Origin of the sequence: Bradyrhizobium sp. AUGA SZCCT0283 (assembly GCF_018130385.1) — a bacterium.
Lineage (GTDB): Bacteria > Pseudomonadota > Alphaproteobacteria > Rhizobiales > Xanthobacteraceae > Bradyrhizobium.
Map to the genome: position 1 here is coordinate 1 of NZ_JAFCLU010000006.1, position 115,343 is coordinate 115,343.

At 63.0% G+C, this 115,343-nt stretch carries 101 protein-coding genes, 2 pseudogenes and 1 riboswitch (1 of these 104 running past the window's edge); of the genes and pseudogenes, 52 read left to right on the plus strand and 51 right to left on the minus strand.

Annotated features, from left to right (window positions below):
• The 3 genes from JQ624_RS10460 to JQ624_RS10470 form a co-directional block, all read left to right on the plus strand.
• A partial coding sequence (locus tag JQ624_RS10460; RefSeq protein WP_212418803.1) for a hypothetical protein occupies positions 1-182 on the plus strand: 182 nt, incomplete at its 5' end.
• A gap of 552 nt (positions 183-734) precedes the next feature.
• Entirely contained in the window at positions 735-4,055 is a 3,321-nt protein-coding gene (locus tag JQ624_RS10465; RefSeq protein ID WP_212418804.1) for an adenylate/guanylate cyclase domain-containing protein, read from the plus strand.
• A gap of 116 nt (positions 4,056-4,171) precedes the next feature.
• Positions 4,172-4,447, plus strand: a complete 276-nt coding sequence (locus JQ624_RS10470; protein WP_212418805.1) for a hypothetical protein — start codon at positions 4,172-4,174, stop codon at positions 4,445-4,447.
• A 98-nt stretch (positions 4,448-4,545) separates the two neighbouring features.
• Here the strand turns inward: JQ624_RS10470 and JQ624_RS10475 are convergent, their stop codons facing one another.
• Entirely contained in the window at positions 4,546-5,163 is a 618-nt protein-coding gene (locus JQ624_RS10475) for a TIGR02594 family protein (RefSeq protein ID WP_409334312.1), read from the minus strand.
• A gap of 524 nt (positions 5,164-5,687) precedes the next feature.
• On the opposite strand from JQ624_RS10475, the gene JQ624_RS10480 reads away from it, so the two are divergent.
• Positions 5,688-6,548, plus strand: a complete 861-nt coding sequence (locus JQ624_RS10480; protein WP_212418807.1) for an alpha/beta fold hydrolase — start codon at positions 5,688-5,690, stop codon at positions 6,546-6,548.
• A 114-nt stretch (positions 6,549-6,662) separates the two neighbouring features.
• Here the strand turns inward: JQ624_RS10480 and metW are convergent, their stop codons facing one another.
• Positions 6,663-7,328: a methionine biosynthesis protein MetW gene (metW, locus tag JQ624_RS10485; protein ID WP_212418808.1), complete on the minus strand. Its 666-nt coding sequence runs from the start codon at positions 7,326-7,328 to the stop codon at positions 6,663-6,665.
• A 63-nt stretch (positions 7,329-7,391) separates the two neighbouring features.
• Entirely contained in the window at positions 7,392-8,642 is a 1,251-nt protein-coding gene (locus tag JQ624_RS10490) for a homoserine O-acetyltransferase (RefSeq protein WP_212418809.1), read from the minus strand.
• An 85-nt stretch (positions 8,643-8,727) separates the two neighbouring features.
• A riboswitch (SAM riboswitch) is annotated at positions 8,728-8,807 on the minus strand.
• Between the two features lie 176 nt (positions 8,808-8,983).
• Here JQ624_RS10490 and JQ624_RS10495 point away from each other — a divergent pair.
• The 4 genes from JQ624_RS10495 to JQ624_RS10510 all read left to right on the plus strand — a co-directional run bounded on the left by JQ624_RS10495 (position 8,984) and on the right by JQ624_RS10510 (position 12,842).
• Complete coding sequence (locus JQ624_RS10495) at positions 8,984-9,832, plus strand: chorismate mutase (RefSeq protein WP_212418810.1); 849 nt, start codon at positions 8,984-8,986, stop codon at positions 9,830-9,832.
• Between the two features lie 28 nt (positions 9,833-9,860).
• Entirely contained in the window at positions 9,861-10,958 is a 1,098-nt protein-coding gene (hisC, locus tag JQ624_RS10500; RefSeq protein WP_212418811.1) for a histidinol-phosphate transaminase, read from the plus strand.
• On the plus strand, positions 10,955-11,896 hold the full coding sequence (locus JQ624_RS10505) for a prephenate/arogenate dehydrogenase family protein (protein WP_212418812.1): 942 nt from the start codon (positions 10,955-10,957) through the stop codon (positions 11,894-11,896). The genes hisC and JQ624_RS10505 overlap by 4 nt, the downstream gene beginning before the upstream one ends.
• Before the next feature lie 196 nt (positions 11,897-12,092).
• Positions 12,093-12,842 (plus strand): hypothetical protein, encoded by a 750-nt coding sequence (locus JQ624_RS10510; protein WP_249129679.1) that lies wholly within the window; start codon positions 12,093-12,095, stop codon positions 12,840-12,842.
• Between the two features lie 138 nt (positions 12,843-12,980).
• Here JQ624_RS10510 and JQ624_RS10515 read toward each other — a convergent pair whose 3' ends face one another.
• The 8 genes and pseudogenes from JQ624_RS10515 to JQ624_RS10550 all read right to left on the minus strand — a co-directional run bounded on the left by JQ624_RS10515 (position 12,981) and on the right by JQ624_RS10550 (position 19,475).
• The gene (locus JQ624_RS10515) at positions 12,981-13,208 is read right to left on the minus strand and encodes a hypothetical protein (RefSeq protein ID WP_212418813.1); all 228 of its coding nucleotides are present in this window, start codon (positions 13,206-13,208) and stop codon (positions 12,981-12,983) included.
• Positions 13,209-13,635: 427 nt separating this feature from the next.
• Positions 13,636-14,547 (minus strand): heme o synthase, encoded by a 912-nt coding sequence (locus tag JQ624_RS10520; protein WP_212418814.1) that lies wholly within the window; start codon positions 14,545-14,547, stop codon positions 13,636-13,638.
• A gap of 78 nt (positions 14,548-14,625) precedes the next feature.
• A pseudogene (locus JQ624_RS10525) lies at positions 14,626-14,905 on the minus strand (GYD domain-containing protein).
• A gap of 32 nt (positions 14,906-14,937) precedes the next feature.
• Complete coding sequence (locus tag JQ624_RS10530; RefSeq protein WP_212418815.1) at positions 14,938-15,336, minus strand: cytochrome C oxidase subunit IV family protein; 399 nt, start codon at positions 15,334-15,336, stop codon at positions 14,938-14,940.
• A gap of 9 nt (positions 15,337-15,345) precedes the next feature.
• Positions 15,346-16,068, minus strand: a complete 723-nt coding sequence (locus JQ624_RS10535; protein ID WP_212418816.1) for a heme-copper oxidase subunit III family protein — start codon at positions 16,066-16,068, stop codon at positions 15,346-15,348.
• 10 nt (positions 16,069-16,078) lie between these two features.
• Positions 16,079-16,783, minus strand: a complete 705-nt coding sequence (locus tag JQ624_RS10540) for a cytochrome c oxidase subunit 3 (RefSeq protein WP_212418817.1) — start codon at positions 16,781-16,783, stop codon at positions 16,079-16,081.
• Entirely contained in the window at positions 16,780-18,558 is a 1,779-nt protein-coding gene (locus JQ624_RS10545; RefSeq protein ID WP_212418818.1) for a cbb3-type cytochrome c oxidase subunit I, read from the minus strand. The genes JQ624_RS10540 and JQ624_RS10545 overlap by 4 nt, the downstream gene beginning before the upstream one ends.
• An 83-nt stretch (positions 18,559-18,641) precedes the next feature.
• Positions 18,642-19,475, minus strand: coding sequence for a cytochrome c oxidase subunit II (locus tag JQ624_RS10550; protein ID WP_212418819.1), 834 nt, complete (start codon positions 19,473-19,475; stop codon positions 18,642-18,644).
• 537 nt (positions 19,476-20,012) lie between these two features.
• Here JQ624_RS10550 and JQ624_RS10555 point away from each other — a divergent pair.
• Entirely contained in the window at positions 20,013-20,921 is a 909-nt protein-coding gene (locus JQ624_RS10555; RefSeq protein WP_212418820.1) for a DUF2189 domain-containing protein, read from the plus strand.
• A gap of 496 nt (positions 20,922-21,417) precedes the next feature.
• Here JQ624_RS10555 and JQ624_RS10560 read toward each other — a convergent pair whose 3' ends face one another.
• Positions 21,418-22,605 carry a DUF2125 domain-containing protein gene (locus tag JQ624_RS10560; RefSeq protein WP_212418821.1) on the minus strand — a complete coding sequence of 396 codons (1,188 nt, stop codon included), beginning with the start codon at positions 22,603-22,605 and terminating at the stop codon, positions 21,418-21,420.
• A gap of 110 nt (positions 22,606-22,715) precedes the next feature.
• On the opposite strand from JQ624_RS10560, the gene JQ624_RS10565 reads away from it, so the two are divergent.
• From JQ624_RS10565 to JQ624_RS10580, 4 genes are all read left to right on the plus strand, one after another.
• The gene (locus tag JQ624_RS10565; protein ID WP_212418822.1) at positions 22,716-23,321 is read left to right on the plus strand and encodes a gamma-glutamylcyclotransferase; all 606 of its coding nucleotides are present in this window, start codon (positions 22,716-22,718) and stop codon (positions 23,319-23,321) included.
• Between the two features lie 69 nt (positions 23,322-23,390).
• Positions 23,391-23,705 carry a hypothetical protein gene (locus JQ624_RS10570; protein ID WP_212418823.1) on the plus strand — a complete coding sequence of 105 codons (315 nt, stop codon included), beginning with the start codon at positions 23,391-23,393 and terminating at the stop codon, positions 23,703-23,705.
• 153 nt (positions 23,706-23,858) lie between these two features.
• Positions 23,859-25,292 carry a class I SAM-dependent methyltransferase gene (locus JQ624_RS10575; protein WP_212418824.1) on the plus strand — a complete coding sequence of 478 codons (1,434 nt, stop codon included), beginning with the start codon at positions 23,859-23,861 and terminating at the stop codon, positions 25,290-25,292.
• On the plus strand, positions 25,289-28,261 hold the full coding sequence (locus JQ624_RS10580) for a sulfatase-like hydrolase/transferase (protein WP_212418825.1): 2,973 nt from the start codon (positions 25,289-25,291) through the stop codon (positions 28,259-28,261). The genes JQ624_RS10575 and JQ624_RS10580 overlap by 4 nt, the downstream gene beginning before the upstream one ends.
• 36 nt (positions 28,262-28,297) lie before the next feature.
• On the opposite strand, the gene JQ624_RS10585 is transcribed toward JQ624_RS10580, so the two are convergent.
• The 3 genes from JQ624_RS10585 to ftsE all read right to left on the minus strand — a co-directional run bounded on the left by JQ624_RS10585 (position 28,298) and on the right by ftsE (position 30,857).
• Positions 28,298-29,014, minus strand: a complete 717-nt coding sequence (locus tag JQ624_RS10585) for a YdcF family protein (protein ID WP_212418826.1) — start codon at positions 29,012-29,014, stop codon at positions 28,298-28,300.
• A gap of 219 nt (positions 29,015-29,233) precedes the next feature.
• Entirely contained in the window at positions 29,234-30,205 is a 972-nt protein-coding gene (locus JQ624_RS10590) for an ABC transporter permease (RefSeq protein WP_212418827.1), read from the minus strand.
• Positions 30,198-30,857 carry a cell division ATP-binding protein FtsE gene (ftsE, locus tag JQ624_RS10595; RefSeq protein ID WP_212418828.1) on the minus strand — a complete coding sequence of 220 codons (660 nt, stop codon included), beginning with the start codon at positions 30,855-30,857 and terminating at the stop codon, positions 30,198-30,200. Before ftsE ends, JQ624_RS10590 begins: the two co-directional genes overlap by 8 nt.
• Before the next feature lie 252 nt (positions 30,858-31,109).
• Here ftsE and JQ624_RS10600 point away from each other — a divergent pair, with 252 nt between their 5' ends.
• Complete coding sequence (locus JQ624_RS10600; RefSeq protein WP_212418829.1) at positions 31,110-31,994, plus strand: MJ0042-type zinc finger domain-containing protein; 885 nt, start codon at positions 31,110-31,112, stop codon at positions 31,992-31,994.
• A gap of 40 nt (positions 31,995-32,034) precedes the next feature.
• Entirely contained in the window at positions 32,035-32,412 is a 378-nt protein-coding gene (locus JQ624_RS10605; RefSeq protein WP_212418830.1) for a response regulator, read from the plus strand.
• Between the two features lie 126 nt (positions 32,413-32,538).
• Here the strand turns inward: JQ624_RS10605 and JQ624_RS10610 are convergent, their stop codons facing one another.
• Entirely contained in the window at positions 32,539-35,124 is a 2,586-nt protein-coding gene (locus JQ624_RS10610; protein ID WP_212418831.1) for a TIGR02302 family protein, read from the minus strand.
• Between the two features lie 164 nt (positions 35,125-35,288).
• Between JQ624_RS10610 and JQ624_RS10615 the strand changes: the two genes are divergently transcribed.
• The 8 genes from JQ624_RS10615 to JQ624_RS10650 all read left to right on the plus strand — a co-directional run bounded on the left by JQ624_RS10615 (position 35,289) and on the right by JQ624_RS10650 (position 44,138).
• Complete coding sequence (locus tag JQ624_RS10615; protein ID WP_212418832.1) at positions 35,289-35,669, plus strand: carboxymuconolactone decarboxylase family protein; 381 nt, start codon at positions 35,289-35,291, stop codon at positions 35,667-35,669.
• A 143-nt stretch (positions 35,670-35,812) separates the two neighbouring features.
• A complete protein-coding gene (locus JQ624_RS10620; protein ID WP_212418833.1) occupies positions 35,813-36,721 on the plus strand; it encodes an NAD(P)-dependent oxidoreductase in 909 nt (302 codons plus the stop codon).
• 104 nt (positions 36,722-36,825) lie between these two features.
• Positions 36,826-38,334, plus strand: coding sequence for a L,D-transpeptidase family protein (locus tag JQ624_RS10625; RefSeq protein ID WP_283816909.1), 1,509 nt, complete (start codon positions 36,826-36,828; stop codon positions 38,332-38,334).
• Positions 38,335-38,900: 566 nt separating this feature from the next.
• Complete coding sequence (locus tag JQ624_RS10630) at positions 38,901-40,526, plus strand: glycosyltransferase family 39 protein (RefSeq protein WP_212418835.1); 1,626 nt, start codon at positions 38,901-38,903, stop codon at positions 40,524-40,526.
• A 417-nt stretch (positions 40,527-40,943) separates the two neighbouring features.
• Positions 40,944-41,114 (plus strand): hypothetical protein, encoded by a 171-nt coding sequence (locus JQ624_RS10635; protein ID WP_212418836.1) that lies wholly within the window; start codon positions 40,944-40,946, stop codon positions 41,112-41,114.
• Positions 41,114-42,436, plus strand: a complete 1,323-nt coding sequence (locus JQ624_RS10640; protein WP_212418837.1) for an O-antigen ligase — start codon at positions 41,114-41,116, stop codon at positions 42,434-42,436. The genes JQ624_RS10635 and JQ624_RS10640 overlap by 1 nt, the downstream gene beginning before the upstream one ends.
• Positions 42,437-42,516: 80 nt before the next feature.
• The gene (locus tag JQ624_RS10645) at positions 42,517-43,524 is read left to right on the plus strand and encodes a glycosyltransferase (RefSeq protein ID WP_312014415.1); all 1,008 of its coding nucleotides are present in this window, start codon (positions 42,517-42,519) and stop codon (positions 43,522-43,524) included.
• A complete protein-coding gene (locus JQ624_RS10650; RefSeq protein WP_212418839.1) occupies positions 43,518-44,138 on the plus strand; it encodes an isoprenylcysteine carboxylmethyltransferase family protein in 621 nt (206 codons plus the stop codon). The genes JQ624_RS10645 and JQ624_RS10650 overlap by 7 nt, the downstream gene beginning before the upstream one ends.
• Before the next feature lie 352 nt (positions 44,139-44,490).
• Here the strand turns inward: JQ624_RS10650 and lysA are convergent, their stop codons facing one another.
• From lysA to argH, 3 genes are all read right to left on the minus strand, one after another.
• A complete protein-coding gene (lysA, locus tag JQ624_RS10655) occupies positions 44,491-45,756 on the minus strand; it encodes a diaminopimelate decarboxylase (RefSeq protein ID WP_212418840.1) in 1,266 nt (421 codons plus the stop codon).
• Positions 45,757-45,769: 13 nt separating this feature from the next.
• Positions 45,770-46,039: an LPS translocon maturation chaperone LptM gene (gene lptM, locus JQ624_RS10660; RefSeq protein ID WP_212418841.1), complete on the minus strand. Its 270-nt coding sequence runs from the start codon at positions 46,037-46,039 to the stop codon at positions 45,770-45,772.
• A 112-nt stretch (positions 46,040-46,151) separates the two neighbouring features.
• Positions 46,152-47,549, minus strand: coding sequence for an argininosuccinate lyase (gene argH, locus JQ624_RS10665; RefSeq protein WP_212418842.1), 1,398 nt, complete (start codon positions 47,547-47,549; stop codon positions 46,152-46,154).
• A gap of 112 nt (positions 47,550-47,661) precedes the next feature.
• On the opposite strand from argH, the gene tlpA reads away from it, so the two are divergent.
• Positions 47,662-48,351 (plus strand): thiol:disulfide interchange protein TlpA, encoded by a 690-nt coding sequence (gene tlpA / locus JQ624_RS10670; RefSeq protein ID WP_409334313.1) that lies wholly within the window; start codon positions 47,662-47,664, stop codon positions 48,349-48,351.
• A gap of 181 nt (positions 48,352-48,532) precedes the next feature.
• Here tlpA and JQ624_RS10675 read toward each other — a convergent pair whose 3' ends face one another.
• The 6 genes from JQ624_RS10675 to JQ624_RS10700 form a co-directional block, all read right to left on the minus strand.
• Positions 48,533-48,721, minus strand: coding sequence for a putative motility protein (locus JQ624_RS10675; protein ID WP_028348190.1), 189 nt, complete (start codon positions 48,719-48,721; stop codon positions 48,533-48,535).
• 202 nt (positions 48,722-48,923) lie between these two features.
• Positions 48,924-49,805, minus strand: coding sequence for a 3-hydroxybutyryl-CoA dehydrogenase (locus JQ624_RS10680; protein ID WP_212419028.1), 882 nt, complete (start codon positions 49,803-49,805; stop codon positions 48,924-48,926).
• A gap of 184 nt (positions 49,806-49,989) precedes the next feature.
• Positions 49,990-50,934 carry an electron transfer flavoprotein subunit alpha/FixB family protein gene (locus tag JQ624_RS10685; RefSeq protein ID WP_212418844.1) on the minus strand — a complete coding sequence of 315 codons (945 nt, stop codon included), beginning with the start codon at positions 50,932-50,934 and terminating at the stop codon, positions 49,990-49,992.
• Positions 50,934-51,683, minus strand: coding sequence for an electron transfer flavoprotein subunit beta/FixA family protein (locus JQ624_RS10690; protein ID WP_212418845.1), 750 nt, complete (start codon positions 51,681-51,683; stop codon positions 50,934-50,936). The genes JQ624_RS10685 and JQ624_RS10690 overlap by 1 nt, the downstream gene beginning before the upstream one ends.
• A gap of 122 nt (positions 51,684-51,805) precedes the next feature.
• Positions 51,806-52,378: a cob(I)yrinic acid a,c-diamide adenosyltransferase gene (locus tag JQ624_RS10695; protein ID WP_212418846.1), complete on the minus strand. Its 573-nt coding sequence runs from the start codon at positions 52,376-52,378 to the stop codon at positions 51,806-51,808.
• Between the two features lie 22 nt (positions 52,379-52,400).
• Entirely contained in the window at positions 52,401-52,595 is a 195-nt protein-coding gene (locus tag JQ624_RS10700; RefSeq protein WP_212418847.1) for a twin transmembrane helix small protein, read from the minus strand.
• 190 nt (positions 52,596-52,785) lie between these two features.
• Here JQ624_RS10700 and JQ624_RS10705 point away from each other — a divergent pair, with 190 nt between their 5' ends.
• Positions 52,786-53,646: a YihY/virulence factor BrkB family protein gene (locus JQ624_RS10705; RefSeq protein WP_249129716.1), complete on the plus strand. Its 861-nt coding sequence runs from the start codon at positions 52,786-52,788 to the stop codon at positions 53,644-53,646.
• Here JQ624_RS10705 and JQ624_RS10710 read toward each other — a convergent pair.
• Positions 53,570-54,826: an ATP-binding protein gene (locus JQ624_RS10710; protein WP_212418849.1), complete on the minus strand. Its 1,257-nt coding sequence runs from the start codon at positions 54,824-54,826 to the stop codon at positions 53,570-53,572. The genes JQ624_RS10705 and JQ624_RS10710 overlap by 77 nt on opposite strands.
• 64 nt (positions 54,827-54,890) lie before the next feature.
• Positions 54,891-55,793 carry a tRNA glutamyl-Q(34) synthetase GluQRS gene (gluQRS, locus tag JQ624_RS10715; RefSeq protein WP_212418850.1) on the minus strand — a complete coding sequence of 301 codons (903 nt, stop codon included), beginning with the start codon at positions 55,791-55,793 and terminating at the stop codon, positions 54,891-54,893.
• Between the two features lie 37 nt (positions 55,794-55,830).
• Between gluQRS and JQ624_RS10720 the strand changes: the two genes are divergently transcribed.
• Positions 55,831-56,523: a DNA-3-methyladenine glycosylase gene (locus JQ624_RS10720; protein WP_212418851.1), complete on the plus strand. Its 693-nt coding sequence runs from the start codon at positions 55,831-55,833 to the stop codon at positions 56,521-56,523.
• On the opposite strand, the gene JQ624_RS10725 is transcribed toward JQ624_RS10720, so the two are convergent.
• Positions 56,480-57,367 carry a LysR family transcriptional regulator gene (locus JQ624_RS10725; protein ID WP_212418852.1) on the minus strand — a complete coding sequence of 296 codons (888 nt, stop codon included), beginning with the start codon at positions 57,365-57,367 and terminating at the stop codon, positions 56,480-56,482. The genes JQ624_RS10720 and JQ624_RS10725 overlap by 44 nt on opposite strands.
• Before the next feature lie 205 nt (positions 57,368-57,572).
• On the opposite strand from JQ624_RS10725, the gene JQ624_RS10730 reads away from it, so the two are divergent.
• The 5 genes from JQ624_RS10730 (at position 57,573) to JQ624_RS10750 (ending at position 64,482) form a co-directional block, all read left to right on the plus strand.
• A complete protein-coding gene (locus tag JQ624_RS10730) occupies positions 57,573-58,547 on the plus strand; it encodes a nitronate monooxygenase family protein (RefSeq protein WP_212418853.1) in 975 nt (324 codons plus the stop codon).
• Positions 58,548-58,598: 51 nt separating this feature from the next.
• Positions 58,599-59,786 carry an ABC transporter substrate-binding protein gene (locus JQ624_RS10735; RefSeq protein ID WP_212418855.1) on the plus strand — a complete coding sequence of 396 codons (1,188 nt, stop codon included), beginning with the start codon at positions 58,599-58,601 and terminating at the stop codon, positions 59,784-59,786.
• A 17-nt stretch (positions 59,787-59,803) separates the two neighbouring features.
• Positions 59,804-61,333: an acyl-CoA synthetase gene (locus JQ624_RS10740; protein ID WP_212418856.1), complete on the plus strand. Its 1,530-nt coding sequence runs from the start codon at positions 59,804-59,806 to the stop codon at positions 61,331-61,333.
• Between the two features lie 202 nt (positions 61,334-61,535).
• On the plus strand, positions 61,536-62,627 hold the full coding sequence (locus JQ624_RS10745; RefSeq protein WP_212418857.1) for a DUF2855 family protein: 1,092 nt from the start codon (positions 61,536-61,538) through the stop codon (positions 62,625-62,627).
• Between the two features lie 97 nt (positions 62,628-62,724).
• On the plus strand, positions 62,725-64,482 hold the full coding sequence (locus tag JQ624_RS10750; protein ID WP_212418858.1) for an NAD(P)/FAD-dependent oxidoreductase: 1,758 nt from the start codon (positions 62,725-62,727) through the stop codon (positions 64,480-64,482).
• Between the two features lie 64 nt (positions 64,483-64,546).
• On the opposite strand, the gene JQ624_RS10755 is transcribed toward JQ624_RS10750, so the two are convergent.
• The gene (locus tag JQ624_RS10755; protein WP_212418859.1) at positions 64,547-65,071 is read right to left on the minus strand and encodes a DUF3280 domain-containing protein; all 525 of its coding nucleotides are present in this window, start codon (positions 65,069-65,071) and stop codon (positions 64,547-64,549) included.
• A 214-nt stretch (positions 65,072-65,285) separates the two neighbouring features.
• On the opposite strand from JQ624_RS10755, the gene JQ624_RS10760 reads away from it, so the two are divergent.
• A complete protein-coding gene (locus JQ624_RS10760) occupies positions 65,286-66,254 on the plus strand; it encodes a peptidyl-alpha-hydroxyglycine alpha-amidating lyase family protein (protein ID WP_212418860.1) in 969 nt (322 codons plus the stop codon).
• Positions 66,255-66,305: 51 nt separating this feature from the next.
• Here JQ624_RS10760 and JQ624_RS10765 read toward each other — a convergent pair whose 3' ends face one another.
• Complete coding sequence (locus JQ624_RS10765) at positions 66,306-68,066, minus strand: chloride channel protein (RefSeq protein WP_212418861.1); 1,761 nt, start codon at positions 68,064-68,066, stop codon at positions 66,306-66,308.
• Between the two features lie 193 nt (positions 68,067-68,259).
• On the opposite strand from JQ624_RS10765, the gene JQ624_RS10770 reads away from it, so the two are divergent.
• The 7 genes from JQ624_RS10770 to JQ624_RS10800 all read left to right on the plus strand — a co-directional run bounded on the left by JQ624_RS10770 (position 68,260) and on the right by JQ624_RS10800 (position 75,684).
• A complete protein-coding gene (locus tag JQ624_RS10770) occupies positions 68,260-68,817 on the plus strand; it encodes an HNH endonuclease (protein WP_212418862.1) in 558 nt (185 codons plus the stop codon).
• Between the two features lie 165 nt (positions 68,818-68,982).
• A complete protein-coding gene (locus tag JQ624_RS10775; RefSeq protein ID WP_249129686.1) occupies positions 68,983-70,182 on the plus strand; it encodes an APC family permease in 1,200 nt (399 codons plus the stop codon).
• Between the two features lie 203 nt (positions 70,183-70,385).
• Positions 70,386-71,903 (plus strand): AMP-binding protein, encoded by a 1,518-nt coding sequence (locus JQ624_RS10780; RefSeq protein ID WP_212418864.1) that lies wholly within the window; start codon positions 70,386-70,388, stop codon positions 71,901-71,903.
• A gap of 118 nt (positions 71,904-72,021) precedes the next feature.
• On the plus strand, positions 72,022-73,086 hold the full coding sequence (locus tag JQ624_RS10785) for a DUF2252 family protein (protein WP_212418865.1): 1,065 nt from the start codon (positions 72,022-72,024) through the stop codon (positions 73,084-73,086).
• A 164-nt stretch (positions 73,087-73,250) separates the two neighbouring features.
• Complete coding sequence (locus tag JQ624_RS10790) at positions 73,251-74,222, plus strand: S1C family serine protease (RefSeq protein WP_212418866.1); 972 nt, start codon at positions 73,251-73,253, stop codon at positions 74,220-74,222.
• A 63-nt stretch (positions 74,223-74,285) separates the two neighbouring features.
• On the plus strand, positions 74,286-75,359 hold the full coding sequence (locus JQ624_RS10795) for a phospholipase (protein WP_212418867.1): 1,074 nt from the start codon (positions 74,286-74,288) through the stop codon (positions 75,357-75,359).
• A 118-nt stretch (positions 75,360-75,477) separates the two neighbouring features.
• A complete protein-coding gene (locus JQ624_RS10800) occupies positions 75,478-75,684 on the plus strand; it encodes a hypothetical protein (protein WP_212418868.1) in 207 nt (68 codons plus the stop codon).
• Positions 75,685-75,744: 60 nt separating this feature from the next.
• Here the strand turns inward: JQ624_RS10800 and JQ624_RS10805 are convergent, their stop codons facing one another.
• The 4 genes from JQ624_RS10805 to JQ624_RS10820 form a co-directional block, all read right to left on the minus strand.
• A complete protein-coding gene (locus JQ624_RS10805; protein WP_212418869.1) occupies positions 75,745-76,416 on the minus strand; it encodes a DsbA family protein in 672 nt (223 codons plus the stop codon).
• Positions 76,417-76,446: 30 nt separating this feature from the next.
• Entirely contained in the window at positions 76,447-77,232 is a 786-nt protein-coding gene (locus JQ624_RS10810; protein ID WP_212419029.1) for a sulfite exporter TauE/SafE family protein, read from the minus strand.
• Positions 77,233-77,322: 90 nt separating this feature from the next.
• Entirely contained in the window at positions 77,323-77,799 is a 477-nt protein-coding gene (locus JQ624_RS10815; protein ID WP_212418870.1) for a PaaI family thioesterase, read from the minus strand.
• Between the two features lie 5 nt (positions 77,800-77,804).
• Positions 77,805-78,230: a thioesterase family protein gene (locus tag JQ624_RS10820; RefSeq protein ID WP_212418871.1), complete on the minus strand. Its 426-nt coding sequence runs from the start codon at positions 78,228-78,230 to the stop codon at positions 77,805-77,807.
• Between the two features lie 97 nt (positions 78,231-78,327).
• Here JQ624_RS10820 and JQ624_RS10825 point away from each other — a divergent pair, with 97 nt between their 5' ends.
• Entirely contained in the window at positions 78,328-78,894 is a 567-nt protein-coding gene (locus JQ624_RS10825; protein ID WP_212418872.1) for a TetR/AcrR family transcriptional regulator, read from the plus strand.
• 41 nt (positions 78,895-78,935) lie between these two features.
• Here the strand turns inward: JQ624_RS10825 and JQ624_RS10830 are convergent, their stop codons facing one another.
• The gene (locus tag JQ624_RS10830) at positions 78,936-79,430 is read right to left on the minus strand and encodes a hypothetical protein (protein WP_212418873.1); all 495 of its coding nucleotides are present in this window, start codon (positions 79,428-79,430) and stop codon (positions 78,936-78,938) included.
• A 177-nt stretch (positions 79,431-79,607) separates the two neighbouring features.
• On the opposite strand from JQ624_RS10830, the gene JQ624_RS10835 reads away from it, so the two are divergent.
• From JQ624_RS10835 to JQ624_RS10845, 3 genes are all read left to right on the plus strand, one after another.
• Positions 79,608-79,874 (plus strand): PsiF family protein, encoded by a 267-nt coding sequence (locus JQ624_RS10835; RefSeq protein ID WP_212418874.1) that lies wholly within the window; start codon positions 79,608-79,610, stop codon positions 79,872-79,874.
• A gap of 143 nt (positions 79,875-80,017) precedes the next feature.
• Positions 80,018-81,103: an AbrB family transcriptional regulator gene (locus JQ624_RS10840; protein ID WP_409334314.1), complete on the plus strand. Its 1,086-nt coding sequence runs from the start codon at positions 80,018-80,020 to the stop codon at positions 81,101-81,103.
• An 806-nt stretch (positions 81,104-81,909) separates the two neighbouring features.
• Positions 81,910-82,803: a LysR family transcriptional regulator gene (locus tag JQ624_RS10845; RefSeq protein WP_212418875.1), complete on the plus strand. Its 894-nt coding sequence runs from the start codon at positions 81,910-81,912 to the stop codon at positions 82,801-82,803.
• Positions 82,804-82,825: 22 nt separating this feature from the next.
• Here the strand turns inward: JQ624_RS10845 and JQ624_RS10850 are convergent, their stop codons facing one another.
• Complete coding sequence (locus tag JQ624_RS10850) at positions 82,826-84,250, minus strand: FAD-binding protein (protein ID WP_212418876.1); 1,425 nt, start codon at positions 84,248-84,250, stop codon at positions 82,826-82,828.
• 285 nt (positions 84,251-84,535) lie between these two features.
• Between JQ624_RS10850 and JQ624_RS10855 the strand changes: the two genes are divergently transcribed.
• Entirely contained in the window at positions 84,536-85,687 is a 1,152-nt protein-coding gene (locus JQ624_RS10855) for a DJ-1/PfpI family protein (RefSeq protein WP_212418877.1), read from the plus strand.
• A gap of 108 nt (positions 85,688-85,795) precedes the next feature.
• On the opposite strand, the gene JQ624_RS10860 is transcribed toward JQ624_RS10855, so the two are convergent.
• The 5 genes from JQ624_RS10860 to JQ624_RS10880 form a co-directional block, all read right to left on the minus strand.
• Positions 85,796-86,878, minus strand: a complete 1,083-nt coding sequence (locus JQ624_RS10860) for a zinc-binding dehydrogenase (protein ID WP_212418878.1) — start codon at positions 86,876-86,878, stop codon at positions 85,796-85,798.
• Between the two features lie 39 nt (positions 86,879-86,917).
• Positions 86,918-89,791: an autotransporter domain-containing protein gene (locus JQ624_RS10865; protein WP_212418879.1), complete on the minus strand. Its 2,874-nt coding sequence runs from the start codon at positions 89,789-89,791 to the stop codon at positions 86,918-86,920.
• A gap of 255 nt (positions 89,792-90,046) precedes the next feature.
• Positions 90,047-91,036, minus strand: a complete 990-nt coding sequence (locus JQ624_RS10870; RefSeq protein WP_312014408.1) for a DMT family transporter — start codon at positions 91,034-91,036, stop codon at positions 90,047-90,049.
• A 140-nt stretch (positions 91,037-91,176) separates the two neighbouring features.
• Complete coding sequence (locus tag JQ624_RS10875) at positions 91,177-92,019, minus strand: aldo/keto reductase (protein ID WP_249129688.1); 843 nt, start codon at positions 92,017-92,019, stop codon at positions 91,177-91,179.
• A 7-nt stretch (positions 92,020-92,026) separates the two neighbouring features.
• The gene (locus JQ624_RS10880) at positions 92,027-92,656 is read right to left on the minus strand and encodes a LysR family transcriptional regulator (protein ID WP_212419032.1); all 630 of its coding nucleotides are present in this window, start codon (positions 92,654-92,656) and stop codon (positions 92,027-92,029) included.
• Between the two features lie 126 nt (positions 92,657-92,782).
• On the opposite strand from JQ624_RS10880, the gene JQ624_RS10885 reads away from it, so the two are divergent.
• The 3 genes from JQ624_RS10885 to JQ624_RS10895 all read left to right on the plus strand — a co-directional run bounded on the left by JQ624_RS10885 (position 92,783) and on the right by JQ624_RS10895 (position 94,747).
• Positions 92,783-93,652 carry a VOC family protein gene (locus JQ624_RS10885; protein WP_212418881.1) on the plus strand — a complete coding sequence of 290 codons (870 nt, stop codon included), beginning with the start codon at positions 92,783-92,785 and terminating at the stop codon, positions 93,650-93,652.
• A gap of 92 nt (positions 93,653-93,744) precedes the next feature.
• Positions 93,745-94,038, plus strand: coding sequence for a RidA family protein (locus tag JQ624_RS10890; protein WP_249129720.1), 294 nt, complete (start codon positions 93,745-93,747; stop codon positions 94,036-94,038).
• Positions 94,039-94,072: 34 nt separating this feature from the next.
• Entirely contained in the window at positions 94,073-94,747 is a 675-nt protein-coding gene (locus JQ624_RS10895) for an L-2-amino-thiazoline-4-carboxylic acid hydrolase (protein ID WP_212418882.1), read from the plus strand.
• Between the two features lie 218 nt (positions 94,748-94,965).
• Here the strand turns inward: JQ624_RS10895 and JQ624_RS10900 are convergent, their stop codons facing one another.
• Together JQ624_RS10900 and JQ624_RS10905 are read right to left on the minus strand one after the other, a co-directional pair.
• A complete protein-coding gene (locus JQ624_RS10900; RefSeq protein WP_212418883.1) occupies positions 94,966-95,901 on the minus strand; it encodes an alpha/beta fold hydrolase in 936 nt (311 codons plus the stop codon).
• A gap of 430 nt (positions 95,902-96,331) precedes the next feature.
• Entirely contained in the window at positions 96,332-97,108 is a 777-nt protein-coding gene (locus tag JQ624_RS10905) for a DUF2189 domain-containing protein (protein ID WP_212418884.1), read from the minus strand.
• Positions 97,109-97,506: 398 nt separating this feature from the next.
• Between JQ624_RS10905 and JQ624_RS10910 the strand changes: the two are divergent.
• Positions 97,507-98,486 (plus strand): annotated as a pseudogene (locus JQ624_RS10910) (Bug family tripartite tricarboxylate transporter substrate binding protein).
• Between the two features lie 200 nt (positions 98,487-98,686).
• Here the strand turns inward: JQ624_RS10910 and JQ624_RS10915 are convergent.
• Complete coding sequence (locus tag JQ624_RS10915; RefSeq protein WP_212418885.1) at positions 98,687-100,465, minus strand: adenylate/guanylate cyclase domain-containing protein; 1,779 nt, start codon at positions 100,463-100,465, stop codon at positions 98,687-98,689.
• Positions 100,466-101,308: 843 nt separating this feature from the next.
• Between JQ624_RS10915 and JQ624_RS10920 the strand changes: the two genes are divergently transcribed.
• The 4 genes from JQ624_RS10920 to JQ624_RS10935 all read left to right on the plus strand — a co-directional run bounded on the left by JQ624_RS10920 (position 101,309) and on the right by JQ624_RS10935 (position 106,954).
• Positions 101,309-101,683 carry a response regulator gene (locus tag JQ624_RS10920; RefSeq protein WP_029585317.1) on the plus strand — a complete coding sequence of 125 codons (375 nt, stop codon included), beginning with the start codon at positions 101,309-101,311 and terminating at the stop codon, positions 101,681-101,683.
• Between the two features lie 42 nt (positions 101,684-101,725).
• The gene (locus tag JQ624_RS10925; protein ID WP_212418886.1) at positions 101,726-102,865 is read left to right on the plus strand and encodes an FIST signal transduction protein; all 1,140 of its coding nucleotides are present in this window, start codon (positions 101,726-101,728) and stop codon (positions 102,863-102,865) included.
• 94 nt (positions 102,866-102,959) lie between these two features.
• Complete coding sequence (locus tag JQ624_RS10930) at positions 102,960-105,374, plus strand: response regulator (protein ID WP_212418887.1); 2,415 nt, start codon at positions 102,960-102,962, stop codon at positions 105,372-105,374.
• Positions 105,371-106,954, plus strand: a complete 1,584-nt coding sequence (locus JQ624_RS10935) for an adenylate/guanylate cyclase domain-containing protein (protein ID WP_212418888.1) — start codon at positions 105,371-105,373, stop codon at positions 106,952-106,954. Before JQ624_RS10930 ends, JQ624_RS10935 begins: the two co-directional genes overlap by 4 nt.
• Positions 106,955-107,482: 528 nt before the next feature.
• Here JQ624_RS10935 and JQ624_RS10940 read toward each other — a convergent pair.
• From JQ624_RS10940 to ntrB, 7 genes are all read right to left on the minus strand, one after another.
• Complete coding sequence (locus JQ624_RS10940; RefSeq protein WP_212418889.1) at positions 107,483-108,016, minus strand: hypothetical protein; 534 nt, start codon at positions 108,014-108,016, stop codon at positions 107,483-107,485.
• A 635-nt stretch (positions 108,017-108,651) separates the two neighbouring features.
• Positions 108,652-108,996, minus strand: a complete 345-nt coding sequence (locus JQ624_RS10945; protein WP_212418890.1) for an NIPSNAP family protein — start codon at positions 108,994-108,996, stop codon at positions 108,652-108,654.
• 457 nt (positions 108,997-109,453) lie between these two features.
• Entirely contained in the window at positions 109,454-112,159 is a 2,706-nt protein-coding gene (locus tag JQ624_RS10950; RefSeq protein ID WP_212418891.1) for a nitrate reductase, read from the minus strand.
• Between the two features lie 13 nt (positions 112,160-112,172).
• The gene (locus tag JQ624_RS10955) at positions 112,173-113,390 is read right to left on the minus strand and encodes an NAD(P)/FAD-dependent oxidoreductase (protein ID WP_212418892.1); all 1,218 of its coding nucleotides are present in this window, start codon (positions 113,388-113,390) and stop codon (positions 112,173-112,175) included.
• Between the two features lie 9 nt (positions 113,391-113,399).
• A complete protein-coding gene (locus JQ624_RS10960; RefSeq protein WP_212418893.1) occupies positions 113,400-113,825 on the minus strand; it encodes a globin family protein in 426 nt (141 codons plus the stop codon).
• Between the two features lie 92 nt (positions 113,826-113,917).
• Positions 113,918-114,712: an ABC transporter ATP-binding protein gene (locus JQ624_RS10965; RefSeq protein ID WP_212418894.1), complete on the minus strand. Its 795-nt coding sequence runs from the start codon at positions 114,710-114,712 to the stop codon at positions 113,918-113,920.
• A 12-nt stretch (positions 114,713-114,724) separates the two neighbouring features.
• Positions 114,725-115,343, minus strand: partial view of a nitrate ABC transporter permease gene (gene ntrB, locus JQ624_RS10970; protein WP_212418895.1) — the 3' portion only. 299 nt of this gene lie beyond the right edge of the window; 619 of the gene's 918 nt are visible here — the last part of the coding sequence; the start codon falls outside the window, past its right edge; its stop codon occupies positions 114,725-114,727.

Consider the following 115,343-nt stretch of genomic DNA (forward strand, 5'->3'; position numbering starts at 1 on the left):
TTTCGCGCCTGACGCTGCCTGCGTCCACCGCATCCCGTCCCGCGTTCGTGACGACGCGCGATCCGCCCCTCTTGCCGGGTCGGGACAGCACGGAAAGAGCCACTGATTTGGGTCGGATGAAAAGCGGAATATTTTTGCGCGAGGGGCTGGACAGGTTTTTGGTGATTTGCCCGTCAGGTTGATTTGTCGCAGGTCGCTGCCTGAGATTGTGCTTGCGCGAGGAGCAAATCAGCTCGCAGAGAACGCAATCGTAGATCGTGGCGTGGGCAGAGCGAAGCGTGCCCACCCTTTGGAGGCACGATCGCTGATAGATGGTGGGCAGGGTTTCTTACGACATAGTCCCGGGTGTCGCTGCGCTCACCCGGGCTACGCTTGCTGACGAACTTCTGGCCATGCAGAAATTTCCGCAAGATCAACTGAAGCGGTACGAACAGGCTCTGCGCACGGCAACGCCCATGCTCAACGAACGGAAGCAATGATCCGTCCAGGAGTTATCACCAAGTCCGGACCGCACCCAGAGCATAAGTCAGGACTTGGTCCGAGCGGGCCTGAGCGGGCAGCCCACGATATCATTTTCGTGGTCAGGACGGGCGGTCCGTCTCAGCAACCGACTGCCAGCTTTTGCCCCACAACGGAACATCGAGACGTATAACCTGGAGTTGTGACCAAGTTCACATGGAACACTCGACTTCTGGCGCAGTGTAATGGCGTTTTGGATATCCGTTGAGGTCCGGATGCACTGCACGAATTGCGCAGCCGAAGTCCCGGAGCAAAGAAAATTTTGTGCGCAATGCGGAGCGGCGGTGGTGCGGCGCTGTGCGGCCTGCGGCGCGGCAAACCCTGCCCTCAACAAGTTTTGCGGCGACTGCGGAAGCAAATTGCGGGTGGATTCTCCCGCGGCGGTACCGACGGCACGGGACTCGCGTCCGATCGAGCGCCGGCAGCTTACGGTACTGTTTTGTGACCTGGTCGGATCAACTGCGCTCTCCGCGAGGCTCGATCCCGAAGACTTCAGCGCAATCATCGCCGGCTATCGGCGCTGCATTACTGAAACCGTTGCCTGCTTCGACGGCTTTGTCGCGCGACATCATGGCGACGGTGCGGTGATATATTTTGGCTATCCTCACGCGCACGAAGACGACGCGGAGCGCGCCGTTCAAGCCAGCCTCGCATTGGTGCAGGCGGTCGCCGCCCTGCCCACGAAAGAAAAGTTGAGCGCGCGTGTCGGTGTTGCAACGGGCGTCGCGCTTGTCGGCGACATGTCGGACAGCGCGATTTCCGAGGAGCACGGCATCCTCGGCGACCCCCCGAATCTTGCCGCCCGGCTGCAATCGCTCGCACAACCTGGCGGCGTCATTATCTCGGATCGCACAAAGACGATCGCGGGACCGCAATTCGAGTATCTCGATCTCGGTAAAGTCGAGATCAACGGATTCGCAAAACCAGTCGCCGCCTGGCAAGTCGCAGGCAAGACGGCAGTGACCAGCCGATCGCACGCTCTCCAAAGCAGCGATTTGCTGCCGCTGATCGGTCGTGATGAAGAAATGGAGCTGCTCCTGCGCCGATGGGAGCGGGCCAGGAGCGGCGAAGGTCAGGTAGTACTGCTTTCCGGTGAAGCGGGAATCGGCAAATCACGGCTCACCGTCGCGCTGTTGGAACAGCTTGCGCGCGAGCCGCACATACGCCTGCGTTGCTTCTGCTCGCCGCAGCATACCGACAGCATGCTCTATCCGGTGATCGGCGAGATGTTGCGCGCCGCTCGCTTTGCTCACGACGACAGCCAGCAAGTGAAAATGGACAAGCTCGACGCGCTGCTGGCGCAAAGCTCGACGCCGCCCCAGGATGCGGCGCTATTTGCCGAAATGCTGTCGCTGCCCAACGATGGACGCTACCCTCCGGTTGAAGTTGAGCCGCAGCTCCGTCGTCAGAAAACGCTGAAAGCTCTTGGTTCGCAAATCGAGGCGCTGGCGCGGATCAATCCTGTGCTGGTGATTTTCGAAGATGCGCATTGGGCCGATCCAACCAGCCTCGAATTGTTCGCCCGGGCGGTGGACCTGGCCGTGAGCCACCGGCTCTTGATACTGGTTACTTTCAGGCCGGAATTCAGCCCGCCCGTGATTGGACGGCCGCACGTGACTGAGCTGACCCTCCATCGGCTGGCGCCGTGCGACATCGATTTCCTGATCGAGCGCGTCGTCGGCAACCGATCGTTGCCGGCGGGCATCCGCCACGACATCATCGAGCGCACCGACGGCATTCCGCTGTTCGCCGAGGAGATGACCAAGGCGGTGCTGGACGCGGAGGGTGAGAGCGATGCGCAGCGGGCCGTTGCAGGGGGACCAACGCCTGTCGTGGCGGTTCCGGCAAGCCTGCAAGCTTCGCTGATGTCGCGGCTCGATCGGCTCGGGCCGGCGAAGAACGTGGCGCAGGTTGGCGCAGCGATCGGCCGGGCATTTCCCCACATGTTGCTGGCCGCGCTCGTGCGAAAACCAAAGGAAGCGCTGGACTCCGACCTCGACCGGCTCATTGCGGCGGGTTTGTTGTTTCGACACGGCACCCCGCCTTATGCGAGCTACCTGTTCAAGCATGCGCTGGTGCAGGACGTAGCCTACAGTACGCTGCTGCGGGAGCAGAGGCGCACGCTGCATGCGCGCATCGCCGAAATCCTCGAAAGCCAGTTCGCAGAAATCGCCGAGAGCCAGCCCGAGCTGCTGGCGCGTCACTACACAAAGGCCGACCTGATCGAGAAGTCGGCGCGCCTGTGGGGCAAGGCGGGACAGCGCTCACAGGAGCGTTCGGCGCTGGTCGAAGCCGCCGAACAACTCGGCCAGGCTCTGGCACAAATCGCAACCTTGCCCTCTACGCCCGACCTGCGGCGCGAGCAGATCATCCTGCAAGTCGCGCTCTTGAACACGCTCATGCATGTCAAAGGATATGGCGCGCCCGAAACGAAGGCTGCCGTAGCTCAGGTGAGAGCGTTGATCGAACAAGCGGAACGGCTCGGAGAACCTCCCGATGACCCTTCGTTGCTGCTCTCGGCTCTCTTTGGTCAGTGGATCGTCAATTTCATAAACTTCAATGGCGACGTTGCGCGAGAGCTCGCGGCGCGGTTTCTGGCGCTTGGCGAGAAGGAGGGATCAGCGGTACCGCTCATGATTGGACACCGCACCATGGCGAGTACGCTCGCGTTTATGGGGGACCTCGTTGAGGCCAAGGCGCACTACAATGAAGCCCTCGCCCTTTACCGCCCGGCCGAGCACCGGCGATTGATGACCCGATTTGGCCAGGACCTCCGGGTAACGTGCCTGGCCTTTCGTTCAATGGCCTCGTGGCTGCTCGGTTATCCTGACGCCGCGCTCAACGATGCAGATTGCGCGCTAATGGAAGCGCGCCAGATTGAGCATGCTGCGACCTTGATGTTTACGCTGAACTTCCCGATTCTCATTAATACCTACTGCGGGAATTACCAGGCGGCCAACGAGCGTCTCAAAGAGCTTGTCGTCCTGGCCGAGGAGAAAGGGGCCCCGTTCCGAAAAGCGGAAGGCGTGTTGCGGCGGGGCTATATTCTGACCCTCACCGGAGCCGCGGACGCCGTCGAGATCGTCACGGCGGGTATTGATTTATGGCGGTCGGCCGGATCGACGATATTTACACCGGAGCACGAGTTCATGCTGGCAATCGCCCATGCAGATTCGGACCAATTCGATGATGCCTGGCGCTGCATCGACAAAGCAATGACGGCGATGCACGCAACCGGGGAAAGGTGGTGCGAGGCCGAGGCTCATCGCGTTGCCGGTGAAATCGCGCTCAGGTCGCCGCAGCAGGACGCGGCGAAAGCGCAAGCGTATTTCGAGCATTCCCTGACCGTTGCGCGAGCACAGCAGGCAAGGTCGTGGGAATTGCGCGCGGCCATGAGCCTGGCGCGGCTCTTGAGCGATCAGGGAAAACGGCAAACGGCACGTGACCTTCTCGCCCCCATCTACGATTGGTTCACCGAAGGTTTTGATACCAGCGACCTTCGAAAGGCCAGGGCATTGCTCGGCGAGCTTCATTGATAAGGCCATCCGGCGACGAAGTTCCGGTCCTGGCACCCCAAGCCGACAACGCCCGTGTTTTTGCTGTATAGTATGGCATTCAGACGAGCGGGATGCCTGCCTTGAGGGTTGAGGTCATGCGCAAAACATCTGGATCATTACTCCTGGCTATCGCTGCTGTTCTTTTCAGCTCGCAGGTGCGGGCGCAGCAGGTTGTGGCCGAAACGCCGCAGACGATGCTGTCGGCGCAGATTCGCACGCAGGGGTTCACCTGTGACAAGGCGCTCGGCGCCACCAGAGACAAGAAGCGCTCGCGGCCGGACCGCGCCGTCTGGGTCCTCAAATGCAGCAACGCCACATACAGGGTTACACGCGCCCCCGACATGGCGGCGAAGGTCGAACCGCTCCCGTGAGCGAATGACCTTGGCCCAAAGCAGGCGTCGTCGGATATCCGCTGCGCACGGCATCCTCTCCCCGTCAGGAACGGGGAGAGAACGCAACGGGATCCGCCTCAGCTCGTCGGCATGACGTAGGCGTAGATCCGGCCGCGCGAGACCGGGGCTTCGCGGACGCGGTTGCCGTTGTTGCCGGAGATCATGATCGGATTTCCGGATGCATCGATGCCGGTGATGATGCCGACATGGCCGCCGCGGCGGCCGCGCGACATCACCGCAATGGCGCCGACCTGCGGACCGGAAATGCGCTGGCCGTAATTCGCGAACGAATTCGCCATGTCGGAGCCGGTGCCGCGATAGCCGGAGTGCTGCAGAACCATGTTCATGAACCGCGCGCACCACAGGCTGCCGCGTCCAGTCGGGTTGCCGCCGAGATAGCGGCGCGCTTCGGCGACGACGTTCGATGAGGTGAAGCTGGAAGCCATTGCGCCGCCGGCCGGCGTCACGGTTGCATTCGGCCCGACGCTCGAATTCGTTGCGACGCTTGCATCCGTTGCGACGCTCGCATTGGCGTTGGCAAGACCGCGCGCCTGCATTTGCGCAACGCCCCGCTCCCAGCGCGATGCCTGCGCGGCGTGGCGGAGCCTGGCACGATGGGCACGACCGGCGCGCGCCTCCGCGGCGACGTTGGACGAGCCGAAGCCGCCGGGCGCAACCATCTGGGGGCTGCTCACCATGAAGCTCGGGTTGGCATCGGCTAAGCCGCGGGCCTGCATTTGCGGCGCGCTACGATCCCGGCGCGACATCCTGGTAGCATGGCGATGGTGGCGATAGGCGTAATGATGGTTCACATGATGGCCGGCGTGATAGGCCCGGGCGTGTCGCCCCGCGCCATGGTGAGGCCGTGCCGAAGCTGGAGAGACAAATACGACGATAGAAGCCGAACACAGTGCCAGTGTGATGAAACGAAGCGACCGGCGAAACGCAAACAACTGACGCATACTTGATCCTCTGTAGCACCCCCACTTCCCCTTTGCGTTCGTCTACGAACGAACGCGGGCGGCGTTTTGCGTCCGGCTGTGGCGAGAGGAAGATTTCATGTGGCGGCGCGGAAACGATTTCGGGGTGATTCCGCGATCATTCGATGGCGAAAATGAAACTAAACTGCCGCATTGCAGCCGCGGGAATTAACTGCAATTTTGCCGGCTGGCCGCGCAAGGAAGTTGCGTGAAAACAAGAAAATCGAGAGGAATCCGAAATGCCCTATGCCGTCGCCAAAGATAGCGTTCGTCTTCACTATGAAGAGGCGGGAAGCGGGACGCCGATCATCTTCCTGCACGAGTTCGCGGCCGACCACACCAACTGGGAGCCGCAGATGCGCTACTTCTCGCGCGGCCACCGCTGCATCGCCTATTCGGCGCGCGGCTATGCGCCATCCGACGTGCCGCCTGACGCCGCTGTCTACACCTACAAGCATTTCTATACCGACGCGCTCGCCGTGCTCGACCACCTCGGCATCGCGAAGGCCCATTTCGTCGGCCTGTCGATGGGCTCCTACTCCTCCTTGCAGATCGGCCTCCATGCGCCGGAGCGGGCGCTGTCGATGACGCTGGCCGCGGTGGGCTCCGGCTCGAGCCTTGAGCATCTCGACGCCTTCCGCGCGCAGTGCCGCGCCAATGCCGAGCAGTATGAGGCGATCGGTTCGGTGGAAGTCGCCAAGGTGACGCGCGAGGCGCCGAGCCGGATTCCGTTTTTGCTGAAGGACCCGCGCGGCCACGCCGATTTCTACGCCGCGCTGGCGCGGCATGACGCCAAAGGTTCGGCCAACACGATGCGCAGCTTTCAGGGCGGGCGTCCCTCGATCTACACCATGACGGATGCGATCCGGCGCGTGCCGACGCCGGCGCTGATCCTGTGCGGCGACGAGGACGACAATTGCATCGGGCCGAGCCTGTTCCTGAAGCAGCATCTGCCGGCGGCCGGGCTCTCGTTCTTTCCGAAGTCGGGCCACGTGCTGAATCTGGAGGAGCCGGCGCTGTTCAACGAGATGGTGGAGCGGTTCATCGCGCTGGTTGAGGCCGGGCGGTGGCCGGTGCGGGATGCAAGGTCGCTGGTGTGAATCGTCATTCCGGGGCGCGCGCAGCGCGAGCCCGGAATCCATTCATCCACGTAACCTGCCGCCCGATGGATTCCGGGCTCGATGCTTCGCATCGCCCCGGAATGACGGCGAAAGTTACTTTCCCGCCCCACCCCTACTCAGCAAAAACACGCCCTGCTCGCCGAACATGTTCCAGACCCACCAGGGCAGGTTCAGCGGCACCGGGCGGCCGTAGAGATCGAGCGCCACCGCGCGCTCCATCTTGACGTTGATCGCGTCGCACAGTTCGACGAAATCCTTGATGGTGCAGAAGTGGATGTTGGCCGTGTCGTACCAGGTCGCCGGCAAATTCTCCGTACGCGGCATGTGGCCGCCGACAAGGAGCTGCAGCCGCATCTTCCAGAAGCCGAAGTTCGGGAACGAGACAACGGCGCGCCGGCCGATCCGCAGCAGATTTTCCAGCACGACCTTCGGCTGCCGGGTCGCCTGCAGCGTCTGCGACAGGATCACGTAGTCGAAGGCGTCATCCGGATAATTGACGAGGTCGGTGTCGGCGTCGCCCTGCACCACCGCGAGCCCCCTCGCGACGCAGCGGTTGACGCCCTCGCGCGACAGCTCGATGCCGCGGCCGTCGATGCCGCGGCTCTCCAGAAGCTGCAGCAATTCGCCATCGCCGCAGCCGACGTCGAGCACCTTCGAACCTTGCGGAATCATTTCGGCGACCAGCAGATGATCGGTGCGATACTTGCCGGTGCGATCGGGCGTGATGCCGAGCGGCAAGGCCTGTTCCTGAAGCGCCATCTCACCCACCTCCAGAGCATTTTCCGTTCCGATACAATCGGAACGGAAAATGCTCTACCTTTCTTATTTTGACGCGTTTTCTTCACGCGAACCGGTGTCCACTTCGCTTGAAAACGCTTTGTTATTGCCGAGGCCGCGCGCCTTGCCCGCGGATTCCAGGAAGGCACGCGCGATGTCGAAGAACTCGGGAACGTCGAGCAGGAAGGCGTCGTGGCCGCGATCGGTCTCGATTTCGGCAAACGACACCCGCGCGCTCGACGCGTTCAGCGCATGCACCAGCGCCCGCGATTCCGAGGTCGGGAACAGCCAGTCCGAGGTGAACGACACCACGCAGAAGCGGGTCTTGATGCCGCGAAACGCCTGCGCCAGCACGCCGTTGTGGTCGGCCGCGATATCGAAATAGTCCATCGCCCGCGTCAGATAGAGATAGCTGTTGGCGTCGAAGCGCTCGACAAAGGACGAGCCTTGATAACGCAGATAGCTTTCGACCTGAAAATCCGCATCGAACGAGAAGGTCGGCAGATCGCGGTCCTGCATCCGCCGTCCGAACTTGCGATGCAGCGCGGCGTCGGAGAGATAGGTGATGTGCCCGGCCATCCGCGCCACGGCCAGCCCGCGGTGCGGATGGGTTGAGCGTTCGAAATAGCGCCCGTGATGCCAGTCCGGATCGGCCATCACCGCCTGGCGGCCAAGTTCGTGAAACGCAATGTTTTGCGCCGAATGGCGTGTCGAGCAGGCGACCGGCAGCGCCGAAAACACGCGCTCCGGATAGGCTGCGGTCCATTGCAGCACCTGCATGCCGCCCATCGATCCGCCGATCACGCAGAACAATGTTTCGATCTCCAGCCGGTCGAGCAGCATGGCCTGCGCGCGGACCATGTCGGGGATGGTGATGAGCGGAAAATCCAGCCCCCAGGCCTTGCCGGTGGCCGGATTGGTCGAGGCCGGACCGGTCGATCCCATGCAGCCGCCGATCACATTCGAACAGATGATGAAATATCTGTCGGTATCGAGCGGACGGCCGGGACCGACCATGATTTCCCACCAGCCGGCCTTGCCGGTCAGCGGATGCACGTTGGCGACGTGCTGGTCGAGGGTCAGCGCGTGGCAGATCAGAATGGCGTTGGAGCGATCGGCGTTCAGTTCGCCATAGGTCTGATAGGCGATCTGGAACGGCGCGAGATCGATGCCGCAATCGAGCTTCAGCGGCTGATCCATGCCGAACTTCGCCACCGTCGAGGTCGGATGATCGGCCTCGTGGGCGCGATCCTCGCTGTGAATCGACGGGCTGGATATCGACTGCAAATGTGTCATCGCGGGCGACCTTCCCCCTCGCGGAGGTCCTTGAGACAGAATCAGGCCATAAAAAACCCGGCCTGAACGAAAGGTTCGGCCGGGATCAACTCTGTCCCCGGCCTGTTTAGCGAGTTGTTTAACGTGGCTGCAAGCCGGCCGGCTCAAATGACCACGGAATAGAGCAAAGCTAGTCCCGCCTAGGCATTTCGTCAAGGCAGGGCGGGGCCGGACGGCATGGTTAACCTGATCATGCAGGGCTCCCCCGCGACGTTTCTCTTTGCTTTCAGCGCCCGTCTTTCCTAATCAATGCGACTGTCTGCCGGCCGCATCGGGCTGTTCCGGCACCAAGGTTTTTCAGGATGTCCAAGGCACCCCCGGCCCCGCCTTCACTGCAGGAACTGCGCAAGGAGATCGATGCGATCGACGAGCAGGTCCATCGCCTCCTGATGGCGCGCGGCGACATCATCGACCGGCTGATCCAGGTGAAGCAGACCCAGGAAGTCGGCTCCGCGTTCCGGCCCGCCCGCGAGGCCAGCATGATGCGGGGGCTGGTGCAGCGCCATCGCGGCATCCTGCCGCTCGACACCATCGAGAGCATCTGGCGCGTCATCATCTCGACCTTCACCTATGTCCAGGCGCCGTTCTCGGTGCATGCGGATGTCTCGGTCGGCGAACCCGCGATGCGGGATTCGGCGCGCTTTCACTTTGGCTTCGTCGTGCCCTATGTCGCGCATTTCAGCGCGCAGGCTGCGGTGGAAGCGGCGGCGAAATCGAAGGGCGATCTGGCGCTGGTCTCGGCGATCTCGAGCCGCACGCCGTGGTGGATCGCGCTGGAAGCGAGCGGCGCGCCGAAGATCACCGCCCGGCTGCCGTTCCTCGAACGCGCCGATCATCCGGCCGCCCTCCCCGTGTTCGTGATCTCGCGGGTCGCCGACGACGCCATGGTGACGGAAGTCCAGATGTGGAGCGTGCGTGTCTCCGGCTGGAACGCCGATATTGCGCGCGCCGTGGCGCCGCTCGCCGAAATCGTCGCCGTGCCCGATACCGCCTTCGACGGCGCGGCGCTGCTGGTGTCGGATGCCGGCACCGGCTTCGAGAAGATCAAAACCGCGCTGATTAAGGCCGGCGCCTCGGTGCGCTCGTCGGCCCTCGTCGGCAGCCACGCAACGCGCTATACGGTGCCCCCGAACGGGGCAGCCAAGTCTTAAAGCCGCCCTGAATATCCGGAGCCAGAAGATGAACTGCCCCGTGCCGAACCCCGGCATTCTCGATATTGCGCCCTACACGCCCGGCAAGACGCCGGTGCCGGAGCCGGGCCGCAAGGTGTTCAAGCTGTCGGCCAACGAGACCCCGTTCGGGCCGTCGCCGAAGGCGAGGGAAGTCTACCAGCAGGCGGCGGCGCATCTGGAGGACTATCCGGAAGGCACCTCGCGGGTGCTGCGCGAGGCGATCGGCCGCGCCTATGGGCTCGATCCCAACCGCATCATCTGCGGCGCCGGCTCGGACGAAATCCTCAATCTGCTGGCGCACACCTATCTCAGCCATGGGGATGAAGCGATCTCCACCGCCCACGGTTTTCTGGTGTACCCGATCGCCACGATGGCGAACGGCGCCAAAAATGTCGTCGCGCCCGAGACCAACTTCACCGCCGACGTCGACGCCATCCTCGCGCGCGTCACGCCGAAGACCAAGCTCGTCTGGTTGGCCAACCCGAACAACCCAACCGGCACCTATGTGCCGTTCGACGAGGTCAAGCGGCTGCGCTCAGGTCTGCCGTCGCATGTGCTGCTGGTGCTGGATGCGGCCTATTCCGACTACGTGTCGCGCAACGATTACGAACTCGGCCTCGAACTGGTGGCGACCACCGAAAACACCGTGATGACGCATACCTTCTCCAAGATTCACGGGCTGGCGGCCTTGCGGATCGGCTGGATGTTCGGCCCCGCCAATATCGTCGACGCCGTCAACCGGATCCGCGGGCCCTTCAACGTCTCGACGCCGGCGATGCTGGCGGCGGTGGCCGCGATCGAGGACACCGCGCATGTCCAGATGTCGAAGGCGTTCACCGAGCAGTGGCGCAACTGGATCACGGAAGAGGTGACAAAACTCGGGCTGAGGGTGACGCCGAGCGTGGCGAATTTTGTGCTGATCCACTTCCCGCAAGAGAAGGGCAAGACTTCGACTGAGGCGGATGCGTTCCTCACCAAACGCGGTCTGGTGCTGCGGGCGCTGAACAATTACGGCCTCCCCCATTCGCTGCGCATGACCATCGGCACCGAGGAGGCCAATCGCCTCGTCGTCGATGCCTTGCGCGACTTCATGGCAGCTAAATGAACGCGGTGCCGATTTTCCGACGCGTCGCGCTGATCGGCTTCGGCCTGATCGGCGGCTCGATCGCGCGCGCCGCGCGGGCCCAGGGGCTCGCCAGCGAAATCGTCACCACCGCGCGCTCGGAGAAAACCCGCGCACGGGTGGCTGAACTCGGCATCGTCGACCGCGTGCTGGAGACCAACGCGGAAGCCGTTCAGGACGCCGACCTCGTGATCCTCTGCATCCCGGTCGGCGCCTGCGGGCCGGTCGCGCAGGAAATCGCGCCTTTCCTCAAGGCTGGCGCGATCGTCTCCGACGTGGGCTCGGTCAAGGGCGCGATCGTCCGCGAGATGGCGCCGCATCTGCCGGCGAGCGTTCACTTCGTTCCGGCCCATCCGGTCGCAGGCACGGAGCATTCCGGCCCCGATTCCGGCTTCGCCGAACTCTTCATCAACCGCTGGTGCATCCTCACGCCACCCGACGGCGCCGATCCCATGGCGGTCGAAACATTGCGTGCGTTCTGGGCCGGCATGGGCGCCAAGGTCGAGATCATGACGCCCGATCATCATGATCTGGTGCTGGCGATCACCAGCCACCTGCCGCATCTGATCGCCTACACCATCGTCGGCACCGCTGACGAGCTGGCCCAGGTGACATCGTCGGAAGTCATAAAATTCTCCGCCGGCGGCTTTCGCGATTTCACCCGCATCGCAGCGTCCGATCCCACGATGTGGCGCGACGTGTTCCTGAACAACAAGGAAGCCGTGCTGGAAATGCTCGGCACCTTCAACGAGGACCTCTCAAAGCTCACCCGCGCCATTCGCCGCAACGATGGCGAAGCGCTGTTCGAGCACTTCACCCGCACCCGCGCCATCCGCCGCGGCATCGTCGAGATCGGCCAGGATTCCGCCGCGCCGGATTTCGGCCGGCCGCATCCGCCACTGGGTAAGAAGGCGGAGTGAGCCCCCGCTGTCGCGGGCCGTCATTGCCTGCGACAAACGCAAAGCGTTTGCGCACGAGAGCGAAGCGACAAAGCAATCCATTATGCAGCACGCCGAAGCATAGATTGCTTCGCTGCGTTCGCAATGACGTGGAGAGTCTCAAAACAGCGTGTAGGATAAGTGAGGTGCTATTTAGCGACAGGGGTGAACAGACATCATGGCGCTGGAAATCTTTACGTTGCGGGAGCGACCCGATCTTCGGCCATTGATCTTCTCTTCTGATCTGCAATCGGTCTGGCCGGAATTCATGCGCCATGACGCGGCGGCGCAGCTCTACTTCGCGCCATCGATGCTCGATCGGTACCTCGACTATGCGTTCGTTGGCGTCGCCGGGGGCAAGGTCGTCGCCCGGGCATTCAGCGTACCGTTCGCTTTCAACATCTACGGCCGCGCCGAACTCCCCGATGGCGGCTGGGACGAGGTTATCCGTTGGGCTCACGATGATCAGATGACAGGGCGCGCTCCGAATGCGCTGAGCGCACTGGAAATCAGTTTGCTTCCCGAAGCGCGAGGTGGCGGCAATTCGCTGGCGTTTCTAGGCGCCATGAAAGCCAGCGCGAAAGCCCATGGGCTTGCGGAAATGTTCGCTCCGGTGCGGCCGAACCAGAAACATCTTCATCCGTTCGTGCCGATGCGCGATTACGTCGACACGGTGGGTGCCGACGGCTTCCCGGCCGACTCCTGGCTGCGTACGCACCTTCGCGCCGGGGCAAGACTGGTGAAGATTGCGCCTTGTTCCATGACGATTGTCGGCAGTATCGCCGACTGGTCGCGCTGGACCGGAATGTCGTTCGATCGATCGGGCGAGGTCTCGATTGCAGGCGCGCTCATGCCGGTCATGATTTCACTTGAACGGGATTACGCTGTTTACGTCGAACCCAACGTATGGGTTCGGCATGCATTGTGACGACCATCCTTCGTCATTGTTTCGAGCGGTGTAACCGTCAACGGCGATTGATGGGTTTCGCTACGCGCATTCGCACGACCCGGTGGCGGACGATGACGGCTGGACTTGCGTCACCGCCCGCGCCGATGCTGCAGGAAGCTATTTCCGCGACTTCACAGGCCGCGTGAGGATTGGGTGTCGCATCACAAGCCGCGGCGCCATCGCTTGCGCGGCGATCGGCGATCGCGCCGATCCGATGCCGAGATCGCCATTGGGATGGTAGAACGCATACATCCCCGGCTCGTCTATCATGTGCTGCGCCGAGGCCCGGGACACGATCAGCACGGATAATGCCGCAGCAGTGCCGAGAAGTCTGATCTTGGTCATCTTGTCTTCTCCTCATTATCGACCCATCGACATGGGCCGTCGGAGAACAAGACCGGCATCGCCACGACAACATTCCCATCACGGCCCGAACCGCCGATCACGCTTCGGCGACCTGGATTTGACCGAACGCACGGCCAGTTGATCGTGTGAGCGCGCAGGATGGGTCGAGCGAAGCGATACCCATCCTGCCGTCGACTGCGATGATGGGTTTCGCGGAGTTTATCATCGGGCCGGCCGAAGGCCGGACCCGTTGGCTCTACCCATCCTACGGTCTCAAAACAGCGGCGGCACCCGCCCCACTTTCAGGGCCGAAGAAACACCATGCCGTCGACGAAGCGCGAAAGCGCGCGCGAGCGCACAGCCTCGACATGGCCGCCCGCGGCCCCGAAGCGTTCCCGGGAAACGAAGCGTTGGACTTCGCTCTGGATTAGAGAGGCTGAACGTAGGGCACAGCATCCATCAACAGCACACCGAAAAGAAGGACCAGATAGAGCATGGAAAACACGAACAGGCGACGCGCATGCTGCCTTTCCTTGTCATTGCTCCGACGGACTTGCCATGAGAGAAAAATCAGGATCGCTCCAAGCATCGCCGAAGCCACGCCGTAGATCGCCCCCGCGAACCCCAATGCCCAGGGCAGCAGTGAGATAGGAGTCAGAAGAACGCTATAGAGAAGAATCTGGCGCTTTGTTTCGGCCCGGCCGGCTACGACCGGCAACATCGGCACCCCGGCGCGAGCATATTCCCCGGCAAGATTGAGCGACAGTGCCCAGAAATGGGGTGGCGTCCAAAGGAAGATGATCAGGAACAGGATGAGCGGTTCGAGCCCAACATTTCCGGCGGCCGCGACCCAGCCGATCACCGGAGGGAGCGCGCCAGCCGCACCGCCAATCACGATATTTTGCGGTGTTCGGCGCTTGAGCCACATCGTGTAGACGACGACATAGAAGAAAATTGTGAAAGCAAGCAGCGCAGCCGCAGCCATGTTCAGGAAAGCGCCGAGGCCTAGAACGGCGCACATGCCAAGCATCAGTGCGAAAACCAATGCTTCCGAGCGCGATACACGGCCGCTGGGAATTGGACGCATGGCGGTACGCGCCATCAACGCATCGATGTCGGCGTCGTACCACATATTGAGCGCACCTGCGGCACCAGCTCCGGCCGCTATGCAAAGAAGTGCAACGACACCGGCGAAGGGATCGATGCCGCCTGGTGCGACCATGAGACCGACCAGTGCGGTAAAGACGACCAGCGACATAACGCGCGGTTTCGTCAGCGCGACATAGTCCCCGATGTTGGCATAGCTCCCGCGAATGAGAATTGAACGATTGATTTGCATGAGATCAATGCCTCCTCTTGCCGGCGACATGGCGGCATCTTGTTCGACACTCAAATGGCAAGCACAGCGTTGTGCCGACTAGCCCAGTGAATTGATGACTTCCCGATAGTCGGCTTCAGGAAACGCTTTCAGCGTGCGTGTCCGGATGTTTCCCAGCATGCCCAGCTGCAGATTGAAACGCGCCGCCACGGCGTCATCAGGAGCTTCGTAGATCGCGACCATGTCATAGTCGCCCATGGTGAGGAAAAAAAGTTTGAACTCACCTCCCATGTCCTTGAGCGCTTTCTTTGCCGTATCCAGACGACGAGGCGATGATGCCCTGGTCGGTCCAGTTTGCAAGCATGACGTATGTGGTCATGACCTCCTCCTTCCGATGCGAGGCGGCAGTATCTAAGTCGGCGACGCGAAGAACAGGACCCGGATGAGGTGCGTGTACTCGGATTCGAACACCATGATGGCCACGAACACCAGAACCAGCACCGGAGGCAGCAGGATGGCATAGGCGAGCGCCAACCGCTCCCAGGCCATGTGCATGAAGACTGCGACGATCAGGCCGGCCTTCAGCACCATGAAAAGCAGGATCAGCGACCATCTGAGATAGCCGTGTAAGCCGAAGTAGTCGACGAGATAGGAGCAGGTGCTGAGGACGAACAACCATCCCCATACCACGAGATAGAGCTTGATCGGGTGCTGCTGCCCCTTTGCGTGCGCAGTTCCAGCTGCGATTGCGTCATGCGCATGGGTTTGCAGCGAAGGTTGTTGTCCGTCTATTACCGCCACGTTTGTCATGTGCTGACCTCACCACAGATAAAAGAAGGCAAAGATGAACACCCACACGAGATCGACAAAGTGCCAGTACAGGCCCATGATTTCGACGATCTCGTAATAGCCCTTCCGGCTCGTGAAAAAGCCGCGCCTTTCGACGTCGAAATCCCCCCGCCAGACCTTTCGCGCGATGGCGATCAGGAAAATCACGCCGATCGTCACGTGGGTGCCGTGGAAGCCCGTGATCATGAAGAAGCTGGAGCCGAACTGCGCCGCGCCCCAGGGGTTTTCCCAGGGCCGCACGCCCTCCATGATCAGCTTGGTCCATTCGAAGGCCTGCATTCCGACGAAGGTTGCGCCAAATGCCGCTGTGACCAGCATCAGGATTGCAGTTTTGACGCGATCGCGGCGGTAACCGAAATTGACGGCCATCGCCATCGTCCCGCTGCTGCTGATCAGGATGAAGGTCATGATGGCGATAAGGATGAGCGGAATATGCTTGCCCCCGATACTGAGGGCGAAGACTTCGCTCGGATTCGGCCACGGTACGGTCGTGGACATTCGCGCGGTCATGTAGGACAGCAGAAAACAGCTGAAGATGAAGGTGTCGCTGAGGAGGAAGATCCACATCATGGCCTTCCCCCAGGAGACATTCTTGAAGGCGCGCTGATCCGAGGACCAGTCGGCAGCAATGCCTTGCCAGCCAGCAGCCCGCGCAGGCGATTCTCCAGGGGTTGTCAGCGCAGTCTCTGCCATCTGGTCTCTCCTAGGTGAGCAACCGCCGACAGATGTCGACGAAATCGTCCGTCCAGCCCGTCAGCAGACCAAGCAAGACCAGCCAGACCAACAGCAGGAAGTGCCAGTAGATCGTGCAGAGCTCCACGCTCAGGCGCACCTGGGGCATCTCGGCGCCACGCCACACCTTGGCAGTCGTTCTGCCCAGGGCCACCAGACCGCCCATCAGGTGCAGCCCGTGCGCCGCGGTGATCATGTAAAAGAAGGAATTGGCTGGATTGGACGCCACGAAATAGCCCGCTGATCTCAGCTGTTGCCACGCCAACAGTTGCCCAACCAGGAACGTAACGGCGGAGGCTGCCCCTGCGCACAGGCCGACGATTACACCGTCCATGTCGTTCCGGTGCGCGGCCACATATGCCCATTGCAGCGCGACACTGCTCAGGACCAGGACGCCGGTGTTGAACCACAGCAGCCCCGGCACGGGCAGCGTCCGCCAGTCCACCATGTTCATGCGCATGGAGTAGGCGCTGATGAAGAGTGCGAACAATGAGGTGGCGACAGCGAGAAACACTCCCAGTCCGATCTTCGCGGCCGGCAGCGTCATTGCTCCCGTGCCGGGGAAGTCATCGATTGACCCTTCTTCCAGCCAGGGTTTGGCTGTCAGCCGTTGCTGCGAGAGCCACCATCCGACGATGACCGCTATCACCGCCATGAACAGGACAATGGCGCTCACGGCGCAGCTCCCTGAACGGCCCGTGTCGCCTTCGGCGGCTGGTTCTGCGGAATGAAGTCCTGCGCTGCACCCGGCACGCTGTAGTCATACGCCCAGCGATAGACCACCGGGAGTTCCTTGCCCCAGTTGCCGTGCCCGGGCGGCGTCTCCGGCGTCTGCCACTCCAGTGTTGTCGCCCGCCATGGATTGCCACCAGAGGGTCTGCCCTTGAACAGGCTCCAGACAAGATTGAACAGGAACACCATCTGGGCGACACCCACGGTCAAAGCCACCACGGTGATAAAGGCATTGAGCGTATGGGCCGATGACGGGATGAACGCCGCTTCGCCGATGTCATGATACCGGCGCGGAATTCCGAGCAACCCGAGATAATGCATGGGGAAGAAGATCAGATAGGCACCGAGGAACGTGACCCAGAAATGAAACTTGCCCAGCACGTCGTTGAGCATCCGTCCCGTTACCTTGGGGTACCAATGATAGATCGCGCCCAGCACAACCATGATTGGCGCCACGCCCATCACCATATGGAAATGAGCGACGACGAACATGGTATCCGAAAGCGGGACGTCCACGACGACGTTGCCGAGGAAGAGGCCGGTGAGCCCGCCATTCACGAACGTAATGATGAAGCCAAGGGCGAACAGCATCGGGACCGTGAGATGAATGTCGCCGCGCCACAGCGTCAGCACCCAGTTGTAGACCTTGATGGCGGTCGGGATGGCGATGATGAGCGTCGTCGTGGCGAAGAAGAACCCGAAATGCGGGTGCATGCCGCTCACATACATGTGGTGCGCCCATACCACGAAACTGAGCGCGCCGATTCCCACGATAGCCCAGACCATCATGCGATAGCCGAAGATGTTCTTTCGCGCATGCGTGCTGATCAGATCGGAAACGATGCCGAAGGCCGGAAGTGCGACGATATAGACCTCAGGATGGCCGAAGAACCAGAACAGGTGCTGGAACAGGATCGGGCTGCCGCCGCCATACTTCATCTGCTGGCCCATCTCGACGAGTGCGGGCATGAAGAAGCTGGTTCCCAGCAAGCGGTCGAACAGCATCATGACAGAGGCGACGAACAGCGCCGGGAAAGCCAGCAGCGCCATCACGGTAGCTGTAAAAATGCCCCACACCGTCAGGGGCAAACGCATCAATGTCATGCCGCGTGTGCGCGCCTGCAGCACGGTCACGACGTAGTTCAGCCCGCCCATGGTGAAGCCGATGATGAACAGGATCAGCGACGCCAGCATCAGAACGATGCCCCAATCCTGCCCGGGGGTACCAGAGAGAATCGCCTGCGGCGGGTATAGCGTCCAGCCGGCGCCGGTTGGCCCGCCAGGCACGAAGAAGGTCGACGCCAACACCACGACGGCGAGCAGGTAGACCCAGTAGCTCAGCATGTTCACATAGGGGAAAACCATGTCCCGGGCGCCGACCATCAGCGGGATCAGGTAGTTGCCGAAGCCTCCGAGGAACAAGGCCGTGAGCAGGTAGATCACCATGATCATGCCGTGCATGGTGATGAACTGGAGATATTGATTTGCATCGATAAAGGAAAATGTGCCGGGAAATCCCAATTGCAGCCGCATCAGCCACGACAGCACCAGCGCGACCAGCCCGATTGCCGACGCCGTCAGCGAGTACTGGATGGCGATAACTTTGGCGTCCTGCGAAAAGACATACTGCGTCCACCAGCTTTTGGGATGATAGAGTTCAACCTCCGGCACTTCGGCAGGCGGAACGTCTGCGATTCTGTCATACGGGACATCGACCATCGAAGACACCTCCTCGGTCGTTTCCATAAGGCGGGCGATGAGTTGGTCTCACGCGCCCAATCTATCTTTGCAGCGGCATTTTCTTACTTGCCGCCGGATTCGTAGGTCGCCCTCATCACGGCGTTTCGGCCTGACAATTCCGCAAACGTCTTCTGCTTCTCCAGCCAGGCGTGATACTCACTCTCTTCGTCGACGATAACCTTGGCGCGCATCTGCGCATGCGCAGCGCCGCATAACTCGGCACAGAGAACATCAAACGTTCCGGTTCGGATCGGGGTCATCCAGAAATAGGTGACCATGCCTGGGACCATGTCCATCTTGGCGCGGAACTCGGGCACATAGAAATCGTGCAGGACATCGAGGGAGCGGAGCAAAACCTTGACCGGCTTCCCGACGGGGAGGTGCAAGTCGTCACTTGCGATGACAACGTCGTCCTGCCCATGCTTATCGTCGGGGTTCAACCCCATGGGGTTGTCGGAGCTGACGAAGCGAACATCGGTTGTGCCCATCCGGCCGTCCTTACCGGGGAGGCGGAAGCTCCATTGCCACTGCTGGCCCATGACCTCGATCTCGGTGGCGTCCGCCGGAACCGTGACGAACTGGTGCCAGACAAACAGGCCAGGCGCCAACATGGCTGCGACGCCGATCCCAGTCCCGACGCTGAGCCACCACTCGAGCTTCTTGTTTTCCGGATTATAGTGTGCCTGTCTTCCTTCCTTGTGATGAAAGCGGAAGACGCAATAGGCCATGAAAGCGATCACCGCGAAGAACACCACGCCGGTGATCCAGAACGTGATGCTGATGGTGTGGTCGATGTAGCTCCAGTTGGTGGCGATCGGCGTCCACCACCACGGGCTGTAGATGTGAAACAGCACCGAGCCGACCGCGACCAGAAGCAGTACGATAGCGACAACCATCCCTCGCTCCTTCTTGCCACTAAAGGCAACGGAGACGAATCAGAGGGCGGAGCACACACTCGTCTTGATGGCCGACTTCACATGCGCCATCGCAGTGCGTCTTGCCTCGCCCATTTGGCCGGTCGCGACATCAAAACGTGGCACGGAGCACACGTTACGACCGCTAATCATCGGATCCGGGCGTCTGGAAATTAAGATGATCCGCATCGCGCCGCGCGTCAATAGATCAATAGAGAACGTTGGAATGCGCCACACTGGTGCCAGCACAATCGCTCGATGATGACGCAATGCACCAAATGACCGCTGGCGTGCACAATTCACCTAGCCGCGAGTGCAATTTTCGTGAGTGCTATTTGTCGCCAATCGCGCTAAACTTCTTTGGCAGGTCGCGACAAGTTTCGTCCGGCTAAGCTCCTTTCGATGAACTTGGGTTTGCCGTACTCGGCTCGACCGCGACTCTCGCACATCAATGCGGAGACACGCGGGTTGCGGCGCGTCGTTTGAACGCCGCTACTGCGAGCACGGGAGGTTGCGTCCATGGCCACCACGTATTCCGACAACATCGCAAAATTTGGACGGCACGTTTTCGGCGACGCCGCCACATATCCCATTCGCAAGATCGAACTATCCGACCTGGGCGAGGCGTTGCGCCTCGGCTGGGAAGACTTCAAGGCCATGCCAAGTCACGCGGTTGTGGTGTGCGTGATTTATCCCGTTCTCGGTATTGCGCTGTTCAGGATGGTCCTTGGCTATTCGATACTGCCGCTGCTGTTTCCGCTGGCGGCCGGGTTTGCCTTGCTTGGACCCTTTGCCGCGATTGGTCTCTACGAGCTCAGCCGCCGCCGCGAGCGCGGCGAGGATGTCGGCGTATGGGATGCGCTTCACGTGCTGCGCGCCCCGGCTTTCGGCGCCATGATCGAACTCGGCGTACTCCTGCTCGTTCTGTTCGGAGCCTGGATCGGCGTAGCGAACGCTATCTACGTCACAATCTTCGGCCACGCACCGGCTGCGAGCATCCCCGATTTCGCAACGCGCGTGCTGACGACGCCGGAAGGATGGTCGCTCATCATCGTCGGTTGCGGCATTGGTTTTCTGTTCGCGGTCGTTTCGCTGTGCGTCAGTGTCGTGTCGTTTCCGTTGATGCTCGACCGGCATGCCACTGCGATAGACGCCATCCGGACGTCGATGCGGGCTGTGATGATGAATCCGGTTGCCATGGCCGGGTGGGGGCTGATCGTCGCGGCGCTGCTGGTGATCGGTTCGATACCGCTCTTCGTCGGTCTCGCCGTCGTTCTGCCGGTGCTCGGCCATGCCACCTGGCATCTGTACCGGAAAGTGGTGGAGCCGAATCCCAACCCTCCACAGGAAGAACCCCACCTGCGGAAAGGACACCGCTACGCGGCGGATTTCCCGGCCAATCTGTTCCCGTGGAGCCGCGAGCGCTAGCTCGTAATGATTGAACGGATCCCGGAGTCGCACCGCCGATTCGTATCTACCCGGCGAAGGCCGCCGCTTGGCGAATTGCAGCTTGGCTGGTTGAGGCTAGAAACCGGCCCCCGATATCAACAGAACTGCACCGAGTGCCATAAGGAAAAGGCCCGGCCAATTCGTTCCGAGCCCCAGGAATCGCAAGCTGCGCCGTGGCGGCTCCAAAGTATCGCGAGCGGGCCGGGAGGGATCCCGGCCACTAAGCGGTCCCCGCCAAATAGCGGTGCGTGCCATGTAGAGGATTCCGCCGATAACGAGGAGCGCGCCAAGTCCCATCAGGAACATTCTCGCCTCCCTATTTGCCGCTGCCCCGCGCAATACAACCGGACTCAAGAATCCAGGCTCGAAAACGTTCCCGGCCAAGCGCTGTAATCCAACAGCTCGCTGTCCGACTTGAGTCCGGAATGCAAACCAGAGCGGGCGTCCATCGACCACTCTGAATTGGGTTGACGTCCTAAAACAGCGGCGGCACCTGCCCGACTTTCAGCGGACCCAGAAACACCGCGCCGTCGACGAAGCGCAGCGGGAAGGCGCGGGCCTTTTTGCCTTCGAGCTCCGCCTCCTTGCCGAGCGAGTTGATGCCCGCGGCGACGCCGGCATTGGCGTTCTGCTTGACGACCTTGCCGAGGCCCGGGATCGCCTTGTCGAGCGCGCCGAACATTTTGTTGAGGTCCTGCGTCTTGACGCCTGGCGCTACGCGATCGAGCGTTGCCTGCGGCACGCCCTCTTCCAGCATCTTTTCGATGCCAAGCGCCGGGATCACCTTCTCAATCCCCGCCACCGTCATCTGCAATTCGCCGTCGATCCGCCCCTGGGCGTTAAGGGTCAACGTGCCCGCGGCCATCGAGATCAGATCGCCCTGCTGAACCCGCGAGCGCACGATCTCGACATGGCCGCCCGCCGCCTGGATTTCCCTGAACCGTTCCGGCCAAGGCTTTGGCTTGAAATCCTTCAAGCCGCTCAACCTGGTTTGAACGTCGACATCGAACGGCGCAGCCAGCACCGGGTGCACTTCCTGCACGCTGCCGCCCGCTATCTGCAACACGGTTTCAATGACGGGACGATCCTGCGCCGAGCCTTCGGCGAACCGGCCGTGCAGTTCGGCATGGCCGGCGCGCGCGAGCGGCGTCTGCACCGGTCCGTTGATACGGTCGATCGAGGGATTCTCGAACACGATGGAGGCGCGCTGCGGAATGTCGGGCAGTCCGCTGACGCTGCTGCGGCCGGTGGCCCAATTCACCTTCAGCGACGGCGGCTGGCCGCGATCGGCCAGCGTGGCCGGCGCCTTGAATTCGGCGATCAGCAATTTCGGTTGGTAGATCTGCGCGATCACCATGATTTCGCCGAGCCGCGCGGTGAACGGCGCCTGCGCGCCCGCCGTCTGCGATACCAGCGCGACGCTGGCGTCGTCGCAGCGGACTTCGAGGCGGAACGGATAGCCCGCCACGGAGCGCTTGCCGCATTCATAGACGCGCCCGGATTTTGCCTCCTGCGCCGCCCACGCGTCGGCGCGCACGCCGACCTCGGACGCGGCATAGAACCAGAACGCGCTCCATGCCGCGGCGGCGACGACGAGCAGTGCGGGCATGATGAAGAGGCGCCACAGCGGGCGCCGGCGCGGCGCGGGGGTCGTGTCAGGCATGCGGCGTCCTTTGGCTAGCGATTTTGTCAAATGTAAGCATCCACTCCCCACAACAAAAGGCATTGATTTCACTTCGCTTTGTCGTTCCGTTCTGGTAGCGGTGCGCGGGCATGTCCGCGAACGCTCTCAACGATACGGAATTCTCGACAGGCGACCTCTGGGTGTTCGGCTACGGCTCCCTGATGTGGCGCCCGGGCTTCGAATTCATCGAACGGGCTCCGGCGCGGCTGATCGGCGAACACCGCGCGCTCTGCGTCTATTCCTTCGTCCATCGCGGCACGCCGGAGAAGCCCGGCCTCGTGCTCGGTCTCGACCGCGGCGGCGCCTGTCGCGGAGTCGCGTTCCGGGTCGCGGAGAAGAATCGCACAGCCACCATCGCCTATTTGCGTGAGCGCGAGCAGGTCACCTCGGTCTACCGCGAGGTGAAACGATCGGTGTGGCTGGAGAACGAGGCGCGCCAGCGTGTCAGCGCACTCGTCTACGTGGTCGACCGCGGCCATGTGCAATATGCCGGGCGGCTGTCGCCGGCGGAACAATTGCGCCATGTGCTGCAAGGGCACGGCCAGTCCGGCGTCAACCGCGACTATGTTCTGGCCACCGTGAAGGCGATCGAGGCGGAAGGTTTTCGCGATTCCCAATTGCATCGGCTGGCGATGATGCTGCACGATCAGCATCGGCTCCATCCACCCGTTCAAGGCGCGCAAGATGCGCCCTAACCCGGCGCGCGCGGCCCGGTGGGCGGCCCCCCACACGCCGCCTTACGAAATTGCTAACCGGTTCGCTTCTTGGTAGAAAAACGTCACACTCCCGTCGCCAGCGATTCCGTCCTCGAACCCATTTGCCAAGGGCCTGCCGGAATGACCGAAAACCCGAAGAACATCGGCTCGGCTGCCCTGCTTGGCGGCGCGTTCTATTTGATTTCGACCTGCCCGAGCTTCGCCTATCTGGATCCGGGTTCCGGCAGCATGCTTCTGACCGCCATCCTCGGCATCCTGGCTGCGACGACCTACACGTTGAAGGGTTACTTCCATAAGGTAACCGCCCCGTTCCGCAAAAATCGTCCCGAAGCCGGCGACCCCGCCGGGCAGACGAAAGATTGAGCGCTTCGTCCGTTGCGTGAGATGAACATTGCGTGAGATGAGGCTTCCTGAAGAGAGACTTCCTGAAAACAGACTTCCTGAAAACAGACTTGGAGAGCTCGCTCTCGAATTGGCGCAATGGCCCCTCGCCGCGACGAATAGAATTCGAAGGACATGACCCCCGAGCACGGCTCATTTCGCGACGCGAGCAATCGAGTTTTCTATCACCATGGCGAGGTGTTCCGCAGCTTGAGCGCGGAAGCAGCCGCCAACTGGCATCAGCTCCGGCAAACGGCTTTCTTCCGGCGGCTCATGGAAAGCGGCGCGGTCGTCGGCACCGAGACGGAGGGTCGCTCCGACGTACCGGCGCGGGTCTCCGGTCATTGGGCCGCGGTCCTGCGGCACGAGCGGATCCCCTTCATCTCCTATCCCTATGAATGGACGTTCGGGATGCTGAAGGATGCGGCCCTGCTGCACCTCGACGTTCTCGAGCAGGCGCTGGAGAACGGCTGGACGCTGAAGGACGGCTCCGCCTACAATTTGCAATGGCGAGGGCAACGGCCGGTCTTCATCGACGTCTCGTCATTCGAACCCTATCGCGACGGCGATTCCTGGACCGGATATCGCCAGTTCTGCATGATGTTCATCATCCCCCTCCTCCTCAAGGCGCATCGCGACATCCAGATTGCGCCGCTGCTACGCAGCAATCTGGAAGGCGTCGATCCGGAGGAGGCGCTGAAATTCATCTCCCTGCGCGACATTTTCCGCCGCGGCGTCTTTACGCACCTCTATTTGCACGCCCGCCTGCAGGCCCGCGCCAGCCGGGCCGAGGCGCGGACGACTGCCGCGGATGCCGCGCCGGCAAAATGGCCGGTCCGGCAAACGCGCGAGATGACGCTGCGCATGGTGCAATCCATCAAGCGGATGGTCGCGAAGCTCGAACGCAGGCGCGGCGAGACCGCGTGGTCCGCCTACGAGAAGACCCATTCCTACGACGACGTCTCGCTTTTCGAAAAGAAGGGTTTCGTCGAACGGCATGTCCGCGGCAAGCGATGGCGGATGGCCTATGATCTCGGCAGCAATACGGGCACTTTCGCGCGGCTGTGCAGCGATCACGCCGATCACGTCATCGCCGTCGATGAGGACGAGCTCGCCGTCGACACGCTGTACCACCGGCTGAAGACGGAAAGACCTGACAACGTCACGCCGCTGGTGATGCAGCTGGGCAACGTATCGCCGGACCAGGGCTGGCGCGGCCGGGAACGGAAATCATTCGACGACCGCGGCAAGCCCGATCTTATTCTGTGCCTGGCGTTGATTCATCACATGGTGATCACGGCGAATATTCCGATGCAGGACTTTCTGCAGTGGATTCGCAGTTTCGATGCGGCGGTCGTGCTGGAATTCGTGGGGCCTGAGGACGAGATGACGTTGCGCCTGCTGAGAAACAAGAGAAACAAACATCCCGACTATACGCTAGCCCAGTTTGAATCCGCCGCCGCTTTGATGTTCGACATCGCCGACAAGGCGCCGCTCAAGGAAGGCCGCAGGCACATCTATTTTCTTCAGCCGAAACCAGCGTCGGCTCCATCCCCGAGCGCGGCATGAGCGTGACGATCACCGAAAGCGCGGGCCCACGCGCGCAAAACTCGTTCCTGCTGCATCTCGCACTGTCCGCCATTGCCGTCGCGCAGCCGTTCTATTCGGTCACCGGGCAAACCCTGAACTTTTTCGTCGCCTGGAGAATGACCAGCGCCGAATTCATCTTCTGCATATTGCTGATTTATATCGCGCCGCCGCTCGTCACCTGGCTGCTCGTCCGGCTCGGCTACCGTTTGCACAGGCATCTCGGACGGGGGCTGTTGTTCCTGGTTCTCTGGTTCTACCTGTCGCTGATCTGCCTGATGGCGGCGAGTCACTTCGCGCACAGCTTGACACTCGCGCCGGGCAACCAAGCGACGCTCGGGATCTGCGCGCTGCTCCTGATCGTATCGGCCTGTCTTGCTGCATTGCTGCTTGCAAGGCCGAAAATTCAAGGATTCGTCAGGTTCTTTGCCGTGACGACGGTCGTCTTCCCCGCGGCAATCATGCTCCATGCCAACGATTTGGGCGTGATCCGGTTTTCCGAGGCGCCGCCGGCCGAAAAGATAACGACAGCCGACCGGCCCAACGTCATCCTGATCATTTACGACGAACTGCCGGTCACCACGATCCTCGACGCAAACGGCCTGATCGATCGCAACAAATTTCCAGACTTTTACCAGTTCGCTCAGGGTGCGACATGGTTTGCCAACGCGCGTTCGACGTCGGGACATACCGAGACCGCAGTGCCCTCGATTCTTGCCGGACGAACGCGCAAACACGAGGTGCCCGCGACCTACCGGAGCTATCCGGAGAATATTTTTCACCGGCTAGGCCCAAGCTACAACGTTCTCGACCTGCAATTCGCGACCGACCTCAATCCAGCAAGACCGCTGGGCTGGCAGACGGAAGCACCCGACGGCCAGGAAAGATTGGGCCGGATCGCTCTCGATATCGCGATCATCTTTGGGCATGTGGTGGCGCCGCCGCAGCTCGCAGCTGACCTTCCACGGATCGACCTGCAGCACAATCGCTTCGGCGAGGACGCCCACAGGTCGCCGCACGGCCTTCGTCATCACGAAAAATTCGTCGCCGCGCTGGCCGGGGCGAAACAGCCGTTTCTGGCGGTCTATCACAACATCTATCCGCACAATGGCTGGTCGCACTACCCGTCAGGACGCCCCTATCAGGAATCCCGGTGGGGCGACTACCTGTCGCTCAAGGACCGCAGGGACACGACACTGGGCGACGACAACGTCAGGGTCATGCACGACTACAAGGCCCATTTGCTGCAGTCGATGCATGCCGACAAGTTGTTGGGCGACCTGCTGGTGCAGATCCGGGCCAATGGGCAATACGATCATTCAATCGTCGTCGTCGTGGCCGATCACGGGGTCTCGCTATGGCCGGGCGAAAAGCCGCGCGATCCCAGCGAGCTTCGCTTGCCCGATGTCCAGGCCATTCCTCTGCTCATCAAACTTCCCGGGCAAACCCGCGCCGGAATATCGCTCGACCCGGTGCATACCGTCGACATCTACCCGACCATCCTCGACTATCTCGGCGTCGCCATTCCGGAGAGCCTGCAAGGCAGATCGCTCATCAAGACCATTCGCGATGCAGCGCCGGCCGAGACGGTGAAGTCGACACCGCATCGCGACGACCCGACCCTGAAACGCCGCCTGGAGTGGTTTGGAACAGGGACGTCGATGGCCGACCTGCACGGGCTCGGCAAGTTCAGCCGCTATGTAGGGCGTCTTGTCGACGAGTTCCAATTCACCCGCCTGCCTGACGCCGCCGTGCATCTGTTCGGCGCCCGCTTCAACCGCTCTGGTCCGCACCTTTCATTGCGCATCGACGCGCAGATCAATGGCGGCGCGCAGAGCGGCGAAACCCGCAACATCCTGGTTGCGCTGGGGGGCCGAATCTGCGGGGCAACCCAGACGACGGACCTCGAGGTGAGCGGACTGGCGAACTCGTTTACGCTCGTCGTCGCGGAGGATTGCGTGGACCTGCTGAACAAGGGAATCAGGGTCTTCGCTGTCGGCTCCGACGGGCAACTCGCGGAAATACCCATCGAGGGCGGGCTATCCACAACGGTTGCGACAATCGATCGGATGCTCGCAGGTCTGGCCGAGTTGATCGGAAGCCTGCAGCGCGCAGGAGAAAACGGTGAAGGGCCGACGGAACTCGGCGCATTGCGCGAACGCGGCGTAGCTGTGCCCGAGTTGTTTGTGCGGGACGGCCGGCTGGCAACGCTGTGGGGTGACGTCGTGCTGACGCGCGACGGGCGGACGTGGGTGGTGGATCTGTACTCCGCCCCGAAGGATGTCTGTAAGGCCATCTATCTCGGCGCCAACACCATCCCCGGCGTAGTCCGGATCGCGGCATCGGCCTCCGCGCGGGACGAGACCAACCTTCCGGTAACGGCCGAGCAGGCCGACGTCGCGTGTTCGAATACGGAATCCGACATCGTCCGGATCATTGCGGCCGAAGCGCGCGCCCCGGTCGACCGCTCCCCCTTGCCTGTTCCAACCGATCGACTGCTCGCACAACTCGCTGAATTCATCGGCGGTCTGGACAAGGCTCCCGCCAGCGACCAGGGACGGATGACCCTGCAGGCGCTGCGCCAGCTAGGCGTTGCCGTTCCAGATGGGTTCGTCAGGAATGGCGAGCTGGCCTGGCCATGGGGCGAGGCTGCCCTCACCCGCAGCGGGGGAGAATGGGTCCTCGATCTGCATTCGGCGCCCAAGGAGGTATGCAAGGCGGTTCAACTGGGCGCCAATGGAATTCCGAAGATCGGCCGCATCGCCACATCGTATCGGGCAGAAGACGAGGCGGTGATCCCGGTGACCGCCGAAAGCGCCGAGGCGGCGTGCTCGGACAGGGAATCGGGCGTCATCCGGATCATCACGGCCGATACATCGATAACCCGCCTGGCGTTGGATAAACTCGCGGCCGCCTGGAGAAGACTGACGCGAACGCTCGGCGAGAATTAATCTCGCGGGCATTGACGGCAAAGACGAGGGGGCCGATCAGTTGGCTTGCGCCGTCGCCGGCCGGCGCGGCGCCGGCGCGGGCTGATCGGAAAGTTCGGGCGCCAGGTCGATGCCCCCACCGGCCAACCGCACGCGCACCTCGGCGGCGACATATTTCGCGTATTCCGACAGCAAGAGACGCAGCGTCGCGCCGCTGGTCCACCATGGCTCGTCGCGCCATCGGTCGCCGACCACCGCGAACGGAATCAGCGTGACGTCCGGGATCGCATGCGACAGCTCCACGATCGCCCGCGGCATGTGGTAGTTCGACGTCACCACGATCAGCGATTTGAAGCCCCGCTCGCGGACCCAGCGCCGTGTCTCGGCGGCGTTGCTCCTGGTATTGACTGCCGAACGGTCGAGATCGACGCAACAGCGCAACAGCAGCGACTGGTTGTCGGGCAGCGAGCGGGAAATATCGCTCACCGCGTTGGTCGGATGCACCCCCGAAATCAGCAACCGCTTGCCGTAGCCGCCGGCCAGCAATTCCATCGCATCCGACACCCGGGACGAGCCGCCGGTCAACACCACGATCCCGTCGGCGTTGCGCGCCGGCTTGATTTCGACGCCGCGCAGTTGCGAGAGAAAGGCGATGAAGCCCACGGCCGCGCCGACGAACAGGATCGCCATGGTGCCGACGATGACCGCGCGCAGCCACCCGCGCGGCCGCGTGGCCGGCGCCCTCGGCGTGCTGTCGTCGTACTGCAAACCCATATGGTCCGGCGGTCCTCTTCCCCTTGAGCCGCGTTTCGATGGAATCGAAACGCCGCTCCAGACTCCTGATTTGACGCGTTTTCTTGACGCGAACCGGTCTCCACTTCGCTTGAAAACGCTTTAGCCCAATTCTAGAAGGTTTTCAGACGAAGTGGAGTCCCGGCCTACCCCGGATCATGTCCCGAAGGACATGCTTTGCCGGAAAACGTCATTGGCCGGTCAATCGATGTCGTCCAGCGTGGCGAACAGCGTTCGCCGCGAGGCCCAGGCGGTAATGGCGGCGATCGCCACGGCCTGTACCGCGAGCGCCAGATAGCCCGAGGGCGGCAGCGAAAACGTCCCCAGCAGCGCGGCGAATTGATCGCCGACGGGGGTGCCCGAGAACCAGGCGGCGATCGACTCGGAGAAGCCGAAACCCAGCATCGCGGCGCCGCCGCCGATCAGCCCGCCCTCCAGCCCGAGCCTGAGAAAATGCCGCAGGAAATGGTTGGCGATGTAGCGGTCGCCGGCGCCGACGAAGTGCAGCACCTCGACGATCGGGCGGTTCGCCGCCATCGCTCCGCGGGTCGCGAACGAAACCGAAATGATCGTCGCCGCGATCACCAGCACGAGGATGCCGATGCCGGCCAATACGGTCGCGCCGGTCATCGAGCGCATGCGCTCGATCCAGGCGCGGTGATCGTCGACGCTCGCCGACGGCGCCACCTGCGTCACTGCCTTGCGCAACGCCGCGAGATCGAGCGTAGTGCCGGGCTGCACGCGCGCGACGACGACGCGCGGCACCGGCAACTGCTCGATCGACAGCCCGCTGCCAAGCCACGGCTCCAGCAACCTGGCCGATTCGTCCTTGGTGAACGGCTTGACCTGGACGATGCCGGGCTGCGTCCGCATCGCCTCCGCCGCCGCGGTCACATCACGCTCGAGGTCGCGCCCGGCCTGCGGGCGCACCTGCATGGTGATTTCGCTGGCGACTTCCGACTGCCACTCCGCGGCCGATGCGCTGACGAGCAGCACGGTGCCGGTGGTGATGGAAGCGAGGAACGTCATGATGGCGACGACGGCGACCAGCGCGCGGCCGGAGATCGACGCCCGCGGCACGATCGGCGACATGTTGCGCGCCCGCGCCGGGACCTGCGGGCGCTCCGTCCCGAGATCCACAAGCGGCCCGTGCTCGTCACCCATCCTACTCATAGATGTGCAACCGTCCCTGGTGCAGCACCATTCGCCGCGCCTCGTACTGGTCCATCAACGTGATGTCGTGGGTCGCGATGATGACCGCGGTGCCCAGCCTGTTCAATTCGATGAACAGCCGCAGCAGGCGCCGGCCGAGCGTCGGGTCGACGCTGCCGGTCGGTTCGTCCGCCAAAAGCAATTGCGGCCGCGAGATCACCGCGCGCGCGATCGCGGCGCGCTGCTTCTCACCGCCCGACAGGATCGGCGGCAGCGCATCCATGCGCTCGCCGAGGCCGACCCACCTCAAGAGGTCGATCACCTCCCGGCGATAGCTGGATTCCTCGCGGCCCATCACGCGGAACGGCAGCGCCACGTTCTCATAGGTGGTCATGTGGTCGAGCAGGCGAAAATCCTGCAGCACGATGCCGATCCGCTGGCGCATGTTGGCAACCTGATCCTTGCCGAGCAGCGAAACGTCCTGGCCGAACAGATTGACGAGACCGCGCGTCGGTCGCAGCGACAGAAACAACAGCCGCAGCAGCGAGGTCTTGCCCGCGCCCGAAGGGCCGGTGAGAAACTGGAAGGAGTGCGCCGGAATCAGGAAAGTAAGGTCGCGCAGAATCTCCGGGCCGAGCCCGTACCGCAAACCGACATTTTCGAACCGAACCAAGCTCAGCTCCGCTCGACATGAACCGTGGCCGAGCCCTGCTCGGCCTTGACAGTGGCCGGGCTCCGCCCGGCATGGGCCGCGGCCGTAAACCCCGGACTTGAACCTGAACCTGGACCCGAACCTGGACTTTGGGCTCGTGGCCCGCTGGTTTGGGAACCAACCGGACAAAACGGTTTTGCGGCCGTTATGGTTTCCGATTCGTTAACGGTCGCTATGTAGCATCCGGACAAAGACACGATAGAGATGGGCTCCATGCATATCGTTTGCCCTCATTGTACAACATCCTACGCCATCAATCCGGCCACCCTGGGGCCCGCCGGACGTACCGTCCGCTGCTCGCGCTGCAAGGAAACCTGGCTGGCGCGGTCCGAGGACGCGATCGAAATGGCGGTCGCCATGCCGGCCGCCATGCCAAGTTCGGCGCAATCGGCCCCCCCGGCGGCGAACGATGCCGCGGCCGAGTGGGAGGCGCTGGCGCGCGAGGAAGAGGGCCAGGACACCCCGGTGGTCGACAGCCCCTCGATTTCGGCCGGCTGGCCGGCCGAGGGCGAAGGTTCGCAACCAGGCGGCAACAGCGACTGGCCGTCGGCCGCCCGGCAGGATGCGGAGGATCACGAGGAAGTCCCGATCACCACGCACCGTGAGCGGTTGGCCCGCCTTTTCCGGCTGCCCTCCCTGCCCCGCATCCCCTTGATGGCGTCCTTTGGCCTGCCGACCGCCTGCGCCGCGATGGGCGCGCTGATCCTGGCGCTGATGATCTGGCGCGCCGAAATCGTGCGGCTGCTGCCGCAAACCGCGACGTTCTACAAGATGGTCGGGCTCGAAGTGAACCTGCGCGGGCTCGCGTTCAAGGACATCAAGGTCAGCAACGAGACCGTGGACGGCAAGCCGGTCCTGGTCATCGAAGGCACGATCGTCGGCGAGACCAAAAAGCCGGTCGAATTGCCGCGGCTGCGTTTTTCCGTCCGCGACGCGCAGGGCACCGAGATCTACGCCTGGAACGCGGTGCTCGAACAGCCGGTGCTCAAGCCCGGCGAGCGCGCCTATTTCAAGTCGCGGCTGGCTTCGCCGCCGCCCGAAGGCCGCAATATTGACGTACGCTTTTTCAACAAGCGGGATCTGGCGGGCCACGCCTGAACCAGGCCGCCTGTTCCGCTGAGGCGAGAGAGACGACTTCATGCCACGCGTGCTGATTGCCGATGACGAGGATTCCATGCGCTCGCTGGTGGCGCGCGCCATCGCCATGGACGGCCACGAGACCGTCACCGCCGAGGACGGCGCCGAAGCGCTCGATATCCTGACCCGCGAACGAGGCACGTTCGACCTACTGCTGACCGACATCCAGATGCCCGTGATGGACGGCATCGCCCTGGCGCTGACGGCGGCGCGCGATTTTCCCAACCTGAAGATCCTGTTGATGACGGGTTTCGCCGATCAGCGCGAACGCGCCTCCGGCCTCAACGCCATCGTGCACGACGTGGTGACGAAGCCGTTCTCGGTGCATGACATCCGCACGGCTGTAGCGGACGCGCTGGCCGCGAGGAAGGCGGGGTAGCTTCGCCCTACCATCTCTCAGGCCGTCATTGCGAGGAGCAGAGCGACGAAGCAATCCATTACCGCACACGCCGAGCCATGGATTGCTTCGCTACGCTCGCAATGACGATGGTGAGAGCCGAGCCGCTCAATAATCCTTCAACAGCCGCTCGATGTAATCGAGTTCGATCTGCGGCCGGGACGGATCGGCGAGACGGCGCCGCAGTTCTTCGAGGATCCGGCGCACCCGCTGCACATCGATCTCGCCGGGGATCTTCACCGTATAATCGTCGGTGAATTCGTTGTTGCGCATCGGCCGTCCCAGCGGATCGGTCGAGTTGGCTGCGCCCTGCTGGCGGCCCCTGGGATTGCCGGGGCCGTCGCCCGGCTGATCGCCGTCACCTTGCTGCATGGCTTCCGCCAGGCTCTGGGCGCCCTTGCGCAGCGCTTCCAGCGCCCGCCCTTGCGAGTCCACCGCGCCGTCGGCATTGCCTTCGCCGAGCCGGCCGGTGGCATCGCCCATCGCCGAATCGGCCTGATCGAGCCCGTCCTCGCCGTCGCCCTGGTCGCCGCCCTGGCCCTGCTGGCCCTGTCCCTGTTCGCCGCGCTGGCCCTGCTGGCCGCGCTGGCCCGGCCCCATGCCGCGCTTGGCGAGTTCTTCCTGCAATTTCTTCAGCCGGTCGCGCAGACCCTGCTGGTCCTGCTGCAGGTCGCTCATGCTCTGGTCGCCCTGCTTGCCGCGCATGCGGTCGCGCCTGGAATCCTGGCCCTGCTTGTAGGTCTTGTCGCGCAATTGCTGCTGCTTGCGGATCATGTCGCCGAGTTCGTTCAGCGCCTGCTCCATGTCGTTGTCGCCCTGGCCGGGCTGCGCCATCTGCAGGTTTTCCAGCATCTGCTGCAGCTGTTCCAACAGTTGCTTGGCGGCATCCTTGTCGCCGGACCGCGACAGCCGCTCCAGCCGGTCGAGCATGCTCTTGAGATCCTGCTGGCTCAGCATCTTGGTGTTGGGATCGAGCGGGCGCGCCAATTGCTGCGGGTTGTTGCGCAGCTGCTCGGCGAGCTGGCGCAGGAAATTGTCCAGCGCGGCGCGCAGATTGTCCGTGAGCTTCTTGATCTCCTCGTCGGTCGCGCCGCGTTCCAGCGCCTGCTTGAGCGCCTCCTGGGCCGCACGCAGCGCCTTGTCGACATCGCTGATGTTGCCGTCCTCGATGGTGACGGCGAGCGCCCACAGGCTGGCGACGACCTCGCGCAGGGCAGCGTCGGTCCGCGCCGCCTCCAGCTGCCGCGACACGCTGAAGAGGCCAAGATAGTGACCGGTCTCCGGCGTGAACAGTTCCGGCGCGATCATTAGCGCATCGAGCGCGGTATAGACCTGCGCATTCTGGTTGGCGTCGAGGGCCAGGATCCGGCGCTGCTCGATCAGGGCGCGCGCCAACGGCTTGGTGAACAGCCGCTCCGGCAGCCGCATGTTGAAGGGCTCGCTCTTGCCTTCATTGCCGGCCTCGTCCTTGGCCGTGAGCCTCAGCGTCACATCGGCGCCGGCATAGGGATCCTCGCTGAGATCCTTCACCGTCTGGCCGACGCCGTTACGGGTGCGCGCGTTCGGCAGCACCAGCGCAAACTGCGGCGGCTCGAACAGCGGCCGCGGCTCGGCCTTGTCGGCCTCCTTGCTCTTGCTTTCCTTGGCCGCATCGGGGTTGCGGGCGGCGAATTGCGCGCGCGCTTCGGTGACGCCGTAATCGTCCTCGAGCTTGTAGGACATCTGCAGCGAGCCGCGGGCCTGGCGCTCCGGATCCTTGGCAAGTGAAATGGTCGGCGCACGGTCGGGCGTGGCCGCGAAGCGCCACAGCGGCTGGCCGGACGGCGCGCGGACATGTGCGGTGCCGTCGCCTGTGATCTTGAAATGCCGTTCGTTGGTGCCCTTCGGCGCCTCCTCGCTCGGCGCGATTTCGGTCACGCCGCCGCCGACCACTACATCGATGGTGCCGCCGCTGGAGCGCACCAGCAGCGTGCTACCCGAAGGCACCGGCAACGGCGCTCCGCTGTCGGGCGAAGCCGCATCCCTGGCGGCGGACAGAATCACCGGCGGCTTGCCGGTATAGACCGGCGGGGTCACCCAGGCATCGACCCGGACGTTGGCCGGCGCCAGCACGCCGTTCCAGTCGAACGCGGCGGCAATGCGCAAAGTGCGCTCGTCGCCGGCGGCGACATAGGCGGCCGCCAGCATCACCATGACCAGCGCGCGCAGCGCCCAGGGATCGTGGATCGGAAGCCGCGGCGACGGCAGCCCGGCGCGGATCCGCTTGATCGAGGCCAGCGTGCGCTCGCGCTGCTCGCGCCACAGCGCCTGCGCGATCGGGTCCCTGGTCGAGAGCGTATCGGTCAGCGCGGTCGCCGGGCGATGGCGGATGCCGGTGCCGCGGTCGAGCCGGCTCAACGCCTCTTCGCGGGTCGGCCAGCGAAACCGCGAAAGCGGGAACAACGCGGCCAGCGCCAGCAGGATAAACAGGCCGATGCCGATCGCGCGCGCGAGGAACGGCAGCGCCAGCCACAATCCGGCCCAGGACACCACCAGAAACAGTCCAACGACGCTCAAAAACCGGGCGAGACCCGGCCAAGCGCGTTCCCACGCGATCGCATATTGGGCCCGTTGCAGGGCCTGCGTCAGCTGAAGCCGTGCGACAGCATCCGGCTCGCGCGCGGGCTGTGAGGGGTCGGGTGAGGCGCCGCTCAATAAACTCTCCAGGTTACCGACAAATCACCCTAGCACAGCGGCGGCAATGAGGCACCTGTTCCCGAGGTAACCCACACCCGGAAATACGCATAACACGAAGGCGTGACTGCAGGCCGCCCACCCCGTAACGTCCGCGCCGAACCGTAAAAATACGAGGAGACGTCATGGACCAGAAGACACACGACAAGGGACTGGAAATTCGCAAGGCGGTGCTCGGAGAGGCCTATGTCAACAACGCCCTGAAGAACGCCGACAGCTTCAACAAACCGTTCCAGGAACTCGTCACCGAATATTGCTGGGGCGCGGTGTGGGGCCGCGAGGAACTGCCGCACAAGACCCGCAGCATGCTCAACCTCGCCATGATCTCGATCCTCAACCGGCCGCACGAATTGAAGGCGCACATCAAGGGCGCGCTGACCAACGGCGTCAGCCGCGACGAGATCCGCGAGATCTTCATGCAGGTTTCGATCTATGCCGGCATTCCCGCCGGCGTCGACAGCTTTCGCATCGCCCGCGAAGTGTTTGCGGAGTTGGACAAGGGTTGAGCAAGGGTTGAGAGCGCGTCGAAACAGGAACAAACCGTTTCAACCGTCATTGCGAGCGAAGCGAAGCAATCCACCTCTCCGCGCAAAGAGAGGGTGGATTGCTTCGTCGCTTCGCTCCTCGCAATGACGAATGAGGAGACACCATGGAAATCGGATTCATCGGCCTCGGGAAGATGGGTTTTCCGATGGCGCGACGCCTGATCGAGGCAAAACATCAACTCACCGTGTTCGATACGCGGAAGGAAGCCGTCGACCGACTCGTCGCACTCGGCGCGCAAGCGGCATCATCGCCCAAGGACATCGCCGACCGCTGCGAGACCGTGCTGGCGAGCCTGCCGTCGCTGCAGTCCTCGCTCGAGGTCGCGACCGGCACCGGCGGCGTCATCGAGGGCAAGCGCGTAAAACGCTTCGTCGATCTCTCCACCGTCGGCTCGCAGATGGCGGCGAAAATTCACGGCCTGCTGGCGGCCAAGAACATCGTGCAGATCGACAGCCCCGTCAGCGGTGGGGTCGGCGGCGCGGAAAAGGGAACGCTGGCGGTGATGGCCTCCGGCCCGCGTGCCGACTACGAGGCGGTAAAGCCCGCGCTCGACGTGATCGGAAAAGTGTTCTTCATCGGCGAAAAACCCGGCTCGGCGCAGACGATGAAGCTTGCGAACAACTTCCTGTCGGCCACCGCGATGGTGGCGACGTCGGAAGCCGTGGTGATGGGCGTCAAGGCGGGACTGGATCCTGCCGTGATGATCGACGTCATCAACGCAGGTTCCGGCCTCAATACCGCCAGCCGCGACAAGTTTCCGCGCTCGGTACTGCCGCGCAGCTTCGATTTCGGCTTCGCCACCGGGTTGATGGTGAAGGACGTCCGGCTCGCGCTGGAGGAGATGAAATCGCTGGGGCTGTCGATGCAAGTCGCCGAAGCAGTTGGCAGGCTCTGGGAAGTCATCATCCGCGACGAGGGCGCGGAGTCGGATTTCACCGCGGCCATCAAGCCGATCGAAAAGGCGGCAGGCGTCGTGGTCGGCGGCGCGAAGGGCGGCCACACGGGTCGATGAGCGTTGGCGTAGTTCCAGGTTGGCAAGTCCAACCGAATGGCGTTACGTTCTGAATGCACTTGAGTAGAAGCTGGCGTTGACCCGATCGATCAGTTGGGACGCGAATGACGTCTCGTTGCGTACATCCGGAGTGCAGGCAGAAGCGGCTGCGGCCCGCTTATCTTGCCGTTGCGGGCCTGGCCGTGCTGATCGCGGCGGGAAGCGATGCGGGCGCCAGAAGCGGCCGGAGCGAACGCCCGATCGAATCCATTCAGTCGCGCAGCGCCGGCGAGCCGATCATGGCCATCGTTTCGCTCCGCAGCCAGCGGGTCACCGTCTACGACGCCAAGGGGTGGATTCTGCGGGCGCCGGTATCGAGCGGCACGAAGGGACGCGAGACACCCGCAGGCATCTTCAGCGTCATCCAGAAAGTGGAGGAGCATTACTCGAACCTGTATGACGATGCCTTCATGCCGCACATGCAGCGCATCACCTGGTCCGGCATCGCACTCCATGGCGGCGTCCTGCCGGGGCGCCCGGCGTCCCATGGCTGTATCCGGCTGCCCTTCGACTTCGCCGAACGCCTGTTCGACGCGACCACGATGGGCATGCGGGTGATCGTGGCGCCAACCGACGTGGAGCCCGTTGAGCTCGCCCACCCGCTTCTGTTCCAACCGAAACCCGGAGCCGCCGCCATTGCCGCCACCCGCACTGCCGAGGCGCAAGAGGCGACGAGGAAAGCGGCCGAGGCCCGAATAACCGCCGGGACGGCCCTGCGGGAGGCCACGCAGGCCAAGGCGCCGGTTCGCGCGGCGGAAAATCTTAAGCGCAGAGCCGAGGCGCAATTGGCAGCCGCCGAGACCAAACTTGGCTCTGGCATCTCGGCGGAGGCAAAGGAGCAGGCTGAGGACGCCAAGGCGCAGGCCATCGCCAAAATCGCGGAGTTGCAGCTGCAATGGGACGTCGCCAACGTGGATTTGCAACTGAGGCTCGATGCCGTCACGTCTGCGCGCGAAGCCGCCGCCGCCGCGGAGGCTGCGCGCGTCGCGGCAGCCGAGGCGGCCCGCCAGGTCGCACGCGAACTCGAGCCGGTATCAGTGTTGATCAGCCGCAAGACCCAACGGCTTTATGTCCGTCAAGCATTCAAGCCCATCCTTGAAAGTCCGGTCGCGATCGCAGACCCGGATCGTCCCATCGGCACGCATGTCTTCACGGCCTTCGAGCGCGCGACCGATGACGCCAAGTTGCAATGGAGCGTCGTCTCATTGCGCGGCGGACCTTCGCCGAATGGCACGGTTGAGCCGCTAGACCGGGCGCGCGGAAATGGTGGTCGCGACGTCGCGCCGGCGCCGACGGACCCGGACAGCGCAAAGGCCGTGCTCGACCGCATCGCCATTCCGCAGGACGTATTGGATCGCATCGTCGGCATTGCGCCGCGATCCTCTCTGATCGTCACGGACGAGGCGCCCAGTTCGGAAACCGGCAAGGGAACGGAATTCGTGGTGCTGTTGAGCGGCGAACCGCAAGGCGGCATCAAGAAGCGGCGACGCAGTCCGGGGAGCGACTTCCGCTACGCATACCCACGCAGCCAGCCTTTCTGGCGCTCGCCTTTCGGAAGTCCCTTCACCTGGTGAGCTTCTTCTTTGCGCGGCAACTCCGCTCAATGAATTCGAACCTCATCGAGCGCATCGGATAACCTGTCGAATCCACCCGAACTTGCTACGATGCCGAGTCTCTTGATGGCACCTAACTGACATGCCCGTTCGGTCTAGCGATGTCTGCAGTTGAGGACGGAGCGGACTGCGGGTCGCGCTCCCCAACACGGACGATCACGGCTGCTCTCACCAGGATCGGATCGAACAACGCTTTCAAAGGTTATTAAAAATTCCGAGCGCGCAAGGATAAGACCCATGATCACGAGCAGAGGCGCGACGGCGGGGAGTTTCTCTCCTGAGAACGCGGTGGGTAACTCGGAAAGCCGTTGCCGGATGTTGAAGGCCGGTGACTCGGGTGCCGGTGAACGCCAAGCCGCCTGTCCGCGGTTTGCATTTGAAATTTGTGCTACGTTATATTTGAAGACTACAAACGGCCACGCTTTGTTGCCTTTCGGCCGCAGGCGAAGCCCAGCAAATTCACAATATTCGCTGCGCCGTCAAACGTACCCTGATGCTGTCTTTTGCCCAAGGCTGGATCATCTGAAATGCAGATTGGCGGACTGGAGGAGCGTCCCGACAATATCGCTTTAGGGCCACCCGACACCGGCACCGAACGTTCGTTAGCTCTGCCGCTCCTTGACGTCGCCGGAAGGATATTTGCAGCACTTATAGATCCGAGACGCCAAAATCACGCCGTGCTCGGCGTGCTGGCAGTCTATGTCCTCGTCTGGACGCTCTATGCCGTGGTAGCGAAAAGTAGCCAGGATATTCATCCGGATACCGGAGAACTCTTAACCTGGTCGAATGAACTCGCACTCGGATACTGGAAGCATCCGCCGCTTGGCGTTTACGTCGTCAAGCTCTGGACCATGATATTCCCTGTCGCTGACTGGAGCTTTTACCTGCTTGGAACGATTAACGCCGCCCTGGCTCTCTGGTTGGCCTGGCGGCTCTCGGCTTCGCTCATGAGCGAAGAAAAACGTGTGATGGGCTTAGCCCTTCTGACGCTGGTGCCATTCTTCAATTTCCTGGCCCTGGACTACAACCACAATACCCTTTTGTTGCCGCTCTGGGCGATGACGGCTCTTTTTTTTCTAAGGTCGTTTAAGACCCGCCAGCTCGGTTACGCAGCGCTTGCAGGACTTGCAGCGGGACTAGCTATGCTCGGCAAATACTGGAGCATCATGCTGATTGTAGGACTTGTGTTGGCGGCATTGAGTGATGCGCGGCGGCGCGAATATTTTTGTTCTGCTGCACCGTGGATCACTGTGCTGGTCGGCGGCGCCGTCCTGGCTCCACACTGTGCTTGGCTGCTTCAAAACCATTTTGTCTCGTTAGATTACGCGAGCGGCATCCACGCCGGACGATCTGCTGTTGCTGTCGCCGTTTCGGCTTTAGCTTTTCTCTTGGCTGGTGCGCTCTACGTAAGTATTCCGCTTGCGATTGTGGCTTTTGCGCTACGTCCATCTAAAATTGTCGTCGTGGATTCAATTTTTCCTTCGACAGTTGATCGTCGATTTATTGCCCTCATGTTCTGGGCACCCTTGTTATTGCCGATTCCGATTGCGATTGCGGCACAATCCCGTTTGATCTCGACTTGGGCTATTCCGGCCATGACCCTTTTACCAGTTGTGTTACTCGGGTCTCCCTTGCTGACGCTTAAAACGGAAACTTCGATCAAGATTGTCGCATTAGCAATCGTTTTCCCATTTTTGGCGTTGCTCGTTGCGCCGCTGGTGGCATTGAATGTGTATCTGCACCCTAATGCAACCGGATCGTCCTACTACCGGCTCTTATCAATAGAAGTGCAACGCATATGGCGTGATCAAACTGATCGGCCGATAAGGCGGGTAGTTGGCGATCGCGCAGCTGCAGTCGGTACCGCATTCTACTCGGGAGATCATCCGGTCGTGAATCCTCATGACACGGCCTCAGGCGATTCGATGCGACGATTTTCGCCGTTGAACTTGGAGACCCAAGACGTTCGCCGTCAGGGTGTGGTGGCGGTTTGCATGGGAAATGTTTCGGAATGCGCCTGGCTCAGGCACATCCTGCCGTCAGCGGACCGGCTTCAGGAAGTTACCCTGGCGCGGCGATTTCTGGGCTGGAGCGGAAAACCTGCCGTTTTTTCCATCATCGCTTTGCCTCCAATTCCTGTTTCGGGGGACTGAAGAGGCCATTTATCTGCAAATCTTCAAAGCCTGTATTGAGAATGTTCAAAATCGAAACCCAACTGGCACGCAAAAACTCCCGCGCACAAATTGTTTCGCAGGATGTATTCGATACGGCTGTGCTTCGAAAACTGGATGAGCTCACAGGTCTGTAAGGAGGCCGTCAACCGAGGCGGCCCTCACGCTGAAAATGAGAGATGTTGCCGTAAGGTTACGCGTGGTCTTTTTTGCTGAATTGTCGCCCCAAAACCGCCTAAAAGCAAACCGGCGTTGTACTAAAGAGTTTGGGCCAGATAAACGTCGCCAGACGGGCCGACCGGCCTGAACCTTACGGCGGCCGCGGCGACAGCTGTGTCGCGCGCGTGGCGTGCTCCCGATTCGGGCGCTGCAGTGTTGAAACAGGAGCGCCGACCTCCGATGCAAGGGACCGTTTTCGATCTGCGTGAAAAGCGGATTATTGGTGCCGGCGGCCGAGGTCCGGAGGGGTCGTCGCCGGTTCGAAGGCTTGTCGCCGACGGCTGCGAGGTGGTCAGGGTCTACCGCGCAACCGTCGATCTGGCGACCCGTACGGCGGTCGACCAATCGTGATGGCGTTGCCGGCAAACCTTCTGCGACTGGCGCCAGTTACGGCATTGCTGATTTGCCTCTACGCTTTCGTTATCCCGCTCGGGACAACGCCGCCCTATTTCGCTTCGCTCGCGCTGGTGGGTCCGGCAGTTTCGATTTTTGTGGTGTGTCAGGAGGTGCGCGAGAACCGCATCCTCCAATGGAGCCTCGCCTGGGTTGCCGCCGTGTTGCTCTTCGCTGTCTGGGCTCACCTGGTGGGCGCGCCGGGAGACCACCTCACGCGCTCGGTGAGCTATTTCTTCATCAGCACAGCCCCATTTATTGCGATCTCGATCGCAATTGCGACGCGCGCCGTGCCATTTCGCACACTTGCTCTCGCAAGCCTGGCAAGCGGCCTTGCCGGCGGAGTGCTCCGACTGTTGTGGAGGGCCGATTGGTCGGCCGGGCTTCAACTCTTCGCCTCCTACTATTGGTGGGGCGGCGGCGCGAACCGCAACACCCTTTCAATCATCGCCGGCTTGATGATTCTGGCTGCGCTCAGCCTGGCTGTCTACCAAATCCTTGCGGCGACGCACCTCACGGGTCGCTTGGTGCGAGCAACCCCTTTCCTGGCCGTCGGCAGCCTGGCAGGCCTTGCGCTTCTCGCGATGACCAGCCGGACCAACCTGATCGCGACAACTGTGGGGCTTGCAGTTTGGACTATTGCCTGTGCCGGCATTCTGTTGCCTCAACGGCTGTGGAAAAAGGCGATGATCTTGCTTGCGGCGGCCATGCTTGGGACGGCGGCCATCATGCTGGCAGTGCTTTCCCTGGCTCAGCTCGGCATGCTCGGACCGCGGATAACCGACACAGAAAGCTACGACAAGCGATTGATGCTGTTTCGGTTGGCCGCCGAATTGATCGCGCAGAAACCCTGGCTGGGCTGGGGCCCGGACGTCGCGCCCCTGCTGCCGGCGCACGGCAGATGGGATTTCATACGCGCCGAGCAGGTGACCCACTTTCACAACGTTTATCTCGAGTTCACTCTAGGTATCGGAATTGTTGGAATTGGACTGTTCCTACTCCTTGTCAGCGCGATGGCACGCGACATTCTGACAACTCGGTCAAGTCAGCGCCTCGATATGTACGCGCTGGCAGCACTGCTTCCATTCGTGCTTGCTTCCTTCGCCTATTTTGCCGTGGTGGGAATGGCCGAAAGCATCAACAGGGTAAGGCTGGTGACCCAGAGCCTGATCCTTATCACCGGTTTCTTGCTTGCCCACGGTAGCATTGGCGCATCGATTGATCGTCTGCTCGCTTGCGACCGGCCGCGATCACCCGGCCAACTTGACGGGAGGTTGTAATCGCCGAGCCAGACATCCCAGTGCCTTGGCCACAGCCGAAGACTGCGGCGCTAGCTGCGCCCGGCGATATCGAACGTGCCGTGGTATGTATCACGACGGTCGGTCGTCTTGGCATGCTGGTCGACGCCATGAAGGCCTGCGCGGTGGCCACGCCACCTGCGGCAACCTTGATAGAATTGATCGTCGTGGACAACGATATCGCAGGAACGGCTCGTTCGACTGTCGAAAAGTTTGCCGCCAACAATCCCCTTCCGGTGACCTACGCCATCGAGCCGAGGCGCGGTCTCGCCGAGGCGCGCAATCGCGGGATTCAACTCGGGCTGGAACGAGGCGCGCGATGGCTGGCGTTTATCGACGACGATTCGCAACCTCACCCGGATTGGCTGGACCGGCTCGTGAGCGCGCTGCGCAGCGAAAGCGCGAAACTCGTCGGCGGTTCGAACATCTTCGAGGCTCCAAAGGCACCGATGACGGCCTGGCAGAAGTTCGTCTGCCAGGGTCTCGTGGACGGTTCATATCGGCGATATCGCCGACAGCGAGACCGCGTGGCCCGCGACAAGGTGACGATCGTCACCGGCAATTGGTGCGCCGACCTTCACTGGATTAAGGACAAGGCGTTACGCTTCGATCAGCGCTACAGTGCCACTGGCGGCGAAGATACGGCCTTCGATCGCAGCATGCGCGCCACCGGCGCGAAGGTCCTCTTTGTACCTGACTCGATCGTCGTCGAAACCGTCCCGGTCGCGCGCATCTCGCTTCGCTATCAGTTCAAGCGGCTCATGATGTCCAGTATTACCAAGTACAATCATTACCGTCGCGCCCGCGGACCAGCCTTTGCACTCGCGCGAGCTCTGCCTCAAGGCATTCTGGCCCTGCTAGCCGGCCCGCCCCTCTTCATTGTCAGCGCGATTCTGGCGATCGTCAGTCCTCGGCCTGGGGCGCTGTTTCTGGTGCGCACGTCGCGGCTTGTTGGCAAGAGCATTGGCGCCCTCGGCGGCGCTATTGGCCTTAAGTCCGAACTCTATAACGCCAATCACGGTTATGCGGATGAGGCGGACCAAGCCGCCAACCGGAGAAATGCATGGTAGCGCTGGCAGCCTTGCCCAACGTACAAATCGTTCGAAGGATCGTCCTAGCGGTCGGCGCGTTGTCCTTCGTGTTGGTGTGGGCGCTGACCTCTTCCGCTCATCCGGCTGGTAGTCCGGCGCGTGAAGCCATCAGGTGGATCGGGATCGCGGCAATCGTCATCTGCATTCTTGGGAGGACCTGGTGCACGCTCTATATCGGCGGCCGCAAGATTGCACAGCTGGTGACCATCGGCCCCTACTCCGTTTCCCGCAATCCTCTTTATTTTTTCGCCATTCTCGGTGCGGCCGGAATGGGTGTACAGCACGGCAGCGTGCTCACGGGCGCAGTCTTCTGCACGTTCACCTGGCTAGTGTTTCACGCGGTGATCTTGCGGGAGGAGAGCGTCCTGGCGAGTCTGCACGGCGCCATGTTTGAGAGCTACGTGCAATCCACTCCGCGCTTTCTGCCAAATCCTCGCCTGTGGCGCGACGTTTCTACTATCACGGTGATGCCGTCGAAGGTTATCCGGACGTTCGGCGACGGGCTGTTCTTTCTGATACCTATTCCACTGGATGTCGCAGTTGAGCGGCTGCAGAGCAATGGTACCTTGCCGGTTCTTCTGCGCCTGTTTTGAGACCGCAGCGTATCAAACACTGAAGTGCCGCGTTTCCGAGGCTTCGATCAGGGCAGCCTCGTTCGGCGGACGATCTTGAGCCCCAGGCGTCGCCAGGTCTTGGCGTTCTTTGAGAAGCGTGTCACCGTGCTTGGTTGGCAAGAAGCTTCTTGCCAACCTGAGCCGTCCGCAGATGGCACCTTTGAGGCCCTGACGATGTCCGTTTCAAGGGGAAGATCGTCGCAGCTCACACGCTGGCGGGCTTTGAGCGCCACTCTTGCGGCATTGCGAGGATGGGTGGAGCGAAGCGATACCCATCGGCTCTGTTGTGATGGGTATCGCTTCGCTCCCCCATCCTACGGGCTCTACGGAATCACAGCCAGGGCGCGGGCTTATCCATCGCGATCAGTTCCTCGACCTCGATGCGCGGGCGCACCACGGCATACTGGTCGTCCTTGACGAGGACTTCCGGCACCAGGGGCCTCGTATTGTAGAAGCCGGACTGCACCGCGCCGTAGGCGCCGGCGGTCATGATCGCGATGAGATCGCCGGCCTTGGGCTCAGGCAGCGCGCGGTCGAGGGCGAGATAGTCGCCGGTTTCGCAGACCGGTCCGACGACGTCGGCCGTGATCGTTCGCACACCCTTGGCCGGCTCGCGCACGGGCAGGATGTCGTGATGGGCTTCATACAGCGTGGGGCGGATCAAATCGTTCATCGCGGCGTCGATGATGATGAAGTTCTTGGCCTCGCCGGGCTTCACATAGATGACGCGGGAAACGAGAATGCCGGCGTTGCCGACGATCATCCGCCCGGGCTCGAACATCAGCGTGCAGCCGAGATTATGCGTCACCCGCTTGACCATCGCGGCATAGGCCGACGGCAAGGGCGGCGCTTCGCGGTCGGCGTGATAGGGGATGCCGAGCCCGCCGCCGAAATCGATATGCTCGATCCTGTGGCCGTCGGCGCGCAGCGTCTGCACAAAATCGGAAAGGATCCGGAACGCGGTTTCCATCTTGCTGAGATCAGTGATCTGGCTGCCGATATGCATGTCGGTGCCGGTCACCTCGATGCCCGGCAGCTTTGCCGCACGGGCATAGACTTCGCGGGCCCGTTCGATCGGAATGCCGAACTTGTTCTCGGATTTGCCGGTGGCGATCTTGGCGTGGGTGCCGGCATCGACGTCCGGATTGACCCGCAACGAAATCCGCGCGGTCTTGCCGGTCTCGACCGCGAGCCTCGACAGCAATTCCAGTTCGGGTTCGGATTCGACGTTGACGCAGAGAATGTCCGCCGCCAGCGCCGCGCGCAGTTCGGCCTCGGTCTTGCCGACGCCCGAGAACAGGATCTTGCTCGGCGGAATACCCGCCGCCAGTGCGCGCTTCAACTCGCCGCCGGACACCACGTCGGCCCCGGCCCCGAGTTTCGCCAGCGTGCGCAGCACCGACTGGTTGGAATTGGCCTTCATGGCGTAGCAGACCAGCGTCTTCTCGCCGGCAAAGGCCTCGGTGAAGACGCGGTAGTGGCGCTCCAGCGTCGCCGTCGAATAGCAATAGAACGGCGTGCCCACGGCATCCGCGAGTTCGGACAGGTTGACGGCTTCGGCGTGCAGCACGCCGTTGCGATAGTCGAAGTGATTCATGGCGCGCTCAGTCTCAGTCGAGCAGCGGATCGAGAACGAATTTCTTCTTGCCGCCTTTGGGAGCCGCGGGCGCCGCCTCAGACCCGTAGGTCGAATTGAAGACGCCGGGCTGCGCCGCGCGCTCGGCCTCGGTATCCGACGACGTGGCCTGGGCCTGTGGCGCCGCCGCGTTCGGCGGCAGGTCGAGCCCGGCCTTGCGTCCGCAGCCCCCGAGCGCGAGCGCGGTCACGCTCAACAGGATGATGGCCCATCCCGACGATGACGGGCGGTAGTTGCTGATCACGACGAAATCCCCAATGCGCGCCGCACCATACAAAGATTGCCCCAGTCTGGCGAGTGCCGATGGGCAACGGAAACCCAAGAAAAACCTAAGAAATTGCAGCGAAATTTTTTCCTCAGCCCAATTTTCGCTCTTTTTCCAGCCGTTTCAGCCAGGCTTTGGCCTGCGACAGCACGTTCTTCGGCGCGGTGCCGCCATAACTGGTCCGGCTCTTGACGGAGGCTTCCACCGACAGCACGCGCAGGGCGTCCGCCGTAATCTTCGGCTCGACCTCCTGCATCGCCTGCAGCGGCAGTTCGTGCAGCGCCACGCCCCGCTTCGACGCCAGGCCGACGATGCGCCCGGTGACGTGGTGGGCGTCGCGGAACGGCATTTTCAGCGTCCGCACCAGCCAGTCGGCCAGGTCGGTGGCGGTGGCATAGCCCTCGCCGGCGGCGGCCTTCATCCGCGCCTCGTCGGGGACGAGATCGAGGACCATGCCGGTCATCGCCCGAATCGCAAGCGAGAGCGCACTGAATGCCTCCATCGCGCCCTGCTTGTCCTCCTGCATGTCCTTTTGATAGGCGAGCGGCAGCCCCTTCATCACGATGAGCAGCGCGGTGAGCGCGCCGATCACCCCGCCGGTCTTGGCGCGCACCAGTTCGGCCGCGTCGGGATTGCGCTTCTGCGGCATGATCGAGGAGCCGGTGGTGAACTTGTCGGAGAGCCGCACCAGCCCAACCAGCGGCGAGGTCCAGATCACGATTTCCTCGGCGAAGCGCGACATGTGCACGGCCGCAATCGAGGCCGCGGACAGGGTTTCGAGCACGAAGTCGCGGTCCGATACCGCATCCAGCGAATTGGCCATCGGCCGGTCGAAGCCGAGCGCCTTTGCCGTCGCGAAGCGGTCGATCGGGAACGAGGTTCCGGCCAGCGCGGCAGCCCCCAGCGGTGATTCGTTCAGCCGCTTGCGGGCATCGGCCAAACGGCTGCGGTCGCGCGCGGCCATCTCGACATAGGCGAGCAGATGATGCCCGAACGTCACCGGCTGCGCGGTCTGCAGATGGGTGAAGCCCGGCATCACGGTCGCGGCATGTTCCAGCGCGCGGCTGGCCAAGGCATGCTGGAAGGCGGCGAGCGCCGCATCGGTCTCGTCGATCGTGTCGCGGACATAGAGCCGGAAGTCGGTCGCGACCTGATCGTTGCGGGAGCGCGCGGTGTGCAGCCGTCCCGCGGCGGGCCCGATCAGTTCGGAAAGCCGGCTCTCGACATTCATATGGATGTCTTCGAGCGCGCGCTTGAAGTCGAAGGTGCCCTTGCCGATTTCTGACAAAATCGTGTCTAGACCCTTGCCGATATTTTTCGCATCACTCGCCGTGATAATGCCTTGCGCCGCCAGCATCGCAGCGTGGGCCTTGGACGCGGCGATGTCCTGGGCATACATGTGCCGATCGACGTCGATCGAGACGTTGATTTCCTCCATGATCGCATCGGGACGCTCGGTGAACCGGCCGCCCCACATCTTGTTGCTCATGACTTCTCAAACCCTGCCATCTATATCGCCGAATCCGCTGCGAAACGCCGTGCCGGGTTCGGCCGTAACTCGACCGTAATCTTCGGCCCTGCATAGCCGTATCTGATACAGGATGACAAACGATATGCCCGAAATGCCCCCATCCCGCCCGGCCGCGACGCGCCGGATCCCGATCGCCATCGGCGCGGTGGTGGCCGTGGGCGTGATCGGATTGGGCGCGTTTTACGGGCTCGGCGGCTTCAAGCGCGGCGCCGGCGGCGATCCCTCCTGTAATGGAGCGGTCGAGCTGGCCCGCAAGATCGCGCCGCTGGCGCATGGCGAGGTGGCCGCGCTGACCATGGCGACGGCGCCCCTGCGGCTGCCCGACCTCGCCTTCGAGGACGCCGAGGGCAAGCCCCGAAAGCTGTCGGAATGGCGCGGCAAGACGGTCTTGGTGAACCTCTGGGCCACCTGGTGCGTGCCTTGTCGCAAGGAGATGCCGGCGCTCGACAGCCTGCAGGCCAAGCTCGGCGGCAAGGATTTCGAGGTAGTCGCCGTCAACATCGACACCCGCGACCCGGAGAAGCCGAAAAACTTCCTCAAAGAGGCCCATCTGACCCGGCTCGGCTATTTCGCCGACTCAAAAGCCAAGGTTTTTCAAGATCTTAAGAGCATAGGCAAGGCGCTGGGGATGCCGACCTCGATACTGGTGGACGGCCAGGGCTGCGAGATCGCCAATCTGGCGGGTCCCGCCGAATGGGCCAGCGAGGATGCGATCAAGCTGATCAAGGCCGCGATGGAGCCGATGAAGGCGGGGTCTTAGCCGTCTGCAGGTAGGCGGAGCACGTTCGCGCCCGTGCCCGATCTCAAGTGTTAGACCTCATCCTGAGGAGCCGCGCAGCGGCGTCTCGAAGGATGAATGGCACGAGCCGGGCCACATGGTTCGAGACGGCGCTTTCGCGCCTCCTCACCATGAGGGTCTGACAGTTTCTACGGGCTTTTTCTCAGGCCGCAATATTGAGGTTGCCACCAACGCCGGGGGCGAGATTGGCCGTCGAGGGCGTGCCCAGCAGGGTCTGAACCGCGGCCTTCTCGGCATCGGCGTTCTGTTTGATGATGGAAGTCTGGATCTGCTGCTGCGTGCCCGCCGCTTGCATCGCGAGCATGCTCGAAACCATAGCCATCATGTCCATCGCAGCACTCCTCAAACGTGAGGGCACCGTAACCAGCGCAGGTTAACGAATGCTGGAGATTGGGATGTGGCGGCTAACGTGCTGTCAGATCTCATCCTGAGGAGACGCGTAAGCGCCGTCTCGAAGGATGAATGGCACCTGCGGGGCCTCATGGTTCGAGACGGCGCTTTCGCGCTTCCTCACCATGAGGGTTGAACGAATTTTACCGCGTCGGAACCGGCTTGTCGCCGCGATAATCGTAGAAGCCGCGCTGCGTCTTGCGGCCGAGCCAGCCGGCCTCGACATATTTCACCAACAGCGGGCACGGCCGGTATTTCGAATCCGCCAGCCCCTCATGCAGCACCTGCATGATCGACAGGCAGGTGTCGAGGCCGATGAAATCGGCGAGTTCCAAAGGCCCCATCGGGTGATGCGCGCCGAGCTTCATGGCGGCGTCGATCGCCTCGACGTTACCGACGCCCTCATAGAGCGTGTAGATCGCCTCGTTGATCATCGGCAGCAGGATGCGGTTGACGATGAAGGCCGGGAAATCCTCCGATACCGCGATCTGCTTGCCGAGCTTGCCGACAAATTCCTTTGCCGTTTCGAAGGTGGAATCGTCAGTGGCGATGCCGCGGATCAGCTCGACCAGTTCCATCGCCGGTACCGGATTCATGAAATGAATGCCGATGAAGCGCTCGGGGCGGTCGGTCGAGGCGGCGAGCCGCGTGATCGAGATCGACGAGGAGTTGGTAGCGACGATCGCTTCCGGCTTCAACACCGCGCAGAGCTCGTGAAAGATCTTGCGCTTGACCTCTTCCTTTTCGACCGCGGTCTCGATCACGAGGTCGCAATCCGCCAAGCCGTCCAGCGTCTCGGTGGAGGTAATCCGGCTGAGCGCCTTTTTGCGGTCGTCCTCGGTGATGGCATGTTTGGCGACCTGGCGCGACAGATGGCCATTGATGGTCGCCATCGCCGACTTCAGCCGTTCGTCGGACAAATCGTTGAGCACCACGTCGAGACCGGCCAGCGCCGCAACATGCGCGATGCCGTTGCCCATCTGGCCCGAGCCGATCACGCCGACCTTCTTGATTGTCACCGCCATCTTGTCATCCACCGGAACGGCGCGAACATCGCGCCTGTTCATCTCTGAACCTCGGCTCTGATATCAGAATCGAGGTTCAGTCCCATCTTTGGCACGTTTTCTTCAGGCATAGTGGAAATCCACACCTGAATATGACCTTAACGTAAACACCGGCCACGTTGCGCGTCCGGCAGGTGTTCAATTATTACTTTCCGAGCTTGCCGAGCGCTTCGGTCAGTTCAGGAACCGCCTGATAGAGGTCCGCGACCAGGCCGTAATCGGCAACCTGGAAAATCGGCGCGTCTTCATCCTTGTTGATCGCAACGATCACCTTGGAATCCTTCATGCCGGCGAGATGCTGGATCGCACCGGAGATACCGATGGCGACATATAGTTCCGGCGCGACCACTTTGCCGGTCTGGCCGACCTGCCAGTCGTTGGGCGCATAGCCGGCATCGACCGCGGCGCGCGAGGCGCCGACGCCGGCGCCGAGCTTGTCGGCGAGCGGCTCGATATATTTGGCAAAATTCTCGCGGCTCTGCATGGCGCGGCCGCCGGAGACGATGATTTTTGCCGACGTCAGTTCCGGACGGTCGCTCTTGGCAACCTCCTCGCCGACAAAGCTGGAGAGGCCGGGATCGGTCGCCGCGGCGGCGTTTTCGACCGGCGCGCTGCCGCCGTCGCCGGCTGCGGCAAAGGTCGAGGTCCGCACCGTGATGACCTTCTTGGCGTCCTTCGATTTCACCGTCTGGATGGCGTTGCCGGCATAGATCGGCCGCTCGAACGTATCCGGCGAGACCACCTTGATGATCTCGGACACCTGCATCACGTCGAGCAGCGCTGCGACGCGCGGCATCACGTTCTTGAAGCGCGAGGTCGCGGGTGCGATGAAGGCGTCATAGGAAGGCGCCAGCGCCACGATCAGCGCGGCCAGCGGCTCGGCGAGATCATGGGCATAGGCGGCGTTGTCGGCGAGCAGCACCTTCGTGACGCCGGCGAGCTTGGACGCAGCATCGGCCGCAGCCTTGGCGTTTTCACCGGCGACCAGCACATGCACGTCAGCGCCGAGCGCGGCTGCCGCCGTCAGCGTCTTGTTGGTCGCGTCCTTGATCGACGCGTTGTCGTGTTCGGCAATTAATAGCGTCGTCATCAGAGAACCCCGGCTTCGGTCTTGAGTTTCGAGATCAGCTCGGCGACGTCCTTGACCTTGACGCCGCCCTTGCGGCCGGGCGGTTCCGTGGTCTTGAGGATTTCGAGATGCGGCGCGAGATCGACGCCGTAGTCGGCCGCACTCTTGTCGTCGATCGGCTTCTTCTTCGCCTTCATGATGTTGGGCAGCGACGCATAGCGCGGCTCGTTCAGCCGCAAATCGGTGGTGACGATGGCAGGTCCCTTCAGCTTCACGGTCTGCAGGCCGCCATCGACCTCGCGCGTGACCTTGAAATCGCTTCCTTCGACTTCGAGCTTGGAGGCGAAGGTCGCCTGCGACCATCCGAGCAGGGCCGCCAGCATCTGGCCGGTCTGGTTCGAATCGTCGTCGATCGCCTGCTTGCCGAGAATGATGAGCCCGGGCTTCTCCTGCTCGGCAATGGCTTTCAGAATCTTGGCGACCGCCAGCGGCTCCACATTGCCCTCGGCCTTGACGAGGATGCCGCGGTCGGCGCCCATGGCCAGACCGGTCCGGATCGTCTCCGAGGCCTGCGCCGGGCCGATCGACACCACCACCACTTCGGTCGCCTTGCCGGCTTCCTTCAGGCGCAGCGCTTCCTCGACGGCGATTTCGTCGAACGGATTCATCGACATCTTGACGTTGGCCAGTTCCACGCCCGTTCCGTCGCTCTTGACGCGGACCTTGACGTTGTAATCGACCACCCGCTTTACCGGCACAAGAACCTTCATCGATCCTCTTTCGCTTGAATTCTGGGGTTTGATTGGCTGTTATCAGCTTGGGCGCGGAACCTAAAGGTCCCGCTATCGGCGGTCAACGCGCGAAAGCCAAAAATCAGCCCCGGACAGGTACCTTAACGGTTCTGGCCGGGCACCCACAACACGTCTCCGGCCCCATTATCGTTCATGGCGCGGCTGGCGACGAACAGAAAATCCGACAGGCGGTTCATATACTGAATTGCGGCCTCGCTAACCGGCTCCTCAGGGTTGGCGGCGAGTTCCACGATGATCCGTTCCGCCCTGCGGCATACGGTGCGGGCGAGGTGCAGGTATGCCGCGGCGGGGGTGCCGCCGGGCAGGACGAACGAGGTCAAGGGCGCCAGATGCTCGTTCAGGCTATCGATGTCGCGCTCGAGCCTTTCGACCTGGCTCGACAGCATCCGCAACCGCTCGGCCTTGCCGTCGCGCTGGGGCACGGCCAGATCGGCCCCGAGATCGAACAGGTCGTTCTGGATCCGTCCCAGCATCGCATCGAGTTCGCGGGCGTCGGCAAGGTGCAGCCGCACCACGCCGATGGCGGCATTGGTCTCGTCCACGGTGCCGTAGGCCGAGATGCGCAGATCGTATTTCGGGCGGCGTTCGCCGCTGCCGAGCGCCGTGGTGCCGTCATCGCCGGTCCTGGTGTAGATGCGGTTGAGTACGACCATTGGCGCTTCCCTTTTTGTGCCCTTATCTGCCCATCGCCCAGACCACGACCATGGTGATGACGATGGCGACGAACTGCAGCACCACCCGAAGCCGCATCAGGTTCTGCGACCGGCTCGGCGAGCCGCCCCGCATCATGTTGACGAGGCCGAGCAGCAGCACGATGGCCACGGCCGCGACCGCGATCGGGAGGACGATCGAACTTAGAAAGGATGCCATCGGCGCTACATAACACCGCGAAGCGCCGACTTCCACACGTCACATTCCCTCGCATAACCCTTCGCACAACCGCTCGATGATCTGGCTTTTAACCCAATAATATCAGAAGCTAGCCTTAGTTTCGGTTCGAACCGCCGTACCCTGGTCGAGGTGGGATGTGAGGCTTATTCGCTACGTCTACCTCGTCGTGATGGAGGCGTTCTATACGTTCCTCGCCGATGACGGCTGGGCGATCGCGAGCCATATCGCGCTGTCGACGTTGATGGCGCTGTTCCCGTTCCTGATCGTGCTGACGTCGCTGGCCGGCTTTTTCGGCTCCAAGGAACTCGCCGACGGGGCCGTGGGGCTGTTGCTGCAGACCTGGCCGCAACAGGTCGCGGACGCGCTGTCAGGCGAAATCCACGATGTGCTGACCACGACGCGCGGCGGCGTCCTGACCGTCGGAGCGCTGCTGGCGGTCTATTTCGCCTCCAATGGCGTCGAGGCGGTGCGGGTCGCGCTGAACCGCGCCTATTCGGTGGTCGAACCGCGGGCGTGGTACTGGCTGCGGCTGGAATCGATCGGCTATACCCTGGTCGCCGCCTTCACCTCGCTCGCCATGGCGTTCCTGATCGTGCTCGGTCCCCTGATCCTGGAAACGGCACGCCGCCACATTCCGTTTTTCGTCGAGAACAACGAAAGCTTTCTGTTTTTCGCCCGCTACGGCATCACGATCACGGCGATGACGGTGGCGCTGTTCGTCCTGCATGCCTGGCTGCCCTGCGGCCGGCGAAGTTTTCTGCAGATCCTTCCGGGCATCGTCTTCACGATGGTGGCGTCCCTGGTCTCGGGCATCGTTTTCGGCCAGTATCTGGCACGCTTCGCCAGCAATTACGTGACGATGTATGCGGGGCTTGCCTCGGTCATCATCGCGCTGGTGTTTCTGTATTTCATTGCCGCGATTTTCGTCTACGGCGGCGAACTGAATGCGGCCATCATGAAGTCGCAGCTGCCGAAGGGGATGTCGCTTCATGCAGCGCAGTCGCGAGCGCGCGCGGAGACACGGGCTTGACCAGAAAGATATCGGCGCCGGCGGCGCGCGATGCCGCCTCGTCCTCGCTGCGGCCGGATATGCCGATGATCGGAATGCGCCCGAGCGGCGCCTCCAGCGCGCGAATGCGCGTGATCGCTTCGATGCCGTTGATCCCCGGCAGGACCATGTCCATCAGCACCGCATCGAATGCGCCGAGCGCAAGCCGCTCTGGCGCCGCCTCGCCCTGGCCGATGAACTCGGCCTGGTGACCGAGCTCGGTCAGGATCGCGTTGAGGACGACGCGGCCGAACGGATTGTCCTCGACGCTGAGCAGGCGCAACGGCCGCGGCGAACCGATCGATGCCTCGCCATCGGCGCCGGACGCCGCCGTCACCACGTGCTTTGCCGGTGACATCACGACATTGAAGGTAAAGGTGGCGCCGCCGCCACGGCGTTGCGTCACGATGACATCGCCGCCCATGGCGCGCGCCAGCTGCTTGACCGACGACAATCCGAGCCCGGCGCCGCCAAAGCGCGATGCAATGGAGACATTGGCCTGCGAAAACGGCCGGAACAGGCGTTTGATTTCGCTCAGCGTGAGGCCGATCCCGCTGTCGGAGACCTCGAATGCAACAGCGACCTTGCCTTTCGGGCTACGCAGGGGCGTGACCTGGAGGGCGACACTGCCCTGTTCGGTGAATTTCACGGCGTTGTCGATCAGGTTCTCTACCGCGGCGCGCAGGCGGACGGGATCGCCGATCGCAAATCCCGGGAGTTTTTCGGAAATAACGACCGACGACTGCAGGCCCTTGGCCGCCGCACGCCCGGTCAACGAATCGCCGGCATTGCGGGCGAGCGTGCGCAGGTCGAAGAAATCCTGCCGCACCTCGAGCCCGGGGCCGCCGCTGCGTGCCGCGTCGACGAACAGGGTTGCGAGGCTCGCCAGGTGTTCCGCGCCCGCCTTGATGGTGTCGACCCAGCGCCGTTCGCGCTCGTCGAGATCGGAGGTCGCGAGCAGGTTGCTGATCGCCAGAATGCCTGTGAGCGGCGTCCGGACCTCGTGCGCAAACGTCGCCAGCGCGGTCTCGACCATACCGGAGGCGCCGACAGTAAATTTGCGGGCGCCGCGCACGTTTGCCGCGGCCCTGGATACGCGCTTTTTCGCTGGCCGCTTCTTTACTGGCCGTGTAATGCGCCGTGAGCGCCGCTTCGCCGCCATGGTCCCCCTTCCTCTGCCGCAACCAGCATGACACGCGATTGCGGCGGATGTCACGGAGACGTTTTCAACAACTCCCAGTAGTATTACGGGCATCGCCGGGCAAGCCGACGCGGCTGCGAATATCCGCAGGCGTGACCCCCTGCCCACGCAATTCGCGCAAGGCCGTGGCTTGCGTCGATTTCGAGAGCTTGTGTCCCGACGCATCTTCGATGAGCCGGTGATGCCGATAGACCGGTTGCGGGATACCGAGCAGTTGCTGCAACAAGAGGTGCACGCTCGTCGACCAGAACAGGTCCCTGCCCCGCACCACGTCGGTAACCCCCTGCAAGGCGTCGTCGATCACGACGGACAAATGATAGCTTGTTGGCGTCTCCTTGCGCGCCAGGATGACATCGCCCCAAGCCTTCGGCTGTGCGGCCACGACGCCGCTCTCGCCGCCGGGGCCTGCACCCTTCTCGTGCCAGGCCAGTTCCTGCACGCGCGCGAGCGCCGCCTGCATGTCGAGCCGCAGCGCGTAAGGCGTGCCCTGCGCGATCAACTGCCGGCGCTGGTCCGGCGACAGCGATTTTGCAGCCCCCGGATAGAGCGGCGCCCCGTCGGGATCGCGCGGCCAGGGCGCATCGGCTTCGCGTTGCGCCACCAGACGGGCGATTTCCGCGCGGCTCTCGAAACTCGGATAGATCAGGCCCAAGCCTGCCAATCTTTCGACCGCCTCCCGATAGCGCGCAAAATGCTCCGATTGTCGCCGCACCGGCGATTCCCAGGAGATCCCCAGCCAGGCGAGGTCCTCGTAGATCGCCGCCTCGAATTCCGGCCGGCACCTGGTTGCGTCGATATCCTCGATCCGCAGCAGGAACCGGCCGCCGGCCCGACGCGCGAGGTCGAAATTCAGCAGCGCCGAATAGGCGTGGCCGAGATGGAGGTAGCCGTTCGGGCTCGGGGCAAATCGGAAAACGGGTGGCGGCATTGATCTCTTTCGCGGGACATGATGGTTTTAAGGGGCAATGACCATCCACCTCAACAGCCAGTCCGACCTCGAAGACGCCGTCCTCGCACTGGTCAGGCAGGACGTGCGGCTGAAGCCGATCTTCGAGTTGACGGGCATGCCGGCGCTGCGGCAGCGCGAGCCGGGATTCGCTGGTCTCGCGGCGATCGTCTGCGGCCAGCAATTATCCACAGCCAGTGCCGCGGCGATCTGGGCGCGGCTGGCGGCGGCGTTCGATCCGTTCGATCACGACGTCATCCGCAAGGCCCGCGCCGACCGCCTCGGCCGGCTGGGGCTTTCGGCCGCCAAGATCAAGACGCTGAAATATATCGCGCGCGAACTCGCCGCCGAGCGGCTGAACCTCGAGGTGCTCGCCGAAGAGGACGCCGACGCGGCGCACCACACCCTGACCGCGCTGCCCGGCATCGGCCCGTGGACCGCCGACGTCTATCTGCTGTTCTGTCTCGGCCATGGCGACGCCTGGCCGGCCGGCGACCTCGCGGTGCAGGAGGCGATCAAGATCGGGCTTGGCCTGAAGACCCGCCCGACCGCCCAGCAATTGACGCCACTGGCGGAACCGTGGCGCCCGCTACGCGGCGCGGCGGCACATCTGTGGTGGAGCTATTATCGCGTGCTGAAGAAGCGCGAGGGCGTGCTTCCCGACAAGCTCAGCCCCGCAACCTCACCCGGTCCTCGCGCGCGGAAGCCGTGACGAAGTCGATCACGGCGCGCACCGCGGGAAGTTCGACCAGATCGGGATGCGCCAGCAGCCAGAGGTCCGCCACGCTGGTGAGCTTCTGCGGCGCGACGCGGACGAGATCCGGATAGGCGGCCGCGACAAAGCAGGACAGCGTTGAAATGCCGAGACCCGCGCGAGCCGCGGCGAGCATGTCGCCCTGCGACGAGCATCGCATCACCATCGCCCCCTGCCGCGTGATCGCGTCGCTCCAGCGCGCCAGCCGCTCGTTGGACAATCGGTCGGCAAAGCCGATGACGCTGTGGTCCTTCCATTCGTCACGCCGTTCCGGGAGCCGCCGCCGCGCGGCGTAATCGCGCGAGGCGTAGAAGCCGGTGCCGAGGCGGCCGATCTTGCGCCCGATCAAATTCTCTTCGCCGCTGTCCACCGGCCGCAATACGACATCAGCCTCGCGGCGACGCACGCTGGCCGGATAGGGATGGGTGATGATCTCAAGCTGAATATGGTCATGCGCGCGCAGGAACGGACCGAGCTTCGGCATCAGCCAGTGCGAAGCGAGCGTCGAACCAATCGACAGCTTGACGACGCCGCGCGCCTGCGCCCCCGTCGCCGATACCGCCGCTTCCGCGCGCAGCGCCGCCGCCGCCATGGCCTCGACATGCTCGCGAAACTTGCGGCCCTGCGCGGTCAGCGAAAGACCTTCATTGGAGCGCGCGAACAGGGGAATGCCGAGCTGGCCTTCCAGTTCGGCGATCTTGCGGCCGACCGTCGGATGGCTGGAGCGCAACCGCCGCGCCGCGGCGGCGAAGCTGCGGGTCTCGGCCACCGCGACGAAGGTCTTGCACAGGTCCCAGTCCATCGACTTCCCCCGCCGCGCCGCGGCACGCACTGTTCATTCCTGATTGGTCTCCTGTTCAATATTGAACGACTGGAGCGCGCCGTCCAGCCCTATAATGGACGATAACAAGCGCAGGTCAGCGCCTTCGCCCGGCCTGACGCTCTCAAATCAATATCAATGGATGCGCGCCTAGCCTGGCCGGCCTTGCGCGACAAAGGAGGAACGGATGCCGCTGCCCGCTTCGCTTGCCAATTCGCTCGAACTGCCGGTGGTCGGCTCGCCGCTGTTCATCGTCTCCGGACCGGAACTCGTGATCGCCCAGTGCAAGGCCGGCATCGTCGGCTCGTTCCCCGCGCTGAACGCCCGCCCCGTGGGGAAGCTCGACGAATGGCTGACCCGGATCGAGAACGAGCTTGGCGAGTACAAGGCGCTGCATCCGGAGAAGAAGGTCGCGCCTTACGCGGTCAACCAGATCTGCCACGCCTCCAACGACCGGCTGATGAAGGACATGGAGACCTGCGTAAAGCACAAGGTGCCGATCATCATCACCTCGCTGCGGCCACCGATCGAAATCGTCGAGGCCGCGCATTCCTATGGCGGCGTGGTGTTTCATGACGTGATCAACGTCAAGCATGCGCGGAAAGCCGCCGACCATGGCGTCGACGGCCTGATTCTGGTCTGCGCCGGCGCCGGCGGCCATGCCGGCACGCTGTCGCCGTTCGCGCTGCTGCGCGAGGTCAAGCAGTGGTTCAAGGGCACCGTGTTGTTGTCGGGCGCGATCTCCGACGGCTGGGGTATCGCGTCGGCGCTCGCGCTCGGCGCCGACATGGCCTACATGGGCACGCGCTTTATCGCCACCGCCGAAGCCAACGCCGATCCGGCCTACAAGGCGGCGCTGGTCGAGCACGCGGCGCACGACATCGTCTATTCGAACCTGTTCACCGGCGTGCACGGCAATTATCTCGGGCCCTCGATCGTGGCCGCGGGCCTCGATCCCGACAATCTGCCGCAAAGCGACAAGTCGAAGATGAATTTCGGCTCCGGCGGCAACACCAAGGCCAAGGCATGGCGCGACATCTGGGGCTCGGGCCAGGGCATCGGCCAGATCGCGGATGCGCCGCCGGTGGCCGAACTGGTGGAGCGGTTGAAGGCCGAATTCACTGAGGCCAGCGGCGACTTCCTAAAGCGGGCGCGCGCCTGATTGGCGCTGCGACCTGCATCAACGAAAAAACAAAACAGAGGGATGGGAACAATGAGGCTGTCACGACCTGTATTGACGATCGCATTCGCTTTGCTCGGAAGCGCCACGGCTGTCGGCGACGACGGCAAGGACGAAATCCGCATCGGGCAGACGCTGCCCTATAGCGGACCGGCCTCCGGTTTCGGCATCATCGGCCGGGCGCAGGAGGCCTATTTCGAGAAGATCAACGCCGAAGGCGGCATCAATGGCCGCAAAATCAAGTTCATCAGCCTCGACGATGCGTACTCGCCGCCCAAGACGGTCGAGCAGACCCGAAAACTGGTCGAACAGGAAGAAGTGCTGTTGATGTTCGGTTCGCTCGGCACCGCCACCAACAACGCCGTGCATCGCTACCTCAATGGCAAGAAGGTGCCGCAACTCTTCGTGCTGAGCGGGGCGACCAAATGGGCCGACCCGAAGAATTTCCGCTGGACCATGCCGGGAATGGCGGCCTACCAGTCCGAAGGCGTCGTCTATGCCAAGCATATCCTGCAGACCAAACCCGACGCCAAAATTGCCATCCTTGCGCAGAACGACGATTTCGGCCGCGACTATGTCGCGGGCTTCAAGCGCGGGCTCGGCGACAAGGCCGCGACCATGATCGTATCGGAAGCCAGCTACGAGACCAGCGCGCCGACCATCAGCTCCCAGCTTGCGACGCTGAAGGCCTCGGGCGCCAACGTGATGTTCGGCGTCGTGCTCGGAAAATTCACCTCGCAGATGATCAAGGGCGTTGCCGAGATCAACTGGAAGCCGGACCTGTTCTTCGTGCCGACCTCGGCGTCATCGATCTCGTTCCTGGAACCGGCTGGCCTCGATAATGCCGTCGGCCTGATCTCGTCCAGCAACGTGAAGGACACGCTGGACGTTCAATGGGCCAATGACCCCGGCGTGAAGGAATATTTCGCCTTCATGAAGCAGTATCTGCCGAATGCGGATTTGACCAATTCGAACTATGCTGCCGGCTATCACTATGCGAATCTCATGGTGAAAGTTCTGGTGGCCTGCAAGGACGATCTCAGCCGCGAGAGCATCATGAAACAGGCAGCGTCGCTGCGCGAGGTGCCGCTGCCGCTGCTGTTGCCGGGCATCACCGTATCGACCGCTGCCGACGATTATTTGCCGTTCCAGCAATTGCGGCTGCGCCGCTTCGACGGCAAGAGCTGGGTCGGCTTCGGCGAAATTCTGGACGACCGCTAAAGCAACCAAGAGGAAAAATGACAGCAATCATCGGCGGTGAACGCCAGATCAGCTATCCCGAGATCCACGCCCGCATCGCACGAGCGGCGGCGGGCTTCAGGGCGTTCGGCGTCGGCGGCGTGCCGGTCGGCATGATGCTGCGCAACGATTTTGCGTTCTTCGAAGTCGCGGGCGCGGCGGCGGCGCTGGGCAGCCCAGTGGTGCCGATCAACTGGCATCTGAAGGCCGAGGAAGTCGCCTACATCCTGGCCGACAGCGGCGCCAAAGTGCTGGTCTGCCACGCCGACCTGCTGCCGCAGATTCGCCACGGCCTGCCCGCGGATGTGCGGCTGCTGGTGGTGGCGACGCCGCCGGAAATCGCCGCGGCGTTCAATGTTGCACCTTCGCTGACGCAAGTCCCCGACGGCATGACCGACTGGGATATTTGGCGCGACACGCATGCGCCGTCGCGGGACGCCCCGATCGGCAGCGCACCGATGTTCTACACGTCGGGCACGACCGGCCTGCCCAAGGGCGTGCGCCGCAAGCCGATGACGCCGGAACAGGCTGCCGCCTCGGCGCGCGTCGGCGGCATTGCCTATGGCGTCAAGCCGAACGAGGACCAGGTGATCCTGATGAACGGCCCGATGTATCACTCGGCGCCGAATTCCTACGGCATGCTGGCGTTCCGCAGCGGCTGCACAATCGTGCTCGAACCGCGCTTCGATCCCGAAGACATGCTGCAGCTGATCGAACGCCATCGCGTCACCCACATGCACATGGTGCCGACGATGTTCGTCCGCCTGCTGCGGCTGCCGGATGAAATCAAGCGCCGCTACGATCTGTCGTCGCTGCGCTTCATCGTGCATGGCGCCGCGCCCTGCCCGCCGCAGGTCAAGCGCGCCATGATCGAATGGTGGGGGCCGGTCATCAACGAATATTTCGGCTCGACCGAGACCGGCATTCCGGTGTGGCATTCGGCCGAGGAGGCACTCGCAAAACCCGGCACCGTCGGCCGCGCCATCGACGGCGGCATTGTCAAAATCTTCCGTCCCGACGGTGAGCCGTGCGGCGTCAACGAGCCCGGCGAGATCTTCATGCGGCAGATGTCGGTGCCGGATTTCGACTACCACGGCAAGGCCGAGGCGCGCGCCGAGGCCGGCCGCGACGGCCTCGTCAGCGTCGGCGACGTCGGCTACCTCGACGCGGACGGCTATCTGTTCCTGTGCGACCGCAAGCGCGACATGGTGATCTCGGGCGGCGTCAACATCTATCCGGCCGAGATCGAGAACGCGCTGATCGGCATGGATGGCGTGCGCGACTGCGCGGTGTTCGGTGTCCCCGACGACGAATTCGGCGAACGGCTGTTTGCCTGCATCGAGCCGGAGGCGGATGCGGCGCTATCCCCGGCCGCGGTGCAGGAATTCTTGCGCGGACGGCTCGCCAACTTCAAGGTGCCAAAGGACATCCAGTTCATGGACGCAATGCCGCGCGAAGCCACCGGCAAGATTTTCAAGCGCAAGCTGCGCGATCTGCATGCCGATGGCAGGCTGCGCGCGATCGCGTGAAAGATTGCTCTCCGTACCCTCCACGTCATTGCGAGGAGCGAAGCGACGAAGCAATCCATCTATCCCCGTGCGGAAAGGTGGATTGCTTCGCTTCGCTCGCAATGACGAACAATCGAACAGCGTTTTAAACGTCTTTGCTGTTGCAAAACGGTCATCGGACGGCGCAAAGATCGCTGCATGTGAAGATGCAGGGATCGAAACAATGCCATCCACCGATTTCGTCGTCGCCCGCAACGATCTGCAGCAATGCAAGGTGATCGAAACGCAACTGCCCGAAGCGGCCGCGCTGCCTGACCAGGCGCTGCTGGTGAAGGTCACGCGCTTCGCCTTCACCGCCAACAACATTACTTACGCGGTGCTGGGCGATCACCTGAAGTATTGGCAGCTATTCCCGGCGCCCGAAGGTTTCGGCAACGTTCCGGTATGGGGATTTGGCGAGGTGGTTGCCTCCAAGCATCCCGGGATTGCCGCTGGCGAAACGCTGTTCGGCTATTTCCCGATGGCGACGCATCTCGTGATCGAAGCCGCCGATGTCTCCAAGCGCGGCCTGCGCGACGCCGCCGCGCACCGGCAGGGCGTGGCGCCGGTCTACAACGCCTATGTGCGCGTCAGCGGCGACCCGGCGTTCGAAGGCAAGCAGGGCGACTATCAGGCGCTGCTGCGGCCTTTGTTCATGCTGTCATTCCTGGTCGACGACTTCCTCGCCGAGAATGAATTCTATGGCGCGAAAAGCGTGATGCTCTCCTCTGCCTCGAGCAAGACGGCCTATGGGCTCGCCCATCTCGTGCATGCGCGGCGCATCAAGGTGATAGGCCTGACGTCGGCCGGAAATGCCGACTTCGTCAAATCGCTGGGCTGCTACGACGAGGTCGTGACCTATGACAACGTTAGCTCGCTGCCGACGAGGTCGGCGGTCGCGTATGTCGATATGGCGGGCAACAGCCCGTTACGTGCGACGCTGCACCGGCACTTCGGCGAGCAAATGAAGTACAGCGGAATCATTGGGCTCACCCATCGCAAGTCATCGCCGGATGAACCGGAGCAGCTCCTGCCGGGCGCCAAGCCCAAGTTTTTCTTCGCGCCGGACCATATCCGCAAGCGCGCCAAGGAATGGGGACCGGGCGGCGTCGACTTGCGGTTTGGCGCGGCGTGGTCCACCTTCGTCCCGAATCTGGACCGATGGATGGACGTGCGCGAAGGCCATGGGCCTGCGGCAGTTCAACGCGGCTATCTCGACACCCTCAACGGCCGCGTCCCGCCGGATCAGGGGTTGATCCTGTCGCTATCGGAATAACCGATATCTCCTCACGCCCGTTCTGCGCCGTCCCGAATAGGTATAGGCTCCTTAGACAGGGAAACGCCGCGGAGACGGCACGTGATGGGAAACGCCCATGCTCGACAGGACGGACGACAGTTCGGTAGCCGCCGACACTTGGCTTGCGCAGTTCGAGGAAGCGCTCGGAAACGCCGATGAAGCCCTGCTGAAGTCACTGTTCCACCCCGACAGCTACTGGCGCGACGTGCTGGCGTTGAGCTGGAACATCCAGACGGTGAACGGCAGAGACGCGATCCTGAAGGCGCTGCCGCCGCTGGCCCGCAACATGGCGCCGAGCGGCTTTGCCATCGCCCCCGATCGCGCCGCGCCGCGCAGGGTGATGCGCGCCGGCACCAACGCCATCGAGGCCATCTTCAAGTTCGAGACCGAGGTCGGGCGCGGCAACGGTATCATCCGCCTGATCCCCGATGCGGACGACGGCAATCGCCTGAAGGCCTGGACGCTCTTGACCGAGCTTGGCGAGCTGAAGGGTTTTGAGGAACAGCTCGGTGTCAACCGGCCACGCGGCAATGCCTATTCGCGCGATTTTCGCGGGCCGAACTGGCTCGACCTGCGCAACGCCTCGGCCGGCTATGCCGACCGCGATCCGACCGTCCTCGTCATCGGCGGCGGCCAATCCGGCCTCTCCATCGCCGCGCGGCTGAAGCAGTTGAACGTCGATACGCTGATCGTCGATCGCGAGCAGCGTATCGGCGACAACTGGCGCAAGCGCTACCATGCGTTGACGCTGCACAATCAGGTGCAGGTCAACCATTTGCCCTATCTGCATTTCCCGCCGAACTGGCCGACCTACATTCCAAAGGACAAGCTCGCCAACTGGTTCGAAGCCTATGTCGAGGCCATGGAGCTGAATTTCTGGACCGAGACCGAGTTCGAAGGCGGCAGTTATGACGAGGAGGAAGGCCGCTGGACGGTGACGCTGCGCCGCGCCGGCGCCAGGCGCACCATGCATCCGCGCCATGTCGTGCTGGCGACCGGCGTCAGCGGCATTCCAAGCGTTCCTGAGATTGCGGGGCTGAAGGATTTCGCCGGCAAGGTGATGCATTCCAGCCAGTATGACGACGGCGAGAACTGGAAGGGCAAGCGCGCCATCGTGATCGGCACCGGCAATAGCGGCCACGACATCGCGCAGGACCTGCATTCGAGCGGCGCTCAGGTCACGCTGTTCCAGCGCTCGTCGACGCTGGTGGTCAGCATCGAGCCATCGGCGCAACTGGTCTACGCGCCCTACAATGAGGGCACGTTGGAGGATAACGATTTGATCGCGACCTCGATGCCGCTCAAGCTGGCGCGCAAGAGCCACGCGTTGACGGCGGAAAAATCCAAAGCGCTCGACCAGGAATTGCTCGACGGCCTGGAGCGCGTCGGCTTCAAGCTCGATTTCGGCGAAGACAATACCGGCTGGCAGTTCAAATATCTCACCCGCGGCGGCGGCTATTATTTCAACGTCGGCTGCTCCGATCTGATCGTCAAAGGCGATATCGCGCTGAAGCAATTCGCCGATCTCGACACGTTCACGGCCGACGGGGCGAGGATGAAATGCGGCGAGACCATTGCCGCCGACCTCGTGGTGCTGGCCACCGGCTACAAGCGCCAGGAAGAACTGGTGCGCAAGCTGTTCGGCGAGACAGTGCAGAAACGTGTCGGCACGATATGGGGATTCGGCGACGAGCAGGAACTACGCAACATGTACACCCGCACCGGCCAGCCCGGCCTCTGGCTGATCGCCGGCGGCCTCGCGCAATGCCGCATCGGTTCAAAACACTTGGCGCTGCAGATCAAGGCGATCGAGGAGCGCTTGCTGCCGCGCTGACGCCAGCGTCATCGGCGCTTTCATCAGGATGGGTTCCTCTTCGACCTGGCCTTGCGGGCGCAGGCTATTGCGGCCGTTCCAGCAGACGTCGTTGGATCAACCAGCGCGCCCCACGGCTCCATGCTACATTGGCGCCCATGCGCAGGTCGGTCTGCTGGACGTCGACCAGCCCGCCGGATCGGGCATCGCGAATTTTATAGGTCACTGCGTATTCCGTTCGCGTGATCCGCGTGACGATCCCGATCATGGACTGATCTGCGGCAAGCCCGGCGGCGATCCCGGCTTCGCAGCCTTCGCAGTCGCGCAATTGTCCCGCCTTGGCAATTTGCTCGTTTGCGGTGCCAGTGTCGACCAATTGGTAGCGTCCGGATTCCGCGATCAGCCGTCGAGCTTCTTCCGTCGAATGCCGCAATTGCTCGCGGTCGATGTCGTCGGCGGGGACGTAGGGAGCCGCAGCGCTGAAATCCACCAGTTCGAACGGAAAGACCGCAATTTTGACCGGAGACGGCGGGACGGCTTCGGCGGCACCGGCAACAGCGCTGCTGGCAAGGAGCATGGCCGGAGCGAGGATAAACGTAATGCTGCGCATTGATCCGTACCTCCGCGAGACGGTGTGGGCTCGAGCGGTAGCGTCCGAGTTCATCTTCGATCGGGGCGGGCATTCCGCCCGCTCGAGTCTACCAAGTACCTAGGTCACGGCGGCTGATCCGCAATGGGTCATGGCGGCCCTGCGCAAAATCCGCTCGCGATCCGAAGCGGCCTCTGCGACACTTGGCTAAAGACGTCACATCAGGGGGAAACACATGCCGGCGATTCTCGGCTCGGGCGAGCATCGTTACCGAGTCGTCGAAAATTGGGCGAAGCTGCCGGACGGGTGGAGTTTAACCGATGCCGCTTCGGTCGCGGTCGACAGCAAGGACCGCATCTATGTCTTCAACCGCGGCGACCATCCGATGGTGGTGCTGGATCGCGAGGGCAATTTCATCACCAGCTGGGGCGAAGGCCTGTTCAACCGCGCCCACGGCCTGCATATCGACGCCGACGACAATCTGTACTGTACCGATGACGGCGACCATACCGTGCGCAAGTGTACGACCGACGGCAAGGTGCTGCTGACGATCGGCATCCCGAACAAGCCCGCACCGTTCATGAGCGGCGAGCCGTTCCACCGCTGCACGCATACCGCGCTGTCGCCGAAGGGCGAGATCTATGTTTCCGACGGCTACGGCAATGCCTGTGTCCACAAATACTCGCCGGACGGAAAATTGCTGAAAACCTGGGGCGAGCCCGGCACCGATCCCGGCCAGTTCAACATCGTCCACAACATCGCCACCGATGCCGACGGCTGGGTCTATGTCGCCGACCGCGAAAACCACCGCGTGCAGGTGTTCGACGGCAACGGCAAGTACGAGACGCAGTGGAACTTTCTGCACCGGCCCTGCGCGCTGTGTTGCTGCGGCGGCAAGCAGCCGACCTTCATTGTCGGCGAGCTCGGCCCCGGCATGGCGGTCAACCGCAAGGTGCCCAATCTCGGCCCGCGGCTTTCGATCGTCGATTCAAAAGGCAAACGGATCGCCCGCCTTGGCGGCGAGAACGGTCCGGGGCTGGAGGCCGGCAAATTCCTCGCGCCGCACGGCATCGCGATGGACTCGAAGGGCGACATCTATATCGGCGAAGTCGGCGTCACCGACTGGAAGACCAGCTTTCCGGACACCCCGATGCCGCCGGAGGTTCGGGTGAGCCGCTGCCTGCAGAAGCTGGAGAAGATTTAGCATAGGAACCTCAGAGGACCGAGAGCGGCGAAGCCATCCAGACCGCCGCTTTCAAAGCTCGCCGATCGCCTCCCGCCTGCGCTTGTCGGATTCTTCCGCGTAGCGCCGCATGGCATGGGCCTCGGTGAGAATCCCGACCGGCCGGCGTTCGCCGTCGGCTTCGACCACCGCCAGCGATTCCGCTTCAGCGGCGTCAAAGACGGCGATGGCTTCCTGAATGTTCATGACCGGATGCAGCACGACCTCCCGATGATGCAGGATGCCGATAAGGCCGCGCGCGGCATCGATATCCGGTGCGTGCGCTTCGGCGACCAGCGCCAACCCGACATAGCGCCCGGTGGCGTCGACCGCGACGACTTGCGTTTTCGATCCCAGCGGAAATTTCACCCGGAAGTCCTCGATCCCGATACCGGCGTCGACCGTGGCGACATCCGGCCGCATCAGGCGCCGCACCGTGAGATCGCGGATCCAGCCGACATCGGCGGCGCTGCGGATGGTCTCGCCGCGCAGATGCAGGCGCCAGGTCGCAAAGGAGTAGCCGAACAATTCGCGGGTGATCTGGGTGGAGATGATGACCGCGGCCAGCACGACCGTGGTGAGCCAAAGATTGCCGGTCGATTCCAGTGCGATGAACGACATCGTCAGCGGGCCGCCGATCACGGACGCCGACAGCGCGCTCATCCCGATCACGGCATAGACATTGGGATCCAGCGCAAGACCCGGCCAGACCCAATCGACGCCGGCGGCGTACAGGCGGCCGCCGAGCGCCCCCATCAACAGCGTGGCGAAGAACAATCCACCGCGAAAGCCGGAGCCGAGCGAGATAATCGAAGCCAGCGCCTTCAGGACGAAAACGCCGGCGATGATCTGCAACGGCAGCGAGACGAGGCCGGAAAAATGCAGTGCGCCATGCCCCGACGACATTACCTGCGGCGTCAGCAGCGCGAGCAGACCGACCCCGAGGCCGCCGAGCGCCGGACGCAGCGGCGGCCAGAGACGGGTTTTCGCAAGCCCCATCTCGCATAACGCCACGCCGCGCATTATGAGGATACCGAACAACGCCGCCAGAACGCCGAGCAGCGCGGCAACCGCAAGATCGCGCCCGACCACGTTGCCGACCGGACCGACGCTGATGCCGAGCGACAGCGCTTCAAATCCATGGGTGACAAAATAGCCCGCCACCGCGGCGACGCCGACCGGCGTCAGGCCGGCCGACGTATAGCCCCCGATCACAAGTTCGAAAGCATAGAAGGCGCCGGCGAGCGGAGCGCCGAACGCGCCCGAGATCGCAGCCGCCGCTCCGCAGCCGACCATGATGCGCTGGTCCGCGCGACGCAGGTGAAATCCACGGCCGAGCGAAGCGGCAAGGCCGCTCGCAAGCTGGGTGTATCCCGCTTCAAGGCCGACCGACGCCCCGACCCCGCTGGACCAGGTGGTCTGCAATGCCACGATGACGCTGCCGCGAAACGACATCCGCCCGCCGTGGAGGGCGTTGGCCTCGATCGGATCGATCTCGCGCGCGGGCCGCCAGCGCAGCAGCAGCAGGAGGGCCACCCCCAGCAGCAAGCCGCCGAGACTTGGAACCAGCACGGCTCGCAGCGTCTCGATGCTCGGCTGGCTGGAAAGCCGCTCCGTCATGCTGATATTGAACAGCAGCGCGTGCAGGGCGGCCACCGCCACGCTCATCGCCAGCACCACTAGCCCGCCAATGGTTCCGATCATCGCCGCCAGGACCACCAGGCTGGTTTCATGGGCGCGAACGAACGCCCGCAACCGGCGCGGCGCCTCAAGATAACGTGAAGGGGTGGCCATTCCTGGGGTCCGCCAGCCGCTGAACAATGCCTGTCGGTCCGGTTTAGCGGTCTTCACGGCCATGTTGCAAATCCGGGCGGAACGGTGGCAGCGGCGGATAAGCCCCGGAACGCTCTTCACAATCCCGTCACGCTGCCTGTAGTATGCAAGGCGCATGCTGCTTCGCAGCTAACATGGGGGTCAGGAGCGTTACTTGAACGCACATGTCTCGCAAGGCGGTTGGCCGGTATTGGTGCTGAACGCGGATTTCCGGCCGCTGAGTTACTACCCGCTGTCTCTCTGGTCGTGGCAGGACGCGATCAAGGCGGTGTTTCTCGATCGCGTCAACATCGTTGAGCATTACGATCGCGCGGTGCACAGCCCGAGCTTCGAGATCCAGCTTCCGAGCGTGGTGTCGCTGAAGTCGTTCGTCAAACCGACCACGCATCCCGCCTTCACCCGGTTCAACGTCTTCCTGCGCGACCGCTTCGTCTGCCAGTACTGCCACGCGCATGACGACCTCACCTTCGATCACATCATCCCGCGCAGCAAGGGCGGCCAGACCACCTGGGAAAACGTGGTCGCCGCCTGCTCGCCGTGCAATCTGCGCAAGGGCAATCTGACGCCGCAGCAGGCGCGGATGTTTCCGCGGCAAGCGCCATTCGCGCCAACGGTGCATCAATTGCATCGCAACGGGCGATTGTTTCCGCCGAACTATCTGCACGATAGCTGGCTGGATTATCTTTATTGGGACACCGAGCTGGATCCGTAAGACGATTATCGCGGATCGCCCGACAGCAACCGCCGTCCGATGGGTTCTCCCGAAACCAACGCTTCCCATTTGTTCTCGCATTGACGAGCGACCATGCAAGACGCGAGAACCGATGCAGACGGTCAGAGACTGTTTTCCGAGAATATACGACCTAATCGCCCACAATTGATCAGATCGCTCACGCTGACGCACGCCGTTCTCTACGGGCTCGGCGTGACGATCGGCGCCGGAATCTATGTGCTCGTGGGAGCGGCCGCCGGACGGAGCGGCATGCACGCGCCGTTGGCGTTTATTGCCGCCGCGTTCGTCATGGGATTGACCGCGGCGTCGTTTGCCGAGTTGGGCACCCGGATGCCGGTCGCGGCGAGCGAGGCCGCTTACGTCCAGGCCGCATTCAATAGGAAATGGCTCAGCGGTGCGGTGGGATTGCTCGTCGTCGGCGCTGCCGCCATTTCTGGAGCAACCATAAGTGTTGGGAGCGCCGGATACCTCGGTGTATTCATTCCGCTTCCAGCGTCCTACATCATCGCCGCCGTCGTGGTGACAATGGGCGCCATTGCGTGCCTCTCCGCCGTGCAGTCGATCAGCTTTGCGGGATTGATGACGGTGGTTGAAATTGGCGGGCTGCTGCTCATCGTTGCAGCGAGTCTCTTCGACAGCGGTCCCCTGATCTCGCGATTGCCGGAACTATGGCCTGCCGTCGACGATCTGACGGCCTGGACCGGCGTCGCGCAAACGACCCTGCTTGCCGTATTTGCGTTCATCGGCTTCGAGCATCTGGTGAACATTTCCGAGGAAATGAAGAATCCACGGCGCACGTTGCCCTGGGCTCTGTTCATCACGCTCGCGGTCACCGCGGTTCTGTATGCCTCGGTGGCCTGGATCGCCGTTACCGCCGTGCCGCCGGCGGAGCTGGCGAGATCGTCGGCCCCTCTTGCGCTGGTCTTTCAGCGCTTGACCGGACTTCCGCTGCACGTGCTGAGCGCAATCGCAATCGTCGCGACCGTCAACGGAATCATCGTCCATATGATCATGATCGGGCGCGTGCTCTATGGCCTCGCTGGTCAGGGAAATCTTCCATCATTCCTCGCGACGGTAAATCGCAGGAGCGGCGCGCCGGTTATCGCGACCGGCTTCGGGATTGCGGCCATCCTGATACTGGCGCTCGGTGTCCCTCTGACGGGACTGGCCGAATGGACGTCGCGGCTTACGCTCGGAATCTTTGCGTTCGTAAATCTCGCTCTCATCCGGATCAAGGCCACGGAGGCGACGCCCCCGTCGGGTGTGTTCCTCGTGCCGATGTGGGTTCCGGTGGTGGGATTGGCAACCAGCATCTTGTTGATCCTTGTCGACCTCCACGCATAGCTGCTGGCGGCATTCAAAGACCTCCAGCTCATCCACCTGCTGACTGGAATAATCTTCACGCGAGTGGCTATCGTCCGCGCCGCGGGGCGGCATCAGTAGCGCAGGCAAGCTGTCTCTTCACTCCCCTTCGCAATTCTGTCACGATAGCTTTGAGACACCCGCAGAAACACAAGAGCGGCATCAACGCCCCAACGGAAACGCCCATGCTCATTCCCATCGCTGACGTGCCACGCTGGTATGCCGAACGGAAACCGAAAGACACGATTGCGGTCAGTCATGGCGCCGATGCCATCACCTGGGAGCAGCTCGAGCGCAACGCCAACCGACGCGCGCGCGCCTTCGCTGCCAAGGGTGTGAAGCCCGGCGATTTCGTCGCCATCGGGCTACCCAACAGCAATGTGTTTTTCGAGACCACCTTTGCGGTGTGGAAATGCGGCGCGACGCCGACGTCGCTGACCTGGCGGCTGCCGCGCGGCGAAGCCGCAGCCGTGCTCGACATTCTCAAGCCGTCGCTGGTGGTCGGCGGCCAGCCGGACTGGAGCGCGCCCAATTCACTGCCCGCCGATTTCGTGCCGGACGGCTTCTCCGACGAACCAATCGACAACCCGGTGGCGCGCTACTGGAAGGCGATGACCAGCGGCGGCTCGACCGGCCGGCCGAAAGTGATCCTCGATCACAAGCCCGCCGTGGTCGATACCGCCGGACCGGCGGCGCTCGGCATGCCACTCGGCGCTTCCCTGCTCAATCCCGGCCCGCTCTACCACAACGCCCCCTTCATCGTTTCGCACACCGCGCTGTTCAACGGCGGACGCGTCACCGGCCTCGTCAAATTCGACGCCGAGGAATGCTTGCGCCTGATCGAGGCCAGCCGGGTACAGTGGGTTAATTTCGTGCCCACCATAATGCACCGGATCTGGGTGCTGCCCGACGCGGTGCGCAACCGCTACGACTTGTCGAGCCTGCAGGTCGTGTTTCACATGGCCGCGCCGATGCCGCCATGGCTGAAGGAAAAATGGATCGAGTGGCTGGGGCCCGAGCGCATCTACGAACTCTATGGCGGTACCGAAGCACAGGGCGCCACGATCATATCGGGCGTTGAATGGCTCGAACACCGCGGCTCGGTCGGCAAGATCGGCGAGACCGCGCGTTTGCGCATTATCGGCGAAGACGGCAACGAGGTCGCCACCGGCGAGACCGGCGAAATCTATTTCCTGCCCAATGACGGCGCGGGCTCTACTTATCACTATCTCGGCGCCGAGCCGAAGCGCCGCGCCGACGGCTGGGAATCGCTCGGCGACATCGGAAGGCTGGATGCGGAAGGCTATCTTTATCTCGGCGATCGCCTCGCCGACATGATCCTGCGCGGCGGTGCGAACATCTATCCGGCGGAAGTCGAGGCCGCGGTGACGGAACATCCCGAGGTGCGCTCCTGTGTCGTCGTCGGACTCCCCGATCCGGAATTCGGTCAGCGCGTGCACGCGATCCTCGAACTCGACGGCAGCACGGACGCGCAGGCCGTTGCCGACGGCATGGCCGCGTTCCTGGCCGACCGGCTCAGCCGCTACAAGCACCCGGAAAGCTTTGAGGCCGTCACCGTCGGCCTGCGTGACGATTCCGGCAAGGTCCGCCGCACCTTGCTGCGCGACGAACGCGCAGGCTGGCTCAGGGATAACCGCGATTTCCGGATCATGCCGTCCCGCGCACGCGCCAAGGCGGATTGAAGCCGGATTGAAGGCGGCGGTAGACTCCCTTCCGCGAGGTTTTACAGCCACACATCCAGCGGTAGGATGCCTTGATCGGCGTGCCGAATGGCGAGCGGCCGAACCGTAAGGGGCTGCAATGTCATTCCGCAAGGACAACAGGGATTACGAGGCCTGGCTGGCCAAGCAGTGCGACATCGTCAAAAACGACATCGCCTACAAGCACCGCCGGATGAAAAAGAGTCCCTTCATCTTCTTGCGGGCGACCTATTTCCGCTGGGCCAGAAAAATCGGCGACTGGTGCCCGCAGCTGATGGACGCACCGCAGCTGCTTGCGATCGGTGATCTGCATCTGGAGAATTTCGGGACCTGGCGCGACGCCGACGGGCGTCTGGTCTGGGGCGTCAACGACTTCGATGAAGCCGCCGTGATGCCCTATGTGCTCGATCTGGTCCGGCTTGTGACCAGCATTCAGCTTGCGCCGCATCCGGCGATCGACCCCAGGCACGCCGCCAACGCCGTGCTCAAGGGCTATCGCGAGGGCCTCGAAGACCCACAGCCGACCCTGCTTTTCGAGGGCCAAACTTGGTTGCGACCCTATGCCGAGCCCGCGAAAGGCAAGCCGAAGAAATTCTGGAACGACGTCGATAGCTATAAGGAATACGCGCCGCCGCCCAGAATCGCCAGGGCGCTGATCGAAAGCCTGCCCAACGGCACAGACAAAGAGAGCATTCGATTGTGCCGCCTGCTCCATAAGGGTGGCGGCAGCCTCGGACGGCCGCGCTACGTTGCGGTCGGCTATTGGCGCGGCGGCCAGGTGTTACGTGAGGCCAAGGCGCTGGTGCCCTCGGCGTGGTATTGGGCCAACGATCCGGGAAAGTCCCGGAAATCGAATTTCCTTGCGTTGGCAAGCAGCCGATATCGCGCGCCGGATCCGTTTCTCGACGCGCGCCATCAATTCGTCTTTCGGCGCATCGCTGCCGATTCCCAAAAGATCGAACTGGGCGCTGACGCCGGCAAGAAAATGCACCTCAATCTGCTCCGGGCGATGGGTTTCGACGTGGCGTCGGTCCACGCGGCTGGTTCAGTGCCGATCAAGGCGCTGCAGGCCGACCTTGGGAAACGCCCGCGCGGCTGGTTGAATGCCGCCGCAGAGATTGCGGTTGATAAGGTCAAGCGCGATTATCGGGAATGGCGGAACTAACGCCGCTTCCATCGGTGCGCAAAGCGCAAACTGCGCTCAATCTGCGATCTCGATCCGTGGCCATTTCGCTGATATAATCCGGCAAAATTGTCGCTGACAGGACCGCGATCTATTCGGGTTGCGCGGCGTTGGTGGTGGACGCGCAACCGTATGGGAGACCCTTCATGCCCTCTTTGACCGAATGGAGAGTGCCGCCCGCAAACCAGCCGCGTCCGGGCGACTACGCATTCGACCTCGACAAAGCCCTGTCGTCGGTGGTCGGGCTGCATTCCATCATCCCGCCTGACGCCTTCAGCGCCGAGACGCTCGGCACCGAACGCGCCGGCAATGGCGTCGTAATCGATGACGGGCTGGTGCTGACGATCGGCTATCTGATCACCGAAGCCGAAGCGGTGTGGCTGCATCGCGGCGACGGCCGCGTGGTGGAAGGCCACGCGCTCGGCTTCGATTTCGAATCCGGCTTCGGCCTGGTGCAGGCGCTCGGCGACCTCGATCTCGAGCCGCTGCCGCTCGGCTCTTCCGCCGCCGCCCAGATCGGCGATCGTGTGGTGGTCGGCGGCGCCGGCGGGCGCACGCGCTCGGTCGCCAGCCAGATCGCGGCCAAGCAGGAATTCGCCGGCTATTGGGAGTACCTGCTGGATGAGGCGATCTTCACCCATCCCGCGCATCCCAATTGGGGCGGCACCGGGCTGATCTCGAGCCGCGGCGAACTGATCGGCATCGGCTCGCTGCAGCTCGAACGCGAGCGCGAGGGCAAGGCCGAGCATGTCAACATGATCGTGCCGATCGATCTGCTGAAGCCGGTGCTCGACGACATCAGGAAGTTCGGCCGCGTCAACAAGCCGGCACGGCCGTGGCTCGGCATGTACACCACCGAAATCGACAACCGCGTCGTGGTGGTCGGCATCGCCAGCAAGGGGCCGGCCGCGCGCGCCGAGCTCAAGACCGGCGATGTCATCCTCGCAGTCAACGGCGACAAGATCGCCAGCCAGACCGGCTTCTACCGGAAACTCTGGTCGCTCGGCGCCGCCGGGGTCGACGTGCCGCTCACCGTCTACCATGAGGGCGTCACTTTCGACGTGGTGCTGAGTTCGACCGATCGCGCCAAGCTGTTGAAGGCGCCAAGGCTGCACTGAACCAAGGCTTCATTGAATTAAGGCTGCATTGAGCAAGCCTCCATTGGAAGCAGAGTATGCCCGATGAGCCAGGCCGTGGTGGACGACATCGTGGCCGTGCTGCCGCCGCTGCTGCAGTCGCTCGAAGCGCTCAGCTTCATCGCGCGCTACCTGAACCCGCCGGATTTCGACCGCGTGATGGCAGCGGCGGGCGAGCCGGACGCAGCCTTGCGCGCCGTTCGGCCGCGGCTCGCGCAATGGCCCGCGGATTTCGCTCACATCAGGACGCCGCTCGAAACGGCAAGCGATGCGGCGCTCACTGCGTTCGAAGCCTTGCGCGTCGTGCAAAACGGCCACGGCGATTTCGTCAGCCTGTTTCGCGCGCTGCGTTACGTGCCGCGCGCGCAGGAAGCGCTCTATGCGCTGTCGGCAAGATTGCCGCCCGTGAACCAGTTCTTTATCGATCCCGCGCTGCACGGAGACGCCGATCTCGCGGCGCGGCTGGCGGCGCCGGCCAACGAAAACACCGGCGTCTTCCACAATCAGAACGAGCCCGGCAGCCGCGGCGGCTTCTCGCTCTACGTGCCGGAATATTACACGCCCGACCGCGCTCTTCCGTTGGTGATGGCGCTGCACGGCGGCAGCGGCAATGGCCGCGGCTTCCTCTGGAGCTGGCTGCGCGATGCCCGCAGCCGCGGCGCGATCCTGGTCGCACCAACCGCCACCGGCAACACCTGGGCATTGATGGGCGACGACACCGATACGCCGAACCTGATGCGCATCCTGGAATCCGTGCGGGCGCGCTGGAATGTCGATCCGGGCAGGATGCTGCTGACCGGAATGAGCGACGGCGGCACCTTCTGCTACGTGACGGGTTTCGACAGCGCATCGCCCTTCACCCACCTCGCCCCAGTGTCGGCGACATTTCATCCGCTGATGGCGGAAATGGCCGATGCCGACAGGTTGCGCGGCCTGCCCGTTCATATCGTGCATGGCCGGCTCGACTGGATGTTTCCGGTGCAAGTGGCGCGGCAGACCAGCCAGGCGCTGTCGGCAGCCGGCGCCAAGGTCACCTACCGCGAACTCGACGATCTCAGCCATACCTATCCGCGCGAGATGAACGCGGAGATCCTGCAGTGGCTGGGCAGCGAAGCCTGACCAGATACGACAACTTCCTTCCACCGCAGCGCCGCATTAACGCCCGCAAAGTCGCGTTCGGTGGCGACGGAACCATACCGCGACACCTGCGTTGTGGTCCGAGACGGAGGGATATTCCATGCGGACGTTTGTCGGAATGATTTTGGGTGCGCTGCTGCTGGTTTGCGGCGTCTATGTCTACGATTCCATGCAGACGTCGAGCGTCGCGAACGGCCAGGTCGCCCAGGCCAATCGCACCATCGTCAACTGGGACGTGGCGGCCGCCGACTGGGCCAAGCTGAAGACGCGCGCCCATGAGGATTGGGTCAAGATTTCGTCGAAGTAATTTGCAAGCTGAAATAACACACGCCGTCGTTCCGAACGACGGCGTGTGTTATGACGACTGCTAGTTGCTCTTCTTCGCCTTGCGCGCGTCGGCAATCACCATCTCGAATTGCGCCATGGTCAGGATTCCCGGCACGCGGAACTTGCCGACGATGAAGGACGGCGTGCCCTTGAATCCGAAGGCCACCGCCTGATCGTGGTTGCGGGCGAGGATGGTGTCGATCGACTTGGCGTTGGTCGTGAGGTCACGGTTGAGGCGATCCATGTCGATGCCGGCGCCGGCCAGCAATTCGCGGATGCGCGGTTCGGTCAATTTCGAGCTGACGCCGATCATCGCCTCATGCGCGGCCATGTACTTGCCCTGATACTTCGCCGCCAGCGCCATCCGCGCCGCGAATTTCGAAACCTCGCCAAGGATCGGCCAGTCCTTCAGCACCAGGCGGACCTTGCCGTCGTCCTGAACCACCTGCTGGATCTCGGGCGCGATCTTGCGGCAGTACGGGCAATTGTAGTCGAACCACTCGACGATGTTGATGTCGCCGTCGGGATTGCCGGCCGAGGGTACCTCAGGGTCGCGCAGCACCAGCGCTTCCGTGAGCACGTCGTCGCTGCCTTGCGCGAGCGCCGGTCGCGACGCCGGGCCGAGCAGCGCGGCACCGCCGCCAAGCAAGCCGAGCGCCTTACGCCGTGTGCATCCCGGGTTGGTCCCGGCCGGATTGTTCGATCGCTTCATGTGGGTCTCGCGAAGGGCTGCATCCCCTGTCTACGCCGGAGATAGGGATATGTTACGCGCCAGCATATAGAGCGCCACCGCAATAATGACCACGGCGAACACGATATTGAGCGCGCCGCGGCGCTCGGCGAGGTGCCGCGCCGAACGCGTGCCGGCCAATCCGCCGGCGATGCCGCCCGCGACGAACAGCCCGGCCAATGCCCACGACACCAGCCCGGACCAGGCATAGCTGGCGGCCGTGGTCAGGCCGAACGCGGTCACCGCGACCAGCGAGGAGGAGACCGCGTTCATGATCGGCATGCCGGTCGCCAGCATCAGGGCCGGCACGATCAGGAATCCGCCGCCGATGCCGAAAAATCCGGACATGGTCCCGGTCGCGAGGCCGAGGCCGGCGATGGCCGGCATGTTCGACATCGAGACCTTGACGTCAGGCAGGCCGATGCGCGATCGCGTCTTCAGCATCAGAAGCGCGATCACGATCATCACCAGCGCGAACAGTGCCAGCAGCCGTTGACCGTCCATCATCTTGCCGAGGATCGAGCCGCCGAAGGCGCCGGCCATGCCGGCCGCGGCAAATATCAAAGCAACGGGCCACACCACGGTGCCACCGCGCGCATGGTTGGACAGGTTGATCGCGGCATTGGCAGCCACCGCGATCGCGCTGGTGCCGATCGCGACATGGGGCTCCGCCACGCCGACCACATAGACCATCAGCGGCACCGCGAGAATCGAGCCGCCGCCGCCGACCAGGCCGAGCGAAAACCCGACCAGCATCCCCGACGCCAGTCCCAGCACGCCTTGCGCGGCTGATATGATCAAGATGAAGGACTCAATTGCACAGCCGGACCATAGAAGGATTTTTCACGTCCTGCTATGCTGATAGCATAAGTATGCACTGCAGCACGGTCAGGCCGGTGCGTGCGCTCCGTCCTTGGCGGCACCCTCGCGGGCCGGCAGCGCCATCAGCGTGCCGCTCATGGTTGCGATCAAGATCTCGACCCCGTCATGCGTTGCGTAGGCGCGGGCCTCGCACACTGTCAGGGTGCGGCCGGGCTTGACGACGGTGGCGCGGAAGGCGAAGCGCTCGCCGCGCGCGGGCGCCAGCAGGTTGGTCTTGAATTCCACGGTGAGAATTCCCGTTGCCACCGGCATCAGCGTGAAGGCCGCGATGCCGCAGGCAGTGTCGAGACCTGCGGTGATGATCCCGGCATGGACGAAGCCGTGATGTTGGGTGAGGTCGACGGAATAGTCCATCGCCAGGTCGACCTCGCCCGGCTCCAGCCGCGCGATCGAAATGCCGAGCGTCTTCATCGCCCGCTGCTGCTCGAACGTGTGAATCGCGATTGCGCGGTAATCCGGGTTCTTCGGCTGGAAGCGTGACATGCGGCTCACGCCAACGCCGGTTCGAGGTGCTTTTCAGCCGCGTTACGGATCGCGGGCGCGAACGGCGTCGACTTCCGCGCCTGCCGGTCCATGTGCACGCCGACGAATTCGCAAGCTGCGGCGATCTCGCCGGTTTCGGCGTTGCGCATCTCATGCATGAAGCGGATCGACTTGTCGCGGATTTCCAGCAGCCGGCTCCTGACCTCGACGATGTCGCCGGCCAGCAGCTCGCGCTTGTAGGTGATGGTCTGCTGCACGGCGGCCATGCCGCGGCCGGATTCGCGCAAGTAGGACGGCGTCAGGCCGAGCCGGGCGAACAGGTTCCAGTTCGCCTCGTCGAACTTGCCGACATACCACATGATGTTCATGTGCCCGACATGGTCGCATTGCCAGGGATAGACCGTGCCGCGATAGGTCGCGTCCGTCTCCATCGTTCGCTCCCGCCTTTCTCATTCTGATACGGTAGCGTATCAGGCCGCATTCGGGTTAGCAATACGGTACCGTATCAAGAATCGGTGAGACCGGACCATGGGCGACGCCAAGGCAGATGTGCGCAGCGAGAGCTGGATCGAGGCCGGCTTTGAGGAAATCGCCAGGTCCGGCGTCGAGGGAGTGCGGGTCGAGGTGCTGGCAAAAAACCTCGGCGTCACCAAGGGCGGCTTCTACCGCCGCTTCCGCGACCGCGCGGCTCTGCTCGAGGCCATGCTGCGGCACTGGAGCGAGGGCCGCATCGCCGCGATCGAAAGACACACCAGCCTCGACGGCGCGACCGCGCGCGAGCGGCTGAAGGTGCTGATCGCGCTTTATTCCGAACGGATGAATACCGAAGGCATGGCGGTTGAGCTCGCGATCCGGCAATGGGCCCGGTCCGACGAGCTTGCCGCCAACGCGGTGGCCAGCGTCGACGCCGCGCGGCTGAAGAATGTCGGGCATCTCTACCGCGCGACGGGGCTTCCGGCGGAGGAAGCCGACGCGCAGGCGTTCCTGTTCTACTGCTTCGTGTTCGGCCAGAGCCTGCTGTTTCTCGAGCGCGGCCCGCGCAAGCGCGCGCAACTGGTGGCGAAGTCGGCCGAAACATTGCTCCGCGAATTGTAGGCGCGGCCGAAGCATCCGGCCGCGCCCTTGTGGGTTGCTTCCTAGGCCGCGCCCTTCAGCTTCTTGGAGCATTCGCTGTAATAGCCGCCGCCCTTCTGGATCCACTTCAGCCCGCCATTGGCGTTGGTGGCCTTGTTGGCGTTGTACTGATCCACGCAAGTGTGCATGCGAGCCTTGCCGGCGGTCTCCTTTGAATATTTCGGATCGACGGCGCTCGGATAGACCGCGGGGCCTGACGGTGCAGCAGGCGCCGCAGCTTCCTTGGCTTCCTTCTTGGATTCCTTCTTGGCGGCTTCCTTGGGCGCGGCGGCCGGAGCCGCAGCGGGGGCAGCCGCCGGCGCAGCGGCAGCGTCGGCGCCGCACTGCGCCTTGCGGAAGTCGTTCCACTTCTGCTCGCCCAGCGTGCCGGCGGCTTTCGCCGCCTTGTACTTGGCGCTGCATTCCTGCGCAGTGAGCGCCTGCGCCTGCGACGTCATCGCAAACGCAGCCAAACCCGATGCCGCGATCGCGGCCAGTATTTTTGCTTGAATAGTCATCCCTGGTCTCCTTGGGGCAGTCATCTGCGGCTGCCATCCTAGCGCAACCACCGCTTGCGACAACGCGCGGGACGTTCTTCCGATCAAAATATTGTGGCGGCCCGTTCAGCTTCATTCACCTGTGGTTCAGCATCGCAGCGCGACGGTTGCGCCCTTGTTTTCAATCCGAGGTGCCCCATGACGAAGATCTCCTCCCTTGCCACCGCGACAGCCGTGGCTTCCTTTCTGCTGATGGGCGCAGCGTCCGCACAGACCACGGCTCCGGCCAAGACCGAGGCGACCAAGACCGAAGCCAAGGCGCCGGCGGAAAAGAAGGCCGAGAAACCGCGCACCGCCGCCTCGCTCGAATGTTCGAAGGAAGCCGACGCCAAGGGACTTCACGGCAAGGAACGCAAGAAATTCCGCTCCGAGTGCAAGAAGGCCGCCGCCGAAAAGGCGAAGTAACCACTTAGCCGTCCTGCGCGAGGGCCGTACCGGACCTTCCGCATCTTTTTTGTGACGCCGGCGGACCATCGCCGGCGTCCCCCTGCATTGCTGCAATCGCGTGGCGCATTTGTGCAGCGTATGCGGATTTGCCATAAGGCGGCGTGAGCCTGATCCCCGCCTCGATGTCCTCCGCCATTGCCGACCGCGCCAAAATTTTTGGCACGCTCGAGACGCTCGTCATCGGCGCCGCCGGCGGCCTGCTGTTTCTGTGGCTTAACCTGCCGGGCGGGCTGATTTCCGGCGCGATGGCCGCCGTCGGCATCGCCGCGCTGGCCGGGCGCCCGGTCACCATGCCGCCGATCCTGACCCAGACCGTGCTGGTGCTGCTCGGCATCACGCTGGGCTCGCTGGTGTCGCGGCAACTGATCCAGCACATGAGCGCCTATCCCTTGACCATCGGCCTCCTGGCGCTGGCAACGTTCTGCTCGACCTTCGGCTCCAGCTTCTACCTGCAACGCTTCCACGGCTGGGACCAGACCTCGGCTCTGCTGGCGGGGAGCCCCGGCGCGCTGTCGCAGATTGTCATCCTTGCCGCCGAGAAGGGCGCAGACGTCGCGGGCATTGCCGTGGTGCAGACCGTCCGCGTGATCATTCTCACGGCCGCACTGCCGCTGCTGCTGGCGTTGACCGGAATAGGGCCTTCGGCGTCGCCGACCTTCACGACGGCGATCGCCTCGCCAGCCGGACTGGCCGGGCTGATCGCCGCGTCGGTCGCCGTCGCGCTGATGCTGCGGCTGGTGAGTTTTCCGGCGAGTTGGATGTTCGGCGCCATGATCGCTTCCAGCGTACTGCACGGCACCGGGATGATCGAGGGTGGCCTGCCGCCGTGGATGCGCGGCGTGGCGCTGGTCGGCATCGGCGCCCTGATCGGCACGCGGTTCGCGCGGGTGAAGAAGTCGACACTGCTCAGCCACATCAACGCGGCGCTGGGCTCGTTCGCCATTGCCATCATCATATCCGCCCTCTTCGTCACGGTGATCGTGCTGGCCACAAACGTCCGCTTCGCCGACGTCGTGGTCGCCTTCGCGCCGGGTGCGATGGACGCCATGCTGGCGCTGGCGCTGACGCTGCATATCGATCCGATTTTCGTCGGCGCCCATCATCTGTCGCGCTTCGTGTTCGTCTCGATCACGACGCCCGGCATTGTGCATCTGTTCGGACGTCCGCAGGAGGATGTGGACGATTAGGGTGGCGTTCTCTCTCCACTCGTCATTCCGGGGCGCGCGCCTTGGCGCGAACCCGGAATGACGGCTGGATATGACTTCGCATTCTCGCGGCGCAATTCGCCCGAGGCTTGCTGGAAAACTTCCCGCCCTCGTCGATCAGAGGGCGCAGGGAAGACCGGGTGCTTGCTGCACCCGCGGTCTCGCGTGCGATTTGCGCAAACAAAAGTGCACACGAGCATACAGGGCAGCGGGAGCATTCCGGCCTTCCCTGCGCAATGGCTTTACGGCTTACTTCGTGCTCTTCCCGGAGAACGGCTCTTTTGCCTCCGTCGCCCGGGAGAAGCGTCGCCCCTCCCGGACTTAGCGCCAGCACCGCGGCGCCCGAACCACACGACTTCGCCGTACGCTTCCGGCGCGTACGTCTATCGCGCCATCAGCGTCCATCGCATCTCACCGCACGTTCGTGACGATGGCCAACGCCCCTCATCCGCCGTGAGACGGGCGGAGTTATGCGACTGATTTGCGTGGGAACGAAAGCGGAATATTTTTGCGGGAAGGGCTGGACAGGTTTTGACTGATTTGCCCGTCGTGCCAATTGGTCGCAGGCCACTGCATGAAGTTGCGCTTGCGCGCCAAGCAAATCAGTTCGCAGTGCGTGGCGTGGGCAAAGCGACAGCATGCCCACCATCAAGAAGCGCGCTCGATGATAGATGGTGGGCACGTCGCTCGCGCTCCTTTGCCCACCCTAGGGATCCGCCGGCCTTGCAATTGCGGCTAGTTCAATCCACCTACCCCAAGGGGCGGTATATCAGAAGCGACATATCGAATTGGAACGGTTGGACGATCTCGAAGCCTTTCTGGCCGTCATCGAGAAAGGCAGCCAGGCGGCGGCCTCGCGTCATCTTCGGCGTCCGCTGCAGTCGCTCAACCGGTCGCTGATGGCGCTGGAACGTGCGCTTGGCGTCGAGTTGGTGAAACGCACCACGCGACGATCGGAACCGACCGAAGCCGGACGCGTGTTCTACGAGCGCATCAAGCCGGCGGTTGCGGAGATCATCGCGGCGCGGGCCGAGGCAGCCGATCTGCGCGGCGAAATCTCGGGGTCGTTGAAAGTCGGTGCGCCCATCCTGTTTGCGTCGTCCTATGTGGCGCCGGTCGTCGGCCGTTTTCTAAAGCTCTATCCCAACGTGGACGTCGAGCTCCGGGCCTCCGACGAACAGGTCGATCTCGCTGCGGAAGGCCTCGATGTCGCCGTCCGGATTGGCGACTCCGCCGACGAATCCCTGATCGCGCGCCGATTGCATGCGCTGCGCGTCGTCATCGTCGGCGCGCCATCCTATTTCGCCGAACATCGGCGGCCGCAGCATCCCGGCGATCTCGCGCAGCACGCCTGCATCTTGCGGGCCGGCGCCGAGGTGGTCGACAAATGGCCGTTTCGCATCGACGGCCAGCATCAGTCGGTCAGGGTGCACGGCCGCTTCCGTTCGAACAGCGCCGCATCGATCCGCGCGGCCGCGCGGGAAGGCGCGGGCCTTGCGCGATTGCCGCTATGGCAGGTCGGCGATCTCGTCGCGCAGGGCGCGCTCACGATCGTACTTCCGGAATTCGAAACCGAGGGCATGCCGATCCAGCTCGTATGGCCGCCGACACGGGCGCCGCTGGAACGCGCCCGGCGGTTCGTGGATTTTCTGGCGGGCAGCCTGAAGACCGATCTGCTTTAGCGCCTCGCAAGACACCTGCGCATCAGAACAAATTATAGCCAGGCGCAAGCAGATGTCCGGGATCATAGCGCTGCTTGGCTTCGCGAAGCTGCGGCCAGCCTGATCCGAAATGAGCCGTCCAGTCGTCAGATGACATGGCAAAGGCACCAACCGGATACTGAATGCCGCCGGCTTCGCGAATGCGATCATACAGCATGCGATTTTCCGCGAGCATCCGTTCCGCTGTCGCCGCATCGTTCGATGCCGGGATGCGAATGAGATTGAAGACAAAGACAATGTCTTCCGCCGGCAGCCGGACCAGCGGGGTCCGAAATGCCTTCGTAAACAAGGGATAGAAGGTGATGCGTCCGAACGGACCGACCGCATCGCCCTTCAGGCCGGCCAGAATGCCGGCGGCGAGCCGTTCGGCGTTGCTGCCGCGCAGGAACGTCAGGAACCAGGGCTGCGGATTGGACCACTGGCCTTTGGACCGCAGCAGCGTTTCGAACTTTCCGAACGCCAGCGCATCCTCGCGATAGGTCAGGTCGGTGATGACGGCGGCGCTGCGCTCGTCCGACAGTCCGGACAGCACGGCCTTGTCGTCGGGAGCCGAACCGGTCGCATGATATACCGCACCGTCGAGTTGATACCGCCAGCCGCCGCTTCCGTCGGGAAGGACCGCCCCCTGCAACTGGTCGAAGCGCCCTTCCGTCAGCACGCGCCGCTGGTCCGCCGCCAGCGACGGCAAATCGCGGTAGAATAGCTGAAAGCGACGGACACGCTCCGGCGCGGGCACCAGGCGCAGCGTCGCGCGCGTGACGATGCTGCATTGCCCGAGGCCGGCGCGGGTGCCATCAAAGAGATCCGGATTCTCGGTCGCTGAACAGCTCACCTCTTTCCCCTCGCCCGTCACCACATCCAGCGCGATGACGTTATCGGTTTGCATGCCATGCCGGGACGATGTCGCGCCGATGCCGCCCACCGCGATCGTTCCGCCGACCGAGAGGCCGAGATAGTTGGTCAGCACCGGCGGCGTGAGCGCTAGCGCCAATGTCGCATCCAGCAGATCCCGCCACGTCGCTCCGGCGTCGACCGCGACGCGATCCTGTTGGATATCGCGGATCGCGTTCATCGCGCTCATATCGACCACGATGCCGTCTTCGACCAAGGCACGACCATAGATCGAATGGCCCTGCCCGCGCGCCGCCACCTTGACGCCCTGACCTTTGGCCCAACGCATCAAGCTCACAATGTCCGCACTCGACGCGGGCCTGAGTACGCCGCGCGGCTGCCTGTGAATGAGGCGGCCGAAATCATGGGCCGTTGCGGCGCGAACTTCTGGCTCGAGGCTGACATTGCCGGGAAGAGGCGGACGATCGACCGCTTGCGCCGATGTCGTCAGCTCGCTGGCGAGCGCGGCGGTGACGCCGAGGCCTGCACTCAAAAACATTCGTCGGTCCGATGGCATGAAGCCCTCCTTGTCCAGAGGCCGCGATACTTGTCCGTAAAGCTGCGGCGTCGCATGGCATGAGACAATCGTCGCCGCGCCGGAGGGACATTCCCGAAAACCGGGGAGGATCCCATTGCAGCGGTCGCCGTTGATGCCCAATGAGCGCAGCGCGATGGAACTCGCCGCGGCGCTTTCTCGACGCATGACCGTTTTCGCCGGATTTACGTCATTTCAGACGGATCGTGGCGGCAGTAGAACGGAAGTCGATTGACTCGATTGAAATGAGTGAGGCGCGAGCCAACCATGAATTCGCGACGTCTATTGTGGAGCGCGCTCGGCGCCATCGTGCTTTTTGCCGTGATCGCCGGGGCCTGGATTTTCTCGCTGCCGCCAGCGCCAGCCGTCGCGGCCCCGCCGGCGATCGCGCAGGACGAGCGCGATGCGACGGTCGCGGCGCTGAAGCCGCCGAAGCGGCAGCGCCCGCTGATCGCCATCATCGGCATCAACAACGCTACCGAAACCACCGACTACCTGATGCCTTACGGCATCCTCACGCGCGCCGACGTCGCCGACGTCGTGACGCTGGCAACGGCGCCCGGCCCCGTCACACTGTTTCCGACACTGAAGGTCGAGCCGCAGGCAACCGTCGCGGAGTTCGATGCGCGGCATCCCGATGGGGCGGACTATGTCATCGTCCCCGCCATGAGCCGCGACGACGATCCCGAGGCGCTGCAATGGATCCGGAACCAGTCGGCCAAGAAGGCGATCATCATCGGCGTCTGCGCCGGCGCCAAGGTGGTCGGCGATGCCGGGCTGCTCCATGGCAAGCGCGCGACCACACACTGGTATTCGGTCAAGGAATTGCGCGGCAAGCATCCGACGATGCGCTACGTCGAGGACCGGCGGCTGGTGGTCGATGGCGGCGTGGCGACGACGACCGGCATCTCAGCGTCGATGCCGATGTCGCTGACGCTGATCGAGGCGATTGCCGGACCGGAGAAGGCCAAAGCGGTCGGACGGGATATCGGACTCGCCGATTGGGACGCGCGGCACGAAAGCGATGCGTTCAAGTTCACGCGCCCGTTTGCGCTGACGGCAATCCGCAATACGGCCGCGTTCTGGACGCACGAGCGGCTCGGCATCGAACTCAAGGAAGGCGTCGACGAAGTTTCGCTGGCGCTGGTCGCTGACGCGTGGTCGCGGACCTATCGGTCGCAGGCGGTGACGTTTGCGCGCGCAGCAGGCGCCCAACAAAGCCGCAACGGCATCCGCATCTTGCCCGATGAGGTCGCGACGAGCTGGCCGGCGGAGCGGCGGCTACCATCTGTCGGGGATCGGAAACCAGCGGAAGCGCTGGACAACGCGCTGCAGGGAATTGCAGCGCGCTATGGGACGCGCACCACCGATTTCGTCGCGATGCAGCTCGAGTATCCGAGGCACCGAGCGACGCAGTGACGGTCCGTAGGGTGGGCAAAGCGAAGCGTGTCCACATCAAATGAAAATGTGGATGGATGGTGGGCACGGCGCTGACGCGCCTTTGCCCACCCTACGCACCGACGGTGATCACCGCCACGGCTCGACGATGATCTTGGTGTGCGCTTCCGGATTGGCGAGATCGGCAAAAGCTTTGGCGACACCGTCGATGCCGACGCTGGCGGTCACCATCGAGGCGGCATCGACCTGCCCTTCCGCGATCAGGCGCAAGGAATACGCGAATTCCTCCGGTGTGTAGCCCAGCACATACTGAACGTTGAGTTCCTTGAGGATGCCGAGCATCGGCTCGGAGCGGTCGGTTTCCATGCAGACGCCGACCACGACGATGCGCGCATCGCGCGGCGCGCCCTCGAACACCTGCTGGATCAGGCCGGGAACGCCGACGCATTCGAAGATCAGCGCTGGCTTCAGCGCCGGCAGCAATGCCTGCAGCGGCGGGCGCGCGGCTTTTTCTTCCGGCGACATCTGGGCATGTTCGGCCCAGGTCGCATAAGGCTGCGTGCGTGCAGGGTCCACGACCACGTCGGCGCCGAGCTTTTCGGCGAGCGCGCGGCGTGCCGGCGAATAATCGGCGGCGACGATCGGGTGCAATCCCCTGATCTTCAGCGCCGCGATAACGGCAAGGCCGACCGGCCCGCAGCCGATCACCAGCGGCACCTCGCCGCCCCTGATGTTGGCTTTCGCCACCGCATGCACGCCGACCGCGAGCGGCTCGGTCAGCGCGGCGTGCTCAGCGGCGAGGCCGTTCGGGACTTCCAGCAGCAAGGCTTCGCTGAGCAACATGCGCTCGGCATAGGCGCCGACATTATCGTTGGAGTAGCCGATACCCTGCGGGCCCTCCGCGGTCAGCAAGGCCGGCAGCGAACAAACTTTGGTGCCGGGCTTGAACTTCTGCGTCGTGCCCGGACCATAGTCCAGCACCTCGCAGCAGAATTCGTGGCCGAACACGACGTCGCGCGAAAGATCCATCGGCTTGCGGCCGGGAAAATGTTTTGCCAGTTCGACCATGCGGTGCGCGTGCTTGCGCGCGTGCAGGTCGGAGCCACAGATGCCGCAGGCGAGCGACTTGACCAGCACCATGCCTGGGCCCGGCTTGGGTTCAGGCATTTCGTCGACGACAATTTCCCCGTTGCGGAAAATGGCTGCGCGCATGGTTCCTCCCGTGATTTTTGTTCACCTTAGCACGGAGGTTCACCACGAATAGCGCGCAACGCCCTTGCCGGCGTAGGAATTGGTGACGCTGGAGAACTGGCCTTCGAAGATGGCCGCCGCTGACCAGCCGTTCAGCCATTTCATCTCGGCCGCGCCGGTGATAAGCGCCGAATCATGCGCCTGCGCCGCGCCGTTGACGACGAAGGCCGCGCCCGGCAGCGTCTGGAACAAGGCCGTGACGTTGCGGTCGGTGTTGAAATCATGCGCCCAGGCGGCGCGGCCGCGCAGGGTCAGGATGCCGCTCGGCACAGCAAACGACTTGTCGGTGCGAACGCCGAGTTCGGTGCGCGAGGCCGTAACGTCCTTGGCCGCATAGTTCAGCGCAAACGTGCCGGCGCCCGCCAGCACCTGCTCGGCATAGGCCGGCAGGCTGTAGGTCGTGAACTGGCCGGCGGCATAGGGCGTGATGCCCATCCAGGGCGTCACATAGCGGTAGCCGCCCTCGATGCGGCCGGACCAGGCGTTGGCGTTGAACTGGGCGCGCAGCCGCTCGAAGCCCGCCACCGTGACCGTGCGTTCGGTCGTCACGTCCTGCCAGCCATAGGCCGCCGCCGCGGTGACGTAGGCCTTACCGATGTTGTGGCGCACGAAGGCGCCGGCCTGGAACAGATCCGAGCGCCCGGAGCCGAAACCGGAAACACTGAAATTGGTGCCGCCGCCGGCAAGCGCAAAACCGGCCAGCGTGTCGCGCGAGAGGCGATAGTCGGCGCCAACCGCAAAACCGAACGCGCGCGCGGTCGCGTCGTTCGATCCGAGCGCGGCGTTGCCTGAGGTGTTGCTGCCGCCGCCGAAAGCGGAGCCCCAGACGCTCCAGCGCTGATCGAACAGGTCGTTGCGCGCGACATCCGCCTTGGTCGGGAATTTGGCAAAGGCGTCGCGCGCGGCGCGGGGCTTCTTCGCGGCATAGCCAAGCGCGCTCTCTTCAGCGAACGGGACAGCGCCGGCATTGCCACCGAAGCCGCCATTGCGGCCCGCCACGAACGGATCTGAGATCAGCGAGAGGAACAGATTCATGGCGTCGAAGGTGCCCTGCTGCGATCCCGTCGCCAACTCGCCAGAGACCTGCGTCAGGCCGGCCGGCGAGAGCGAGGCGAAGCCGACCGGGATGCCGCCGGTGGTGTTGAAGAAATTGGTCAGCGCGTTGGCGACGTTCTGCTGGTTGAGGTTGAGGCCGCCGCCATAGTTCAGCGCGAAGTTCAGATAGACGTTGTTGGTGTCGTAGCTGAGGCTCGGGTTCAGGTTGGACGAAACGCCAGAAACCACCGGGTTGAACGTGTCGGGCACGCCGCCGGTTGCGGTCAGGATCGTATAGTGCTTCGCCACCGTGCCGATCGGAACGACCACGACGGTGGCGCCGCCAAGGGTCGCCACACCGGTGACCCGGGTCAGATCGCTGCTCGTACCCGAAATCTCGACCATGTAGCTCGAGGCCGCCGAGAACGTCAGGCTTCCCGCCACGTTGAAGGTGCCGGTCGAATTACCCGGCGCCAACGTACCGCCATTGACGATGATATTGTCGACGGTGCCGATGCCGCCGAGCGTGCCGCCGGCATGGACGGTGACGAGGCCATTGATGACGCCATTCACCGCGAGCGTGCCGCCAACGACGTTCCAGTTCTGCGCGCCGGTGCCGGTGACGGTCCAGTTCGAGCTGTCGACCTTGTTGAAGGTCGAGAAGCCGTCATATTGCTGGCCGGCGCCGATCAGGCTGAGGTTGAAGGTGTCCTTGCCGGTGCCGCCGAGCTGGAACGTGTCGGTGCCGTTGCCGAGCACGAGACCATTGATGACGCTGCCCGGGCCGAGCGTCAGCGTGCTGTTGCCGCAACCGCAGAGTTCGATCGCTGCAAAACCGGTCGCGGCATTGATTGTGCCTGAATTGAAAACGGTGCCGGTGCCCTGAAGTAGAATGCCAATGCCGGTTCCACCCGCGCCGACGTTGATCGTTCCCGTGTTGATGACGCTATTGCTGCCGCCGAAACTGGAGACGTCGATGCCGACGGCGAAGCCGCCCCCGACGGTGATGGTGCCGCTGTTGGTGATGGTGTTGGAATCGCCGAGCACGACGATGCCGAAGGCATCGTCGCCGAGCAGGATGCGGCCGCTGTTGTTGATCGTGCCGGACGAACCGTTATAGGCGACGCCGGCGCTTCCGACGCCGCCATTGACGGTGCCGAGATGGGTGATCAGGGCGCGGTCGCCCTGCGCCGAGATCCCGGCGGCGTTGTCGGCAACATTGATCACCCCGTTGCTCGTGATCAGCGCATCATCGCCAAACACGTCAATCCCGACGCCGAAAGCGCCCACGTTGATCGTGCCGGCATTGTTGACGATGGCGCGATTGCCCTGCATCAGGATGCCATCGGCCTGGCCGGCCGTAATGGTCGCGCCGGCAAAGTTGCTCACGGTGTTATCGTCATTGATGGCGACGATGGCGGCCGCTAGCCCGGCCGCGTCGCCGATCGTCATGGCGCCCGCATTCGTCACGGTGCTGTTGCCGGCGGCAAAGATTCCCGAGCCGCCGTCGCCGACGGTGATGACGCCGGAGGCGGCGTTGACAATCGTGTTGTTCACGCCGGCGAAGATGCCGGTGCTTGATGGCCCGGCGGCAAGCGTGCCGCTATTGGTAACCGTGTTGAAGTCGTTGACGCCGATGATCACGCCACCGCCGCCATCGCTGACGGCCGCCCCGGACAACACGTTGACGGTGAGATTGTTGACGCCGCCGCCGGCCTGGAAGCCGCCCGGGGTGTTGCCGCTGCAGGTGACGGTCTGGCCGCTCGATGCCGGATCGGGCGCGCATGCCGCGTTCGCGGGCGCCGCCGACAGGCACAGGCCAACGAGAAATCCCGACATCGCGACTGCCCGCGCAGCCGTATTCCGGCGGCGTCGGCCCTGCGCCGACGGTAGCAACTGAAAATGCAACGCCCGAACCCCATTCCCCGGCGCTCTGCGGCACCATCGGAACTCACTAGCATGGGTTCCGCCGTAGAATTACGGATGCGGGGGTGAATCGGTCAGATTTGCACGACAACCAAGCGTTTTGCGGCGCCGCTGTGGCACCCGCGCCACGTTTTTGGCGGCCTAACTATGACGGCCTAGCTGGCAGGATCAGGCGTTCGGCGACGGCTCCCCCGAGACGGCCAGCAGCTGCGAGCGTCGGACGCGCTCGCGATGGGCGGTGTAGAGGCCGGAGGCGACAATGAAGGCGGCGCCGGTGATGGTGTAGGCATCCGGGACTTCGCCGAAGATCAGGAAGCCGAGCACGCTGACCCACAGCAACTGCGTGTAGGAAAACGGCGCCAGCACGGAGGCATCAGCATAGCGGAACGCCAGCACCACGATCCACTGTCCCGCGGTCGAGGCGACGCCGATCAGGATACCGAAGGCGATGTCGTGCCAGGTCGGCGTCACCCAGACGAACGGCACCAGCGCGGAGAGAATGAGCAGGCCCGCGATCGACGAATAGGTCATGGTGGTGATGGCGCGCTCGGTGCCGCTCATCATCCGCGTCATGATCAGCGTGCAGGCCCAGGCCAGCGCCGAGACCAGCGGAAAGAACGCCGCCGGGTGAAACGCGCCGGTGCCCGGGCGCAGGATGATGAGCACGCCGATCAGGCCCACTGCAGTGGCGATCCAGCGGCGCAAGCCCACCTTCTCGCCGAGAAAGATGATCGACAGCGCGGTGACAAACAGCGGCGCGACGAAGCCGGTGGCGGAAGCTTCCGCGATGGGGAGGAACCGCAGGCCGGAGATGAAGAACAGCGACGATCCCAACAGCGCGGCGCCGCGCACCAGATGCAGGCCAAGCCGGTTGGTGTGCAGCGCATAGAGCGGGGAACCCGGCATCATCGCCGGCGTCATGATCACCGCGAACACCAGGAAGCGGATCCAGGCGATCTCGATCGAAGGCAGTGTCGCCGAGAGATATTTCGCCGTCACGTCGGAGGTGCCGAGAAAGATCGTCGAGGCCAGCACCAGCGCGATGCCCTTGAACGGCCGGTCGGCGCGCGCGGGCGCCTTGCGGACGGCGGACTTCTTCTCGGGCAAAGGTATTGGAGCGCTGTCCAGCCTCGCGGCTGCGGCGGGGGGCGGTGTCACGGCAATCTCGAAGGCAGTAAATTTCGAATCGGGCGAGGTTGAAAAAAACACCAATTCGCCCGGTGCGACTAGGTCCGAAAACAGGATGCGGATATGCGCGGAGGGCGCAATTGCAACGCTTTGTTAAGGACGGTGTTCCCTTAGAGCATCGGCAAACCGCGCGGCTTGGGACCGCGCGGAAAGGCCTTGTCGAGCGCGGCGATCTCGGCGGCGCTCAGTTTCAGATCGCCGGCGCCGGCATTTTCGGCGGCGTGCTCCGCGCTTGACGCCTTTGGAATCGCAAGCACCGATGGCGCCCGCGTGAGAAACGCCAATGCGACCTGGCGCGCGGTCGCCTTGTGCGCGTCGGCGATGGCCTGCAGCACCTCACCGCCCTTGCTGCGTGCGGACGGAAATTCATTGTGGCCGAACGGCGAATAGGCGACGACGGCGACACCGTGTTGCTCGCACCACGGGATGACCGCGTGCTCGATAGCGCGCTCCTGCAGATGGTAGAGCACCTGGTTGCAGGCGATCTTGCCCTCGCCCGCGACATCGAGCAGTTCGTCGAGATCGTCCGAGTCGAAATTGCTGACGCCCCAGGAACGGATCTTTCCGGCCGCCACCAGTTCGTCGAACGCCGCCACCGTCTCCTCGAACGGATACGAGCCGCGCCAGTGCAGGAGATAGCAGTCGAGATGATCGGTCTTCAGCCGCTTCAGCGAGCGCTCGCAGGCGGCGATGGTGCCGCGCCGCGAGGCGTTGCTCGGCAGCACTTTTGAGACGAGAAAGAGTTTTTCACGCGGCAGGCCCGCGATCGCGTCGGCGATCACGAGTTCGGCGTCGCCATACATCTCGGCGGTGTCGATATGGGTCATGCCTGTTTCGATGCCCCGGCGCAGCGCCGCGACAGCCGCCTTGCGGTCGCCGCGGTCGAGATACCAGGTGCCCTGCCCGATTACGGAAACCTCCGGGCCATGCGTGCCGAATTTTTTCTGTTTCAAGATCACCTCAACTTCTGATGATGCCGGCCAGACGGCGACGACGATGCAGCGCGAGCGCATTCTCCGCCGGCAGACCGCGCAGCCAGTCGCGGAAGCCTGATATCTCGGGGCAATCGGCGGTGCCGGCAGGCGCAATCAGCCAATCGCCGAGCCCGGATCCTTCCGTCACGCGGTCGCAGCGGTAGCCCGGATGGTGGCCGAGCCCGCGGGCGATCAGCACATCGACCTTGCCCTCGATCAATTCGTGGAGGCCTGCGGGCTGCAGCACCCGCAAGCCGATTTCCGCGTGGCTTGCGCGAAACTCCGCCAGCTCCAGACGGCGCAGATCGAAGCTGCCGTGCACGCCGAGCTGCAGCAGCACCGCGCCCACCGGTCTCAATTTTTCGGTCGCACTGGCGATGCGACGAAAGCCGCCGGAAATTTCAGGCAGATAGGCCTGGCCGGCCTCGGTCAGGACGAGCTGCTTGTGCAGCCGCTCGAACAGGCGGACGCCCAGGCGCGCTTCCAGCGCTTTCACCTGCTGCCCCACGGCGGCAGGCGTCACATGCAGCTCATGCGCGGCGAGCTTGAAGCTGAGATGCCGCGCTGCGGCTTCGAACGCGCGGAGCGCATTGAGCGGTGGAAGGATGTAGGTCATCGCCGTCCAGTTTGTCACTGATAGGCTCAAGCCTTGCAATAGATTTTCTTGCGCTGAACCGCAGCAACAATGCTTTGCCCTGCGGTGCTGCCGCCGGTTACGGTCGGCCCGCAATCCGGAGATCCCATGCCCCGCCGACTGGATCATCTCGTCATTTGTGTCCGCGATCTGGCGCAGGCTGCGCTGGACTGGCAAACGCTGGGTTTCAGCCTCACGCCGACCGGCGTGCATCCGTTCGGAACCAGCAACCGCCTGGCGATGTTCGCCAACAATTTTCTCGAGCTGCTGGCGGTCACCGATGCTGCGACGGTGCCGCCGGCTTCATCAGGCCGTTTCAGCTTCGCCGCCCACAACCGCGATTTTCTGGCCGGCGGTGAGGGAATGTCGATGCTGGCCATGCACAGCGCCGACGCCAACGCCGATGCGGCGCGCTTTGAGGCCCATCACATCGGCGCCTATGCGCCGTTTGATTTTGGCCGTGACGCGGTGCTGCCCGGCGGCGGCACGGCGCGCGTCGAGTTTTCACTGGCCTTCGCCACCGATCCCGCGATGCCCGGGATCGCCTTCTTCACCTGCCAGCAGCGTCACCCGCCGGAACTGTTCTGGAAGCCAGAATATCAGCATCATCCCAACGGCGCCTTGCGCGTGATCGAGGTTGTGATGTCGGCGCCGGAGCCGGCAGAGCACCGCAGCTTCCTCGAGCACATCACGGAGAGTGCCGCCGAGCTTGCACCCGGGCGATTGACGGTCGGTGCGCGCGGCGACCGGATCACCGTGCTCGGCCCAGCCGAGATGGCGCGCCAGCTGCCGGGCCTCGCCGTCGCCCCTTCGCCGCGCTTTTGCGCCGCGCGTGTGGCAGTCACCGATCTCGATGCGACCCAGCGGGTGTTGAAAAACAACGGCGTCGACTTCGAGGTTAGCGGCGCCGTGCTGCTCGTTCCGCCCGCGGCGTCGCATGGTCTGGCGCTGGAATTCGTCGAACAGGAGACAATGTAAATGGCTCAAATCGTCCGCCATAACCCCGCAGCCGTCCACGCGCCTTCCAGCGGCTACAGCATGGGCTGGAACTTGGCCAGCATCGCCGGCTGCTGTTCATCAGCGGCCAGGTGCCGGAAAAACCTGACGGCAGCGTGCCCGAAGGTTTCGAGGCGCAATGCGAGCAGGCCTGGCGCAACATCATCGCGGTGCTCGCCGCCGCCGGCCTCGGCGTCGAGCATCTGGTCAAGATCACTACGTTTCTTACCGACCGAAGCCAGGTCGTGGCCAACCGCGCGGTTCGCCGCAAGATGCTGCAAGGAAACGAACCCGCGTCCACGGTGATGATCGCTGAAACCGTCGACGGCAAATGGTTGCTGGAGATCGAGGCGATCGCTGCGGAATGAAACGCGTACGGCTAATCCTGCGGGGGGACATCGCATGGGCGAAATTCATCCCTTTTACGAGGCGCATCGCGGCGCAATGGAAGCCGCCATGCGCCAGCGCCTCGATCTTGCCGAGACGATGTTGCGCGAACGCGCGCATCTCGCGGATTTGGACAAAGTCAGACAAGATGTGATGGACGAGTTCGAAATCGTACTCGGCCAAATGCCTTATGTCGGCGGTGCGGCCAGCCGCATGAGCGACTTCTTCATGCGCTTGATGGGCTTTATGGCTATCGGGCGCGTGCTCCGGCGGCATGGCGTTGCGCTCCCGATCATTGGCGATATCGAGCGAGAAAGTTACAAGGCTCAATTGCTGACCGTGCCGGAGGCCGAACGGCTCGCTTCGGGACGTCAGTTCATGTCTCGGGAGAACCAATCCTTGCTCCGCGAGCAGGCAGCAAAAAGTCTGGCGAACGAATATCCAGAGGATTTTGTCTACGATTTCGTCGAGCCAGGGCCCGGCGACAGCTTTGAATTCGGTATCGATTACAAGGCTTGTGGCTTCTGCAAATTCGCCGCTCGTCACGGAGATAAAGAAATTCTCCCACACATTTGCGGACTTGATTTCGAGGCCTACGCAACGCGTGGCATCCGTTTGGAACGAACCCAAACGCTGGCTGGCGGCGCCAGCCACTGCAATTTCCGCTTCTCCCGCCTCGAAGCAAAGTAGGAGATGCGAGGCGTCCGCTTCGGGTCGTCAGCGTCGGCTTGACCGGACCACGGCGACTTCCGGTCTACCCCCGGCAACGGACATCGTCAGCGCCGGTTGGCAGGTCTGTTTCGTGCCAAAAACGGAAGTTGGGTGGGCCGCGGCCGCCCGGAGGCGCTCGATCGCCCGGCCGAGCTCCCGGAAAACGGCATCAACGATCTTGAACGAGATACAACAGTTCAGTGCTTTGCAATGAATGCAAGCACCGTCTCATTGAACGCTTGGGGGTTCTCAACCTCCATCTGATGAGATGCCACCGGAATCGTTGCACGTTCTACGCTCGGTAAGCAGTGCTCCAACATGTCGTTGATGACATGGAACATCTTAGGACTGAGTTCCCCGTCGAGGAGCAATGTTGGCGCTTTCACCTTCTGCACGTCCTCGCATGTGGTGGGCGGGAAGAGGTCTCGCGATGATCTCTCGCCTTTTAGTTCTTGGACATTGTCCATGAGGCGCTTCAGAACGGGAGGTGGGAGTTTCTCGTACGAACCCTCGCCCAACATGCCGTTCGTAAATCGACGCACTCCTTCTTCGTCATTCCCCTGCTTGAACGCTTCGCTCGAAGCGATTGATGTCGCGATAGCGGTGGTAAGAAGAGCATCTCCTTCAGGTGTCGTTTTTAGTAACGGCATTATAGGCGGTTCGCCCAGCGTCAGACTGCGAATGACCTCCGGGTGATCTCGTGCGACCAGGAACGCAATAAACGCCCCATACGAATGACCAATGAGATGAACCGGGGGCAGATTAAGTGCCTTGATGAATGCAGCCAGGTCTCTCGCATGTATGGTGACAGAAAAATCTGTTGCATCTTTGGGCCATTCATTTGGATAGTGATACCGACGACTGTACGAGATTAGTCGATATCCCTTCGAGAACGCCTCAAGCTGTCCATCCCACGTGCGGTAATCCTCCAGTGTGCCGTGCACCAGCACCACTGGAGTTCCTTGCCCGAGTTCAATGTAATGGAGTGTAAGGTCATTAACTCGTACCTCTTTTGTTTGCATCTCCGAAGAGGATGCGCCTTTCTGCTGCGCGAATGACGGACTCGCGACGAAGAACATGGCTGCTACCGATACGAGGACGATGTTTTTCAAGACGAGCGTTCTCGGTTGCATATGGCTCTCCTGGTGTTGTGATACGTGTCGGGCGCTGGCGCGCACACAACTCTGCGCAGGGTGAGTCACGCCGGCAAGAAGGAGACGTCGATTAATTGAAGTGCGATGCCCGCCGACGGTACGCCAGCTACCCGCTGTCCCATGCAAAGACTTCGGACGTCCGCTTCCGGAAACGCCAATTCTAGCCGATTTCACCGGCCTGAGGAACAGTTCTCTCGGCTCGACCAATGTCTCAAATGAGTCATTCGCGTCGCTTTGACGGTGTACTGATCACTTCCGGTCTGCCCCGATCAACGGACATCGTCAGCGCCGGTTGGCAGGTCTGTTTCGTGCCAATTTCGGACTCATGCGTCGAAGCGAACAGAATGCTCTTCATCACCTCATCGACCAATCTGAGAAGCCCGGCGGGGGAGACCGGATTGACCGGGAGTTAAACCGGCAATGGCTCCACGATCCGCCTGTACAAATGCCAGGTCGCATGGCCGAGCACGGGCAGTATCACCACGAGGCCAAGAAAGTACGGCAGCGCCGAGACAATCAGCAGCATCGCAATGACCGCGGCCCAGCCGATCATCGGCAAGGGGCTCGTCACCACCGCTCGCACGCTGGTCACCATGGCGGTGACGAAATCAACCTCACGCTCGAGCAAAAGTGGGAACGACACCACCGTCAGCGAGAAAAGGCTCAGCGACAACAGCGCGCCGACCGCGTTGCCGATGGCGAGGAACAGTAGGCCTTCTTTGGTCGTGAGAACCACCGTTATGAATTCCTGCAGGGTGGAGAAAGACGCGTGCGGTCCCAGCAGGAGCGAGATCAGAAGCCAGACCTGGTACATCCAGGCCACGAAGACGAACAGCGTGACAAAGGCCATCCAGCTGATCTCGCTGCGCGATCTGATCGTTGACCAGATCGCACCAAAGGAAACAGGCTGGCCGGTCTCGCGCCGACGGCTGACTTCATAGAGGCCGATCGCCACGAATGGCCCGATCAGCGCGAAACCCGCCGCCAGCGGATAGGCGAGATAGGCCATGCCAAAGGCCGTGAGACACAGAATAATGGCGATGCCGCCGGCGGCATAGAGCGCGCCGAAGGCAAGGCCATAAAGCGGCAGTGCCTGGAAATCCCGCAAGCCCTCGACAAGCGCCTCGGCGACGTCAGTTGCCGCAACCGGGCGCACCACGGGATCGACTTTGCCCGAGATGGACATTGGCTTCCTCCCCTTGTTTTCGTCGGCGCGATCTTCGTCGCGTTCGATTGGGTTTAGGCCAATGTATATCCCGCCGCGGATGGTGTCGGAAGGCAATTTCGCTCCTGACCAGAGCGGGCCTGACCAAGGAGGGAGTTGATCGTCTAAAGGAATTTGCTTCCTCTCAGGGCAACTGGTCGGACCAGATCGCATACCGGTGAGGTCCGAGATGGGTCATTCACGTCGGTTTGGCCGGACCACGGCGACTTCCGGTCTGCCCCGGTGAACGGACATTCTCACGACAGGCGGGCATGTCTCAAAGGTGCCAATTGGCGACATTGCCACTTCCGGGATAATAGGAAAGGGACTAGTCTACTCGCACCCGTCCCCATCGGATCGCACGCTGCGGAGGGACTGGAATGAAACTTCCCCATCGAAGGCAGTTTCTGCATTTGGCTGCGGCCATTGCCGCGCTACCGGCGCTCTCGACCATCGCGCGAGCGCAAGCCTATCCGACGCGGCCGGTGCGCATCATCGTCGGCTTTCCCGCTGGCGGCTCGGGGACTTTCACGCTCGTCTAATGGGTCAGTGGTTATCGGAGCGGCTCGGCCAGCAATTCGTCGTCGAGAACCGGCCGGGTGCCGGCGGCAATATTGGCACAGAGGCAGTCGTCCGTGCACCGGCCGACGGCTATACGCTCCTGCTGGCCTTAACACCGAACGCAATCAACGCAACGCTCTACGACAGGCTTAACTTCAACTTCATCCGGGACATTGCGCCGGTCGCCGGGATCGTGCATGCCCCCCTAGTCATGGTGATGCATCCTGCTCATTCCACCAGAACCGTTCCGGACTTCATCGCCTACGCCAAGGCCAATCCCGGCAAGATCAACATGGCGTCGGGCGGCATCGGGACGCCGGGCCATGTGGCCGGCGAGCTGTTCAAGATCATGACTGACGTCAACCTCGTTCACGTACCCTATCGCGGCGAGGGACCTGCGCTCACCGACGCAATCAGCGGTCAATTCCAACTCATGTTCGTCAGCGCGAGCCCATCGCTTGAGTTCATCCGGGCTGGTAAACTGCGAGCCCTTGCGGTGACCACCGCAACGCGGTCGCCGGCGCTGCCGGACGTGCCGACCATTGCCGAAACGGTCCCCGGATACGAGGCGAACGGGTGGGCAGGGATGGGTGCGCCGAAGGGCACACCGTCCGAGATCATCCAGAAGCTCAACGATCATATCAATGCCGGACTAGCAAGTCCCGGTATAAAGGCGCGATACGCCGATCTTGGCATTACGCCTCTTGTTCTCTCGCCCTCTGACTTCGGAAAGTTCATCGTTGACGACACGCAAAGGTGGGCGAAGGTGATCCGCGCGGCCAACATCAAGCCGGAGTAATTTCGACCCGCCGATATTCCATAGTGTCCCGTTCCGCGAAGCATCCCGATGACCGCTGTGGGTCAATCGCGTCGATTTGGCCATTGCCGGCTACTTCCGGTCTTCCCCGAACAACGAACATGGTGAGGCCGGCCCGCCAGGTCCGAAAAGTGCCAGAAGCGGTCATTCCGGTTAACCCGTCTTCGGCAGCGTACCCGGGTTCATTCGGGCAACCCCGCTTTCCGAAGGCCCTCAATCATCAGCTTCGAGTTTGATTGCCCACCACGGGCGATCCATACCGATATCGTAAAGGCGGGATCTAACTCAAGCACCCGCGCCGCCGCCTCACGTGCCTCCGCATCACGTCCGAGGTGGGCGAAAGCGGACGCGAGACAGCTGTAAGCCGGCGGATAGGAGGGGTTGTGGCGCTGGGCTTTCCTCCCTGCGACGATGGCCTCGTCAAAGCGACGAAGCTCGACAAAGGCCATCCCCATTCCAGCAAGAGCTCGGTTTAGCGCCGGGTCAATTGGGCTCATCCGAATGGCACGTTCAAAGCTCCGGGCCGCTTCCTCCGGCAGCCCCGCAATTCTATAGACTTGGCCTCTGCAGGCCCATGCACGAAATGAATTTGGGTTCAGCGCGACGGCCCGGTCCGCCATTTCGATCTCACTTTCGCTATCGCCGACCATGAACGCCGAGATTAGGCCAGCCCATGCTAGCGTGTCCGGATCACCATCGTCGACGCTCAACGCCAACCGAAGAAGTCGAACTGCTTCCTTCCTGTCGAATTGAGGATCAGTGGAATAGCCCCAAAGGACCCTTTGCATGTGACAGACACCTGCTAGAGCCGCGACAAAGCCGAACCGAGGGTCCAGCTCCAAAGCGCGATGCGCCAATCTGATCGCCTCGGCGTCCCCTTCGGGGGTCGTCAGGTAGTACTGTGGCATAGCTCGGAGATAAAGATCATAGGCGGTGGGGTTCTCTGGTCGCCGCCGCGTCGCCGTTGCAATTTCTGTTTGAAGCAATTTTGGCTGAATGGCTGAGACAACGGCGACCGTGACTTCGTCCTGAAGCGCGAAAACGTCCATCAAGTCACGTTCGAACCTGTCCGCCCAAATGTGCGCGCCCGTCACCGCATCAATCAACTGCCCCGTGATGCGAACCTTGCCCGCCGCCTTGCGCACAGACCCCTCAAGGACGTAGCGCACGCCGAGCCTGCGTCCGACCTCCTTTATATCGACGGCTTTGCCTTTGAACGTAAAGCTCGAATTGCGAGCGATCACGAATAACCATTTGAACCGCGAGAGCGCCGTGATGATTTCCTCAACCATCCCGTCCGCAAAATACTCCTGCTCGGGATCGCCGGACATGTTCTCGAACGGAAGCACGGCGATAGACGGCTTGTCGGGGAGCGCCAGAGCTTGCGTGCTCTCGACAGGCGGCTCTATCGGCGCTGCCGCAGAACCGCTCGCATTCATCCTCAACCGCCACGCTCGCATCGGTTCAACAATATTCTTCAGGTTCTGCAGACCCATATCCTCAAAGGCGAAATCGACCTTCCCGCGGACCTGACGTTGTGCGTCGTCAGAGATGCAAACGCCACCCGGCTCTGCAATCCCTTCAAGGCGAGCGGCGATGTTGACGCCGTCGCCAAAGATATCGTTGTCATCGACGATGATGTCACCGACGTGGATGCCGATGCGAAATTCGATCTGCTTGACCTGCGGCATCGTAGCATTTTGCTCAGCCATACCGCCCTGGATCTCAATGGCGCAGCGCACCGCATCTACGACACTGCCGAACTCAGCGAGCACGCCATCGCCCGTATGCTTGACGACCTTGCCACGATGTTCGCTGATCTTGGGATCAGCGAGCCCACGCAAACGCTCCCTCAGCCGGACGTGTGTCCCTTCCTCGTCCAAGCCGGTCAGGCGACTATATCCAGCCACATCAGCCGCAAGGATAGCTGCAAGCCGCCGTTCAACGCGATTGTCGGTCAAAACGGCCTCCCGAGATCGGTAGACCCGTCGGACGTATCAAAGCATAGGGCGCTGCCCTTGGGCTAGGGCCAATGTCCGCTTTGGGTCCAATCGCGTCACTTTGGCCGTCGGCCGACTACTTCCGGTCCTCCCCTGGAAACGGACATCGTCAGGGCCGGTCGCCATGTCTCAAAGGTGCCGATATCGTTGCAAAAGTCGAAAATCGAACGACCCTAAAAATCTCGCGAAAGTTGATCCTTGGACTTCTCTGCTACCGCGTCGCTTTTCAACGCCACTACGCAGGTCCGTGATCGAAACGATATGGTCCCTCACGTCGCCGCGTGCAAAACGCATCAGCGGCTCCAAGAATTTTCGTTCGCCACTCCAAAAAGACTTTTGCAACAATATCTGCCAATATCGGAAGTACCGGACGCGACGTTGCGGCGTAGGCAGAAGCAGCGGAACTATTCTGGCGTTCAACTTTGTTGCTTCGCAGCGAGATCGATAGTCGCGGCCAATGTACACGGGAAGCCAAACTTCCCTAACCTGCCATGTCCAAAGGTGCTAAGTTAGCGGTGGTCACGATGCTCCTCGCGGTACAGAGGTCTGTCGGCCTGCCGCGCGGACGACTGTGCATCAAGACTATCTGCAACGCCGGCTTGCGGCTATCCTGGTGGCACACGTTGTTGGCTACCTGTAGGCGCAGCCCAGATCACGCGTCCCCTTCAATTCAACGTCGGCGCCACTCGCCATTTTTGTGATGCGACAGGTCGGCTTGAGTGCTAAGTTGATTTTTAGGCGTCCATTGAGGCCACCCGGGCGGTCCCGGGCAAGCAGTGCTCACAGTCCGATCGAGGCTGTGCAATGCCCAAGATCCTGCTGGTCGAAGACAATGAGATGAACCGCGACATGCTCTCGCGGCGCCTTGTGCGTGGCGGCTACGAGGTCACCATTGCCGAGGACGGAGCGCGCGGCGTCGCAATGGCCACGAGCGACAGGCCCGATCTCATTTTGATGGACATGAGCCTGCCGGTGATCGACGGCTGGGAGGCGACGCGCCGGATCAAGGCCACGCCAGAGCTGCGCAAAATCCCCATCATTGCGCTCACGGCGCACGCCATGGCGACCGACCGGGAAAAGGCTCTCGAGGCCGGCTGCGACGACTACGACACTAAACCGATCGAGCTGCAGAGACTGCTGGGCAAGATCGAGACGCTACTCGCGGCTGCGGGACAGTAAACGACCTACAAGTTCCGGACAGATGACGAGAGGAAACAACTCATGAAAACGGCTCAGTACAAATGGTCGCAAAGCGACGGGTGGCAGCCGAATTTGCCAACTGGCGTAGTCGGACAACAAAGTGTCGTGTTCGTTTTCGGTGCTAGATCGTTGATGCAGACGGGTAACCTCGTGGGCGAGTTGCGCGACCACTTCAAAGGGGCCGCCATGCTTGGTTGCTCGACTTCCGGCGAGATTGTCGGCGACTTGGTCGTCGACGACTCGGTGATTGCCACTCTTGTCGACTTCGAACATACGCGACTGCGGTTCGCCTCTGCCACGATTGGTGAGGCGAAGGCGAGCTACGACGTCGGCAAGGAGCTCGCGCGGCAGTTGAACGACGCCTCATTGCGCCATGTGTTCGTACTTTCGGACGGCTTGCACGTCAATGGCTCCGACTTGGCGCGCGGTCTCGCTGGCGGCGTCGTGGAAGGCGTGTCGATCACTGGCGGCCTTTCCGGAGACGGAACCAACTTCGCCGAGACCTGGGTCGTTGCCGACGGTGGCGCGGGCCCCCAGCGCGTGGCGGCGGTCGGTCTGTACGGCAACGACTTGCGCATTGGCTACGGATCGATGGGCGGCTGGCAGCCCTTCGGGCCGCTGCGCACCATCACTCGGGCCGAGGGTAACATCCTCTATGAGCTCGACGGGCGGTCGGCGCTCGATCTCTATAAATCGTACCTGGGCCCACACGCCGACCAGTTGCCAAGCTCTGCCTTGCTTTTTCCAATCCTCGTTACCGAGGCAAAGGGCGGCCAGGGTGTCGTCCGGACCGTCCTGTCTGTGGACGAGCAGAACAAGTCAATGACGTTCGCGGGCGACATCCCACAGGGCGGAACGGCGCAGTTGATGAAGACCAATGTTGACGATCTGGTCGACGGCGCGACCGCCGCCGCCAAGGCCAGTCTCAGCGGGCTCGGCGACAGGCGACCAGATCTTGCAATTCTGGTGAGCTGTGTCGGTCGCAAGCTTGTGATGAAGCAGCGCACCGAGGAAGAAATCGAAGCAATTCGAAATGTCTTCGGAACGGATGCGAAGATTTCCGGGTTCTACTCGTACGGCGAGCTTTCCCCCTTCATGCACGGTGGCGAGTGCCGCCTGCATAATCAAACCATGACCATAACAACTTTCGCCGAGGACTGAACATCACAGGGCACAGATGCACAGGCTGCTACGACGCCAGCTCAGAAAGCACCTCGGTGTCGAGGGCGAAGTACCGGTTGCTTTGCAGCCTTTCGTGGCAGCCGTCGATGCCGCATACACGGATTTTGATAGCGATCGGGCGATGGTCGAGCGCTCTCAGGAGCTGAGTTCGAAGGAGCTGTCGGAGGCGCGCGACAAGGCTACGCAGGCCCAGCGCCGGCTCGTCGACGCGATCGAGAGCATCTCGGAGGGTTTCTCGCTCTACGATGCTGACGACAAGCTGGTGATATACAACCGGCGGTACCGGGACATGCACAGCACCGCCAGCATCAATGTCGTGAATCAGGGCGTATCGTTCGAGACGATCCTCCGCAACGCGGCCGCGGGCGGCGAGATTCGCGACGCGGAAGGGCGCGTCGAGGCCTGGGTCGAGCAACGTCTCGCCCAGCATTGCGATCCCAAGGGCACGCATGTGCAACGCCGCTCCGACGGGCGTTGGATCCAGATCAACGAGCGCAAAACCGACGACGGCGGCACGGTCGCGACCTACACCGACATCACCGACGTGAAGAAGGCGGAGCAGGCGATCCAGGAGAGCGAACAGCGGCTGCGCGTCATCGCCGAGGCCGCGCCGATGGCGGTGGCGATCGTAACCTTCGATGACGGGATCATCCGGTATGCCAATCGGCGCTTCAGCGAAATGTTCGAGCTCGAGGGTTCGTCCGCCCTGGGCCTGCAAGCGAAAACCCTCTACGCAGACCCGCAGCATCGCGAGCGCTTCATCGGCGCGCTGACCGAGCGCGGCCATGTGGAGGGCATGGAGATGCTGCTCAAGCGGGTTGGAGGCGAGGAGTTCTGGGCGCTCATAGCGTCGCAGCGCGTCGAGTTCGAAGGGCGCCCGGCGATGATCAACGGCCTCGTCGACATCAGCGACCGCAAGCGCATGGAAGGCGAACTGCACAAGGCGATCTGGGCGAGCGAGCAGGCGACCCGCGCGAAGTCTGACTTCGTCGCCAACATGAGCCATGAGCTGCGCACGCCCTTGAATGCGATCATCGGTTACAGCGAGATCCTGTTCGAGGACGCCCAGAGTGCTGGGCGCGAATCGGAGATGGCAGACCTGCGCAAGATCCAGGATGCCGGCAAGCATCTGCTCGGCCTGATCGACAACATCCTCGATCTTTCCAAGATCGAGGCCGGCAAGATGACGCTCTATCTCGAGACCTTCGAGCTACGGCCCATGATCGATAGCGTCGCGGCGACCGTCACCCCGCTGGCCAAGAAGACTGGCAACGCTCTGGTGGTGAACTGCGCTGACGAGGCCGGCACGATGCACAGCGATCTGACCAAGGTGCGGCAGACCCTGTTCAACCTTCTCAGCAATGCGTGCAAGTTTACAAGGAACGGGACCATCACGTTGACCGCGCTCCGCGATACGAACGCGGCCGGCAACTGGATCGAGTTCCAGGTGCGCGATACCGGCATCGGCATGACGTCAGATCAGCAGGCCAAGGTGTTCGAGGCCTTCACTCAGGCCGATGCCTCGACGACCCGCACCTATGGCGGCACCGGGCTGGGCCTTGCCATCACCAAGAGCTTCTGCCGGCTGATGGGCGGCGATGTGACGCTGACCAGCGAAGCCGGCAAGGGGACGACCTTCACGGTTCGTCTGCCGGCGGTGACAAGCGCGGCATCGGACACTGCGGATTCGGCGGCAGAGCAGCGTTCCGAGGGTCCGCAGGCCGAGCATGCACCGACCGTCCTCGTGGTCGACGATGATCCCAACGCGCGGGAGTTGCTGCGTCGGCACCTGCAGCGCGGCGGCTACGCCGTTCGCATGGCTGCCAGCGGCGAGGAGGCGATGCAGCTCGCCCGCACGCTGCAGCCCGATGTCGTCACGCTCGACGCTCTGATGCCGCAGATGGACGGCTGGGCCGTACTCAGCGCCATGAAGGAAGATGCGGCACTCGCCGAAATTCCCGTGATCATGATCACGATCGTCGACAACCAGAGCATCGGCTTCTCGCTCGGCGCCGCCGATTACCTGATCAAGCCGATTGATCGGGACAGACTGGTCCGTGCGGTGGAAAAGTGCTGCCCAAGGGGTGCACCACGGCACGTGCTGATCGTCGAGGATGACGCTCCGACCAGTGAGCTGATGAGCCGCGCCTTGCGGCAGATCGATTGCAGGGTCACGCAAGCAGAGAATGGTCGGGTTGGTCTTGAGCGTTTGAGCGAGGCTTTACCCGACGCAATTCTGCTCGATCTGATGATGCCCGAGATGGACGGGTTCGAGTTCATCGCGCGGGTGCGCGACGAATCCCGCTGGCGGCGCATCCCGATCATCGTCGTCACCGCCAAGACACTGACCGCCGAGGATCGCGCGCGACTCAACGGCCAGGTACAGCATTTGGTGCACAAGGGCGAATACAGTGGCAAGGCCGTGCTGGCGGCGCTCGACGAGCTGGTACCCCGGCACGCCCGGCGCGCGAGTCCGGATCGGCCATGAGCATCATTGATACCGACAACGCGCGCGCCTGGCGCATTCGGCTTGCCCACCTTCGCCAGGAACTGCTGTCGCCGGTCAACGCCTTGCTCGGCTATGCAGAGATCCTGCACGAAGACGCGTCCCGGAATGGGCGCCCGGACATCCTCCCCGATATGAACCGCATCCTCGGCGCAGCCCGGGATCTCGCCGGCAAGGTCGACCGGCTGGTGGACGGCGATCGCGCCAGGAGCCTGCCCGGCGCAGCGGCCGCCACGCAAGAGCAGGAGCTGCGTCACGAGCTGCGCACGCCGCTCAACGCGATCAAGGGCTACGGCGAGATGCTGCGCGAGGATGTAGCCAATTTCTCAGGCGACTCGCTGCGGGCAGATTTCGATCGCCTGCTGGCGGCGGTCACCGACCTGTTGCTGCGTCTCGATCGCATCGTCCGATTCTCGGTCGATGTCGAGGAGACGAGCTTGGCCCCCGATCAGACCGGCGCGGTTATGGTGAGCGACTTGATGCGCAGCCTCGGGCCAGTCCGGCCGTATGCTGTCACCGAAACCGGCTCCATTCTCGTCGTAGATGATATCGAGGCCAACCGCGATCTCCTGTCGCGCCGGCTGACCCGCGATGGGCATCGCGTCGCTTCGGTGGCCGGCGGCCAGCAGGCGCTGCAGGCGCTCGCCGACGATGAGTTCGACCTCGTCCTGCTCGATTTGATGATGCCCGATATCAACGGGCTTGACGTGCTGGTGCGTATGAAGGCGGATGAGCGGCTGCGCCGCATTCCGGTGATCATGATCACGGCCTTGGCGGAGACCGAGAGCGCCGTCCGCTGCATCGAGGCCGGGGCCGAGGATTATCTGCCAAAGCCGTTCGATCCGGTCCTGCTGCGCGCGCGGATCAATGCTTGCTTGCACAAGAAGCGCTGGCGCGACCGCGAGCAGAAGTACCTTCGCCGCATCGAGGACGAGACCGCCAAGTTCGAGCGGCTGCTGTTGACCATCCTGCCAAGACAGGTGATTGGCCGCCTGAACCAGGGCGAAGCCATGATCGCCGACCGCTTCGAGGGCGTGAGCGTTCTGTTCGCCGATCTGGTGAGCTTCACCGAGCATGCTGCACGGGTCACACCTGCAGCGATGGTCGAGTATTTGAACCGGCTATTCTCGGAATTCGACGCGCTTGCCCGCGAGCTCGGTGTCGAGAAGATCAAGACCATCGGCGATGCCTACATGGCCGTCGCCGGCTTGCCCGATCCAAATCCCGATGGGTTCGCAGCGATCGCGAAAATGGCGCTCGGCATGATCGATCGGCTGGGCCGCGTCAACAGCCATTTCGGTTGGCCCTTGCAAATCCGGATCGGCATACATTCCGGTCCCGTGGTTGCCGGCATCATCGGCACGCACCGCTTCGTCTACGACGTGTGGGGCGATACGGTAAATGTCGCGAGCCGGCTCGAGGCCTATTCTCTGCCCAATCGAATCCATGTGTCCCAGGATACCGCCCGGCACCTCGTCGGTCTCTTCCCGCTGGAGCCACGCGGCAGCATTGACGTGAAGGGCAAAGGCAAACTGGAGACGTTTTTCTTGAGCTGGATCTAGGCGCGCGCGGCAGCGGGGTGCATCGGGCTGGCTTGTTCCTGAAGCACGTGCTGATCTTGCAGTGGTAATTCAAGCAACGAGCGAGCACTTGCCCACCCGCAAGGCTCCGATCATGGCGATCGTGATGGGGACGCACGGACCCGGACAAGTGTCAGCTTCGAAGCTGCGGATTGCGCTCCGGGAGACAACCGACTTCCAGCTCGCAAGAGCCAGTAGTCGTGCTGATGTCTGTTCCGGGTCATTCGCGTCGCTTTGACGGTGTACTGATCACTTCCGGTCTGCCCCGATTAACGGACATCTTCAGAACCGGTCGGCATGTCTCAAACGTGCCCCAACACCAGTCATGGCACGTATCCCGAGTTGGAAGTGACGGTCGCAGAGGAGAGCGCCACCGATGTTGCGTGAGCGCGGTGATAACCCCTCAAAATGAAGCTCGAAGTGAATTGAGACGGGAGGGCCGGTCGCCATAAGGTAACCGGATCACAGAGTAAAGGCGTTGATCAATTTCGCGGCCGGCAATCCGGGCCGTCAGCGCGAGAACTGTGGTCCGGCGGGAGGCGGCAGGCGAGATTCGATCTTGGCTTGCGGAGGTTTGGGCTGCGGGATCGAGGCAGCCTGCTGGGCCGGGGCTGGGGCTGCGGCCGGCGGCGCTGACGATACCTTCTGCCTGACGTCCTCCTCGACAGCCCGTAGCGCCGCAATGTTCTGGGCCATCTGCTCCTGCTTGGCAGCGAGTTGTTCTACGCTGCGCCGCACGGCATCGAGCGTGGATGCCAAGGGCGCAAGTTGCCGCGTCGTATCAGTGGAAGTCGCAGCCCCGACTAGCGACTTCGTCGTCGAAACGGATAACAGCAAACCCAGCGCCGGAACCTGGGCTACCAGCATCTCCTTTGCTGCATCACCGTAGGACTGCCAGCCAAGCGTGGCGCCGACACCGATGAGAACCGCAATGGAGAACCGGGTAAGGGCGCGGAACATTCGCCTGCCAATCGACGGCCGGCCGCTCGCCGGCTGCCCTTCCCCGAAGCGGTAGGGATAGGGAGCATCGATCGACGGCTGCATGCGCCGTCTACCAACGCGCTGATCGGATCGGACATCCGGATCGCGCGCAAGCCCGCCGAACGAAGTTTCTTCAGCTGTCAGTGGTGGGCTTTGCGAGTATAACATTGGTACCTCCACCGACGATTCTTCCAAATTCTTGAGGGAAGAGGCGGTCCTGGTTTGACGGAAGGGAGGCAGGAGCGCAGCAGCCCTGGGGCGTTTGTGAGATCGTCGCACGACAAGAGAATCGACTTGTTTGACGTCGGTCAGCGTCAGTCGAAATCCACGTCGCTACAAAATTGAGATGCTCGCTGATGTCTGAAATGGGTCTTGGCCGTGTGAAAATGCGAAGACGCTCAATCGCGATGGAAGAAGTCATTCGTCCAAGACCGCTTTAGTCTCGCAAGGCGCAAGCGGATTAAACTTGGAGGTCGGACTGGAAAATATCATTCTTCGCTGCGTTTCGATTTTTGAGTTTTTACACGGCCAGGGTCATTCGCGTCGGTTTGACCGGACCACGGCGACTTTCGGTCTACCCCCAGCAACGGACATCGTCAGCGCCGGTCGGCAGGTCTGTTTCGTGCCTGAAGGCGACGTCAAGCCATCGTATTCTATCACCTCACCGGACCGGCGCCTTGGGCACGGCAGCTCGTTCATCACGAGCCCGCGTCCGGCTTCGGGGGCGCTCCGGCGCCGCTTTCAAGGATCGGTCTAAGAAACGACCGATCATGTCTTAGGAAGCATTTAGTCTCCAGGTAATATGCTATTGCCCTCTGGCAATCAGGATCGCTGGCCGCCCTGGAGCGGTAGACTTCGTAATCGGCAAGCGAAGGAAATGAAAACAATGCGATCGCGACGTAGTCCCCGCCTTCGTGCGGCAGGAAATAGCCGTGATGCGTGCCGCCGAATTTTTCAACCAGTGGCATCCACATCTTGGCGTAGGTCTCGAATTCTTTCGCTTTTAAGGGGGATATCTCATAGCGGAGATAGCAGGTTATCATTCTCAATCTCCTCATGGCGGACCGATTGGACGCCTACCGTCCCATCATACCGTTAGAAGTCAGACCCGTACATTCCTCGGGCGCGGGCCGCACCCAGCCGACGTCCGATCTGGGTCATTCGCGTCGAATTCAGCATACCTGTCGATGTCCGGTTAGCGGGCATCTTCCGCCATGGTTGAGACCACGAAGATTGTTACTCGACCAACCTCTCAAACGCCGCGTTGCATTCGCAAGCAGTAGTCTATTCGCTCAAGCGTCATCGTTTGAGAAATCCTGGCGCGGTCAGACCCGCCGAGAATCATGCCCGCAGGAAAACTATCTCTGTTTCCACGCAGTGGACTCGCGGAGAGAGCCCCTCACCCCGAGCGACCTTCGCTCGTCTCGACCCCGCAAGCGCAGGGCGAGGGGGACGACCGCGCGCCTCGCAGCGCCTCCTCGCAATGACGTGGATGGTGAGCTAATTCGCCGCCGCCAGCGTCCGCGGCCCGGGGCCGCTCGTGCCGGTCTGCGCGATCAGGCGCTTCAGCTCCGGAATGCAGGAGCCGCAATTGGTGCCCGCTTTCAGCCTGGCACCGATATCCGCAGCCGAACGCGCGCCGCCCGCGATGGTATCGCAGATGGTGTTGCGGCCGACACCGAAGCAGGCGCAGACGATCGGGCCGGCATTGGCAAGGCCATCTGCCGATTTGCCCGACAGCAGCATGCGGCGCTGGTCGTTGCCGAGCGCATCCGCGGCGAACAGGTCCTTGACCACATTCCAGTCGCCGGCGTCCCGCGCGGGCCCGATGAACAGGCAGGTTTCGATGCGGTCGCCGCGAAACGACGCCCCGCGATAGACGCCGCCACCGAAATCCTTGTATTCGGCGAGATCATCCGTCGCGAATGATTTCAGCCAGGATTGCCAGCCGGCCAGATCGGCGTTGTCGGCAAACAGATAGCCGTAACCGCCACTGACGGCGACGCGAGCGACCCACGCATGATCGGGCAGTTCGAGCGGCTTGCGCGACAGCGCAAAGCCACGGAATACGTATTCGTAAGGCGTGATCGATACAGGCGTCGCCTTGTTCTCGGGCTGACCGGAGAACGGATCGGTGATGGGAGCCACCAGCGAACCGACACGCGCGCCGGTCGCGTTGGCCTCGCTCCAGTGGATCGGCGCGAACAGCATGCCGCGCTGCTGGCGCTCGCTGACGACGACCCGAAGCGTGCACTGCCCGTAATCGGTGGTAACACGCGCGAAGTCACCGTCGGCGAGCCCGTGCCTGGCGGCATCGTCAGGATGAACTTCGACGAAGGGCTCCGGCAGATGCTGGCCGAGCCGCGGGCTCTCGCCCGTGCGGGTCATGGTGTGCCACTGGTCGCGGATGCGGCCGGTGTTGAGTCGCAGCGGCCGCGCCGCCGTGGTCTCGGTCCGCAGCGCCGGTATTTCCGGCGCGATGAAGCGGGCCTTGAAATCATTGGCGAAGAAACCGCCTTCGGCGAAGAAGCGCGCTTGCGGCTCACTTCCCTGCCGGACCGGCCACTGCACCGGCGCCATCGCGTCGAAATCGCTGTCCGACAACGACTGCAGCGCGCCGATGTCGAAATCGCGCGCGCCCTCGTTCTCGAATGCCGAGAGCGCGGCATGCTCGCGAAAGATATCCGCCGCCGAGCTGAAGCCGAAGGCAGCGCCAAAGCCGAGGCGCCTGGCAACCTCGCCCATGATCCACCAATCGGGCCTGGCTTCGCCGGGGGCGGAAAGGAACGCGCGCTGCCGCGAGATGCACCGTTCCGAATTGGTCACGGTGCCGGATTTCTCGCCCCAGGCCTGCGCCGGCAGCAGCACGTGCGTGCCCGCATCCACCGTGTCATTGGAGATCACGTTCTCGGAAACGACGAACAGCTCGAGCTTCTTCAGCGCCTCGCGAACGCCGTCGGCGTTCGGCAGCGACACGGCGGGATTGGTACCCATCACCCACAGCGCCTTGATCTCGCCGCGCGCAATGGCCTCGAACATCTGGACCGCCTTCAGCCCCTCATGGGTGGCGATGCGCGGCGCCTTCCAGAACCGGCGCACGCGATCGATGTCGGGCGGCGTAAAGCCCATGTGAGCGGCAAGCTGGTTGGCGAGCCCGCCGACCTCGCGCCCGCCCATCGCATTGGGCTGCCCGGTCAACGAGAACGGCGACGCGCCCGGCAGGCCGATCCGTCCCGTCGCGAGATGGCAATTGACGATGGCGTTGACCTTGTCGGTGCCCTGCGCTGACTGGTTGACGCCCTGCGAATACAGCGTGACGACGCGCTCGGTGTTCGCAAACATCTGGAAGAACGTCGCGACGTCCTGCTCGGCAAGACCGGTCGCCAGCGCGGTGGCCCCGACGCTGCCCGCGATGTTGCGCGCGCGGGCGATGGCGTCGTCGAACCCGGTGGTGTGGAGGGCGATGTAGTCGCGGTCGAGCGCGCCGTTATCGGCAAGATGCACCAGCAACCCGCTGAACAGCGCGGTGTCGGTGCCCGGCTTCAATCCCAGGAACAGATCGTCATCGCCGACGGTATCGGTCCGGCGCGGATCGATCACGATCATCCGCGCGCCGCGCTGCTGCTTGTTGGCAAGCATGCGCTGGTACAGCACCGGATGGCACCAGGCCGCGTTGGAGCCGACCAGCACCAGAAGGTCAGCCTCGTCGAGATCCTCATAACATCCGGGCACCGTATCGGCGCCGAACGCGCGGCGGTGGCCGGCAACCGAAGAGGCCATGCAGAGCCGCGAATTGGTGTCGACATTGGCGCTGCCGATAAAACCCTTCATCAGCTTGTTGGCGACGTAATAGTCTTCCGTCAGCAGCTGGCCGGAGAGATAGAACGCGACCGCGCCCGGGCCGTCGCGCGCGATGATGTGCTGGAAGCGGTGCGCGACATGATCGAGCGCGTCGCTCCAGGCCACCCGCTCCATGGTGCCCTTGCCGCAGCGGATCATCGGATAGAGCAACCGGTTGGCGAGGCCGAGCGTCTCGCCGAGCGCCGAGCCCTTCGAGCACAGCCGGCCGAAATTGGCGGGATGCTCGGGATCACCCGATATCGCCGCCCCGCCGCGCCCGTCCGGCGTCGCCAGAATGCCGCAGCCGACGCCGCAATAGGCGCAGGTGGTGCTGATGGCGCGCAGGTCGGGATCGATGGCAGTCATGGCGGCAACCGGATCATGCAGCTTCCGAACGGATCGCGAGCGAGCGGCCGAACATCATGTCGGCACGAATTCTTTGCGTCGGCTGCCGCGTGCGGATCAGTTCGAGATACCAAAGCGCGTCGGCGACATCGCCGATCAGGACCGCACCGGTCAATCGCCCGCCCGCGATCACAAGCTTCTTGTAGGTGCCGTGATTGAGATCGGAGAGCACGATAGTCTCGCTGCCGTCGCCGCCCATGAAATCGCCGGCGGAGAACACGCTGACGCCGGAGACTTTCAGGTTCGTCGCAACGATACTGCCGGGATAGGAAGCCTCGCGCCCGGCGAGATGCCGCGCCAGCACCCTCGCCTGCTCATAGGCCGGCTCGACCAGCCCGTAGCAGATGCCGCGATGCTCGGCGCATTCGCCGATCGCGAACACATCCGGCGCACCGGTCTGCAGGTGGTCGTCGACCACGACGCCGCGATTGACGGCAATGCCCGCTTCCCTTGCCAGTGCGATATTCGGCCGGATGCCGGCCGCGAAGATCACGGCGTCGGCCGGGATCAGACGGCCGTCCACCAGTTCGACACCTTCGACGCGCGTCTCGCCATGGATGCGCGCGGTGTTGGCGTTGAGCAGGATTTCGATCCCCTTGCGCTCGACGAGGGATTTCAAAAGTTCGGCCGCGGGCGCATCCAGCTGGCGCTCCATCAGGCGGTCCATCAGATGCACCAGCGTCACCGGCGCGCCGGCCTTCGCAAGCCCATAGGCCGCTTCGAGGCCCAGCAATCCGCCGCCGACCACCACCACGCGTTTTTTCTGCGCCGCCAGCGACAGCAACAAATCGACGTCACGGCTGTCGCGAAACGTATGTACGCCGGCAAGGTCGGCCCCCGGCACGTTGAGCCGCAGCGGCGACGAGCCTGTGGTCAGCACCAGTTTCGAAAACGGAACGCTCTCGTCATTTTCGATCTTGAGTTCGCGGCGGCCGACATCGATCTCGGTGGCCGTGCAGCCATATTTCAGGGTGACGCCGCGGTCGCGCCACCAGGAGGCCGGCCGAAGCTCGATATCCTGCGAGGTAGTCTCGCCGGCCAGCACCGACGACAGCAGCACGCGATTATAGGCGAGCCGCGGCTCATCGCCGATCACGGCAATGGCGTAGCGGCCCAATGCCACCTTGGCCAATTCATCGACAAGGCGGGCAGCGGCCATGCCGTTGCCGACGATGACCAACGGTTCGCTCATGATGGATCCTCACTCGGCGGCTTGAGCGCTGCCGTAAGCTTCCGAAATCATGTAACCGGACAGCGTGCCGTACGCCGCGGTCCAGGCGTCGGCGACATCAGGTGTCCAGGCCTCGCCGAGCCCTTTCTCCAAGGTCCACAACAGTGCACCACCGACGACGGGATAGTGCTCCGGCTTGGCGCCATAGCTGACGTGACGTTTGGCAAGCGCGCTGGCCGCCGGCAACACCGATTCGAGATTGCTCAACCCGTTCACCACTACGGCCAGCGTTGCCATCAACTTCTTGCGCTGCTCTTTCATATCGGCGGGAAACATCGCCTTCACTGTTGGCGCGACTTCGAACAGGCGATCGTAGAATATAGCGGCGGCCTGCTCCGAAATCGGTGCAACTTTGGCGAAACTCTCCTGAACCAGATTGATTTGTGTTGGATTCACCGAAACTCTCCTCAAATGTTCCTAAAGGTGAGCCTGTTGGTCGCGCGCCAGGAGCTTTGGTTCACCAAGTCTCCTGATAGTGATGACGCGCTTTACGCCGCCTCGACGAAGCGATGCCGCTCGTAGAGGAACTCGAGCACGCGCTGCCGGCACTTGAGGTAGCCGGGGTTGGTCGCGAGTTCGAGCCGCTTGCGCGGGCGCGCCAGCGGCACTTCCAGCACCTCGCCGATCCGTGCGCTGGGACCGTTGGTCATCATCACGATGCGGTCCGACAGCAGCACGGCCTCGTCGACGTCGTGGGTGATCATCAGGATGGTGTTGCCGAGCTTCTGGTGCAGCGCCATCACCGAATCCTGCAGATGCGCGCGGGTCAGCGCGTCGAGCGCGCCAAAGGGCTCGTCGAGCAAAAGCACCTTCGGCTCCATGGCGAGCGCGCGGGCAATGCCGACGCGCTGCTTCATGCCGCCGGAGATTTCGGATGGCCGCTTGTCCTTGGCATGCGCCATCTGCACCAGGTTGAGATTGTGCATCACCCAGGCGTCGCGCTCGGCCCGGGTCTTGGTCGAGGCGAACACCTTGTCGACGCCGAGCCGGACGTTCTCATACACCGTCAGCCAGGGCAGCAGGCTGTGGTTCTGAAACACCACCGCGCGGTCCGGCCCCGGCGAATTGACCTCGCGGTTCTCCAGCAGCACGCAGCCCTGCGTGGTGTCGGTGAGGCCGGCCACGATGTTGAGCAGCGTGGACTTGCCGCAGCCGGAATGGCCGATGATCGAGACGTATTCGCCCTTCTCGATCGTCAGGTTGATGTCCTTCAGCACCTCGGTGGTGGCGTTGCCACGGGTGAAGGTCTTGTCGATGTGGTCGAGCTTCAGATAGGCCTGCATGACATGTTTCCTTCAGTTCAGTGCGGTGCCGCGGGTCACGATCTTCGCCAGTCCCGCGATCAGGCGGTCGAGCACGAAGCCGATGATGCCGACATAGAACAGCGCCAGGATGATTTCGCTGATGTGCGAGGAGTTCCAGGCGTCCCAGATGAAGAAGCCGATGCCGACGCCGCCGATCAGCATCTCTGCTGCTACGATCGCAAGCCAGGACAAGCCGATGCCGATGCGAAGACCGGTGAAGATATAAGGCGCCGCCGCCGGGATCATGATCTTGGAAAAGAACTCCAGCGGATTGAGCTGCACCACGGCTGCGACGTTGCGATAGTCCTGCGGGATGTTGCGGATGCCGACCGCGGTGTTGATGATGATCGGCCAGACCGAGGTGATGAAGATGACGAAGATCGCCGAAGGCTGGCCGTCACGGAACGCGGCCAGCGACAGCGGCAGCCATGCCAGCGGCGGGATGGTGCGCAGCACCTGGAACAGCGGATCGAGCCCGCGCATCGCCCATACCGACTGCCCGACCAGCGTGCCAAGCCCGATGCCGACGATGGCGGCAATCGAGTAGCCGAACGCAACGCGCTGAAGCGAAGCCGACAAATGCCAGAACAGGCCCTTGTCGATGCCGCCG

Bases quoted from the DNA above. Each gene is read 5' to 3' on its own strand.
- JQ624_RS10465 (WP_212418804.1), top strand. From the start codon at position 735: ATGCACTGCACGAATTGCGCAGCCGAAGTCCCGGAGCAAAGAAAATTT.
- JQ624_RS10470 (WP_212418805.1), top strand. From the start codon at position 4,172: ATGCGCAAAACATCTGGATCATTACTCCTGGCTATCGCTGCTGTTCTT.
- JQ624_RS10480 (WP_212418807.1), top strand. From the start codon at position 5,688: ATGCCCTATGCCGTCGCCAAAGATAGCGTTCGTCTTCACTATGAAGAG.
- metW (WP_212418808.1), bottom strand. From the start codon at position 7,328: ATGGCGCTTCAGGAACAGGCCTTGCCGCTCGGCATCACGCCCGATCGC.
- JQ624_RS10490 (WP_212418809.1), bottom strand. From the start codon at position 8,642: ATGACACATTTGCAGTCGATATCCAGCCCGTCGATTCACAGCGAGGAT.
- JQ624_RS10495 (WP_212418810.1), top strand. From the start codon at position 8,984: ATGTCCAAGGCACCCCCGGCCCCGCCTTCACTGCAGGAACTGCGCAAG.
- hisC (WP_212418811.1), top strand. From the start codon at position 9,861: ATGAACTGCCCCGTGCCGAACCCCGGCATTCTCGATATTGCGCCCTAC.
- JQ624_RS10505 (WP_212418812.1), top strand. From the start codon at position 10,955: ATGAACGCGGTGCCGATTTTCCGACGCGTCGCGCTGATCGGCTTCGGC.
- JQ624_RS10510 (WP_249129679.1), top strand. From the start codon at position 12,093: ATGGCGCTGGAAATCTTTACGTTGCGGGAGCGACCCGATCTTCGGCCA.
- JQ624_RS10515 (WP_212418813.1), bottom strand. From the start codon at position 13,208: ATGACCAAGATCAGACTTCTCGGCACTGCTGCGGCATTATCCGTGCTG.
- JQ624_RS10520 (WP_212418814.1), bottom strand. From the start codon at position 14,547: ATGCAAATCAATCGTTCAATTCTCATTCGCGGGAGCTATGCCAACATC.
- JQ624_RS10530 (WP_212418815.1), bottom strand. From the start codon at position 15,336: ATGACAAACGTGGCGGTAATAGACGGACAACAACCTTCGCTGCAAACC.
- JQ624_RS10535 (WP_212418816.1), bottom strand. From the start codon at position 16,068: ATGGCAGAGACTGCGCTGACAACCCCTGGAGAATCGCCTGCGCGGGCT.
- JQ624_RS10545 (WP_212418818.1), bottom strand. From the start codon at position 18,558: ATGGTCGATGTCCCGTATGACAGAATCGCAGACGTTCCGCCTGCCGAA.
- JQ624_RS10550 (WP_212418819.1), bottom strand. From the start codon at position 19,475: ATGGTTGTCGCTATCGTACTGCTTCTGGTCGCGGTCGGCTCGGTGCTG.
- JQ624_RS10555 (WP_212418820.1), top strand. From the start codon at position 20,013: ATGGCCACCACGTATTCCGACAACATCGCAAAATTTGGACGGCACGTT.
- JQ624_RS10560 (WP_212418821.1), bottom strand. From the start codon at position 22,605: ATGCCTGACACGACCCCCGCGCCGCGCCGGCGCCCGCTGTGGCGCCTC.
- JQ624_RS10565 (WP_212418822.1), top strand. From the start codon at position 22,716: ATGTCCGCGAACGCTCTCAACGATACGGAATTCTCGACAGGCGACCTC.
- JQ624_RS10575 (WP_212418824.1), top strand. From the start codon at position 23,859: ATGACCCCCGAGCACGGCTCATTTCGCGACGCGAGCAATCGAGTTTTC.
- JQ624_RS10580 (WP_212418825.1), top strand. From the start codon at position 25,289: ATGAGCGTGACGATCACCGAAAGCGCGGGCCCACGCGCGCAAAACTCG.
- JQ624_RS10585 (WP_212418826.1), bottom strand. From the start codon at position 29,014: ATGGGTTTGCAGTACGACGACAGCACGCCGAGGGCGCCGGCCACGCGG.
- JQ624_RS10590 (WP_212418827.1), bottom strand. From the start codon at position 30,205: ATGAGTAGGATGGGTGACGAGCACGGGCCGCTTGTGGATCTCGGGACG.
- JQ624_RS10600 (WP_212418829.1), top strand. From the start codon at position 31,110: ATGCATATCGTTTGCCCTCATTGTACAACATCCTACGCCATCAATCCG.
- JQ624_RS10605 (WP_212418830.1), top strand. From the start codon at position 32,035: ATGCCACGCGTGCTGATTGCCGATGACGAGGATTCCATGCGCTCGCTG.
- JQ624_RS10615 (WP_212418832.1), top strand. From the start codon at position 35,289: ATGGACCAGAAGACACACGACAAGGGACTGGAAATTCGCAAGGCGGTG.
- JQ624_RS10620 (WP_212418833.1), top strand. From the start codon at position 35,813: ATGGAAATCGGATTCATCGGCCTCGGGAAGATGGGTTTTCCGATGGCG.
- JQ624_RS10625 (WP_283816909.1), top strand. From the start codon at position 36,826: ATGACGTCTCGTTGCGTACATCCGGAGTGCAGGCAGAAGCGGCTGCGG.
- JQ624_RS10630 (WP_212418835.1), top strand. From the start codon at position 38,901: ATGCAGATTGGCGGACTGGAGGAGCGTCCCGACAATATCGCTTTAGGG.
- JQ624_RS10635 (WP_212418836.1), top strand. From the start codon at position 40,944: ATGCAAGGGACCGTTTTCGATCTGCGTGAAAAGCGGATTATTGGTGCC.
- JQ624_RS10640 (WP_212418837.1), top strand. From the start codon at position 41,114: ATGGCGTTGCCGGCAAACCTTCTGCGACTGGCGCCAGTTACGGCATTG.
- JQ624_RS10650 (WP_212418839.1), top strand. From the start codon at position 43,518: ATGGTAGCGCTGGCAGCCTTGCCCAACGTACAAATCGTTCGAAGGATC.
- lysA (WP_212418840.1), bottom strand. From the start codon at position 45,756: ATGAATCACTTCGACTATCGCAACGGCGTGCTGCACGCCGAAGCCGTC.
- argH (WP_212418842.1), bottom strand. From the start codon at position 47,549: ATGAGCAACAAGATGTGGGGCGGCCGGTTCACCGAGCGTCCCGATGCG.
- tlpA (WP_409334313.1), top strand. From the start codon at position 47,662: ATGACAAACGATATGCCCGAAATGCCCCCATCCCGCCCGGCCGCGACG.
- JQ624_RS10675 (WP_028348190.1), bottom strand. From the start codon at position 48,721: ATGGACATGATGGCTATGGTTTCGAGCATGCTCGCGATGCAAGCGGCG.
- JQ624_RS10680 (WP_212419028.1), bottom strand. From the start codon at position 49,805: ATGGCGGTGACAATCAAGAAGGTCGGCGTGATCGGCTCGGGCCAGATG.
- JQ624_RS10685 (WP_212418844.1), bottom strand. From the start codon at position 50,934: ATGACGACGCTATTAATTGCCGAACACGACAACGCGTCGATCAAGGAC.
- JQ624_RS10690 (WP_212418845.1), bottom strand. From the start codon at position 51,683: ATGAAGGTTCTTGTGCCGGTAAAGCGGGTGGTCGATTACAACGTCAAG.
- JQ624_RS10695 (WP_212418846.1), bottom strand. From the start codon at position 52,378: ATGGTCGTACTCAACCGCATCTACACCAGGACCGGCGATGACGGCACC.
- JQ624_RS10700 (WP_212418847.1), bottom strand. From the start codon at position 52,595: ATGGCATCCTTTCTAAGTTCGATCGTCCTCCCGATCGCGGTCGCGGCC.
- JQ624_RS10705 (WP_249129716.1), top strand. From the start codon at position 52,786: ATGGAGGCGTTCTATACGTTCCTCGCCGATGACGGCTGGGCGATCGCG.
- JQ624_RS10710 (WP_212418849.1), bottom strand. From the start codon at position 54,826: ATGGCGGCGAAGCGGCGCTCACGGCGCATTACACGGCCAGTAAAGAAG.
- gluQRS (WP_212418850.1), bottom strand. From the start codon at position 55,793: ATGCCGCCACCCGTTTTCCGATTTGCCCCGAGCCCGAACGGCTACCTC.
- JQ624_RS10720 (WP_212418851.1), top strand. From the start codon at position 55,831: ATGACCATCCACCTCAACAGCCAGTCCGACCTCGAAGACGCCGTCCTC.
- JQ624_RS10725 (WP_212418852.1), bottom strand. From the start codon at position 57,367: ATGGACTGGGACCTGTGCAAGACCTTCGTCGCGGTGGCCGAGACCCGC.
- JQ624_RS10730 (WP_212418853.1), top strand. From the start codon at position 57,573: ATGCCGCTGCCCGCTTCGCTTGCCAATTCGCTCGAACTGCCGGTGGTC.
- JQ624_RS10735 (WP_212418855.1), top strand. From the start codon at position 58,599: ATGAGGCTGTCACGACCTGTATTGACGATCGCATTCGCTTTGCTCGGA.
- JQ624_RS10740 (WP_212418856.1), top strand. From the start codon at position 59,804: ATGACAGCAATCATCGGCGGTGAACGCCAGATCAGCTATCCCGAGATC.
- JQ624_RS10745 (WP_212418857.1), top strand. From the start codon at position 61,536: ATGCCATCCACCGATTTCGTCGTCGCCCGCAACGATCTGCAGCAATGC.
- JQ624_RS10750 (WP_212418858.1), top strand. From the start codon at position 62,725: ATGCTCGACAGGACGGACGACAGTTCGGTAGCCGCCGACACTTGGCTT.
- JQ624_RS10755 (WP_212418859.1), bottom strand. From the start codon at position 65,071: ATGCGCAGCATTACGTTTATCCTCGCTCCGGCCATGCTCCTTGCCAGC.
- JQ624_RS10760 (WP_212418860.1), top strand. From the start codon at position 65,286: ATGCCGGCGATTCTCGGCTCGGGCGAGCATCGTTACCGAGTCGTCGAA.
- JQ624_RS10765 (WP_212418861.1), bottom strand. From the start codon at position 68,066: ATGGCCACCCCTTCACGTTATCTTGAGGCGCCGCGCCGGTTGCGGGCG.
- JQ624_RS10780 (WP_212418864.1), top strand. From the start codon at position 70,386: ATGCTCATTCCCATCGCTGACGTGCCACGCTGGTATGCCGAACGGAAA.
- JQ624_RS10785 (WP_212418865.1), top strand. From the start codon at position 72,022: ATGTCATTCCGCAAGGACAACAGGGATTACGAGGCCTGGCTGGCCAAG.
- JQ624_RS10790 (WP_212418866.1), top strand. From the start codon at position 73,251: ATGCCCTCTTTGACCGAATGGAGAGTGCCGCCCGCAAACCAGCCGCGT.
- JQ624_RS10795 (WP_212418867.1), top strand. From the start codon at position 74,286: ATGAGCCAGGCCGTGGTGGACGACATCGTGGCCGTGCTGCCGCCGCTG.
- JQ624_RS10800 (WP_212418868.1), top strand. From the start codon at position 75,478: ATGCGGACGTTTGTCGGAATGATTTTGGGTGCGCTGCTGCTGGTTTGC.
- JQ624_RS10805 (WP_212418869.1), bottom strand. From the start codon at position 76,416: ATGAAGCGATCGAACAATCCGGCCGGGACCAACCCGGGATGCACACGG.
- JQ624_RS10815 (WP_212418870.1), bottom strand. From the start codon at position 77,799: ATGTCACGCTTCCAGCCGAAGAACCCGGATTACCGCGCAATCGCGATT.
- JQ624_RS10820 (WP_212418871.1), bottom strand. From the start codon at position 78,230: ATGGAGACGGACGCGACCTATCGCGGCACGGTCTATCCCTGGCAATGC.
- JQ624_RS10825 (WP_212418872.1), top strand. From the start codon at position 78,328: ATGGGCGACGCCAAGGCAGATGTGCGCAGCGAGAGCTGGATCGAGGCC.
- JQ624_RS10830 (WP_212418873.1), bottom strand. From the start codon at position 79,430: ATGACTATTCAAGCAAAAATACTGGCCGCGATCGCGGCATCGGGTTTG.
- JQ624_RS10835 (WP_212418874.1), top strand. From the start codon at position 79,608: ATGACGAAGATCTCCTCCCTTGCCACCGCGACAGCCGTGGCTTCCTTT.
- JQ624_RS10850 (WP_212418876.1), bottom strand. From the start codon at position 84,250: ATGCCATCGGACCGACGAATGTTTTTGAGTGCAGGCCTCGGCGTCACC.
- JQ624_RS10855 (WP_212418877.1), top strand. From the start codon at position 84,536: ATGAATTCGCGACGTCTATTGTGGAGCGCGCTCGGCGCCATCGTGCTT.
- JQ624_RS10860 (WP_212418878.1), bottom strand. From the start codon at position 86,878: ATGCGCGCAGCCATTTTCCGCAACGGGGAAATTGTCGTCGACGAAATG.
- JQ624_RS10865 (WP_212418879.1), bottom strand. From the start codon at position 89,791: ATGTCGGGATTTCTCGTTGGCCTGTGCCTGTCGGCGGCGCCCGCGAAC.
- JQ624_RS10880 (WP_212419032.1), bottom strand. From the start codon at position 92,656: ATGACCTACATCCTTCCACCGCTCAATGCGCTCCGCGCGTTCGAAGCC.
- JQ624_RS10885 (WP_212418881.1), top strand. From the start codon at position 92,783: ATGCCCCGCCGACTGGATCATCTCGTCATTTGTGTCCGCGATCTGGCG.
- JQ624_RS10895 (WP_212418882.1), top strand. From the start codon at position 94,073: ATGGGCGAAATTCATCCCTTTTACGAGGCGCATCGCGGCGCAATGGAA.
- JQ624_RS10900 (WP_212418883.1), bottom strand. From the start codon at position 95,901: ATGCAACCGAGAACGCTCGTCTTGAAAAACATCGTCCTCGTATCGGTA.
- JQ624_RS10905 (WP_212418884.1), bottom strand. From the start codon at position 97,108: ATGTCCATCTCGGGCAAAGTCGATCCCGTGGTGCGCCCGGTTGCGGCA.
- JQ624_RS10920 (WP_029585317.1), top strand. From the start codon at position 101,309: ATGCCCAAGATCCTGCTGGTCGAAGACAATGAGATGAACCGCGACATG.
- JQ624_RS10925 (WP_212418886.1), top strand. From the start codon at position 101,726: ATGAAAACGGCTCAGTACAAATGGTCGCAAAGCGACGGGTGGCAGCCG.
- JQ624_RS10935 (WP_212418888.1), top strand. From the start codon at position 105,371: ATGAGCATCATTGATACCGACAACGCGCGCGCCTGGCGCATTCGGCTT.
- JQ624_RS10940 (WP_212418889.1), bottom strand. From the start codon at position 108,016: ATGCAGCCGTCGATCGATGCTCCCTATCCCTACCGCTTCGGGGAAGGG.
- JQ624_RS10945 (WP_212418890.1), bottom strand. From the start codon at position 108,996: ATGATAACCTGCTATCTCCGCTATGAGATATCCCCCTTAAAAGCGAAA.
- JQ624_RS10950 (WP_212418891.1), bottom strand. From the start codon at position 112,159: ATGACTGCCATCGATCCCGACCTGCGCGCCATCAGCACCACCTGCGCC.
- JQ624_RS10955 (WP_212418892.1), bottom strand. From the start codon at position 113,390: ATGAGCGAACCGTTGGTCATCGTCGGCAACGGCATGGCCGCTGCCCGC.
- JQ624_RS10965 (WP_212418894.1), bottom strand. From the start codon at position 114,712: ATGCAGGCCTATCTGAAGCTCGACCACATCGACAAGACCTTCACCCGT.